The organism is Cupriavidus sp. C1SS-2L (assembly GCF_057073735.1).
Map to the genome: position 1 here is coordinate 1645309 of NZ_CP172709.1, position 113710 is coordinate 1759018.

The 113710-nt window shown below is 62.2% G+C and carries 106 protein-coding genes and 5 pseudogenes (1 of these 111 cut by a window edge); 55 read left to right on the top strand and 56 right to left on the bottom strand.

Annotation, left to right across the window (positions count from 1 at the left end; all coding sequences use genetic code 11):
• On the bottom strand, positions 1–782 hold the 5' portion of the coding sequence (locus ACIGJG_RS25260; protein WP_011300846.1) for a zinc-dependent alcohol dehydrogenase family protein. The gene continues 205 nt to the left of window position 1, outside the view; only the first 782 of its 987 coding nucleotides appear in the window; its start codon is at positions 780–782; its stop codon lies off the left edge, out of view.
• Positions 783–875: 93 nt separating this feature from the next.
• On the opposite strand from ACIGJG_RS25260, the gene ACIGJG_RS25265 reads away from it, so the two are divergent.
• Positions 876–1742, top strand: a complete 867-nt coding sequence (locus ACIGJG_RS25265; protein WP_483673173.1) for a LysR family transcriptional regulator — start codon at positions 876–878, stop codon at positions 1740–1742.
• A 5-nt stretch (positions 1743–1747) separates the two neighbouring features.
• Here the strand turns inward: ACIGJG_RS25265 and ACIGJG_RS25270 are convergent, their stop codons facing one another.
• From ACIGJG_RS25270 to ACIGJG_RS25285, 4 genes are all read right to left on the bottom strand, one after another.
• Positions 1748–2683 carry a pyridoxamine 5'-phosphate oxidase family protein gene (locus tag ACIGJG_RS25270; RefSeq protein ID WP_140953260.1) on the bottom strand — a complete coding sequence of 312 codons (936 nt, stop codon included), beginning with the start codon at positions 2681–2683 and terminating at the stop codon, positions 1748–1750.
• Positions 2684–2713: 30 nt separating this feature from the next.
• Entirely contained in the window at positions 2714–3325 is a 612-nt protein-coding gene (locus tag ACIGJG_RS25275; RefSeq protein ID WP_011300843.1) for a glutathione S-transferase family protein, read from the bottom strand.
• Positions 3326–3490: 165 nt separating this feature from the next.
• The gene (locus ACIGJG_RS25280) at positions 3491–4390 is read right to left on the bottom strand and encodes a LysR family transcriptional regulator (protein WP_011300842.1); all 900 of its coding nucleotides are present in this window, start codon (positions 4388–4390) and stop codon (positions 3491–3493) included.
• Positions 4391–4487: 97 nt separating this feature from the next.
• On the bottom strand, positions 4488–5186 hold the full coding sequence (locus ACIGJG_RS25285; RefSeq protein ID WP_011300841.1) for a hydrolase: 699 nt from the start codon (positions 5184–5186) through the stop codon (positions 4488–4490).
• 346 nt (positions 5187–5532) lie between these two features.
• Here ACIGJG_RS25285 and ACIGJG_RS25290 point away from each other — a divergent pair, with 346 nt between their 5' ends.
• Positions 5533–6498, top strand: a complete 966-nt coding sequence (locus ACIGJG_RS25290) for a DnaJ C-terminal domain-containing protein (protein ID WP_011300840.1) — start codon at positions 5533–5535, stop codon at positions 6496–6498.
• Between the two features lie 54 nt (positions 6499–6552).
• Here the strand turns inward: ACIGJG_RS25290 and ACIGJG_RS25295 are convergent, their stop codons facing one another.
• Positions 6553–7293 (bottom strand): SDR family oxidoreductase, encoded by a 741-nt coding sequence (locus ACIGJG_RS25295; protein WP_011300839.1) that lies wholly within the window; start codon positions 7291–7293, stop codon positions 6553–6555.
• Positions 7294–7378: 85 nt separating this feature from the next.
• On the bottom strand, positions 7379–7954 hold the full coding sequence (locus ACIGJG_RS25300) for a TetR/AcrR family transcriptional regulator (protein WP_011300838.1): 576 nt from the start codon (positions 7952–7954) through the stop codon (positions 7379–7381).
• Between the two features lie 83 nt (positions 7955–8037).
• Here ACIGJG_RS25300 and ACIGJG_RS25305 point away from each other — a divergent pair, with 83 nt between their 5' ends.
• On the top strand, positions 8038–8628 hold the full coding sequence (locus ACIGJG_RS25305) for a 2-hydroxychromene-2-carboxylate isomerase (RefSeq protein WP_011300837.1): 591 nt from the start codon (positions 8038–8040) through the stop codon (positions 8626–8628).
• Positions 8629–8732: 104 nt separating this feature from the next.
• Here the strand turns inward: ACIGJG_RS25305 and ACIGJG_RS25310 are convergent, their stop codons facing one another.
• From ACIGJG_RS25310 to ACIGJG_RS25325, 4 genes are read right to left on the bottom strand one after another with little or no spacing between them, the layout of a single operon-like run.
• The gene (locus ACIGJG_RS25310; RefSeq protein WP_011300836.1) at positions 8733–9992 is read right to left on the bottom strand and encodes an NAD(P)/FAD-dependent oxidoreductase; all 1260 of its coding nucleotides are present in this window, start codon (positions 9990–9992) and stop codon (positions 8733–8735) included.
• Between the two features lie 31 nt (positions 9993–10023).
• On the bottom strand, positions 10024–10338 hold the full coding sequence (locus ACIGJG_RS25315) for a non-heme iron oxygenase ferredoxin subunit (protein WP_011300835.1): 315 nt from the start codon (positions 10336–10338) through the stop codon (positions 10024–10026).
• A gap of 12 nt (positions 10339–10350) precedes the next feature.
• Positions 10351–10821, bottom strand: a complete 471-nt coding sequence (locus tag ACIGJG_RS25320) for an aromatic-ring-hydroxylating dioxygenase subunit beta (RefSeq protein WP_011300834.1) — start codon at positions 10819–10821, stop codon at positions 10351–10353.
• A 4-nt stretch (positions 10822–10825) separates the two neighbouring features.
• Positions 10826–12079, bottom strand: coding sequence for an aromatic ring-hydroxylating dioxygenase subunit alpha (locus ACIGJG_RS25325; RefSeq protein WP_011300833.1), 1254 nt, complete (start codon positions 12077–12079; stop codon positions 10826–10828).
• A 108-nt stretch (positions 12080–12187) separates the two neighbouring features.
• On the opposite strand from ACIGJG_RS25325, the gene ACIGJG_RS25330 reads away from it, so the two are divergent.
• Positions 12188–13090 (top strand): LysR family transcriptional regulator, encoded by a 903-nt coding sequence (locus ACIGJG_RS25330; RefSeq protein ID WP_011300832.1) that lies wholly within the window; start codon positions 12188–12190, stop codon positions 13088–13090.
• Positions 13091–13144: 54 nt separating this feature from the next.
• On the opposite strand, the gene ACIGJG_RS25335 is transcribed toward ACIGJG_RS25330, so the two are convergent.
• The 4 genes from ACIGJG_RS25335 to ACIGJG_RS25350 form a co-directional block, all read right to left on the bottom strand.
• Positions 13145–16654 (bottom strand): pyruvate carboxylase, encoded by a 3510-nt coding sequence (locus tag ACIGJG_RS25335; protein ID WP_011300831.1) that lies wholly within the window; start codon positions 16652–16654, stop codon positions 13145–13147.
• A gap of 357 nt (positions 16655–17011) precedes the next feature.
• Positions 17012–18283 carry an MFS transporter gene (locus ACIGJG_RS25340; RefSeq protein WP_011300830.1) on the bottom strand — a complete coding sequence of 424 codons (1272 nt, stop codon included), beginning with the start codon at positions 18281–18283 and terminating at the stop codon, positions 17012–17014.
• Between the two features lie 91 nt (positions 18284–18374).
• Positions 18375–19430 carry a beta-keto acid cleavage family enzyme gene (locus ACIGJG_RS25345; RefSeq protein ID WP_220630164.1) on the bottom strand — a complete coding sequence of 352 codons (1056 nt, stop codon included), beginning with the start codon at positions 19428–19430 and terminating at the stop codon, positions 18375–18377.
• A gap of 52 nt (positions 19431–19482) precedes the next feature.
• Entirely contained in the window at positions 19483–19890 is a 408-nt protein-coding gene (locus ACIGJG_RS25350; protein WP_011300828.1) for a carboxymuconolactone decarboxylase family protein, read from the bottom strand.
• A gap of 166 nt (positions 19891–20056) precedes the next feature.
• Between ACIGJG_RS25350 and ACIGJG_RS25355 the strand changes: the two genes are divergently transcribed.
• Positions 20057–21094, top strand: a complete 1038-nt coding sequence (locus ACIGJG_RS25355; protein WP_011300827.1) for an AraC family transcriptional regulator — start codon at positions 20057–20059, stop codon at positions 21092–21094.
• Between the two features lie 113 nt (positions 21095–21207).
• On the opposite strand, the gene ACIGJG_RS25360 is transcribed toward ACIGJG_RS25355, so the two are convergent.
• The gene (locus ACIGJG_RS25360) at positions 21208–23010 is read right to left on the bottom strand and encodes a sulfatase family protein (RefSeq protein WP_483673177.1); all 1803 of its coding nucleotides are present in this window, start codon (positions 23008–23010) and stop codon (positions 21208–21210) included.
• Positions 23011–23504: 494 nt separating this feature from the next.
• On the opposite strand from ACIGJG_RS25360, the gene ACIGJG_RS25365 reads away from it, so the two are divergent.
• Positions 23505–24392: a sensor domain-containing diguanylate cyclase gene (locus ACIGJG_RS25365; protein WP_483674040.1), complete on the top strand. Its 888-nt coding sequence runs from the start codon at positions 23505–23507 to the stop codon at positions 24390–24392.
• A gap of 31 nt (positions 24393–24423) precedes the next feature.
• Here the strand turns inward: ACIGJG_RS25365 and ACIGJG_RS25370 are convergent, their stop codons facing one another.
• A complete protein-coding gene (locus tag ACIGJG_RS25370; RefSeq protein ID WP_140951475.1) occupies positions 24424–25419 on the bottom strand; it encodes a zinc-dependent alcohol dehydrogenase family protein in 996 nt (331 codons plus the stop codon).
• A 486-nt stretch (positions 25420–25905) separates the two neighbouring features.
• On the opposite strand from ACIGJG_RS25370, the gene ACIGJG_RS25375 reads away from it, so the two are divergent.
• The 5 genes from ACIGJG_RS25375 (at position 25906) to ACIGJG_RS25395 (ending at position 29606) form a co-directional block, all read left to right on the top strand.
• Positions 25906–26742, top strand: coding sequence for a universal stress protein (locus ACIGJG_RS25375; RefSeq protein WP_011300823.1), 837 nt, complete (start codon positions 25906–25908; stop codon positions 26740–26742).
• 60 nt (positions 26743–26802) lie between these two features.
• Positions 26803–27264 carry a universal stress protein gene (locus ACIGJG_RS25380; RefSeq protein WP_483673178.1) on the top strand — a complete coding sequence of 154 codons (462 nt, stop codon included), beginning with the start codon at positions 26803–26805 and terminating at the stop codon, positions 27262–27264.
• Between the two features lie 103 nt (positions 27265–27367).
• A complete protein-coding gene (locus ACIGJG_RS25385) occupies positions 27368–27964 on the top strand; it encodes a hypothetical protein (protein WP_235679749.1) in 597 nt (198 codons plus the stop codon).
• 1 nt (position 27965) lies between these two features.
• Positions 27966–28610 (top strand): hypothetical protein, encoded by a 645-nt coding sequence (locus ACIGJG_RS25390; protein ID WP_140951477.1) that lies wholly within the window; start codon positions 27966–27968, stop codon positions 28608–28610.
• A 96-nt stretch (positions 28611–28706) separates the two neighbouring features.
• Positions 28707–29606: a bestrophin-like domain gene (locus ACIGJG_RS25395; RefSeq protein WP_235679733.1), complete on the top strand. Its 900-nt coding sequence runs from the start codon at positions 28707–28709 to the stop codon at positions 29604–29606.
• A gap of 72 nt (positions 29607–29678) precedes the next feature.
• Here ACIGJG_RS25395 and ACIGJG_RS25400 read toward each other — a convergent pair whose 3' ends face one another.
• Entirely contained in the window at positions 29679–31217 is a 1539-nt protein-coding gene (locus tag ACIGJG_RS25400) for a thymidine phosphorylase family protein (RefSeq protein ID WP_140951479.1), read from the bottom strand.
• A gap of 663 nt (positions 31218–31880) precedes the next feature.
• On the opposite strand from ACIGJG_RS25400, the gene phaZ reads away from it, so the two are divergent.
• Both phaZ and ACIGJG_RS25410 read left to right on the top strand, forming a co-directional pair.
• Positions 31881–33212, top strand: coding sequence for a polyhydroxyalkanoate depolymerase (gene phaZ / locus ACIGJG_RS25405; RefSeq protein WP_483673179.1), 1332 nt, complete (start codon positions 31881–31883; stop codon positions 33210–33212).
• A 112-nt stretch (positions 33213–33324) separates the two neighbouring features.
• Positions 33325–33519, top strand: a complete 195-nt coding sequence (locus ACIGJG_RS25410; protein ID WP_041680253.1) for a hypothetical protein — start codon at positions 33325–33327, stop codon at positions 33517–33519.
• A 65-nt stretch (positions 33520–33584) separates the two neighbouring features.
• Here the strand turns inward: ACIGJG_RS25410 and ACIGJG_RS25415 are convergent, their stop codons facing one another.
• The 3 genes from ACIGJG_RS25415 to ACIGJG_RS25425 all read right to left on the bottom strand — a co-directional run bounded on the left by ACIGJG_RS25415 (position 33585) and on the right by ACIGJG_RS25425 (position 36121).
• Positions 33585–33914, bottom strand: coding sequence for a cupredoxin domain-containing protein (locus ACIGJG_RS25415; protein WP_483673180.1), 330 nt, complete (start codon positions 33912–33914; stop codon positions 33585–33587).
• A 19-nt stretch (positions 33915–33933) separates the two neighbouring features.
• The gene (locus ACIGJG_RS25420) at positions 33934–34461 is read right to left on the bottom strand and encodes a DUF4142 domain-containing protein (protein ID WP_483673181.1); all 528 of its coding nucleotides are present in this window, start codon (positions 34459–34461) and stop codon (positions 33934–33936) included.
• 649 nt (positions 34462–35110) lie between these two features.
• On the bottom strand, positions 35111–36121 hold the full coding sequence (locus ACIGJG_RS25425) for a LysR substrate-binding domain-containing protein (RefSeq protein ID WP_483673183.1): 1011 nt from the start codon (positions 36119–36121) through the stop codon (positions 35111–35113).
• 144 nt (positions 36122–36265) lie between these two features.
• On the opposite strand from ACIGJG_RS25425, the gene ACIGJG_RS25430 reads away from it, so the two are divergent.
• Both ACIGJG_RS25430 and ACIGJG_RS25435 read left to right on the top strand, forming a co-directional pair.
• Positions 36266–37246 carry a Bug family tripartite tricarboxylate transporter substrate binding protein gene (locus ACIGJG_RS25430; protein WP_483673185.1) on the top strand — a complete coding sequence of 327 codons (981 nt, stop codon included), beginning with the start codon at positions 36266–36268 and terminating at the stop codon, positions 37244–37246.
• A gap of 50 nt (positions 37247–37296) precedes the next feature.
• Complete coding sequence (locus ACIGJG_RS25435; protein WP_483674041.1) at positions 37297–38598, top strand: hypothetical protein; 1302 nt, start codon at positions 37297–37299, stop codon at positions 38596–38598.
• Between the two features lie 168 nt (positions 38599–38766).
• Here ACIGJG_RS25435 and ACIGJG_RS25440 read toward each other — a convergent pair whose 3' ends face one another.
• Positions 38767–39738: an AraC family transcriptional regulator gene (locus ACIGJG_RS25440; protein WP_483673187.1), complete on the bottom strand. Its 972-nt coding sequence runs from the start codon at positions 39736–39738 to the stop codon at positions 38767–38769.
• Between the two features lie 216 nt (positions 39739–39954).
• Between ACIGJG_RS25440 and ACIGJG_RS25445 the strand changes: the two genes are divergently transcribed.
• Complete coding sequence (locus ACIGJG_RS25445) at positions 39955–40653, top strand: alpha/beta hydrolase (protein ID WP_483673189.1); 699 nt, start codon at positions 39955–39957, stop codon at positions 40651–40653.
• 324 nt (positions 40654–40977) lie between these two features.
• Here ACIGJG_RS25445 and ACIGJG_RS25450 read toward each other — a convergent pair whose 3' ends face one another.
• The 10 genes from ACIGJG_RS25450 to ACIGJG_RS25495 form a co-directional block, all read right to left on the bottom strand.
• A complete protein-coding gene (locus ACIGJG_RS25450) occupies positions 40978–41460 on the bottom strand; it encodes an Lrp/AsnC family transcriptional regulator (RefSeq protein WP_483673191.1) in 483 nt (160 codons plus the stop codon).
• A gap of 429 nt (positions 41461–41889) precedes the next feature.
• Entirely contained in the window at positions 41890–42663 is a 774-nt protein-coding gene (locus tag ACIGJG_RS25455; protein WP_483673193.1) for a maleate cis-trans isomerase family protein, read from the bottom strand.
• Positions 42663–43697, bottom strand: a complete 1035-nt coding sequence (locus tag ACIGJG_RS25460) for a carbon-nitrogen hydrolase family protein (protein WP_483673194.1) — start codon at positions 43695–43697, stop codon at positions 42663–42665. The genes ACIGJG_RS25455 and ACIGJG_RS25460 overlap by 1 nt, the downstream gene beginning before the upstream one ends.
• Positions 43698–43834: 137 nt before the next feature.
• Positions 43835–44746 (bottom strand): fumarylacetoacetate hydrolase family protein, encoded by a 912-nt coding sequence (locus tag ACIGJG_RS25465; protein WP_483673195.1) that lies wholly within the window; start codon positions 44744–44746, stop codon positions 43835–43837.
• 55 nt (positions 44747–44801) lie between these two features.
• The gene (locus tag ACIGJG_RS25470; protein WP_483673196.1) at positions 44802–45926 is read right to left on the bottom strand and encodes a cupin domain-containing protein; all 1125 of its coding nucleotides are present in this window, start codon (positions 45924–45926) and stop codon (positions 44802–44804) included.
• A gap of 42 nt (positions 45927–45968) precedes the next feature.
• Positions 45969–47024, bottom strand: a complete 1056-nt coding sequence (locus ACIGJG_RS25475; protein WP_483673198.1) for a porin — start codon at positions 47022–47024, stop codon at positions 45969–45971.
• Between the two features lie 173 nt (positions 47025–47197).
• Positions 47198–48592 carry an amino acid permease gene (locus ACIGJG_RS25480; protein ID WP_483673200.1) on the bottom strand — a complete coding sequence of 465 codons (1395 nt, stop codon included), beginning with the start codon at positions 48590–48592 and terminating at the stop codon, positions 47198–47200.
• Positions 48593–48668: 76 nt separating this feature from the next.
• Complete coding sequence (gene kynU, locus ACIGJG_RS25485; protein ID WP_483673202.1) at positions 48669–49904, bottom strand: kynureninase; 1236 nt, start codon at positions 49902–49904, stop codon at positions 48669–48671.
• Entirely contained in the window at positions 49901–50842 is a 942-nt protein-coding gene (locus ACIGJG_RS25490) for a tryptophan 2,3-dioxygenase (protein WP_483673203.1), read from the bottom strand. The genes kynU and ACIGJG_RS25490 overlap by 4 nt, the downstream gene beginning before the upstream one ends.
• On the bottom strand, positions 50839–51678 hold the full coding sequence (locus ACIGJG_RS25495; protein WP_483673204.1) for an alpha/beta hydrolase: 840 nt from the start codon (positions 51676–51678) through the stop codon (positions 50839–50841). Before ACIGJG_RS25495 ends, ACIGJG_RS25490 begins: the two co-directional genes overlap by 4 nt.
• Positions 51679–52277: 599 nt before the next feature.
• Between ACIGJG_RS25495 and ACIGJG_RS25500 the strand changes: the two genes are divergently transcribed.
• Together ACIGJG_RS25500 and ACIGJG_RS25505 are read left to right on the top strand one after the other, a co-directional pair.
• On the top strand, positions 52278–52469 hold the full coding sequence (locus ACIGJG_RS25500; RefSeq protein WP_483673205.1) for a hypothetical protein: 192 nt from the start codon (positions 52278–52280) through the stop codon (positions 52467–52469).
• A 39-nt stretch (positions 52470–52508) separates the two neighbouring features.
• A complete protein-coding gene (locus ACIGJG_RS25505; RefSeq protein ID WP_483673206.1) occupies positions 52509–53738 on the top strand; it encodes a lipase family protein in 1230 nt (409 codons plus the stop codon).
• A 121-nt stretch (positions 53739–53859) separates the two neighbouring features.
• Here the strand turns inward: ACIGJG_RS25505 and ACIGJG_RS25510 are convergent, their stop codons facing one another.
• Entirely contained in the window at positions 53860–53994 is a 135-nt protein-coding gene (locus tag ACIGJG_RS25510; RefSeq protein ID WP_483673207.1) for a hypothetical protein, read from the bottom strand.
• Between the two features lie 401 nt (positions 53995–54395).
• Between ACIGJG_RS25510 and ACIGJG_RS25515 the strand changes: the two genes are divergently transcribed.
• Together ACIGJG_RS25515 and ACIGJG_RS25520 are read left to right on the top strand one after the other, a co-directional pair.
• Positions 54396–55541 (top strand): acyl-CoA dehydrogenase family protein, encoded by a 1146-nt coding sequence (locus ACIGJG_RS25515; RefSeq protein WP_483673209.1) that lies wholly within the window; start codon positions 54396–54398, stop codon positions 55539–55541.
• 32 nt (positions 55542–55573) lie between these two features.
• On the top strand, positions 55574–56812 hold the full coding sequence (locus ACIGJG_RS25520; protein ID WP_483673211.1) for a thiolase family protein: 1239 nt from the start codon (positions 55574–55576) through the stop codon (positions 56810–56812).
• A 13-nt stretch (positions 56813–56825) separates the two neighbouring features.
• On the opposite strand, the gene ACIGJG_RS25525 is transcribed toward ACIGJG_RS25520, so the two are convergent.
• Positions 56826–57842 carry an AraC family transcriptional regulator gene (locus ACIGJG_RS25525; protein WP_483673213.1) on the bottom strand — a complete coding sequence of 339 codons (1017 nt, stop codon included), beginning with the start codon at positions 57840–57842 and terminating at the stop codon, positions 56826–56828.
• A gap of 140 nt (positions 57843–57982) precedes the next feature.
• On the opposite strand from ACIGJG_RS25525, the gene ACIGJG_RS25530 reads away from it, so the two are divergent.
• The 3 genes from ACIGJG_RS25530 (at position 57983) to ACIGJG_RS25540 (ending at position 61199) form a co-directional block, all read left to right on the top strand.
• A complete protein-coding gene (locus tag ACIGJG_RS25530; RefSeq protein ID WP_483673215.1) occupies positions 57983–58762 on the top strand; it encodes an enoyl-CoA hydratase/isomerase family protein in 780 nt (259 codons plus the stop codon).
• Between the two features lie 37 nt (positions 58763–58799).
• Entirely contained in the window at positions 58800–59546 is a 747-nt protein-coding gene (locus ACIGJG_RS25535) for an SDR family NAD(P)-dependent oxidoreductase (protein ID WP_483673216.1), read from the top strand.
• Between the two features lie 90 nt (positions 59547–59636).
• Complete coding sequence (locus ACIGJG_RS25540; RefSeq protein WP_483673217.1) at positions 59637–61199, top strand: class I adenylate-forming enzyme family protein; 1563 nt, start codon at positions 59637–59639, stop codon at positions 61197–61199.
• 96 nt (positions 61200–61295) lie between these two features.
• On the opposite strand, the pseudogene ACIGJG_RS25545 reads toward ACIGJG_RS25540, so the two are convergent.
• The 3 genes and pseudogenes from ACIGJG_RS25545 to ACIGJG_RS25555 form a co-directional block, all read right to left on the bottom strand.
• A pseudogene (locus tag ACIGJG_RS25545) lies at positions 61296–61433 on the bottom strand (zinc-finger-containing protein); the annotation flags it as partial.
• A 110-nt stretch (positions 61434–61543) separates the two neighbouring features.
• Positions 61544–62512, bottom strand: coding sequence for a formylglycine-generating enzyme family protein (locus tag ACIGJG_RS25550; RefSeq protein ID WP_483673218.1), 969 nt, complete (start codon positions 62510–62512; stop codon positions 61544–61546).
• Entirely contained in the window at positions 62509–63960 is a 1452-nt protein-coding gene (locus ACIGJG_RS25555; RefSeq protein ID WP_483673219.1) for an arylsulfatase, read from the bottom strand. The genes ACIGJG_RS25550 and ACIGJG_RS25555 overlap by 4 nt, the downstream gene beginning before the upstream one ends.
• A 240-nt stretch (positions 63961–64200) precedes the next feature.
• Between ACIGJG_RS25555 and ACIGJG_RS25560 the strand changes: the two genes are divergently transcribed.
• The 11 genes from ACIGJG_RS25560 (at position 64201) to ACIGJG_RS25610 (ending at position 76176) form a co-directional block, all read left to right on the top strand.
• Entirely contained in the window at positions 64201–65169 is a 969-nt protein-coding gene (locus ACIGJG_RS25560) for a helix-turn-helix domain-containing protein (RefSeq protein ID WP_483673220.1), read from the top strand.
• 114 nt (positions 65170–65283) lie between these two features.
• A complete protein-coding gene (locus ACIGJG_RS25565; RefSeq protein WP_140950327.1) occupies positions 65284–66666 on the top strand; it encodes a DUF1329 domain-containing protein in 1383 nt (460 codons plus the stop codon).
• Between the two features lie 133 nt (positions 66667–66799).
• Positions 66800–68632, top strand: coding sequence for a DUF1302 domain-containing protein (locus ACIGJG_RS25570; RefSeq protein WP_483673221.1), 1833 nt, complete (start codon positions 66800–66802; stop codon positions 68630–68632).
• Between the two features lie 87 nt (positions 68633–68719).
• A complete protein-coding gene (locus ACIGJG_RS25575; RefSeq protein ID WP_483673222.1) occupies positions 68720–71077 on the top strand; it encodes an efflux RND transporter permease subunit in 2358 nt (785 codons plus the stop codon).
• Positions 71078–71088: 11 nt separating this feature from the next.
• Positions 71089–72066, top strand: coding sequence for a YCF48-related protein (locus tag ACIGJG_RS25580; protein WP_483673223.1), 978 nt, complete (start codon positions 71089–71091; stop codon positions 72064–72066).
• A 263-nt stretch (positions 72067–72329) separates the two neighbouring features.
• Entirely contained in the window at positions 72330–73502 is a 1173-nt protein-coding gene (locus tag ACIGJG_RS25585; protein ID WP_483673224.1) for an amine dehydrogenase large subunit, read from the top strand.
• A gap of 9 nt (positions 73503–73511) precedes the next feature.
• Positions 73512–74063, top strand: a complete 552-nt coding sequence (locus ACIGJG_RS25590) for a MauE/DoxX family redox-associated membrane protein (RefSeq protein WP_483673225.1) — start codon at positions 73512–73514, stop codon at positions 74061–74063.
• Between the two features lies 1 nt (position 74064).
• On the top strand, positions 74065–74679 hold the full coding sequence (gene mauD / locus ACIGJG_RS25595; RefSeq protein WP_483673226.1) for a methylamine dehydrogenase accessory protein MauD: 615 nt from the start codon (positions 74065–74067) through the stop codon (positions 74677–74679).
• An 11-nt stretch (positions 74680–74690) separates the two neighbouring features.
• The gene (locus ACIGJG_RS25600; RefSeq protein ID WP_140950321.1) at positions 74691–75218 is read left to right on the top strand and encodes a methylamine dehydrogenase light chain; all 528 of its coding nucleotides are present in this window, start codon (positions 74691–74693) and stop codon (positions 75216–75218) included.
• Positions 75218–75703 (top strand): c-type cytochrome, encoded by a 486-nt coding sequence (locus tag ACIGJG_RS25605; RefSeq protein ID WP_483673227.1) that lies wholly within the window; start codon positions 75218–75220, stop codon positions 75701–75703. Before ACIGJG_RS25600 ends, ACIGJG_RS25605 begins: the two co-directional genes overlap by 1 nt.
• Complete coding sequence (locus ACIGJG_RS25610; protein ID WP_483673228.1) at positions 75700–76176, top strand: c-type cytochrome; 477 nt, start codon at positions 75700–75702, stop codon at positions 76174–76176. Before ACIGJG_RS25605 ends, ACIGJG_RS25610 begins: the two co-directional genes overlap by 4 nt.
• Before the next feature lie 163 nt (positions 76177–76339).
• Here ACIGJG_RS25610 and ACIGJG_RS25615 read toward each other — a convergent pair.
• The 10 genes and pseudogenes from ACIGJG_RS25615 to ACIGJG_RS25660 all read right to left on the bottom strand — a co-directional run.
• Positions 76340–76429: pseudogene (locus ACIGJG_RS25615) on the bottom strand (DUF1214 domain-containing protein); the annotation flags it as partial.
• Positions 76430–76471: 42 nt separating this feature from the next.
• Complete coding sequence (locus ACIGJG_RS25620) at positions 76472–77386, bottom strand: GntR family transcriptional regulator (RefSeq protein ID WP_483673229.1); 915 nt, start codon at positions 77384–77386, stop codon at positions 76472–76474.
• Positions 77387–77479: 93 nt separating this feature from the next.
• Entirely contained in the window at positions 77480–78631 is a 1152-nt protein-coding gene (locus ACIGJG_RS25625) for a porin (protein ID WP_483673230.1), read from the bottom strand.
• A 140-nt stretch (positions 78632–78771) separates the two neighbouring features.
• Positions 78772–79455 (bottom strand): 3-oxoacid CoA-transferase subunit B, encoded by a 684-nt coding sequence (locus ACIGJG_RS25630; RefSeq protein WP_483673231.1) that lies wholly within the window; start codon positions 79453–79455, stop codon positions 78772–78774.
• Complete coding sequence (locus ACIGJG_RS25635; protein WP_483673232.1) at positions 79448–80125, bottom strand: 3-oxoacid CoA-transferase subunit A; 678 nt, start codon at positions 80123–80125, stop codon at positions 79448–79450. Before ACIGJG_RS25635 ends, ACIGJG_RS25630 begins: the two co-directional genes overlap by 8 nt.
• Before the next feature lie 15 nt (positions 80126–80140).
• Positions 80141–80545 carry a Zn-ribbon domain-containing OB-fold protein gene (locus ACIGJG_RS25640; RefSeq protein WP_483673233.1) on the bottom strand — a complete coding sequence of 135 codons (405 nt, stop codon included), beginning with the start codon at positions 80543–80545 and terminating at the stop codon, positions 80141–80143.
• 2 nt (positions 80546–80547) lie between these two features.
• A complete protein-coding gene (locus tag ACIGJG_RS25645; RefSeq protein ID WP_483673234.1) occupies positions 80548–81687 on the bottom strand; it encodes a thiolase family protein in 1140 nt (379 codons plus the stop codon).
• A gap of 16 nt (positions 81688–81703) precedes the next feature.
• Positions 81704–82480 carry an enoyl-CoA hydratase/isomerase family protein gene (locus tag ACIGJG_RS25650; RefSeq protein WP_483673235.1) on the bottom strand — a complete coding sequence of 259 codons (777 nt, stop codon included), beginning with the start codon at positions 82478–82480 and terminating at the stop codon, positions 81704–81706.
• Between the two features lie 84 nt (positions 82481–82564).
• A complete protein-coding gene (locus tag ACIGJG_RS25655) occupies positions 82565–83731 on the bottom strand; it encodes an acyl-CoA dehydrogenase family protein (RefSeq protein ID WP_483673236.1) in 1167 nt (388 codons plus the stop codon).
• A 64-nt stretch (positions 83732–83795) separates the two neighbouring features.
• A complete protein-coding gene (locus ACIGJG_RS25660; protein ID WP_483673237.1) occupies positions 83796–85085 on the bottom strand; it encodes a CaiB/BaiF CoA transferase family protein in 1290 nt (429 codons plus the stop codon).
• 218 nt (positions 85086–85303) lie between these two features.
• Here ACIGJG_RS25660 and ACIGJG_RS25665 point away from each other — a divergent pair, with 218 nt between their 5' ends.
• The 11 genes from ACIGJG_RS25665 (at position 85304) to sucD (ending at position 97962) form a co-directional block, all read left to right on the top strand.
• A complete protein-coding gene (locus tag ACIGJG_RS25665; RefSeq protein ID WP_483673238.1) occupies positions 85304–86176 on the top strand; it encodes a Bug family tripartite tricarboxylate transporter substrate binding protein in 873 nt (290 codons plus the stop codon).
• A gap of 115 nt (positions 86177–86291) precedes the next feature.
• Entirely contained in the window at positions 86292–87206 is a 915-nt protein-coding gene (locus tag ACIGJG_RS25670; RefSeq protein ID WP_483674042.1) for an SDR family NAD(P)-dependent oxidoreductase, read from the top strand.
• Between the two features lie 63 nt (positions 87207–87269).
• Complete coding sequence (locus tag ACIGJG_RS25675; RefSeq protein WP_483673240.1) at positions 87270–88502, top strand: acyl-CoA dehydrogenase family protein; 1233 nt, start codon at positions 87270–87272, stop codon at positions 88500–88502.
• Between the two features lie 47 nt (positions 88503–88549).
• Complete coding sequence (locus tag ACIGJG_RS25680; RefSeq protein WP_483673241.1) at positions 88550–89017, top strand: MaoC family dehydratase; 468 nt, start codon at positions 88550–88552, stop codon at positions 89015–89017.
• Positions 89018–89071: 54 nt separating this feature from the next.
• Complete coding sequence (locus tag ACIGJG_RS25685; protein ID WP_483673242.1) at positions 89072–89986, top strand: SDR family NAD(P)-dependent oxidoreductase; 915 nt, start codon at positions 89072–89074, stop codon at positions 89984–89986.
• Positions 89987–90048: 62 nt separating this feature from the next.
• Positions 90049–91218 carry a thiolase domain-containing protein gene (locus ACIGJG_RS25690; RefSeq protein ID WP_483673243.1) on the top strand — a complete coding sequence of 390 codons (1170 nt, stop codon included), beginning with the start codon at positions 90049–90051 and terminating at the stop codon, positions 91216–91218.
• A 1-nt stretch (position 91219) separates the two neighbouring features.
• Complete coding sequence (locus ACIGJG_RS25695; RefSeq protein WP_483673244.1) at positions 91220–91618, top strand: Zn-ribbon domain-containing OB-fold protein; 399 nt, start codon at positions 91220–91222, stop codon at positions 91616–91618.
• A 44-nt stretch (positions 91619–91662) separates the two neighbouring features.
• Positions 91663–93780, top strand: coding sequence for an acetate--CoA ligase family protein (locus ACIGJG_RS25700; RefSeq protein WP_483673245.1), 2118 nt, complete (start codon positions 91663–91665; stop codon positions 93778–93780).
• A gap of 79 nt (positions 93781–93859) precedes the next feature.
• A complete protein-coding gene (locus ACIGJG_RS25705; RefSeq protein ID WP_483673246.1) occupies positions 93860–95092 on the top strand; it encodes an acyl-CoA dehydrogenase family protein in 1233 nt (410 codons plus the stop codon).
• 732 nt (positions 95093–95824) lie between these two features.
• Complete coding sequence (sucC, locus tag ACIGJG_RS25710) at positions 95825–96994, top strand: ADP-forming succinate--CoA ligase subunit beta (protein WP_483673248.1); 1170 nt, start codon at positions 95825–95827, stop codon at positions 96992–96994.
• Positions 96995–97077: 83 nt separating this feature from the next.
• A complete protein-coding gene (gene sucD, locus ACIGJG_RS25715) occupies positions 97078–97962 on the top strand; it encodes a succinate--CoA ligase subunit alpha (protein ID WP_483673249.1) in 885 nt (294 codons plus the stop codon).
• A gap of 728 nt (positions 97963–98690) precedes the next feature.
• Here sucD and ACIGJG_RS25720 read toward each other — a convergent pair.
• The 3 genes from ACIGJG_RS25720 to ACIGJG_RS25730 all read right to left on the bottom strand — a co-directional run bounded on the left by ACIGJG_RS25720 (position 98691) and on the right by ACIGJG_RS25730 (position 101570).
• A complete protein-coding gene (locus tag ACIGJG_RS25720; protein WP_483673250.1) occupies positions 98691–99659 on the bottom strand; it encodes a Bug family tripartite tricarboxylate transporter substrate binding protein in 969 nt (322 codons plus the stop codon).
• Positions 99660–99885: 226 nt separating this feature from the next.
• Positions 99886–101313 carry an NAD-dependent succinate-semialdehyde dehydrogenase gene (locus ACIGJG_RS25725; RefSeq protein WP_483673251.1) on the bottom strand — a complete coding sequence of 476 codons (1428 nt, stop codon included), beginning with the start codon at positions 101311–101313 and terminating at the stop codon, positions 99886–99888.
• Complete coding sequence (locus tag ACIGJG_RS25730) at positions 101310–101570, bottom strand: alcohol dehydrogenase catalytic domain-containing protein (RefSeq protein WP_483673252.1); 261 nt, start codon at positions 101568–101570, stop codon at positions 101310–101312. Before ACIGJG_RS25730 ends, ACIGJG_RS25725 begins: the two co-directional genes overlap by 4 nt.
• A gap of 502 nt (positions 101571–102072) precedes the next feature.
• Between ACIGJG_RS25730 and ACIGJG_RS25735 the strand changes: the two genes are divergently transcribed.
• Positions 102073–102201 carry an aldehyde dehydrogenase family protein gene (locus tag ACIGJG_RS25735; RefSeq protein WP_483674043.1) on the top strand — a complete coding sequence of 43 codons (129 nt, stop codon included), beginning with the start codon at positions 102073–102075 and terminating at the stop codon, positions 102199–102201.
• A gap of 9 nt (positions 102202–102210) precedes the next feature.
• On the opposite strand, the gene ACIGJG_RS25740 is transcribed toward ACIGJG_RS25735, so the two are convergent.
• Complete coding sequence (locus tag ACIGJG_RS25740) at positions 102211–103113, bottom strand: LysR family transcriptional regulator (RefSeq protein ID WP_483673253.1); 903 nt, start codon at positions 103111–103113, stop codon at positions 102211–102213.
• 125 nt (positions 103114–103238) lie between these two features.
• Here ACIGJG_RS25740 and ACIGJG_RS25745 point away from each other — a divergent pair, with 125 nt between their 5' ends.
• From ACIGJG_RS25745 to ACIGJG_RS25765, 5 genes are all read left to right on the top strand, one after another.
• On the top strand, positions 103239–104144 hold the full coding sequence (locus ACIGJG_RS25745; protein WP_483673254.1) for a TauD/TfdA dioxygenase family protein: 906 nt from the start codon (positions 103239–103241) through the stop codon (positions 104142–104144).
• 242 nt (positions 104145–104386) lie between these two features.
• Positions 104387–105112, top strand: coding sequence for a sulfite exporter TauE/SafE family protein (locus ACIGJG_RS25750; RefSeq protein WP_483673255.1), 726 nt, complete (start codon positions 104387–104389; stop codon positions 105110–105112).
• Between the two features lie 18 nt (positions 105113–105130).
• On the top strand, positions 105131–106513 hold the full coding sequence (locus ACIGJG_RS25755) for an amidase (protein ID WP_483673256.1): 1383 nt from the start codon (positions 105131–105133) through the stop codon (positions 106511–106513).
• Between the two features lies 1 nt (position 106514).
• Positions 106515–106919 carry a nuclear transport factor 2 family protein gene (locus tag ACIGJG_RS25760; RefSeq protein WP_483673257.1) on the top strand — a complete coding sequence of 135 codons (405 nt, stop codon included), beginning with the start codon at positions 106515–106517 and terminating at the stop codon, positions 106917–106919.
• 60 nt (positions 106920–106979) lie between these two features.
• Positions 106980–107960 carry a Bug family tripartite tricarboxylate transporter substrate binding protein gene (locus ACIGJG_RS25765; RefSeq protein ID WP_483673258.1) on the top strand — a complete coding sequence of 327 codons (981 nt, stop codon included), beginning with the start codon at positions 106980–106982 and terminating at the stop codon, positions 107958–107960.
• A gap of 36 nt (positions 107961–107996) precedes the next feature.
• On the opposite strand, the pseudogene ACIGJG_RS25770 reads toward ACIGJG_RS25765, so the two are convergent.
• Positions 107997–108188, bottom strand: a pseudogene (locus tag ACIGJG_RS25770) (IS66 family transposase); the annotation flags it as partial.
• A 185-nt stretch (positions 108189–108373) separates the two neighbouring features.
• Positions 108374–108640, bottom strand: a pseudogene (locus ACIGJG_RS25775) (CoA transferase); the annotation flags it as partial.
• Between the two features lie 3 nt (positions 108641–108643).
• Here ACIGJG_RS25775 and ACIGJG_RS25780 point away from each other — a divergent pair.
• Together ACIGJG_RS25780 and ACIGJG_RS25785 are read left to right on the top strand one after the other, a co-directional pair.
• Positions 108644–109182 (top strand): annotated as a pseudogene (locus ACIGJG_RS25780) (porin); the annotation flags it as partial.
• A 232-nt stretch (positions 109183–109414) separates the two neighbouring features.
• The gene (locus ACIGJG_RS25785; protein ID WP_483673259.1) at positions 109415–109732 is read left to right on the top strand and encodes a hypothetical protein; all 318 of its coding nucleotides are present in this window, start codon (positions 109415–109417) and stop codon (positions 109730–109732) included.
• A 405-nt stretch (positions 109733–110137) separates the two neighbouring features.
• Here the strand turns inward: ACIGJG_RS25785 and ACIGJG_RS25790 are convergent, their stop codons facing one another.
• Complete coding sequence (locus ACIGJG_RS25790) at positions 110138–110371, bottom strand: helix-turn-helix domain-containing protein (protein WP_483673260.1); 234 nt, start codon at positions 110369–110371, stop codon at positions 110138–110140.
• A 138-nt stretch (positions 110372–110509) separates the two neighbouring features.
• Here ACIGJG_RS25790 and ACIGJG_RS25795 point away from each other — a divergent pair, with 138 nt between their 5' ends.
• Positions 110510–110800 (top strand): hypothetical protein, encoded by a 291-nt coding sequence (locus ACIGJG_RS25795; protein ID WP_483673262.1) that lies wholly within the window; start codon positions 110510–110512, stop codon positions 110798–110800.
• Positions 110801–110872: 72 nt separating this feature from the next.
• A complete protein-coding gene (locus ACIGJG_RS25800) occupies positions 110873–111745 on the top strand; it encodes an HAD domain-containing protein (RefSeq protein ID WP_483673263.1) in 873 nt (290 codons plus the stop codon).
• 341 nt (positions 111746–112086) lie between these two features.
• Here ACIGJG_RS25800 and ACIGJG_RS25805 read toward each other — a convergent pair whose 3' ends face one another.
• Together ACIGJG_RS25805 and ACIGJG_RS25810 are read right to left on the bottom strand one after the other, a co-directional pair.
• Positions 112087–113004 (bottom strand): DUF4868 domain-containing protein, encoded by a 918-nt coding sequence (locus tag ACIGJG_RS25805; RefSeq protein WP_483673264.1) that lies wholly within the window; start codon positions 113002–113004, stop codon positions 112087–112089.
• 7 nt (positions 113005–113011) lie between these two features.
• A complete protein-coding gene (locus ACIGJG_RS25810; RefSeq protein WP_483673265.1) occupies positions 113012–113587 on the bottom strand; it encodes a hypothetical protein in 576 nt (191 codons plus the stop codon).
• Positions 113588–113710 lie beyond the last annotated feature (123 nt).

Genomic DNA, 113710 nt, shown 5'->3' on the forward strand with positions numbered 1-113710 from the left:
CCGGAATAGCTTGCCTCGCGAAACGACAGCGGAGCCAGCGCATGCGTGCCCCAGCCGAGTGCGCTGACAACGTGGCCGAAGTGCTTCACCGCGGCAAACGAGGTATCAAGCGTCGCACCGCCCACCGTATCGACAACCAGATCGAACCCTTCGCCCCCGGTGTGGGCCTCGACATAGGCTTCAACCGGCTGCGCACGGTAGTCGATCGGCGTGGCGCCGAGTTGCCGGACGAGATCGAGGTTCGCTTCGCTGGCGGTGGCGAACACTTCGGCACCAAGCGCGCGTGCCAGTTGCACCGCAATATGGCCCACGCCACCAGCGCCGCCCTGGACAAGGACGGTCTGACCAGCCTGCAGATGTGCGCGGTCGACGATGCCGGCGTAGGCGGTGATGAAGGCAAGCGGCAACGCGGCCGCCTCGCGCATCGACAGGTTCGCCGGTTTATGTGCGAGCAGCGCCGCATCGACAGCGGCGTATTGCGCGAGCGAACCCTGGATGCCGCCGACGCCACCGGTCATGCCGTAGACCTCGTCGCCGGGTTTGAACGCGCTGACGCCAGCGCCGACGGCCTCGACCGTGCCAGCCATGTCGATGCCGAGGACCAGTGGCAGCGGGTGCCGCGCATGCGCTGCGGCACCGGCGCGGATCTTGGTATCGAGAGGATTGAGGCCACTCGCCGCGATACGTACAAGTACCTGGCCCGGAGCGGCGTCAGGGCGCGGCACGGTGGTGAGTTCGAGGGGGCCGTTGTGCCGGGTCAGCACCAGTGCTTGCATGGACATCGTGATCTCCTTGGAAACAGTGAACAGTGGAGTCATCATGGTTCATGCGAATTTGCATGTAAATTGACAGAATTGAATAACCGTCAGTCAAATATGAATGAAAGGCTCGAGTGGAGCGATTTGCGCATCTTTCTGGCAATCGCGCGTGCCGGCACGCTCGGTGCCGCGGCGAGGAGGGTCGGCCTGACGCAGCCGACCATGGGCCGGCGCTTGCGCGCGCTGGAAGCGGCGGTCGGTTACATGCTGTTCCACCGTACCAGCGATGGCTTTGTCCTGACGCAGGAGGGCAGCGCCATACTGGCCTACGCGGAACGCATGGAAGACGAGGCGCTGGGTCTTGCTCGGGCGCTTGCAGGAAGCGATAACGCGCTGACGGGCCTGTTGCGCGTGACCTCGTCGGACTGGTTCGGTATTCATGTGCTGACACCGGTTTTTGCGCGCTTCCTGGCGCATCATCCGCGCGTTGCGCTGGAGTTAGTGACTGACGCCCGCCAGTACAGCCTCACTCGGCGCGAAGCCGATCTGGCGTTCCGCATCACGCCATTCGAGGAGCCGGATGTGATTCAGCGCACGGTGATGCACATGGACTACGCGCTGTACGGTCATGTTGACCTTGAAGTGCCGACCGCGGGCGATGGTGAAGGCATCGCACTCATCAGCATGGACACCGCCTTTGGCATGCTGCCCGATGTGGTATGGACTGCGCGCATGCTGCCACGCGCCCGCACGGTGTTCCGCAGCAACAACCGCGGTGTGCAGGCGCGCATGTGTGCGGAGCGCGGGGGCTTTGCGGTGCTGCCGTGCCCGCTTGGCGATGCCACACCCGGCCTGCGCCGCATCGATCTCGGCGAAGCGCCACCGGGGCGCGATGTCTGGATGGGTTGCCACCGTGACTTGCGGCGGCTCACGCGTCTGCAGGCGCTTATGGCAATGACGACGGAGTGCCTCGGGCTACCCTGACGGGACTACTCATCTGCAGCATCCCCGGCACGCGCCCAGCGCATCGGCAATGCCGCCTCGCGCCGCACGATCTTTTCGGGGAAGAAGCGCCACAGGCGCTCGGCGCCCTGAAACGCAGCGATCTCGGGGGAGTCGACGATGACCTCCACGCGGCCCGACATCTGCAGCAGTTCACCGGTGTCGAAGTCGGCAAACGTGACGCCGGCCGTCGGATTCACCATGAAATTGCCGAGCGTGTTGAAGAACAGGTTGCCGGCGAAATCCGGAATGGTGAGACCGCCATCTGCGTCAATCCGCACGAAGCCCGGTTCGCCGCCGCGATGCGACACGTCGACCTGCCGGCCGGCTTCAGGCCGGTCCGCGTAGGACGCCACGAAGAACGCATCCGCCGAGGCGATCAGCGCGCGAGCGCGCGAGTCCAGCGCGCCCATGGCCAGCGGGGCGATTGTGGTCTGCTCGGACGGATCGCGCGTGAAGCGGAACGCGCGTTGCTGGATGTAGCGCGGGCAGTTGCCGAAACTCTGCACCACGTCGATGCGCAAGTCCGCGCCGTCGCGGTCCGCTCGCCGCAGCACGCCATTCATGCGATTTCGCCGGCGCGTCATCAGGTCGATGCCGAGGAGGCCCAAAGGCTGGCCGTCTTCCATGCCTGCATCAGCCGGGTCGGCGGCTTCCCGTGGCAGGCGCAGCTCCAGGATGCGGGCATCGGGCGATTGCAGAAAACCCGGCCGCCCGGCGCGCAACGTTGCCCACACGCGCCCGTCCGGCGCCACGGTGCCGAGCACGACGAACGGCATCTGCGCGAAGAACTCGCGGTGCTGGTCCGGCATGTAGTCGCGCATCACGCGCCGGCCAACATCTTCCATCTTTGCCGCGACACCGACACGGGCTTGCAGCGCGAGTTCGCCCGCGTGCCAGGGGAGGCTGGGGTTTGTGGACATGTGCGGACTCCGGCGGACGAGGTAGCGTTTTCAGGCTTCGAGCCCGGCCGGGCTCTTCCTGAACTCGATAAAGCCAGGCAGCGCTTCCACGGCCGCAAGCCAGCGCCTGACATTGGCGTACTCCGCCAGGTCGACAAAGCCTTCCGGCGCGCGCGCGATATAGCTGTAGAGCGCCACGTCGGCAATCGTCGGCTGCGCCGCGGCGATCCATTCGCGGCCTTCGAGCGCGTCGTCCACGCGCTTGATGACCACGTGGGCACGGGCGATGACTTCCTCGCGGTTCAGCGGCGCGCCGAACACGGTGATCAGGCGCGCGGCGGCGGGGCCGAAGGCAATATCGCCCGCGGCCACGGACAGCCAGCGCTGCACGGCGGCGGCAGCGGCCGGCGCTTCAGGCAGCCAGTCGGTCCTGCCGAACTTGCGGGCCAGGTAGACCATGATCGCGTTGGAGTCCGGTACCACGGTGTCGCCGTCGACGAGGACCGGCACCTGCCCGAACGGATTGAGCTTGAGGAATTCGGGCGACTTGTGCTGGCGCCTGGCCAGGTCGACCTCGACAGGCTCGGCATGGACATCGATCAGCGACAGGAAGAGGCGGGCGCGATGCGAATGGCCGGACAGCGGGTGGTGGTAGATCTGCATGGAAGAAGCCCCTTTTGCGACGGTGATGGTGTGCGCCGCTGCCGGCCTGCATTCTTGCCGCCGGCGCGCGGGATGTTCTGCTGCAAACCATCTTAGGTGCGCGAACGGCCACGAGAAATGGCCTGTCCGTGAAGGGACTCTTCTGGAAACCAGAATAATGGGGCGTCAGTTGATGGTCTTGTCGGCGCGCAGCCGTTCGATCGCAAGATCAAGGAACGCGCGTACTTTCTGCACCGCGTGGCGCCCTTCGCGATGGATCACATGGATCGGAAGCGGCGCAGGTTCATAGTCGGCGAGCACAGTCTGTAATCGCCCATCCCGCAGTTCACCAGCGATCTGGTACGACAGCACCCGCGCCACGCCGAAGCCTGCCACTGCCGCGGCAATGGCGGAGTCATTGGTGGTGGTGGCCATGCGCGGGGCAATGCGCGTGAACACCGGTTGATCGTTGTGGTGAAAGCGCCATTCCGGCAGCGTGGAGATGCCGGTGGTCTGTATCAACGTGTGGTGGGCAAGGTCATCCGGTGTTCGCGGCACGCCATGGCGAGCGAGGTAGTCGGGCGATGCACACACCACGCGCCGCACGCGGCCGACCGGAACGGCCTGCAGCGACGAACTCGGCAACTCGCCGATGCGCACGCCGACGTCGATGCCCTCGTCGACAAAGTTGACCACGCGGTCCAGCAGCAGGCAGCTGACGCCGACCTCGGGATAGCGCCGCAGATATTCGACGACGATCGGCGTGACGTAGCGCGAGCCGAACAGGACCGATGCGGTCACCGACAACTGGCCGCGCGGCGCCGCATGCGTCCCCGTGACGGAAAGTTCGGCCTCTTCAATCTCGGCCAGAAGGCGTCGGCAATTTTCGAAGTAAGCGGTCCCGGTCTCAGTGGGCCGCACCAGCCGCGTGGTACGCGTCAGCAGCCGCACGCCAAGGTGGGCCTCCAGTTCCGTGATCACACGGCTCACGACGGACAACGATACATCGAGCTTGCGCGCAGCGGCCGTGAAGCCACCGGTCTCCACGACCGTGACGAAGGTCTTCATGGCCTGCAGCCGATCCACGCGTGCTCTCCGGGGTTGGTTTGTCGCGAGTATATCGGGATGCAGCAAAGGGGCCGTAGCCCCTCCTGTATTTGCAACTCAGGCGGCGTGCCGGTGCTTAGTGTTCGATCACCGGCGCATGGACCGGCGCAATCGAAGCGTGTGTCGTCGCCGTGCGCTGCGCCGCCTTGTGCACCATCGTGTAGGCATAGTCGATGCCCATGCCGTAGGCGCCCGAGTGTTCCTTGGCCACACCGATGACGGCGTCGTAGGTTTCGCGGTTCTTCCAGTCGCGTTGCCATTCCAGCATGACCTGTTGCCAGGTCACCGGTACCACGCCGGCCTGGATCATGCGTTGCATCGCATAGTCGTGCGCTTCCTTCGTCGTGCCGCCGGACGCGTCCGCCACCATGTAGATCTCGTAGTCGCCTTCCAGCATCGCGCTCAGCGCGAAGGTGGTGTTGCAGACCTCCGTCCACAGCCCGGCCACAACGATCTTCTTGCGGCCGTTCGCGGCGAGCGCGTCACGCACCTTCTGGTCATCCCACGAATTCATCGAGCTGCGTTCGAGCGTTTCCTTGCCCGGAAACACGTCGAGCAGTTCGGGATACGTGAAGCCCGAGAACGATTCGCTTTCGACCGTGGTGATGGTGGTCGGCACCTCGAAGATCTTCGCCGCCTTCGCCAGGCCCACGACATTGTTCTTCATGGTCTGGCGGTCCATCGACTGCACGCCGAACGCCATCTGCGGCTGATGGTCGATGATGATGAGCTGGCTATTGCGCGGGGTCAGGACTTGCAGCTTGGCGTTCGACATGGCGTCTCTCCTAAATGGAAAATTCAATTGGTTTGAACTTCAGATCTGGCGGGGTACTTGCTGTGCTCTTCGCCATGGGCAGAACTATAGCCAGGGTCGCCTCGAAGGAATGGTACCGTTGCTGTAATAGTTCATCAAAAAAATTGAATTATAGAAGGTGGCGTATGTGCCTCACGACCCCTCCCTCAGTTGGGGTGAATTTCGACGCGCTGGTGCCGACAAACCGTGGGGGCATTGCCTGCGCGCAATGTGCATCGATGCCGCGCCGGTGAAACAAGCCGCAGCCTCGGTCAGGTCGCCCCGGCGGCCCGGAAAACATCACCACGACGAGAACCAAAACTCAGGGATGGATAGCGACTACTACCGAGTACTCGGGGTTCGACGTGCGGCTTCACAGGCCGATATCCGCAATGCCTATCGCCGCCTGGCCATGCGTTGGCATCCGGACAGGAATCCCGACACGGTCGAGCGTGCGGAAGCGGTCTTCAAGTCGCTGCAGCAAGCCTATGCGGTGCTGAAAGACCCGGTGGCCCGCGCTGCCTACGACGCGCAAGTGGCACAGCCGAGGCGCAATGACGGCCCTCCGGCGGCGCCGGACACTGCGCACAACCCGGGTACACCGGGCGCGGACTACGTCTGCGAGACGACGATTCCGCTTGAAACAGCCGTTCTCGGAGGCATTGCGTTGACGAGAGTCAGCGAGTCTCCGGCCTGTGTGCACTGTTCGGGAAAGGGGCAACAGGCTTCGAGCTGCGCGACCTGTGAGGGCCGTGGTTCACTCGCCCGACGTTTCCGGCAGGTGCCATGCACTGACTGCAAGGGTGCGGGTCAGCGAACGCGTCGTTGCGATGCCTGCCGGGGGCTCGGGACGACCCGGGTGGCAAAGCTGCTGCGCGTCACGGTTCCCGCGCATACCAGAGATGGCACCGTGCTTCGCGCCAGGGGCCTCGGAGGGGAATCCGTCGACGGCGGGCCCAGGGGCAACCTGCTTTGCAAAGTCAGTATTCGTGCAGACCGCGTCTTCCGCATGGACGGACTGGATCTTCAGCGCGAACTGAAGATCGACTTCGTGGTTGCCATCCTGGGCGGACAGGTGCCGTTGATGCGCTTCCGGAACTCCCTGGTGGTGGAGGTGCCGCCAATGACGCGCAGTGGCGCGCTGATCCGCATAGCGGGGCAGGGGCTGCAGGATCCAAAGCGCCGGCGGTCTGGAGACCTCGTGCTGAAAGTCATGATCGATCTGCCGGCGAAGATGCGCATGCCCGACGAGCGGCAGCGCGCGGTGTTGCGCGAGATCGCTCGTGGATATTGATCGGGGGCGAGGCCGCTTGCCGTTGCCCCTCATCCTCCGGCTGTGCGCGACGTCTTACCAGCGTTCCATGTAAGGGCGCAGGTCCAGCTCAAAAGTCCAGGCATCGCGCGGCTGGCTATGCAGGTACCAGTAGTTCTCTGCGATGTGCTCGGGGTTCAGGATGCCATCCTGGTCCTTGAGCGCGTAGCGTTCGGGAAACGTATCGCGGATGAACGCGGTGTCGATGGCGCCGTCCACGACCACATGCGCGACGTGGATGTTTTGTGGGCCCAGCTCGCGGGCCATGCTTTGCGCCAGCGCGCGCAGCGCGTGTTTTGCCCCGGCAAACGCGGCAAAGTTTGCCGCACCGCGCAACGCGGCCGTGGCGCCCGTGAACAGGATGGTGCCCCGGCCGCGCGCGACCATCCGGCGGGCCGCCGCCTGGGCGTTGAGGAAGCCGCTGAAGCAGGCCATCTCCCAGATCTTGAAGTACTTGCGCGGAGTCTCTTCGAGGATGCTTGAAGGTACGTTGGCGCCAATGTTGAACACGAGAACCTCGACCGGCCCATGCTCGGATTCGATCTGCTCGAACAATGCCGCCACCGCGTCTTCCTTGCGCGCATCGCTGCCGTAGCCGAACGCCTGGCCGCCTTCGGCGCGAATACTGTCGACGAGTGGTTGCAGTTTGTCCGCGTCGCGGCGAGTGACGCAGGCGATATAGCCTTCGCGGGCAAAACGCCTGGCAATGGCCCCGCCAGTGGAATCGCCTGCGCCAATGACCAGGGCAACCTTGGGCTGCGATTGGCTGGATGTCATGGAGTCTCCTTTGGTCTACGTCCGTTTAGTGAACGAACGTTAAGTTACGGGTCGCGAGGTGTCAAGCAACTGGAGCCGGAAGCGATCAGCCTTTTGATTCGGTGGCGGTCGGGATTGTCTTGCCGAGGAAGCGGCGGCTGGCAGCCAGGATTTCCTTGCGCGTCTTTTCGCTTTCGACGGTGCGGGCCAGTACCAGCGCGCCGACCAGTTGGGCGATCAGGGCCCAGGCTGCGTCGCTGTCGCCCGTGCGCGCGCTCCAACTCTGTTGCGTATGCTTCAGGCCGCGCTCGACCTGTTGCCGCACGGCAGGGCCCGCGCGCGCGATTTCGGCACCCAGGGTCGGGAGGATGCAACCCACCTCCGGCGTGACTGCGTGAAACGAGCTCAGATAGTCCCGCACGCACTTTGCCACGTGGTTTTCCGGGGACTCCTTGTCGCCTGCCATCATGTCGCTGCTCTTCTGCATTTCGAGTTCGACGATGGCCTCGAACAATTCCTGCTTGGAACCGAAATGGCTGTAGAACGCACCGCCGGTCAACCCGATGGAGGACATCAGCGCGTCAACGCCCGTGGACGAGAATCCTCCCTTCTTGGCGATCGCGCTGCTCGCATCGAGCAGCTTCTTGCGGGTCTCTTCCTTGTGGGTCTTGGTGTAGCGCATGGCAGCGGACTGGCAGTTGACATCAACTGAACCATAGCATATCGTCCGTTAACTAAACGTACGTTAAATAAAAGGAGGATGACGTGACCAAGACGGTGGAGTTCTACTTCGATGTGGGCAGTCCGGCCTCCTACCTGGCCTGGACGCAGCTTCCCGTGCTCTGTGCGCAAGCCGGCGCGCAACTCGTCTACAAGCCGATGCTATTGGGCGGCGTGTTCCAGGCCACCGGCAATGCATCGCCGGCCGCGGTGCCGGCGAAGGGGCGCTACGTCTCGCACGACCTGGCCCGCTTTGCGCGGCGCTACGGCGTGCCGCTTGCGCGGAACCCGCACTTTCCCATCATCACGCTGATGCTCATGCGCGCGGCCACCGCGGTCCAGTTGCGCGAGCCGGAGCGGTTCGACCACTTCCTGTCCACGGTTTTCCAGGCCATCTGGGTGGATTCGCTCAACCTGAATGACATGGGGCTGACCGCGCAGACGCTCGCGCGCGGCGGGTTCGACGCAGGTCAGATCGAAGCGTGGGTCAGCGATCCCGAGATCAAGGCGGCGTTGAAGGCCACCACCGACGAGGCGCTGCAGCGTGGCGTCTTCGGCGCCCCGACGATGTTCGTCGGGCAGGAGATGTTCTTCGGACAGGACCGGCTGGACTTTGTACAGGAAGCCCTAGGCTGACCGACGTGTTGCGCCGGCCAGGCCTGCAACGCTTGCCGAACACCCGCTCGCCGCGCGTGCTCACCACTCTTGCCATCAGGCTCGGTGGTGAAGCGTCGTCGGCTTCAGGCAGACAGCTTGCCCATGGGAACATCCGCGTCGGCAAGTCGCTTCACATCTACCGGCTTGCTCTGCTCGATCAGCCTGCGCGCGAAACGGAGGTCGCGGGCGGCGTTGGCGCCCAGCGCGGCCTTGATGACATCGTCTTCGAGGTAGAACAGCGCGAAGCTGTTGTCTCCCGGCATGCCGCGCGTCACGATGCGGTGCGAGGGCAGGGGGACGCCATAGATCTGCAGGTTCATATCGTATTGATCAGACCAGAACCACGGCAGCGGCTGATAGACGACCGGCAGGCACAGCGCGGCGCGTGCCGCAGCGATACCTTGCTCCTGCGCGTTCTGCCACGATTCCAGCCGCATGCGGCGGCCAGCCCACGGGTTTGGCGTCACGGCGACATCGCCCGCGGCAAAGATGTCGGGGTCGGACGTGCAGCAGCGCTCGTCGACAATTATGCCGCCGTCGCAATCCAGCCCTGCGTCACGCGCCAGATCATCATTCGGCACCAGACCCACCCCCGCGACGATCGCATCGCAAGTTAGCGTGTCCCCATCGGCAAGCGTCAGGGCGGGCCGTCCGTCGGCGCCTCGGGCGATACCAGAGATATGAACGCCGAGTCTGATGTGCACGCCATGCGTGGCATGCAGCCCAAGCAGATGCTCCGAGATCTCCGGCGGCACGGAGCGTTCGCACAGCCGGCCTTGTGCCTCGATTACCGTCACCTCTGCGCCTCTCTGGCGCGCCGTGGCGGCGACTTCGAGTCCGATCCAGCCACCGCCGATCACGGCCACGCTGCGGCCCGGTCGAAACTCTTGTGCGAGCGACAGCGCGTCACCAATGGTCCGCAAGGTATGGACGCGGGCCCGATCCGCGCCCGGGACAGTGAGCGTGCGGGCGCGGCCGCCGGTGCACAGGATCAGCTTGTCGTAGGCCAGCGTCTTGCCATCCGTCATCTCCAGCCGTTTCGCATGGCGGTCGATGTGGTTCACCGGTATGTCCGGCCACCACTCCAGCCCGAGGGCCTCGAACGCGTCTGGCCTGAGCAACTGCGTGCTGGAAGGCTCCGCCTCTCCTGCAAGCACGGCTTTGGACAATGGCGGCCGCTCATACGGAGGATGGCTTTCATCACCAATCAGCACAAGCCTGCCTGTGAAGCCTTCGTTGCGCAGCGTCTGGGCGGCCCAGCCGCCGGCCTGGCCTGCGCCAACGATGACGATCGTGCTGGTCGGCACGTTAGCGGTCGCGCCGCGCGGTTGTTCGTCATGCATGCGGAGTTCCTCTGGTTCTGACGCAGGCGTGTTAACCGAGGTCCACGAAGACCTTGCCGCCCTCGATCCGCACGGGATAGATGCGGATGCCCTCGGTCAGCGGCGCGCACATGGCCGCTCCGTTGCGGATGTCGAACCTGCCCTGGTGAAGCGGGCACTCGATCTCGTGCCCCTCAAGAAAGCCTTCGCACAGGCGTGCGTGGCCGTGCGTGCAGATGTTGTCGGTCGCATAGACGTCGCCGTCCACGCTGTACAGCGCGATCTCCTTGCCTTGCACGGCCACGGCGATCACGTCGTCCTGCGGCACGCCGGATAGCGCCGCTGCCTCGATCCAGGTTTCGGTCATGAGGGCTCCTTGTCAGATGGGGTAGATCAGCGAGTTGAGGATCATCTCGCTGTCGAATATGCAGAGGCGTGACGCGAACTTCCAGCCTTCGGCCGTCCGTGCGATGGTGTCGAGATAGCGGCCGACGTTGTACACATCGCTCATCTGGTCGGGTTTGGTGCGCAGCACGGCATAGTTCGTCTCCGCGACGATCTTCTCGCCGGTGGCCTCGCGGATCAGAGGCGTCCCGACGATGTGGCGCTGATAGTAGGGATCGTGAAACAGCGTCTCGCGAATGCCATAGATGCGGTCCTTGAGCATGCCCTTGCCTTCGAGCGAGAGCGTGGCGAGTGGTAAGCCACGCTCGTGGTTCTCGCGGGGCTGGACGAGATAGAGGCAGTCGTCGGTGAAGAAGTCAGGCCAGCGGTCCCATTCGCCGCTGTCCACGACACTGGTGTAATCGGCGTGCAGCGTGAGCAGCGCGTAATAGTCAGTGAAGTTCATGGCGTCAGACCTCCATCACCTTGCGCCAGTAGGCGTACATGCCGCGGATCAGGGTTTCGGTGACCATGTGGTCGGTGTTCTCGGCGGTCTTGCCGCCAAGTTCGGCGATCACGCGATGCCATGGCTTTTGGGAGAAGCCTTCCTGCGAGCATTCGATCGCTTCGCCATCGTCGGCTGACACGAAGCCCGCCGGCCCGAACAGGTTGGCCTGGCGCAGGCGGCGCCGCGTCATCTCGTCCGTGTCGTCGTCAAAGCCGAAGTGCGTCCACACGAAGTCGAACGAGTCGGGGCCATTGGGCTGGATATGGCGCGTGGAAACCGAGTTGACCTGCTGCTGGAAGATCACGCTGGGGAAGACCGTCATCATCACCGCGGTGGGCTCGCCCCACCATGGCTCGTGGACGATGTCGAGGATGCGGTCATCGTTCAGCGCCATCTGGTCCTTGAAGCTGGAGACGCCCGAGGTCACGTCGCTTTTTCCGCCCTGGCCGCGCGTCGATACCATCGCCGCATGGCGGAACGCGTTATCCATCACCAGGCGCGACTTGTTGTCCGCGCGCCAGAGTCCGAACGTGACAAACCAGGTGTGGAGAAGGCCGGGGTGGTAGGGATCCTTGATGTTTTCCTGCATCAGCTTCCAGTTGCCCGGAATACGCTGCTTGTTGTAGCCGAGCACCTTCAGCTTGCGGCCATTGAAGAGTCGGTCGAAGTAGCCGAGGATGTCCGGCCCGAGATAGTCCTCGAGCGGCTGGACGTCGTGGTCGAACGAAGCGAACACGACACCGCCGCGCGTCGCCACCTTCAGTTGCGTCAACCCGTGCTCCTGCGGCTTGAAGTCGGCCGGCATGCCGCCATTGACCTTGCCGTCCTGCTTGACGCCCCGGCGCAGTGGCACACCTTGCAGGTTGCCCTTCAGGTCATAGTTCCACTGGTGGTACGGGCAATGGAAGTCCTTGCGGTTTCCGCTGCGTTCCCTGCAAAACTTCATGCCGCGATGAGCGCAGACGTTTTCGACGACGTTGATGTCGCCGTCCTGGTCGCGCACCAGGATGACGGACCGTTCCCCTACCGTGGTGCGCTTGAAGTCGCCGGCATTCGGAATCTCGGCCTCGAGCCCGACGTAGTTCCAGTGACCCTTATAGAAGCAGCGTTCGAGTTCACGCCGGTACAACTGGGCGTCCGTGTAGACGCGGAAGGGGATGCGGCTGATGCTGTCGTCAGCCCACACCGGACCAGCCTGGGACGAGTCGGTTCGCATGGTTGTCTCCGTATTGCTTTCCGTATGCGAAGGATCATGGAGCGCCGTGCAAAATAAACCAATAGAATCCGGTCTATAGTCAATATTCACAGAATCAATAAGACTTCCATGGAGCTGAGAGACGTCGATCTGAACCTGCTGGTTGTGTTTGAACAGTTGCTGCGGCAGGGCACCGTTTCTGGCGCCGCCAAGGCCATGAACCTCAGCCAGCCGGCCGTGAGCAATGCACTGGCCCGCTTGCGCACGCTGTTGGGGGATCAGTTATTTGTGCGAAGCAGCAAGGGGATGCTGCCAACGCCGCTCGCGCTGGAGTTGGCTGAGCCCATCAGCTTTGCGCTGGAGTCACTGCAGGCGACGCTGAGCCAGAAGCGCAGCTTCGACCCCGAGCACAGCACTCGCGCGTTCCGTGTCGCGATGACCGATATCGGCGAGGTTCATTTCATTCCGCCCTTGATGGGTGCGCTGGGACAACGCGCACCTGGCGTGACGCTGGCGACCGTGCGCAATACGGCGGTGGACCTCGCGGCGGACATGAGTCAGGGGAAGATCGATCTGGCGGTCGGCCATCTTCCTGAACTCGGCAGCGGGTTCTTTCAACGGCGCCTGTTCCGACAGCGCTATGTTTGCCTGTTCCGCCCCGGGCATGCGCTGGACAAGAAGAAGATCAGCATGCGGGACTTCGAAGCGGCGGAACACGTGGTGGTGACGGCAGCGGGCACAGGGCACGCCCGGGTTGACGAGCTTCTTGCCGAAGCGGGCGTGAACCGGCGGGTTCGCCTGCACGTCCCGCATTTCGTGGCGCTGGCGGACATCATCGCCACCACCGATCTGGTAGCCACGGTGACCTGGACCTTTGCGGAACGATGTGCCCGGTACTTCGGGCTTAAATATGTCAGTCACCCGTTTGCGCTGCCCGAGATACAGATCAATCTGTTCTGGCATGCCAGGTACCATCACGACCCGGCAAACCAGTGGCTGCGCAATCAGTTTGTCGAACTGTTCGCGGATTAGAGATGGAAAAGCGGCAGGCAGCCAGCTGAGACGCTGGCTGGCTGCCGCCCGGGGTTACTCCGTTCCCTTCAGCTCGATCAGCAGATCCTTCGCCGACACCCGGTCACCAGACTTCACATGCACGGCCGCGATCTCACAGTCGCGCTCAGCCGCGATGTGGGTTTCCATCTTCATGGCTTCCAACGCAATCAGCGTCGTGCCCGCCGCCACGCGTTGGCCCGGCTGGACCGCTACGGTCACGATCGAGCCTGGCATCGGCGCGGCGATATGCAGCGGATTCTCAGGGTCCGCAACCGGACGGCTGTGGCGTGACGTACCGGCCTGCACGGTGCTGCGCTGCTCGATCACCGCCGTGCGCGACTGCCCGTTCAGTTCGAACTGGACCTTGATGTTGCCCTCTTCCGCGTCGGCATGCGTGCCCTGCAGCGATACCAGCAGCGTCTTGCCCGGCTCGATGTCGATGCCCACTTCTTCCTGTGGCTGCAGGCCGTACAGGAAGGCCGGCGTCGGCACCACCGAGGTATCGCTGTAGGTGCGCACGTGCGCGTGATAAGCAACGGCCTGCTTGGGATACATCAGGTACGACGCCAGCTGGCGGTCGTCGACAGGCTGTTCGCACGCCGCGCTGGCTTCGGCGCGCGCTGCCTCGAGGTCAACCGCCGGAATCTGGTCGCCCGGGCGGTAAGGTGCGGGCGGCTCGCCGCGCAGCACCTTGCGCGACAGTTCCGCGGGGAAGCCGTCGGGCGGGAAGCCCAGCTCGCCCTTGAACAGCGAGACCACCGATTCGGGGAAGGCAACTTCGCGGGCCGGATCGCAGACGTCGGCTGCGCTCATGTCGTTGGCGACCATCATCAGCGCCATGTCGCCGACTACCTTTGAAGTCGGCGTCACCTTCACGATATCGCCGAACATCTTGTTGACGTCTGCGTACGCGCGCGACACCTCGGTCCAGCGATGCTCGATACCGAGCGAACGTGCCTGCTCGCGCAGGTTGGTGTACTGGCCGCCGGGCATTTCGTGGCGGTAGACATCGGCGGTACCCGCGCGGATTTCCGACTCGAACGGCGCGTAGTAGCGACGCACGCCTTCCCAGTACATCGACGCCTCGTGCAGCCGCTCCAGGCTGAGCCCCGGGTCGCGCTCGCTGCCGGCCAGCGCCGCCGCGATGCTAGACAGGTTCGGTTGCGACGTCAGTCCGCTCATGGCATCGAGCGCACCATCCACTGCATCGCAGCCTGCCTCGATGGCGGCCAGCGCGGACGCGGCCGAGATGCCGCTGGTGTCGTGGGTATGGAAGTGCACGGGCAGGCCGGTCTCTTCCTTGAGCGCCTTGACCAGCGCGGCCGCCGCTTGCGGACGGCAGATGCCGGCCATGTCCTTGATGCCCAGCACATGCACGCCGGCCTGCTTCAGCTCGCGCGCGATGCCGACGTAGTACTTCAGGTCGTACTTGGGACGGGAGCCGTCGAAGACGTCGCCGGTGTAGCAGATCGCGCCTTCGCATAGCGCGCCGCTTTCGCCCACGGCATCGATGGCCACGCGCATATTGCGCACCCAGTTCAGGGAATCGAACACGCGGAACACGTCCACGCCGGCGCTGGCGGCCTGGCGCACGAAGAACTTCACCACGTTGTCCGCGTAGTTGGTGTAGCCGACCGCGTTCGAGCCGCGCAACAGCATCTGGAACAGGATGTTCGGCACCCGCTCGCGCAGTTGCTCGAGACGCTGCCACGGGTCTTCCTTGAGGAAGCGCAGCGCCACATCGAACGTCGCGCCACCCCAGCACTCCATCGAGAACAGCTGCGGCAGTTCGCGCGCGTAGAACGGCGCGATCGGCAGCATGTCGGCGGTGCGCATGCGCGTGGCGAACAGCGACTGGTGCGCATCGCGCATGGTGGTGTCGGTCAGCAGCACCCGCTTCTGCTCGAGCATCCATTGCGAGAACTTCTCTGCACCAAGCTCGCGCAGCAGATCGCGCGTGCCGGTCGGCACCGGGCTCGTTGCGTCTACCGAGGGAAGCACCGGTGCGGGCAGTGGCAAGGACGGCAGCGAGCGGCCCGCCATTTCTGGATGGCCATTGACGCAGACATCGCCGAGATAGTGCAGCAGCTTGGTCGCGCGATCCTGCCGCTTGGTGAACGCCAGCAGTTCGGGCGTCTTGTCGATAAAGCGCGTGGTGACGTCACCGGCCTTGAACGATGGGTGGTTGATGACGTTCTCGAGGAACTGCAGGTTGGACGCGACGCCGCGGATGCGGAACTCGCGCAGCGCGCGGTCCATGCGCCGGATCGACTCGGGAGCAGTGGGCGCCCAGGTCGTGACCTTGACCAGCAGCGAATCGTAGTAGGGCGTGATCACCGCGCCGCCGTAGGCGGTGCCGGCATCGAGCCGCACGCCGAAGCCTGCGGCGCTGCGATACGCGGACAGGCGGCCATAGTCGGGCAGGAAGCCGTTCTCAGGGTCCTCTGTGGTGATCCGGCATTGCAAGGCATGCCCGTTCAGCGAAATCCCCGACTGTTCCGGCACACCCGCAGCGCGCACCACGATCTTGCCCTCAGCGTCGCGCGTGTTCTCGGTCATGCCGATATGGCCGCCTTCAGTGATGCGGATCTGCGCCTTGACGATATCGACGCCGGTGACCATCTCGGTGACCGTGTGCTCGACCTGGATGCGCGGATTGACTTCGATGAAGTAGAACTGGCCGGAGTCGGCATCCATCAGGAATTCGATCGTGCCCGCATGCGTGTAGCCGACCGCGCGCATCAGCCGCATCGCCGCGTCGCACAGTGCTGCGCGACCGGCGGCGTCGAGGTATGGCGCAGGCGCGCGCTCCACCACCTTCTGGTTGCGCCGCTGCACGGTACAATCGCGCTCGTACAGGTGCACCAGGTTGCCATGCGTATCGCCGAGCGCCTGCACTTCGACGTGGCGCGCATTGCGTACCAGTTTCTCGACATAGACCTCATCGTTGCCGAACGCAGCCAGCGCCTCCCGCCTTGCCGCCGGCAGCAACGTTTCGAGATCCTGTTCATTCTCCAGCATACGCATGCCGCGTCCGCCGCCACCCCAGCTCGCCTTGAGCATTAGCGGATAGCCGATGCCGGCTGCCAGGCGCTTGCACTCGTCCAGATCTTGCGGCAACGGGTCGGTGGCCGGCATCACCGGCACGCCCGCCTCGATCGCGGCATTGCGCGCCGCGACCTTGTTGCCGAGCTTGCGCATGACATCGGGCGACGGGCCGATCCAGCGGATACCGGCATCCATCACGGCCTGCGCGAAATCAGGGTTCTCCGAGAGGAAGCCGTAGCCCGGGTGAATGGCGTCGACCTTCGCCTGGCGCGCAATGCGCAAGATGTCGTCGATATCGAGGTAGGCCGCCAGCGGCTTCTTGCCCTCGCCGACAAGGTAGCTTTCATCGGCCTTGAAGCGATGGAGCGCGAGCCGGTCTTCCTTCGAATAGATCGCAACCGTGCGGATGTTCATCTCGGCGGCGGCGCGCATCACGCGAATCGCGATTTCGGATCGGTTGGCAATCAGCAGGGATTTGATTGGGGTGTAGTTCATAGCGCACAAAGGAAGGGTCGGCCAGGGTTCAGGTGGCCCTCATGGTCAATCGGGTGCGGTGGTCTCCGCCATTGGGTCGAATAAGCGGAGGTTGGTCGGGGCATAGCGCAAGAAGCAGGCCAAGGCCTGCTGTCATCACAGCTCTTTGATTTTTATAGAACTTTTTTGGAGGGATGGGATCGGGTGTTTCGCTAATGAAATGCAAGATTTCACTGGTGAAATTGAACGGCCATCAGGCGGCCGTTCCATACGCTTAGAGGCGAGGCAGGAGATGGCGCCCGATAGGCCGCGTGATGTCGCCTAATACCCTGTCCGCACAATCCGAGGCAGTCGTGGATCGTCCGTCTTCAGTGTTCCTCATTGCACCCATTTCACAGTGCTGCCAGAAATGTGCTGCCGGCTCGAAGCGCGCGCGGCAAACGCGAAGAGCAACGCTGAACTGATCCCGAGTACGTCGGTTGCCAGCAAGATATGAGTGATGGGCATTGGCATGCCGCGCGCACCGAAGTCGTCGATCGCCCAGCCAACCGCCAGATTGCCGATGGCGATCGCAAACACGTTGATGCAGAGCATCGAGAAGCCCGAGATGGTCGATCGGGTCTGCTGCGGAACCATGCTCACGATCGCTGCGTTCACAGGACCATACAGTGCCAGCGGCAGGAAGAAGCCCGCACACATCCCGACATAGAAGATGACGGAGCCAGGGGCGGCGAAGCGGTAGGCAATCATCGGCGCCGAGCAAAGCGCGACGAGCAGGGCCATCAATGTCGCCTGCGAACCCGGCAGGCGGCGGCCCAACCGGTCGCCCAGCACACCACCCACCACGGAGCCAAGCGTGCCGAACAGGAGTTGCAGCATGCCGATGTTCGTGGCGATACCGGTAGCATCCATGCCCCGCTCCCTTGCCAGCCACAGTTGCGTGAACGCGAGCCCGGCGAAGAGCATGTGTACGAGCACGAAGCCGGCGATGATGAGGCGCAGCGAAGGGCGTTCGCGCAAGACGGCCATGATACTGGCCACTTGTCGCACGAAAGGCGCGCCGCGCTCCTGATGTGCCTGTTGATCGCGCTCGTCTTTCAGGAACGCCAGCACGATGGCAATGCCCACGCCGATGGCGCCCAGCACGTAGAAGGTGTTGCGCCAGCCGTGCGATGCGCCGAGCGTGCCGGCCAGCAGGAAGCTGCAACCGATTCCCATTGGGATGCCCATGAAGAACACACCCATGGCTGAGCTGCGGCGCTTCTCCGAAAACAACTCTGCCAGCAAGCCGACGGCGGCGGGCACCAGGGCGGCTTCGCCGCTCGCAACGAAGAAACGCGCCATGACCATTTGCTCGAAGCTTTCCGCATGGCCCGATGCCCATGTGCAGGCACTCCACACGAGCACGCCCGCAGCGATGACGCGCGTACGGCTGAACCGGTCGGCAAGCGCACCCATGAACAACGCCATGACGCCAAAGCTGAGCACCCAGACTGCGCCAACCAGGAAGCCATATTGCGCATTGCTGAGCGCCAGGTCAGTGGTGATCTGCGGCGAGAAACCCAGCAGCATATTTCTGTCGATATGCGCCAGCAGGTGGATCGCGAGCAGGCCGGTGAGCACGGCAGAGGGGCGGTCTTTCCACGACATCGTTGTCTCCACTTGTTTGCTTCGGCGCGCACAACGGCGCGTCCAGGGCAACCTGCGGTGCGTTGCCGCGAGGTTGCACGAGTCGTGCCGGTCAGGCTGCCTTGCGCGGTGGCACACCACGCTGCTCCGGCTGCCGGTTAGGCACCATGCCGAGCCGATTCAGCGTCTCTTCCGTGCTGCTCCAGCGAGTGCCGGTCTGGTAGATCCGGTGCGCGTCCGTGCCGCTGGCGATTTCACGGTTCAGTTCGCGAGCGATGTTCACCATCTTTTCGATCTGCTGCACCGACGTCGCGCGCTTGCCGTCCGGCCCGTAGAGCGTGTCTTCAATGCCGACTCGCACGTGCAGGCCCATCGCGATGGCCATCGTGTTCAGTGGCACGACGTTCCGGTTCAGTGTCTCCACCGTCAACACGGCGCCGTCCGGGGTACGGCGTGCGAATTCGACCATGTCGGCGGGGTGCAGGCCGGCGGCGCCGCCACCGATCGCCACGTAGTTCAGAACGAGAGGGCCGGTGTACACGCCTCGACGGATCAGGCGCTCAACCGTTTCCAGTTGTGTCAGGTTGCCGAGCATGAAGTGGGGCTGGATGCCATTCGCAACGAGCCGCTTGATGTGTTCAACATGCCAGGACGGATTGGATGGCACGATCATGTCGCGGTACGCGGCCTGGAGGGCGGGATTGGCGAGCGAAGTACCCGCCACGTCCGCTTCGGTCATCAGTTCCATCACGTTCATCTGGCTGGTGTTGATGGCCACAGTCACCTGATCGGGGCGCGGGCTTAGTTCGGCCAGCATATGACGCGTATCGTCGTTCAGCCACTTTGCTGCCTGGTTATCGTTTTCCGGCGCAAACGAGATCGAGCCGCCCACCTGCAGCACCATCCCGGGCACGGCTTCGCGCAGGCGTGCCAGCATTTCATTGAACATGGACAGGCGCTTGCTGCCTTTGCCATCGGCCTCGCGCACGTGCACGTGCAGCACCGTAGCGCCGGCGTTGTAACAATCGACGGCCTTCTGCACCTGCTCGTCCATGGTGACAGGGATATCGTCCGAGTCGCCCGGCAGCCATTGCGGCCCATATGGCGCAACCTGGATCACGAGCTTTTCCTGGTTTTCGGGCAGCAGTGAGTCATCGAGGAAGTGCATGCTTGTCTCCTTGGTTTGAAGGCTGAGGGTAGGTCTTGGTGTTGGGCGGCATTCAGGCGGCTTGCCGGTCGGCGACGCGCTTTTCCTGCTCAAGGGCCGCCATCTCTTCCAGAAGAATCGGCGCACCCAGACTGATGCTGTGAATCCCCAGCACGCTGACCGCTTGCAGCACGGCGACAATCTCTTCCTTGGTGGCGCCTAGTTCGAGGGCCTTGCGGATGTGGCGCCGGGTGCCGGGCGCGTACATGTGCGTGCAGGATGCGTCCACCGCAATGGCGAGGAACTCCAGCACCTTCGGTTCGAGCACACCTGGCAGGACGGGGTGCATGCCCATCGCCATGAATTTCTCGGCCCAGATCGGGTCCAGTTCGGCAATGGGGTCCCAGGCGGGGTTCCAGGTTCCGCTTGTCCGCAACTGATCGCAGACAGGCGTTGCGCTGGTCTTGGGCTCATTCTTCATGGGTCGACTCCTCTCAAGTTTTGTGCCGCTTATTTGTGCCGCTCATGCCCTGGACACGTTCAATCGCGACCCCTGAAGTCTGGATTATTGGCAGGAATGAATTTGACCAAATACGGCATCAATTTTACAATTGACGACATCTGGGGCGAGAGACGGAGACGTGCCGATGGCCTATCAGTTGCGCAGTGCCGCACTCACGAACTATGTCGAAGTCGCGCGCGCCGTCGGGCTTGATCCTTACCAGCAATTGCGCGCTGCGCGGATCAGCCGATCCGTTCTGCTCGATCCCGACATCCGCATTCCGGCCCAGGCTGTCAGCCGGCTGCTGGAGTCCTCGGCGAACGCTGCGGGAATCCAGGACTTTGGCTTGCGCATGGCCGAGACACGCCAGCTTTCGAACCTTGGACCGCTGGCATTTGCCATGCGGCAGGAGCCCACATTGCGTCGTGCGCTCGAATCGATGGCCCGTTATCTGCGCCTGCAGAATGAAGCGATTGCCATGCGTATCGAGGAAGCGGAAGGCCTCGTCATGCTCAGGCAGGAAGCGCTGACGGGCGTTGCCGGATCGCTGCGCCAGTCCACCGACCTGGTGGTGGGCGTTCTGTACCGCGTGCTGGCCCTGGTCCTCGGTCCAAAGTGGAGGCCCCGCAGCATCTGCTTTTCCCACGCAGCGCCGGGCAGCACGGCGATGTACTTGCGTCTGTTTGGCATGCCCGTCCTCTTCAACCAGGAGTTCGACGGCATCATCTGCGTGGCGTCGGATCTGGAAGTTCCGCTGCCATCCTACGATCCGACCATGGCAAGGCAGGTGCAGCAGTACCTCGATACGATGCTTGCCCAGTCCGACGCGACCATCTCGGACAAGGTGAGGCGGCTCGTTCTTGCCTTATTGCCGTCGGGTGCCTGCACGATCGAGCGGGTAGCTCAGCACATGGGCGTGGATGTCCGCACCGTGCAGCGTCGCCTTGCCAACTATGACGAGACGTTCTCTGCGATCGTCACCGCGACGCGCGTTGATCTGGCGACTCGTTACCTCGAGAATCGTGAACGCCCGCTGTCGGAGGTTGCAACGCTGTTGGGCTTTGGCTCGCTCAGCGCTTTCTCCCGCTGGTTTGGCGGGCACTTTGGTTGCAGCGTTTCAAAATGGAGAGCCAAGGGCTTTGCCAAAGCCGTCAAGAAGGAGGGAGCCGGGCGATCGCATTGAACGAGCGTGCGGCCCATGCTGAGCAGAGCCGACGTTCGACCGTCCATACGCCACGGACGAACAGCGTCTCCTTGCCTGACAGGCGACCCTCCCGCCGGTGGCCGCCTGACACATCACGCTCCGGCCATGGTTTCCGGTGTGACTTCCCATCCTGCATCGATGCCGCCAGGAAGCATCTGCCCGCGGTCTTCGCCGACCTCCGCATCGATCAGGCGATTCAGCTTCTCGTTCATGGCGACGACAAGCTCGCGGTATCGGCTGTCGGCGGCCAGATTGTGCATTTCGAACGGGTCGGTCTGCACGTCATACAACTCCACGTCATTGAACTGGTCGAGTTCCTCCAATGTCCTGGGCCGGTTATGCTGCTTTGGCGAGAAGTAGCGGGCAAAGGTGTAGCGTCCATCGAACACCGAACGCACGGCGCCGCGCTTCATCAGGTCGGGCCGCACGCCTGTGCTCTTGAACTGGTCTGGCTTGCCGCCCTTTTGCAGGTAGTCCACGGCCTTGTAGAGGAAGTCGCCGTCGAGGTAGGCCAGCATGTTGTAGCAGAACAGCGCGCCGTCGCGAATCGCATTCGCGTCAGCTTTTTCCGGGGCGCTTAGCAGGCCTGAAAAATCCTTGCCTGCAAGGCCCTTGACCAGCGTCGCGCGTTTGTCGGCATTCACGCCACTCATTGCAACCAGGGTCGGCGCGATGTCCAGGTGCGAGGTGACGGCGCGGCATTGCCTGCCGCCCGGATAGGCCGGATGGGAGATGATCAGCGGTACGTTGTTCTGCTCGCGATACGAGACAGCCCCCTTGGCGTGGAGCTGGTGGGCCCCATCCATGTCGCCGTGGTCGGACGTCAGGATCACGATGGTCTTGTCGGTGAGGCCGGCCGCGTCGAGTTCGGCCAGTACAGACGCGATATTGCGATCGACGTCGCGCATGCAGTTCAGGTAATAGTTGTGGCGCCGCCGCCAGCGCGCCTCCTCGTTAGGAATGGCGCCGACCATAGCGTCGTGCGAGCGCAGGAAGTCCCGGTGGGCGGGCGGACGCCCGGGTGCGTCGAGCGGCTGTGCGTGGCTGGCCGGAAGCGTGAAATTCCACTGCTTTGCATATAGCGGGTCGGCCGGATCGCGGGCGACATGCGCAAGGCCGCGTGTTGCCTGAACTTTGGTTCCGGGTGCGTCGGTGTCGTAGAACATCACGTCATGCGGGTTGACGAGGTTCATCGCCAGAAACCATGGCTTGCCCTGGGCCGCAAGATCACGGCCTTTCCCGCGCAGCCAGCTCGTCCCCATGGCGGCAATTACCCCGTCGTGCAGGTAGCCGCCACTCGTGTGGGCGATGATATCGCCAATCCCGATGTAGTCCGAGAAGCCATAGGCCTCCATTTCCGCGGTAAATATCTTCGTTGGCGTGCCAAGCTTGTTAACGGTCTCGAACTCCTTGGTGAGATGCCATTTGCCTTTGTACGCGGTGTAGTAGCCTGCGTCGCGAAGCATGTCACCAAGCGTCGGTATGTCGGTCGACATGCTGGTGATCCACGGAAAATTGGTGTTGTCGAACATCCGCGTCTGCTGGATGTGCTGGCCCGTATAGAGTACAGACCGCGACGGCGTGCAGACGCACGAGTTGATCTGGTGGTTCAGGAAGGTCGTGCCACGCTTCATCAAGCGTTCATGTGCCGGCAGGCTGTAGCCCACCGGCAGTTCTCCCGGCCGAAAACGACGCTCCTGATCGACAACGATAAGAAGAATGTTGTACGGACCTGCCGCATGGCTTGCGGTGGACGGCCCGGCGCTATCTGTACCGGGCGCTGCAGCCTGGGCGTTGTGGGCCCCGCCAAGGCCAAACGCCGCGGCGCCCAGGCCGGCAGCGCGCAGAAAGTCGCGCCGAGTCAGCGCCAGTTCGGGACTTTTGTCGTCTTCCATCTCGATTTCCCCATCGATAGCATCCCGCTTGGGGGGACTTCCGGATTACGACCTACATTTCGCCCAAGCACGCCAATGGAGCCTATCAATATCATTCCGGGTCAACAAGCCGGCGTTCGAATGCCGCGGCGCACGGAATGTTGGCCATCGCACTGAGCACGAAACGCGAGCCGCGCCGCAATGTGGTTGCCAAGGGCTATCGGCTTTAGCGGCCAGATTTACCTATCCCTGTGATGCCTGCCTGGCTCCAGGTGTGTGCTTTGTCACTCGCTTGCTGCGGGATGCCTATGTTGCATAACGGCATTTTTTTGGCGGAGTTTCCCTGTTCCGATGCCTTAAAAGCCCCTTCCACGCAAAATGACCCCCTGTTTTATAAGACCATGCTTTGAGTGAGGCCCGCCGTTGTTCATTGTGGGGGCGAGTGTTGCCGCCGTGACCATGGCATGCGTTGCCGCAGTCGCCCTTTATGAAATGCGTCTGGTGACGGAACGGTACTGATGCGGCGTCCCTACAAGCGTGAGGATATCGGTCAGAGCATTGCCGGTGCCCCGTCGTTCGAGCCGCTCATCCAGTCCGACAATGGTTCCTACATTGGCACCGCGACGCTGGATGGCGCGCAGCGCCTCTACAGTTTCAGGCGTATCGGAAAGTATCCATTGATCATTGTTGTGGGCCTCGCAATCCAGGACATCTACGCGCAATGGACGCAGCGTGCCTGGGCTATCGGTGGCGTTGTGACGGTGCTTGATGTGCTGATTATCTGGATGTCGGTGATGTTTGCGAGGCTGTTCCGGAAGCGGCTCGAAATGGAGAACCGGCTTCACCTGCTTGCTACGACGGATAGCCTGACCGGGGTCGGCAACCGCCGCGTCCTGAGTTCGACGCTGGAGACAGAGTGGAAGCGGGCCAGCCGGGACGGCAGGAACCTGTCCGTACTGATGCTCGATGCCGACAACTTCAAAGCGCTCAATGACCGGCACGGCCATGCTATTGGTGATGAAGCGCTAAAGGCGATTGCGCAATGCATTACCAAGAATATCCGTCGCCCGGCAGATTTCGTTGGCCGTTATGGTGGCGAAGAGTTCTCTGTGTTGCTGACAAGCACGGACATGAACGGGGCAATCAGGATTGCGGAGAACATTCGCGCAGCAGTGATGGCAACGGAGTTGACAAGTATGGGCGCGCGGCCTGTTCCGCTGAGCGTGAGTATTGGGGTGGCGACTTTTGACGGCAAGAATGCTCGCGCGGAATCTTCTGAACAGCTTCTGCGCCAGGCCGACCGCCGTCTCTACCAGGCAAAGGCTGCTGGTCGTAACACGATCATGCCGCGCCAAGCGCATGGCCAGGCGGCGATGGTCGGGGATCCCCACCCGAGTACCTGAAAGCCGCGGCCAATCCAGTCGGAAGAAGCCGTCACACGCGGAGCACCGCCGCCCCGGCCAGACGGCCAGCGCGCAGGTCATCCAACGCCGCATTGGCACTGGAAAGAGGATAGGACGTGGTACGAATATGCAATGGCCACGTGGCTGCCGCTTCCATCAGGCCGTGGCCGTCGGCACGCGTCAGGTTCGCTACGGAGACGATCCGCCGTTCCTCCCATAACAGTCGATACGGGAAGGAAGGAATGTCGCTCATGTGAATGCCCCCGCAGACCACAGTGCCACCCTTGTCGACAGCCGCCAGCGCTGCAGGCACGAGGGCGCCGTCGGGGGCAAAGATCAAGGCAGCGTCCAACGTGGCGGGTGCCTTGTCCTGACTGCTGCCCGCCCAGGCAGCCCCGACATCCGTGGCCAAAGTCTGGGCGGCTTGGTCCCCGGGCCGCGTGAAGGCGTAGACGGTCCGGCCTTGCGCCACCGCGATTTGCGTCACGATATGTGCGGCGGCGCCAAATCCGTAGATGCCGATACGTTGTGCATCCCCAGCCGAGCGCAGTGTCCGGAAGCCGATGAGGCCGGCGCAGAGCAGCGGCGCTGCATGCTCGTCGTCATACGTTTCGGGAATGCGAAAGCAATAGCTGGCATCGGCGACCACGTACTCGGCATATCCGCCGTCACGGGTATAGCCGTGGAACTGGGGTGCATCGCAAAGGTTCTCCCGCCCGCTCAGGCAGAAGCGGCACTGCCCGCAGGTGTGCCCCAGCCATGGCACGCCGACCCGCGCGCCGATTGACAGTCCAACGACACCGGCGCCGAGCGCATCGACGCGACCAACGATTTCATGGCCCGGGATCAGCGCGGGCTTGGGCAAGGAGAGGTCTCCATCCACCACATGCAGGTCCGTACGGCACACGCCGCACGCCGCCACGCGGATTCGCACTTCACCGGCTCCCGGGACCGGCACTGGCACCCGGCGGTCAGCTAGGATTGGACTCCCGCCGTCGAAAACCATTGCACGCATCGTCGCGTTCATGATGCCTCCTTCGTCAGGTTTTCAAAAACAAAGCGCGGCCGCCGGAATGCAGCCGTGAAACCGTCGCAGGCGTGACAGACATAGAGGCCGTGGTCATCGCAATACTCGGGAATCGAAAAGGCAACAAGGAGCGCTGCCTCCGAATGCTTCGACTTTGGATACAGGCTATGACAAAGCTTCCAGGCCCGGTTGCTGCAGATCAATGAGCTGTGGACGGGTGGTGCAACGTGGACCGCACCTGAAGTCTTCTAGGTCTTGATCAGACGTCACCATGGCGAAACATCGATCGAAGTTGCTCTACCGCAAGGCGATCACCGCTTCAGCACCTACTTTTGATAAAGCAGGTAGTCGTCAGATGGCGGTGCCACACAAGGAAGGGCCGCTGCATCGGTAACTGTCTATGCGATAGAAGTCGCGGGGTACGGCTCACCGTTTTGCAGGCCAGGGCCTTTGATTGTCGTTCGACCCTCAGGATAAGGAACGAGCATGAACTACAGCAGCATTCTGGTGCATCTGGATCGCAGCAGGCATATGACAACTCGGCTGGCGCTGGCGACCCAGCTGGCGAGTTCCCATGATTGTCCGTTGATCGGCCTCCTGGGCAGCTTCATTCCCGATCCCGCATGGTTCTACCTGATGGACAACGCCGCCGACTATATCGAAAGGGACAGGCAGCGGCGCCGGTTGATCGGGGAGCGTACTCGTCATCAGTTCCTGGAAACGACAAAGGATCTTGGCGCTGGCGTGGAATGGCGGGCAGCGGAGCACGACGTCCTTTCCACGGTGCTGAGGGAGTCGCGCGAAGCCGGCCTGATCGTCGCGGGCCAGTATGACGCCAATGGCGAAGAAGGCCCGCTTGCCACGCAGGTGCTCGAAGCGTTGCTGCTGGAAAGCGGACGGCCGGTACTCGTCGTTCCGTGTGACGGGCAGTTCAAGACAACAGGGGCGCGGGTGATGGTGGCATGGAATGGCAGCCGCGAAGCGGCACGGGCCTTGCATGATGCGCTGCCGCTCATTGGCGGAGCGACGGCACGCATACTGTGCGCCCAGACTGCTGCCAAGGAAGCACGTCCGGACGCCACGCCGGTCGCCCATGCGGTGCGCGTCCTGGAACGACACGGTGTGACGGTGGAGGTCGAGCACGGCCCGGGCGGTTCCGACCTGACCATCGGGGAATTGCTGTTGTCCCGTGCCGCCGATTTCGATGCTGACCTGATCGTGATGGGTGCATACGGCCATGGGCGCATGCGGGAGCTTGTGCTCGGAGGCGTCACGCGCACGCTGCTGTCTTCCATGACGGTGCCCGTATTGTTCTCGCATTGAAATCCGGATCCGGATATTGGACCGGCGAATGTCCCGGTGATGGCGCCTTGCGGTTCGGGCATGCAGCAGGAGAAGGCAATGTACACAAGGATTCTGGTGGCGATAGACGGAAGCCAGTGCGGCGATCTTGGCCTGGCGGAAGCTATTGGGCTGGCCGCGGCGAGCGATGCCGAGCTGGACATCGTGCATATCGTCGATGGCGGATACGAAGAGCCGGACGTGCGTGCAGGTCTGGTCCGGGCAGGGCACAAGCTTCTGGCCGAGGCGCAGGCGAAAGCCGAAGCGCAGCAGGTGCGCAGCCAGGCAATCCTCGTCGACCAGATCCTCGAGCTTGGCGATCTCGGCAAGCAGGTTCAGCAGATTGCTGAAGAGCGCGGCGCCCAGATCGTGGTAGCGGGTACACATGGCCGCTCGGGCATCGGTCGGGTATTGATGGGTAGCGTCGCGGAAAGCCTGCTGCGCCACGGCAGCTTGCCCGTATTGCTGGTCAAGGCAGGCGGACATGGCGGTGCGGCCTCCTGATTCCAGTCCGGGCGCAGCCAGCACGGTCGGCAGGGTGGAGGTACTGGCAGACCGGGGCGAAAGCCGGGGCGCGGTGCTCGATGTGGTGGACCGCGTTTCCGAGATGTGCTTTGGTTTGTTCATGGCCCTGACGTTTGTCGGCGCGGTCTCGTCGGCGAGTGCCGGCGCCGGCGCGAGCAGGACCATGCTGCATGCCGCGCTGGGCTGCAACCTGGCGTGGGGGCTGGTGGATGCAGTCATGTATCTCGTACGGACGATCGCCGGAAGAGGGCAGCGGCTTACGCTCGCCATGGCCATCAAGCATGCGTCCGACCGGCCGACCGGCATCCGCCTCATTCGCGACGCGCTTCCACCGGGCATGAAGGCACTGGTAGCAGACGCGGAGCTGGACGCCATTCGCGCGAGGCTGGCCGCCGCTGGCCTGCCGGCGCGCCCGCGGCTGTATTGGGCCGACCTGCGCGGGGCCGTGCACATCTTCTGCATCGTGGTGTTGAGCACGTTTCCCGTGGCACTGCCTTTCGTGCTGATGAGCGATGTGCCGAGTGCGTTGCTGGTCTCGCGTGTGTTGACGCTTGGCATGCTGTTTTTTGGCGGCGCGGCGCTCGGTCATTACGCAGGGTTCGGGGCCATGCCGGCCGGATTGGGCATGACGGCTCTGGGCGTGGCCCTGACCATTGCGATCATCGCGCTGGGCGGCTGAAGTGCGGACCTCCCCACTGCCGCTGCTGGCCCTGTTCGCCGCGGCAGCATTACGGGCCCAGACGCCAGGCCCATCTCCCGGGCTGGCTAGCGGTTGGGATACGCCTGATCCGTGGACCTACTCCGCAGCGGCCTACTGGAACATGCCTCGCGAGGGCGCGAGCTACGCCAGCGGCATATTCAGTGCAGACCACGGCCAGCTTCACCTCGAGGCGAGGGCCAACTATGAAGCCATGCACTCGCAGTCGGCATTCATTGGCTGGACGTTCTCGGGAGGCGAAAAGCTTCGTGTGAGCGCCACGCCCATTATCGGCGCGGTCGCCGGGGAGGCACACGGACCCATCGCCGGCCTCGAGGCGAGCGTAGCCGCGGGCAAGCTGGACTATTACCTGGAAGCGGAGTACCTGCCTGCCCATGCTGGCCGTTCCGGCTATCTCTATGCCTGGAGCGAACTGGCCTATCGACCCGTCGAGTGGATACGGCTCGGTATCGTCATGCAGCGCACACGGATCTATGGCGGCGACAGGGACATCCGGCCCGGAGGGCTCGTCCAGTTGACCGTGCGTAACTGTACGGCGGGCGTCTACTGGTTCAATCCCGGCGCCGAAGCTCAGGTCGTGATGCTGTCGCTCGCGTTCCGCTTCTAGCCCGCTTTGCCGGGCTTGCGCTGCGTCAACGGCCGCCTTCTGCGCTCTCCTACGCTGTGTGAAGACCCATGTCATTTGGAAGGGCGGAGGCCCTTCTTGCCATGCGCACTGCGGCAGGGGTGTCTTTACGGAATGTCCGACGATCATCTGCCCGTCGGCGCATCCGCGCATTTACGCAGAGTGAATAACGACGAACAAACCATGGATACCACCATCAAGGACTACCCCGTTCTGGTTTTCGTCGTCACCTTCGGCCTGTTATGGCTGGCTGAGAGGATCGGCGCCAAGGCCATCCGCGGTCCAAGGAGTCCATCTGCCGATGCGCGGCAGGACGTAGGCGTGATTCAGGCCGCCGTGCTCACGCTGCTCGGTTTGCTGATCGGCTTCTGCTTTGCCATGGCGGTCAGCCGCTACGACCAGCGCAAGCTTTACGAAGAGGCAGAGGCAAACGCCATCGGTACGGAGTATGTCCGCGCGGGACTGTTGCCGGCGGCCGATGCGGAGGCTGCGCGCGCGCTGCTTCGCGAGTACCTCCGGTGTCGGCTGGACTTCTATACGAACCATGATGCGGCCAGCCTGAAGAAGACTGACGTCGCGACAGCGGCTTTGCATGCCAGGCTGTGGGCGGTGGTGGAACGCAACGCCGCAGCCAATCCGAACGTTATCGTGGGTCTGACTGTGGCGGGGATGAATGAGGTCCTGAATGCGGAAGGCTACACCCAGTCGTCGTGGTGGAACCGGATCCCGAACTCTGCCTGGATGCTGATGCTGGTCGTGGCGGTGTGCAGCAATGCCCTGGTGGGATACGGCCTGCGCAAGGCCGAATCGGCGCGCTACCTGCTGCTGGTATTGCCCATGGTGGTTGGCGTTTCGTTCGCGCTGATTGCCGACATCGACAGCCCACGTGGCGGATTGATCCGCGTCGAGCCGTACAACCTCATGCGCCTGGCGGCTTCAGTGCCTGCCGGCCCCGCAAGCTTCATGGATCCAAGGTGAAGGCACGACGTTGATATCGACTTACAGCGGAAACGAGAGCATGTACATGTCGGACGAAGCCGGCTGCGGCGTTCAGTGCGGCTCGATAGAGACCGCAGGGTGCGCCAGCGCGTAGCTGCACGAGTAGTCCAGTTCGCCGGAGGCCTGGGCATGGACCGTGAACAGTGGTTGACCGGCCCGGACTTCGTCGTTGACCCGTACCCGCATCTCAAGGCCCGCGACCTGCCGCATCGGGGCGCCGGCCAGCTTTGCGGTGCGGGCAATGTGGCGGTTGTCGATGGCGATTACCTTCCCCGCGTGGGGAGCGACGATGTCGCGGCGAAAAATGGCTTCGCCCGGCACGCGCAAGCCGCCCTGCGCTTCGCAAATCGCCTGGAACTTGCGCCAGGCCGCGCCACTGTCGAGTAGCTGGCCAGCGGCTTTTTCGCCAGCGCCCCTGGGTGCCGCGCCACAGAACTCCAGCAGCGCGCCGGCGAGCATGACCGAGCGCTCGCGCAGGTCGGGCGGCGCCGCCACCGTGCGCTGGAGTACCGCCAGGATGTCGCGCGCCTCCAGCGCGGGGCCAATGCCCCTGCCGACCGGCTGGGTGCCGTCGGTCCGAACCATGAGGATGTGCAGGCCGAACGCCTCCGCCACATGCCGCATCGCGGCTTCGAGCCGCTCCAGGTCCCTGTCCTCGCGCACCTTGGCTGTGGGACCAACCGGCACATCGATCAGGATGTGCGTCGAGCCTGCCGCAACCTTCTTGGACAGGATGGAGGCAACAAGCTGCGCGTCGCTGTCGATATCAAGCGCGCGTTCCACGCGGATCAGGATATCGTCGGCGGGACTCAGGTTCAGTGCGCCACCCCAGACCAGCGACGCCCCGACTCGCTCCACGACGTGGCGCAGTTCCGCCGCACTGAGCGCCACGCGGGTCAATGTCTCCATCGTGTCTGCGGTACCGGCTGGAGAGGTGATCGCCCGGGAAGACGTCTTCGGCAAGACCAGGCCTCCTGCCGCCGCTATTGCCACGACAATGGGTGTGGTCCGGTTGCCGGGCAGGCCGCCGACGCAGTGCTTGTCGGCAACGACGGCGTGGCTCCATGACAGCCGCTCGCCCGAGTGCACCATGGCACGTGTGAGGTCCACGGTTTCCCGCCGGTTCATGCGGCCATCTGCACATGCGGCAAGGAACGCGGAGATATACACATCCGGGTACCGCCCCGCCGAGATATCGCTGATGATGGAATCGATCTGGGCGCCGTCGAGCCGGCGGCCGTAGATCTTCGCACGCAAGGCGCGTACGGATTCCAGGGCCGGCGCGTGACTGACGGCCACGACATCGCCGGCGCGAGCCTCCAGTGCCTGTGCAGCGCTGGCCGAAAGGCTTGCCTCTCCGGTATCGAGCAATGGCGCACCGACCAGGTTCAGCGTGGCAATGAGGCTTGCGTCGCCGATCCGCACCTGTACCCGTGCTTGCGCAGCAAAGCCTTCGGCGCGGCACACGGGGCAGTCCGGGTGTAGATAGATGACATGCTCCTGCCAGGTATCGATGCCGAGGGGTTTGAAAATCAGCGGCTCGGATCCCTGACCTTCCCCGGCAGCAAGTTTCAGCTCGTTTGCCTGCATTGCGCTTTCCCCTCCGATCGGCATCGGACGTGTGAAGGCATGTACCTATCGCAGATAGGGCAGCTCGATCCAGGCGTTCGATATGTTTGCCCTGTACCCGATTCAGTCCCTCCTGCTGGAAGCGGGACAGCGTCCGGCTCTCGGTTTTCAGGCTCATGCCCAGCTAGCTGCCGACCTGCCTCAATGATTGTGCGCGCTCATGTGCCCAGTATCGTCATTGACCGTGCATTTCGAAATCAGGCTGGGCTGAGCCTGCTGTCAGGCTTGCCGCGCGCCTTGTCAGGTTTCCCTGACAGTGCAGACGAACACGTATCGACGCCGTGGTGTCCAGAGGCGGACGTGTTGACCTGGCCGGTGTTGACGCGCTCTGCCGCCTGGCTTCTCCGCTGCGGATGATCGTAGGGGGAAGCCGATCCTGTCGTTGTCAACCTCAGCGCCCGCGCAGCGGCGTGGATCTCTTGTGAGAAGCGGCTGGATGTGGTGCCTGGGGCGACCCACATGTTCGAGGAGCCGGGCGGCAAAGCTTGCAGCCGCATGGTTTGTTCGCCATTTCGCTGCAGCGCAAGCGGGAAGGGGCCCATAGCGCCCTTGCTGTCAGCGCCGTCAAGGCTGACTCGGCGAGGAGAAGTGGGGCGAAACGCAGTCGCTCGGAACGATATTGCGTTGCCGCACGCGGGGCCGCATCTGTCGATTATCTTGATGTCAGGCGCGACCACTTCAATGAGATGCCTGGAGACACCAAGGCATTTTCGCGTAATGGTCGACGGCATCCGACACAAACAGATTAGCGGCCGGATTCCCTCTGGCAGCCACAGCATGAATTCCTCAATGGGCAGTCTGGATAACTTTTCGGCGGCGGCGTGGGCGCCGATGGGGACATTCTTGTCGGCCATGTGCGGCGCGCAGTTCGCCTACGCCTACGAACTGTTCCAGAGGTCGATGCGCCAGTTCGGGCCGCCGTCATACCATCTGGACACTGTCTGCCAGGACGGCAAACACGTGCCGGTGACAACGACCGTCGTTGCCGAGACCCCGTTCTGCCGTTTGCTGCGCTTCTCGGTGGGCGACGGTCACGGCGTACGCCGGATGTTGTGCGCACCGCTTGCCGGGCACCGGGCAGTCGTGGTTCGCGACGCCATCGAATCCATGCTGCTTGACGCGGACGTCTATGTCACCGACTGGATTGATGCACGGGACGTACCGCGCGAAGCCGGCCACTTCGGCCTGGCAGACTGCGTATTGCTGCTCGAGCAGTTCATGACGCTGCTCGATCCGGCGCGCCTTGATGTGGTGGCGATCTGCCAGGCGACCATTCCGTGCATTGCGGCCGTTTCTCGCCTGGCATCCGGAGATGCGCCGGAAGTGAGGGCGCTGGTACTGATGGGCGGCCCGCTGGATGCAAGGCTTCACCCGACCAGACTCGGCGACATCGCGGCCATGATGCCGCTGCCAGTGTTTCTCGCCCACTGCACAGGCGCCGTGCCGCACGAATATCGCGGCGCGGGACGTATCGTGTATCCGGGCTTTCTGCAATTGCCCACGCTGGCATGTGGCCAGCCGGAGCGCCTTTCGGCGATGGTGTTCGCTGCGCTTCAGGGGCCATGGCCGGGGTCCCGGGCGCAGGCAGATCTGCGCCATGCAGCCGTAGCGGGGTATGTGGCGATGATGGACATGCCGGTTGAATTCGTGCTCGATACCATGCGCATCGTCTTCCGCGAGCACCTGTTGCCACGTGGGTCGTGGTACGTCGGAGGAATGCCGGTGGATCCGGCAGCCATGCGGACAACACGGCTACTGACGGTTGAAGGGCAGCTCGATACGATCACCGGCGCCGGGCAGACCCACGCCGCGCAGACGCTGTGCCGTGGTCTGGAACGACGGTTGTGTACGCAAGTCACCGTTCCGGGTTGTGATCACTATGGGTTGTTTTCCGGCCCGGTGTGGCGAAGCCGCGTTTATCCCATGCTACGGAGCTGGCTTAACGCGCCGGCGTGACACCGGCGATCCTGACGTGAAGAGAGGCTCTTGCGGAGAGGGTCGAGGCAGGCCCATTGGCACTGCCTTCCGAATCCTTCAAGCTCGTCGTCTCGTGCTACGATCCGCCCAAATGAAAAAGCCTATCTACTACACCTGCCAGAACCAGTCCTGCGGAACCCGCTGGGAGTCCACCGAAGTGGTTGTCGTCAACGAGGGCCAGGGCCCGTTGTTCCGCTGCCCGATCTGCGGCGCCCGCAATGTGCTGGCCGCGCGCGAAGAGGGCGGCGTGACCGTCTATCGTCAACGGCGGACGACAGGCTCCTGACGCAACCTGAACCAGGACGGCGGCCAGCGTCCGCGGTCCGCAGGGTTTCGGGGTGCCATGGCCGTCTACTTGACCCGCAACATCCCCTTCATCGTCGGATGCAGCGTGCAGATGTAGGGATATTCCCCTTTCCGGGTTGCCTTGTATCGCCAAGATTCTCCCGGCGCAATGCTCTTCGAGTCGAACCGGCCGGCTTGGGACGTCACCGTATGGGGGAATGGGTCGTTATTGACCCAGACAACGGTGTCGCCCATGTTGACGGCCAGTTCCGGGGGCGAGTACGCCGTAGCGTCCATCGTGATGGTGTGGGTCGCCGGCCTGGCGCTCACAGGCTGGGCTGGCCCGGCGAGCATCAATCCCAATGTCACGAGCAGGGGAATATACGAGCTTCGCATGGCCTGAGTTCTGGAAGGCTTACTTCTTGTCCAGTTCGTCCTGGATATGCTTTGCATGCTCAAGATGCGCGACGAAAGCCGGACGCACCTTTACCAGCAAGGCCTTGAGTTCCTCGTTCTTGGCGTTCGGAATGAGCGTCTTGTCCATGGCATCCAGCACTGCCTGGTGGTACGTGACCTCGTTATCGACGTAGGCGCTATCAAATTGCGCACCCTTCAGGCTCTTCAGATTCTGAATGTTCTTGTCGCCGCCGGCCTTGAGGCTCTGGCTGGTGGGATTGTCTTCTGGCGTGACATTCAGTTTCTTGACCAGAGCGGTGGCCGATTTGTTAACGCCCGTATGGTCCGTGACCATTTGCTTGCCGAACGCCTTCACGTCCTTGTTCGAGGCTTTGGCCTCGGCAAGTTTCCCCGCATCGATGTCGACCTGGTTTGCCGTGACGACGATGGAGGCGATCTGGGCATCGTTGGGTGCGGCGCCCTGCGCCATGGCGGCATTGGTGGCAACGGCGAGCATGCCCGTGACTAGAATGCTGGCGATCTTCATGATGGTTCCTCTTCGTTTGGTGAGTCATGGATAAACACGCATGCCGAATGACGTCGCGATCAATGGGGGCGGACCACCCCCTGGCTGTGACGTCGCCGCATGATGACCTCGAAGGCCGAAGCATCGCCGGCGACGGCAGCGGCGATCATCGGCATCTGTGCGGGCAACGGCCGCAGACATGGGTGTCTGGGTATGCATATCGGGGATGGCCACTCCATTTGCGTTCCTGCGTATTAGACAGGCGAGGCGCCAAAAAGGTGACAGAGGCGCGAAAACGAATGTCTGGCATCACTTTGGGGAGAGGCTCGCTTGGAATGGGAGGCGGTGGGAAATTCGGCGATTCATGACCGCGATTTCAATCAATTCTTGGCCAAGGATTGGCCAAGATGACAGTCATAAGGCGCTGCTTTGGCGGCGCGTTTAGCCAATTAGTGTCCGAACTTGCATCATTCAAGGATAAAGTGACCAAATTTTTGACCGTTGCTGTAAGTTTTTGAATTCAAATGCTTTTTTTTGAGGAGCGAACTGACGGATCTCAAGGGAGCCTTGGCTGGAAGCCTTCCAAACAGTGCGACTGATTACTGAGCCTTCCATATTCAGTTGGCACTAGCGGACGTTCCAAGCGCATCACCGAGTTGACCGACACCGACTACCACTGCGGCAACTTCTGAGCCACCCGCGACTCCGCCACCCCTGGCGTGTTCCATCCCTCGGCGGGTGGTACACCAGCTTGGCTTTGTCTTGGTTTTCCATCGTGTCGTATCGGGCGCCCAGGACGCAGCTCTTCTGACACAACATTGGCAAACGCTTCTGCGACGGTCGAATGTGGAAGATGGCTCGCGCGGGCCATTCTGATCTCGATGAGGCACGCCGGCAGAAGTGGCACGACCCGCAACGCATGAGCGAACACGCGCGCGGCATACGGATTGACGATACCAATGCCCGCGCCTTCCGCTGCCAGGCCGCAAATCGTCCCGGAGTAGGTCGTCTGCAGCGTTGCGGCTGGTTCCGCGCCGGCTTCTCGCAATGCCTGCCAGAGCGCGACGGACAGTTCATCGTCGGCATTGAGCGTCAGCAGACGCTGCGCCGCGAGCTCGGAAGCATGCAGCCGCCGCCGCGAGGCGAGCGGATGGTCCGGGTGGATCACGCAAACCGCGCGCGTCTGGCCCATGACCTCGATATCGAACTGCGGATGGTCGAGTCGCCCCGTGACCAGCACCAGGTCGAAGCGGCCGTGCAGCAGTCCTTCGCTGAGCTGGTGGCTTCCCATAGTCTGCAGGTCGACATGCACATCGGGATGCAGCGCCGCGAAGCGCGCCACGATGCCCGGCATGAGCCCGAGCCCGAGCGCCGGCGTGCAGCCCAGGCGCAGCAGCCCCGTTCCCGAGCGTCGCAGCAGGTCGACTTCCTGCGCGATGCGCGCGAGTCCCTGAAAGTGGTTCTGCACCGTTTCGAACAGCCGCTGCGCTTCCGGCGTCGGCCTTAACCGCCCCTTGCCCATATCGAACAGCTTCAGTGCCGTTCCGGACTGCATTTGTGCGAGCAGCCGGCTCACCGAGGGCTGGGTGGTGTGCAGCATGGCCGCTGCCGCCGTGGTCGTGCCAGTCAGCATGACGGCGCGGAATGCCTCGATTTCGCGAAAGGTTGGCGTGCGCGGCATACGAATGAGCGTCCGATGGGGGGCGCCCAGTGTATATCAGGATTGCATAGCCTCCACGCATAATTGCATTTTTCAGCATGGTAGGACCCACCTAAACTAGCATCCATTCAAAGGCCGACCGCCTGTTCCCCACGGAGACATTGCATGCCACGCAAGCCGACGCTTTCGCGCTGCCTGACCCTGCTGACCGCGCTGCTTGCCGGCACCGCATCGTTTGCCGCCAACGCGGTCTACCCGGATCACGCGCTGCGCCTGATCGTGCCGTTCAGCGCGGGCGGCAGTTCGGACCTGCAGGCGCGCATGCTGGCCGACAGGCTCGGCAAGGTGTACGGCCAGCCTGTGGTGGTCGAGAACCGCCCCGGCGCTGGAGGCCATATCGGCGGCAAGGCCGTCGCGGATGCGCCGGCGGACGGCTATACGTTATTGCTTGGCTCGATCGGCCTGCACGCGACCTATGGGACGTATCCGAAGCTTAACTACAACCCCGCCACGGACCTCAAGGTAATCACGGTGCTCGCCGAGATGCCGCACGTCGTGGTGGTGAATCCGCAGATCCAGGTGACCAGCCTCAGGCAGCTTGTCGAGGCTGCTGGCAAGCGCCCCCAAGGCATGACGTTCGGGTCGGCCGGCGTGGGTTCGTCGGTGCACATGATTGGCGAGCTGTTCCGCGTCACCACTGGCGCTTCGCTGACGCACGTGCCGTACAAGGGCAGTTCGGCAGCCATGGCCGACCTGCTCGGCGGGCAGATCGATATGATGTTCGAGAACCCGCCGACCACGCTTGGCTATATCCGCACGGGCAAGCTGCGCGCGCTCGCCGTCACCGGCAAGACGCGGTTGCCGGCATTGCCGCAGGTGCCCACGGCGGCGGAAGCCGGCGTGCCCGGCTTTGTCGCGACGTCGTGGACGACGATCGCGGTAGGTGCCAAAGTGCCCGACGCAATCGCGGACAAGCTCAATGCAGATATCCGCTCGATCGTCGCCTCGCAGGAATTCCGCAGCGGGCTGGCCGAGCAGGGCATGACGCCGGTCGGCAATACCCGCGACGCCGCCACAAAATTCATTGCCGGCGAGAAGACGCGCTGGGATGACGTCATCAGGAAAGCCCGGCTGGTGGCGGAATGAGCCTGAGCACCGACTTCAACCCCCACGTCTTCCACTCCGCAGCACCGACTATGCCTCATTTCCCCAACGTCATCACGCAGCTGGCTCTGCCGTGCCGACGCCTCGGCGACGGCGAGCGCCACCACTTCTTCGGCTACTACAACAAGAGCACCTGGGACCGCGGCGACCGCTATGCGCTCGCACAGCGCGTGCCGATGGCCGATGCGGACCTGCATCCGGGGCTCGCGGCGGAGATCGGCTTTTTCGACACGCAGGACAATGACCGATTCCACAAGGTCGGCGAGACCACCGCGTGGAACTGGCAGATGGGTGCGCAACTGCAGTGGCTCGATGGCGCACCCGGGCGGCAGCTAATCTATAACTGCAGCAACGACGATGTGGCGGCGTTCTATCCATGCCTGGGCTCTACCATTCACGACGTTGCCACAGGTGCCACGCGCCACCTGCCGATGCCCGTCTATGTCGTCGCGCCGAACAGCTGCTACGCGCTGTGCGTGGATTACCGACGGCTGTACGTGACGCACCAGACGATCGGCTACAGCGACGAGGACGCATTGCGTGCACGGCCGGCGCTGCCGCTGGCGCCAGCGCATGACGGTATCCACGCCATGGATCTCGAGAGTGGCCACACGCGCTTGATCGTCAGCTATGCGGACTTGCGCAACTTCCATCCCGTGCCGTCGATGGACAAGGCCATCCACTGGGTCAGCCACATCGAGATCAGTCCATCCTCGTCGCGCGTGCTGTTCCTGCATCGGTGGACCGAGCGCGTGGAGGACGAGACCTGCTTCCTGCACCGGCTGATCACCGTCAACCCGGACGGCACGGACATGCGCCTGCTTGAGTGCTCGGACCATCCGCTGCCGCAACTCGCCGAGGATTTCGACCCGAGCGCGGTAGGCACGTTCGACTATGAGAAGTCGGAGTACCAGATCTCGCATCCGCTGTGGAAGGACGATCGGCACATCATTGTCTGGGGTCCGCACAATGGCAGCATCCATTACCACCTGTACGAAGACCGGGCCGGCGGCGATGTCGCGGTGATCGGCGCGGACTTACTGACTGAGAACGGTCACATGACGTTCTCGCGCACGCATCCGGACTGGCTGCTCAGCGATACGTACCCTGACGCGCAGACCAACGAGCGCATCCTGTTCCTGTACCACGTCGGCCGCGGCGAGCGCTACGACATTGGCTCGTTCTACACCAGTCCGGACCTGAAGAAGGAAAACCGCTGCGATCTCCACCCGCGCTGGAGCCGTGACGGCAAATCCGTTTGCATTGATTCGATTCACGATGGCAACCGGCAGATGTACGTGCTTGATGTCAGTCCGGTGATCGATGCGCCGTGAGGCGCCTCCGATCATTCAGGTACCGCGGCAGATAATACGTGCCGTAGAACTGATCAAGACCATCCCGGTCGCTTCCAGCGGACGTCCACGCCGTGCGCTTCAACTTGCCGCATGAGTGGCGACACTGCCTGCGAGGCACGGATCGGTGTACGCCCGCGCAGCAAGTCATCATGTTTTGCCTGTAGTGCGTGAACGATACTCCGTTGGCGCAAGCGAGAACGCACGCCGGAAAGCCCGACTGAACGCTGCCTCCGAGTCATAGCCGAGCTCCTCTGCAATCTGCGAGATTCGCCGGCCAGTGGTTGACAGCCGCTGGCAGGCAAGCTGCATTCGCCAATTGATCAGGTAACGCATCGGCGACTCGCCGACCAGTTGCACAAACCTGCGCGACAAGTTGGAGCGCGACTGGTCGACCGCGGCGGCCAGCTTGTCGACGGTCCAGTCGGATCCCGGTTCGGCGTGCAATAGTGCAAGCGCATGGCCAATCAAGGGATCGCGCAGCGCTCCAATCCAACCCGTCGATTCCTTGGGGGCGCTCGAGAGCCAGTGACGTATTGCCCAGATGAACATCAGGTCAATAATCCGGGACAACATAATGGCGCTTCCGATCGAAGGACTCGCGACCTCCTGCTGCATCGCTGCAATAGTTAGTGACACCCATTCCCGCGAGCCGATGGCGTCAGACGGTTCATCCGCCCTGCAGGCCACATGCAGTAAGGTTGGCAATCCGCGCATCAGTGCCTGACCTCCAGCCGCTTCAAACTGGAACAGGCCGCTCGTAATACGCGCGGGCGAGGAGCCCTGATGATTTTCGCGGGTCAACGTAGCGTCGGCGCCTTCAATGCGATGGCCTTGCGCACGAGGGAGAAGAACTATGTCGCCCGGCGACAAGCGTACAGTTTCACTGCTGCCGGTCAGGCGCAACTGACAGTGCCCGTCCTGAATGATGTGAAAGCATGCTTGGCCCGTTGGAAATGAATGCTCCTCTCCGGATTGGACAACAGTTTCACCAAGAAGCTCACCGCGCATGCGAGAAATGCTAAAGACCTCCAGAAAAACGTCGGAGGCGGGACGACTGGCATCCGTGAATAGGGACCGACTGGCTGGGCGTCTCTGCAAAGATTTGGATGTCTTGGTCATGGTGTGCCAGCAAAATTAGCTCAATAATGGGCGATCGAAGCATACGCCAGCGCTCCCGCTTGTGTCTCTCTTTCGCTGTGTCGTTGCTCCCATTGTCGGATGGGTCGTCAGTCACCGTCTGGGTGACATCGATTGGAACGTTTTCTCAACCGCCGAGGGACTCCGACGTCTCGGAGATTTCGGCGAGTAATTTCTACTCACAGATTGGAGTCAGCCATGAGCAATCAGCCTACCATTGTGTTGGTGCACGGCTTCTGGGGCGGAGCTGCGCACTGGGGCAAGGTCATTGTTGAACTGGTAGGGAAGGGATATACCTCCCTTCGCGCCGTGGAGCTCCCGTTGACATCGCTTGCCGACGATGCGGAGCGTACTCGCAAAATGATTGCCCAACAAACCGGCCCAGTCCTACTGGTCGGACATTCTTACGGGGGCGCGGTGATCACGCAGGCCGGTGACCAGCCGAATGTAATCGGGCTTGTTTATATAGCGGCGTTTGCACCCGACGCGGGGGAAAGCCCCGGCGGCATTACGCAGCAGCATCTTCCTGTGGCAGCGCCGAACCTTGTGCCAGACAGTGACGGCTACCTTTGGCTTAAAGCCGATAAATTCCATGAGAGCTTCTGTCAGGACCTGCCGGCCAAGGATGCGCTGGTGATGGCGGCGACGCAGAAGGCGCCGCTTGCCAGTACCTTTGGCGACACCATCACGGCGGCAGCATGGAGGAAGAAGCCGTCTTGGTACCAGATTTCCAGCGAAGACGGAATGATCGCGCCTGAAAATCAACTGAAGATGTCGGCACGGCTCAACTCCCGGAAGGTCATCACTCTGGCGGCAAGCCATGCTTCGCTGGCTTCGAGGCCAGCGGAGGTTGCAGCGTTGATCGACGAGGCGGCGACCGAGGCGTCCAAGGGATAGCTTCCTGAACGCCGCCACCCTCAGGCTGCGCAGTGTGCCGAACGGCGTCAACGGCGAGGTATGCCTCCAAGATTGATGGCGTCCGGCGCAATGGCACGATGGCAACCGTCGTCCGATGGAGATATCGAGATATGAGTGACATGCACAACGCCAAGGCTGCCTGCTCCACGCGATCCATGTGCGATAGCCGTGGCGCTTCGACCATGCAGGCGGTTCTTGCCCCGCGCCAAGACGATCTGGATCGGCATGCAGCGAACCATGGATACCGCGCTCACCATTCAGGCACCGAGGGAAGAGTCATGACTTCTCTATAAGGCGATGCCACTACCGTCCAACTGGCGGCAAAGGCAAGCGATGCGACGCCTTGATGGAATGCAGGACAAATGCGCTACGAACTTCGCGCACGTGGGGCAAGGTAGCCAGCGTCTTGCGGCTGAACTCAGCAAAGCTGTCCAGGTTCTGCGCGACGACTCGCAGGAGGTAGTCCTCCACGCCAGACAGGATGTAGCAGGAAAGCACTTTGTCCACCCCGTGCACGGCGCGTTCGAACTCCAGGGCGTCCGCCTCGCGGTGTGAAGATATCTTGATAAAAACAAAGGCCTCGATTCCAAGCCCCAACGCCTTGCGATCAAGCAACAGGTTGTAGCCCTGGATCACGCCGGATTCCTCGAGACGCTTGACACGGCGCCAACTGGGGGAAATCGAACTGTTGGTTGCCTCGGCAAGTGCCGCCATCGACATGCGAGGATCGGCCTGCAGGCAGGAAAGAATCTGAATGTCCGCAGCGGACAGCGGTACTGGAAGCATGGTGCTCTCCCCGTTTGCCGAGCAACACGGGGACCACCCCCTTCGAGAAGCCATCGGCACATTTTTTCTAAGGAAAAGGATACTACAGAAATGCCTTATCCCATTGGGCCAACAAATCGCAAAAAAACATAACCCCCAGCGAGTCCTCGCGTATTTCTCAGAGCGTCGCGGTCATACATGTTTTCATGATTTTCACTGCCCCATAATCGAATCCGTTCGGGCAAGTGGGAATCATGGACGCAAGGGAATCGAGGCCGTGGTGTCCGGTCCGGAGCGCGGACTCTGGTGTCGATAAGCCGGTCGCGCTCGTTGCCTCATTCACCGGTGCGTCGGGCAAAGATTGTCCTGATGGCTGCCAATGGGCATGCCGATCGCGACATTGCCATGCAGCTTGCCGGCCGAGATTGCCCACCAGATCCTGCAGCAACATCAGTACTTGCCGCTCAGCAGCTCACCGCAGCCCTGCACTTGCGCGCGCAGCCCGAGCTTGCCCAGCATCTGCCACGTGGTGGCCACTGCGGCCGACACGGTCGGGATGCCCGATTCTTCCTGCACCTTCTGGATCGACGGCAGCGACTGCATCTGCACGCACGCCGACAGCACGATGGCATCGACACCGGTGGTGTCGATGCGCTTGTAGATCTCGAGCAGGTTGGCCGGGTCCTGCGCCGCGACCTGCAGGTTGTCGGGGATCTCGAGCGCGCAGTAGTCCTTGACTTCGATGTCTTCGCTCTCGATGTAGTCGACCACCATCCTGGTCAGCGGCTTCATGTACGGGCACACCACGGACAGACGTTTGGCGCCCATCGCCTTGAGGCCGTCCACGAGCGCACCTGCGCTGGTCACTACCGGCGCAGGGTTCCCGTTCTCGACGGTGCGCCGCGTCAGGCGTTCTTCCGACACACGGTGATAGCCCTTGCCCATGCTCATGATGGCCACGAGGCACGCATAGCCGAGCACGTCCACGCGCGCGTCGGACAGCTCGATCGCGCAGCGGTCGCTGTCGCGGTCCATGGCTTCGAGTTCTTCCTTGACCACCTTCTTCATGCGCATGCGGCTCGAATGAAAGGTGAAGCGCTCGGCAAAGTCGAGTTCGCGCGCGCGGAACATGGCGGGGATCTCCGTCTCCATCGTGGTGTTGGAGGACGGCACGATCTGGCCGATACGCAGCGGCTTCTGCGGGGTAAAGATTGGGGACGGCATTACTTGGTCTCGGTCAGTTCGAATGCATTGAGTTCGGCCTCTTCGGCGTCCAGGTCGATCTGCGGAACCGCGCCGTCGAGGAACTGCGCTGGCTGCAGTGCGCGGCGGTTCACGCGCAGGTCGAACACGTCGAAGCGGTTGTAGTGGCCTGTGATGTCGTGCATCTGGCGCGGCTGGATGCAGCGCGACAGGTCGATATCGGCATAGACGATGCCTTCCTCGTCGATCAGCGGCTCGCCGATCACGCGGCCGTCCGGGCCCAGGAAGCCGGAAAAGGCGCTGTTGCGGCGGGACATCAGCTCGCGCGCCTTCGGGTTCAGGGGTTCCATCGCGCAGATGATCTCTTCCGACACGGTCGAGCACGACACCGCGGTGAACACCTTGCCTTCGAAGCAATGCGCAGCGGCGCGCACCTTGATCGCTTCGGCCATGTCGTAGTCGGCCGGCGCCACGGGCAGCGAGATATAGCTGGCCACGTGCATCAGTTCACCCTGCGACAGCAGCGCGAAGCGCGCGAGCGTGTTGGTGTTCTCGCCGCAGGCGAGCGAACCCAGCGGGCCCACGCTGGTCTGGCGCACGCGCAGCGCTGATGCATCGCCATTGGCCCAGGTCAGCTTCTCGGCCCAGGTCGGCACGAGCTTGCGGTGGCGGCCCAGGATGCGGCCTTCATCGCTGATGGTCACCAGCGTGTTGTACAGCGTGCCGATGCCGGTCTTGCTGCGCTCGTTCACGCCGACTACCACGTTGATGTGGTTGGCCTGCGTGGCTTGCGCGATCTTGCGGATCTCGGGACCGGGTATCTCGATCGAAGCCTTGACCAGCTTCTCGAACCACGGGCTCGCGTCGACCGGGTTGGTCAGCCAGCTCCAGTACGGGTAGCCCGCGACGAACACCTCGGGAAAGGCAACCAGCTTCGCGCCATTGTCGGCGGCTTCCTTGATCAGGCGGCAGACCTTGTCGACGGTCGCGTCGGCATCGAGAAAGACCGGCGCGGCCTGTACGGCGGCGGCCTTGAACTTGGGCAGGTTGAGCATGGAATTCTCCGTTATCGTTCGCTACACGTCGTTCCCGCGCAGGCGGGAACCCAGCGTCTTTCCGCATGCCGATGGCACCCGCGCAAAGTCACTGGGCCCCCGCTTCCGCGGGGGCGGCGGAAGTAGTTCCGTCAGCCTCAGACCGCAACCACCGGGTGGCGCAGTTCGCCAATGCCTTCCACCTTGGCGACCACCACGTCGCCCGGCCACAGCCATTCCTGCGGGGTGCGGCCCGCGCCCACGCCGTCCGGCGTGCCGGTGGCGATGATGTCGCCCGGCTCCAGCGTCATGCCCTTGCTGATGTCGGCGACCAGCGCATTGACGTTGAACAGCATGTGGCGCGTGTTGGAGCTTTGCTTGGTCACGCCGTTGACGGTCAGCGACAGGTCCAGCGTGTGCGGATCGGCGATCTCGTCGGCGGTGACGATGACCGGACCGAACGGCGCGTAGGTGTCCTGGCCCTTCGAGTAGATCCACTGGCCGGCGCGGCGGCAGTCGCGCGCCGAGATGTCGATCATCACGCTGTAGCCGAATACGTAGTTCAGCGCATCAGCTTCCTTCACGCCCTTGCCGCGCGTGCCGATAATGACGGTCAGCTCCACTTCCCAGTCCATCTGCTGGGTGATTTCCTTGTTGTGCTCGATGGCATCGCCCGGGCCGATCACGGTGGTCGGCGGCTTCGAGAAGATCACCGGCTCCTTCGGCAGTTCCTTCGAGGTGTCCAGGCTGCGGCTCGATTCGGCCACATGCTCGACGTAGTTCAGGCCGATGCCCCAGATGTTCTTGCGCGGGCGCGGAATCGGCGCGAGCAGCTTGACGTTCGACACCGGCACGGCCACGCCGAACGGGAAACGGCCCTTGTGCTCGTTCAGCAGCGCGCTGGTGGACTTGACCGCGGCCGGACCCAGGTCGATGAACGACAGCATGTCGGACGGGATGGCGGCGCCGACGGCTTCGCCGAAGCGGGCTAGGTCGACGACATAGCCGTCCACGATGGCGCCCAGGCGGGCGGCGGCGGCAACTTCAGTGCGGAAGGTAACGAGACGCATGGTTTTACTACTCCGATGAGAATTCAGTAATCAGGGAATCAGGGGATAAGGGGGTTCAGGCCAGCCGTTGATGGCCGTCGTTCTCCGCCAGCGCTTCCTCGCGGTATAGCCCGAGCGAATGCATCACCGGCAGGTCGTTGAAGCAGAACAGCACCGCGTCGTCGCTGGCCGAAGCGTTCGCGTGCTCGTGGAATGCCCACGACGGCACGCAGAAGATGTCGCGCTCGGTCCAGTCGAAGCGCTGGCCATTGATGACCGAATGGCCGCTGCCCTTGGCCACCTGATAGATGAAGCTGCCGGTGTGGCGGTGGGCCTTGGTCGCTTCGCCGGGGCGCAGCAGTTGCATGCTCGCGCCGATGGTCGGCATGACCGGGCCGCCGGTGACCGGGTTGACGTAGTGCATCAGCACGCCGTCGAACGGACTGCCGTCGGTGACCTTGCTGTATCGCGCCAACGCCTCGTAGGTCGGCGCCCATTCGTACTTGAACAGCGGCGAGTACGGCTTGCTCCACGCGCCGCCGTGCGGGCGCAGGCCCTTGCCGCCCCAGATGGCCGGCACGTCGTCGACGGGGTGCGTGACGGCCTGCAGCAGGTTCGGGTGCACCGCGTAGAAGCCGGCCTCCATCGCGTTGACGAGCGGAATGTCCAGGCCGTCCTGCCAGATGCAGGTGGTACCGTCGGCCGACACGCCGTGTTCGTGCCACGTACCGTTTGGCGTCAGCACGAAGTCATTGGCACCGAGCGTCATCTTGTGGCCGTCGACGATCGTGTAAGCGCCGCTGCCTTCCATGATGAAGCGCAGCGCCGACGACGAGTGCGCGTGGGCCGATGCCGCCTCGCCCGGATGCATCACCTGCAGGCCCGAGTAGAGCCAGCCCACGGCGGCGGACACGTCCTGGCGGCCCGGATTGTTCAGGTAGATCACGCGGCGCCCTGCCTTCTCCGGCGTCACCAGGTCGACCGAGCGCAGCACGTGGTCGCGCAGGTCGCGGTAGCGCCACAGCACCGGCACCGATTCGGACTTCGGCTGCCACGGCTCGATCTTGTTGGCCACGGTCCACAGCGCGCCGGTCTTCAGCGCGTCGAGTTTCTTGTAGTAGGCCACCAGTTCCGGGGTGTCCTCCACATCGGCGCGGCCGGCGACGCTTTCGCGGTAGGTGTCGTAGTTGCCTTTGGACATGTCATCTCCTGTTCTTCATGTGCTGCGGGTCCGGCTGCGCAGTCAGAATCGATGCCGAAGCCCGATCCGTGAAGCAAACTGGCGACTGCCCATGGCCGGCTGGCCGAGCGCGGCGACCGCCTGGGCATTGAAGGCGTGGTCCATGGCGTAGGTGCCAACCAGGTATGCATCCGTGCGGCGCGACAGCTGGTAGTCGAGGCTCGCGATCACCTGGCTTGCGCTGTCAAGATCGTTGTTGCGGCGCTGGAACTGATAGCCAAGGCCGGCGTTCAGGCTTGGCAACAGCTTGTAGACGGCACCGGCCTCCAGCGTGAGCGCGCGCGGCCTGCTGCCACCGTTGAGCCGCACGTCCGAGGCACTCGCGAACAGCCGCAGCGCGTCACGCTCGTAGGCCGCCCCTGCGGCATAGATCGTCTTGGTACCGATACCGAATGCATCGCTTTCGCGGTAGTAAGCGACCGCCGCGCTGGCTGGTCCGCGGGCGTAACTGACCCCCGCGCTCAAGGTGCCGCGCTTGCTGACCGAACCGCTTGCTTCGCCGAGGCCATACATTGCCCCGAAGCTCAGGCCACCAAGGTCGGGTGAGACATACTTGACGGCGTTGTCGACCCAGTCACCCCAGACGCGGTTGTCGAGCTGGTAGCCGCCCGCCGCGTAGGCCGGCAAGCTCCAGGCGAACAGGCCAGCAGGCGTATTGGCGGCAGACGCGTAGGCCGGCAGATAGTCGCCTATCAGATCGTATTGGCGGCCAAGTGTCAGCGTGCCCCAATCTCCCGACAGTCCGGCGTAGGCCTGCCTTCCGAACAGGCGCCCGCCCTGGCCCGGTACCCCGGTATCCGACTGGAAGCCGCTTTCGAGCGCGAACACCGCACGCATCGTGCCACCAAGATTCTCCGTGCCGCGCATGCCCCACCGCTCGCCCTGCGCAACCCCGGACATCATCTGCACGGCAGAGCCCGCGTGCCCGTTCGCGGCCGTGTTGTTGGTATAGGTCACGCCCGTGTCGAGCAGGCCATAGAGCGTGACTTGGGCCTGCGCCTGGGCGTGAACGCTGGCCAGGCCGGCGAGCATCGCCGTCATGGAATAGATCTTCTTCATGTCTCCTCTCAATTTTGATTTGATTTGGTTTGATGCAGTGCCGCCCCGGCCCGCGCGACGCGTTGTTGCGTTTCGTCAGGCAAGCCGGGGCCAAAGCCTGTGGATGCCAGGCCGGTTGTCGTGGTGAATCCGGGATGGGCGCGGGTTGCCGCGCGGGGTATGCGCTGGGCGCGTCAGGCGGGTTTCGTGCGGCTGGTCTGCCTGCGGCCGGCAATCAGATAGGCAATGGCGAGCGCGGCAAGCATCGGCAGGCCGGTGAGCAGGGTCATACGAAACGCCGGCACGAACAGGGTCGAGCCGATCACGCAAACCATCGTGGTGCCGCCCAGCAGCGTCAGGTAGGGATAGCCCGGCACGCGGAATGCCGGCGTGATGCCATCGCGCTTGCAGGCCAGCCGGAAGCGGTAGTGCGTCACGAAGATCATCAGCCACGCGAACAGCGCGCCAAACATTGCGATCGACATCACCAGCAAGAATGAATCGTGCGGCACCAGCACGCTGCAGGCTGCGGCGAAGGCCACGCCTACGGTCGACAGCAACAGGCTATGCAGGGGAATGCCATTGGCGCCAACCGTGCCCAGCGATGCGGGTGCGTGGCCATTGCGTGCGAGGCTGAAGATCATGCGTGTGGCCACATAGAGCTGTGCGTTCATGGCGGACAGCGCCGCACTTAGCACCACAAAATTCATGACGCTGGCGCCGCCGGCAATGCCGATGTGCTCCATCACCAGTACAAACGGGCTTTTGCCGGTGCCGGCTGTCTGCCACGGCACGATGGCCAGCATCAGGCCGATGGTGCAGGCATAGAAGAAAATCAGGCGGAACAGCGCGGATTTGAACGCGCTGCGCGCAGCACGTTCCGGCTGTGCCGCCTCGCCTGCGGCCACCGCGATGAACTCGATGCCAATAAAGCTGAAGATTGCCACTACCACCGCGAACCAGGTTCCGGAGAATCCATGTGGAAAGAATCCGCCGTTGGCGTGGAAGTTCGCCAGGCCGATGGCGCCGTCCGCCGGAGCGGAGAACACGACATAACTGCCCAGCAGGATAAAGGCGACGATTGCGATAACCTTGATGACGGTAAACCAGTACTCGGCCGCACCAAACGTGTTCACGCTGCGCGCGTTGAGGAACACCAGGGCCGCCGAGAACGCGAGAATCCACAGCCAGCCCGGCGAGTCGGGGAACCAGAAGCGCATATAAACCGAAATCGCCGTTACCTCCGCGCCGATGACCAGCACCACCGATATCCAGTATGCGTAGCGCACTACAAAGCCGGCCATGCCGCCGAGATAGTGCTCGGCGTAGGAGCCAAAAGATCCTGTGCTGGGGTGAGTAACAACCATTTCTCCGAGGCACCCCATCAGCAGCAGCGCGACTGCGGCGCCGATGGCAAAGCTGAGTATCACACTGGGGCCGGCCAGCTGGATCGCAGCGCCGCTGCCAAGGAACAGTCCAGTGCCGATCGCGCTGCCGATGGCGATCATGGTGAGCTGGGGTGGCGTGAGGGACTGCTTGAGGCCGCGCTCGCGCGCGGCAATGGTGTGAAACTGCCCGGGATCGGACATGTCTTGTCTCCTGTTTTATCGTTTGAATGAGGCGAGGGCCTGGCGCGGCCCTCGACCCCGCGAACAAGCTGCAGTGCTAGGTGAAAGCACGCCGCTGCAAGTGCTCAGGCCGGTCCCACAGGCGCCGGGTCATGATGTCGTCGATGGCGTTGATCAGCGCAGTCACGTCCTCTTCGGTGTTGAAGAGCGGAGCAAAGCCAAAACGCATGAAATCGGGCATGCGGAAGTCGCCGATCATCTGCTGCCGGGCCAGCTCCTGCATCACCGCATAGCCTTGGGGATGGCGCAGCGAGACATGGCTGCCGCGGGCCTCGGGCTGTGCCGGCGAAGCGACCTGGAAACCATGCCGGTCCAGGCGGCAACGCGCTTGCTCGATGAACCGGCCGGTCAGTTGCAGGCTGCGCGCGCGCAGCGCGTCGAGGCTGATGCCGTCGAACGCCTGCAGCGAACGCTCCAGCACAGACAAGGCGAGCACCGGGTTCGTGCCACACAGGAAGCGCTCGATGCCGGGTGCCGGCTCGTAGCTCTCATGGAAATCGAAGGGCTGGGCGTGGCCAAACCATCCGGCAAGCGGCTGCTCGCAGTCGGCGAGATGGCGGCGTGCGACATACAGGAAGGCCGGAGCGCCGGGGCCGCCGTTCAGATACTTGTAGCCGCAGCCCACCGCAAAGTCGACGCGGTGCAGATTCAGGTCGCAGCGCATGGCCCCCGCCGAATGCGACAGGTCGCACACCATCAGAGCACCCGAGTCGTGCGTGGCGCGCGTGTACGCCGCCAGGGAATTGACCTGTGCGCTGCGATAGTCCACATGGTTGAGCAGCACGATGGCGACGTCATCGCTCAGCGTCTCGGGAATCCGGGCCGTCGGCACGCTTGTGATCGTCATGTCGAACAGCTTGGCGACCTGAGCGGCGATGTATAGATCTGTCGGAAATGACTCCGCATCGGTGATGATGCGCGTTCGTCCCGGACGCAGCCGCGCCGCGGCACACAGTACCTTGAACAGGTTGACAGAGGTCGAATCGGACGCGATCACCTCGCCCGGAGCGGCACCGATCAGCGCAGCAATCCGGTCACCAACGCGACGCGGTAGCGTATTCCACTGCGCGTCGTGCCAGGACCGGATCAGGCCTTGTCCCCACTCATGCGTGACTGCCACGTAGGCGTGCATCTGTGCAGCCTTCGGCAACGGACCCAGCGAATTGCCGTCAAAATAGCGCATGCCCTCCGGGAGCACGAACTGCTCTCTCGCGCGTGCGAACATGGCGGCGGTGCCGTCCGGTCCGGCAGTATGGTCGAACTCGCTCATCATGCCCCCAGTACCGTACGGATGGCCCACAGCTCGGGGAAGAAGCGGTGCTCGACCACATGCTTGAGCCAGCCTACGCCTGCGGAGCCGCCGGTGCCAGGCTTGAAGCCCAGGATGCGCTCGACGGAGGTGAAGTGGCGCCAGCGGTATTGCGAAAACAGGTCGGCGATCTCGATCAGCTGTTCGCCCAGCACATACAGATCATTGTCCGGACCCGCATCCTGGTACACCATGAGCCACGCTTGTTCTACCTCCGGGTTGCTCGCGTAGGTTTCTGACCAGTCGCGCTCAAGCGCCCGGGCGGGCATAGGCACCCCGCGCCGCGCCAGCAACGCCAATACGTCGTCATAGAGGCTGCGCCCATGCAGCGCTTGCTCCAGCTGGGGATACACGTCGGGATTGTTGGCGTGCGCCTGCGCCAGCCGCACGGACTTGTTGCCGAGCAGGAATTCGACATGCCGGTACATGTACGACTGCTGGCCCGACGACACGCCGAGACAGTCCCGGAACTCGTTGAAGCCGCTCGTCGAGATGGTCGACAGCACGTCCCAGGTCTTGACCAGGTATTCGAACAAGCGTTTCACGCGCGGCGCGAGTTCCAGTGCGCCGCTCAGGTCGTCGGCCTGGATGCGCAGCTGCATGTTGTAAAGCTCGTAGTGAATTGCCTTGAAGGTGAGTTCCTTGCACTGCGTCATCAGAATGAACACCATCTCGTCGTGGCCCGCGCTGCGCATGTGCTGCAGGCTCAGCAACAGGTCGTTGCGGTGGTAGTCGATGTACGGATTGCTCTTGCCAGCGAAGTCGACCAGCGGCTCGCCGGCGGTTACTTTGACGGCATCCGAACGGCTCTGGTCGGTCGAGATGTCGACGTTCCGAACCAGCGACAGCTCGAGCGCGGGGTCGCGGACTTCGGGAATCACGCGTTTGCGGGGGAAAGTCATTTGGGGTCTCCAAGTAGCTTGCTGACAGCCTGGCCAAGCACGGTGTCGCGCCGGCCAATGTCGAAAAGAATGTCAAAATGATCGCGCTCGGGTACCTCGAGCGTATGCGTGGGGACTATGTGGGTGGCAAGGTGGGCGGCATAGTCCCGGCTTTGCCGTTTGAATTCGGCGGTCTCCCGCTCACCCCAGGAGACAAGGGTCGGTACCTGAACCTGGGGGGCGAGCGAGAGCGGGCTTAGTGCCCACGCGCTCGCGTTGTCCAGCCCGAGCGGTTTATTGACGTAGGTGCGAACCAGCGGGCGCAGGTCATATATGCCTGATAGCAGCAGCACGGCGCGCAATGGGGGTGTGCGTCGATCGAGCAAGCGCCAGTCGAGCATCGTCATCATTGCTGCGAGGTGGGCGCCAGCGGAGCTACCTGCAAGCAAGATGGCATGGTCAGGCCGCGCACGGCTCAGCGTCACCAGCGCACGCGCGCATTGTCGGACGATGCCTTGCACTGTGGCGGCAGGGGCCAGCGTGTAGTTGATGGCAGCGTAGTCAATGCCCTGCGCGAGGAAGTGACCCGCGGGGAAGCAACTGTCATCCGCCGACAGATCTTGCCAGTAGCCGCCATGCAGGTAGACCACCATGACGGGCCGGGGCGGCGCCGCAGTCTCGAACAGGATGGTGTATTCGTCACCGTGCGAGCCGTACGGTATGTGACAGCTTGTCCTCTCGGCCAAAACCCGCCGACTCAGCGTAGCGTAGGACGCAACGACTTCATTGAAGCGTGGTGCCAACGAGCTGGGCGAGTATTCCCGCTCGAGGTCTGTGTCGGGTAATTGTTCCCACATCGTCGTCTCCCCCATCGATGCGGAAATTGTAGAGACGGGACGCGGGGAATTCTTTTCGTTCTTTGCGAGAAGGGCCGGGGTAGCCGGCAAGCTGTGCCTACTGCCGTCGACGCATGGGAAAAACATACCGCAGCTTGCGTGGCGTGGCGTTACCAGGACGCGGCTGCCACTGAATGTCGGGCTGAATGGCCTGGCAAGCGTGCGTGGCCGGGTTTTTCCGGATGCCGACGAAATGAGTAGATCCGCAAACAAGATGAACGGATGTGCCATCACAAGTCAGCAGGGCGGGGATAACATTTGGCCACTTATTCAGCAACCGGTAGAGGGATATATCACCGGGGCGCGAACGGCATGGTGGGTTTCCTGAGGAGGTTCCTACGTCGTTGAGCCGTCTGCTGCGTTTCTCCTGGCGCGGCCATCCCGACAGTCAGAGTTGTGATCGCCCGCCGCGTTCTGACAACCCATCTACCGTCTGTGCTACTCGGTGGCGAAATCTTCGATGCGAAGGCGGGGATACACAACGGCAGCTTCCAAGCGAGCTATGCCGACCCGCCCACGTTGGAATGTGCCGCGATCGAATGGGCCAGCAGGATGGACCCATGCCCAGCCAAGCCTATGAACTGGCAAAAATGCAGCCCTTGGCGCCATATCTGGCCACGATACGCAATGCCGCGGCGCGGCACTGGCCCATGTTCTGTGAAGTATTCCGCAGTGCCGTGAGCCGGCACGCCATTGCCAAGCACGCCGCTCGCGTTCAGCTCGGCGGAGCAGGCTGGCACGCTCAGCACTGAATCACGACCTTGCTGTTCATACCGTCGGAGCTTTCAAGCATGTTAAAGAACATCTTCTGTTGGTGCATAAAAGGCGCGCATCTTGCGTTGTTCGGCTTCGTCTTGGGGGCTGGACTGTACCTTACTATGCCGCTGCAGGCATGGGCGCTGACGCCGCCTGGGAACGACCCCTTCTATACGCCCCCAACCATCCATTCACAGCTTCCTCATGGAACCCTGCTGCGCTGGCGGAAGTTCGATCCGATAGAAGTTTCCGCCAACGGTTGGCAAATCTTGTACTCGTCGACTGACGCCCGCGGTAAGCCGGTGGTTGTTTCCGGCACGGTGTTGGTGCCAAAGACGCAAAGAAGCGTTGCCCATCGCCCGGTTATCGCGTGGGCGCCCGGCACTCATGGGATCGCGGACATCTGTGCGCCTTCGTATCAGTACGCCCTGGGCAATGAGTATGAGGTATCGCTAGGCCCGGTACCGCAGACACTGGCCAGGGGCTGGGCAATAGTTGTCACCGACTATGTTGGGTTAGGAACTCCTGGTGACCAGCCCTACTTGGTTGGCCGCTCCGAGGGCCACGCCGTGCTCGATGCGGTTCTCGCGGCTCGCCACTTGCCGGGCGCTGGCATCAAGCAGCATGACCCGGTAGGCATTATGGGATACTCGCAAGGTGGACATGCAGCAGCTTGGGCGGCTCAGTTACAGCCGACGTATGCCGCATCGCTGAATGTCTATGGTGTGACCGTGGGGGCCGCACCAGCGCGAATGGACGACATCTTTGCCTTTGCAAACAATGGCGTTTCGCGGTTGTCCGCCGCAATTCCCTACATGCTTGTCGGCCTGAACGCAGCGTATCCAGAGTTGAACCTTGATAACGTGTTGACCAGCCACGGAAGGGCAGTGGTGGCCGACGTGCGCAAAGGCCAATGCTTGGTAGAGGCGCTGGCGGCCTATACCGGCATCACCGAGGCTCAATTGGTTGATGCGCCGGCGATTCTTTCGAGGTCTGACTGGCGAGCGCGGCTCCGCGAAGGTAGCACCGGAACCATTCCATCGCCCGTGCCTGCATTTGTTTATATCAGCCGGTCAGACGAGCTTGTGCCCTACGACCAGGCCATCACGTTGAAAGACGACTGGTGCGCGCGAGGTTCCAAAGTCGCATTTCGAGCGGTAGAGGCCGCGGACCACGTAAGCGGCTTGAGCGTCGGCTGGCCAATGGCGATCGAATGGCTGGTCGATCGCTTCGCCCAAATACCGCCGCCCTCGGACTGCCAGTAGCCCTCAGGCCGCCTCCCGCGGCAGATTTGCAGATTTGCCGAGACAAGCCAGGCACAGGTTAAGCAAAGCTCGCCCGCCGCGAAGAGAGTGGCACAGCTATCCATCGACGCGCTGGGCGCATTCACACCACGATGTTTCCGAGCTCGGTGCAGTTCAGCCAATCCCGGTTGGCACCCTGCAGCAGCGGCGAAATAGCTGATGTGACGAAGACTTGCTGACTCATGCTGAGACGCGCCATCTGGATGCCGTAGACCAAGTTCTTGATGTCCTTGGTCGGGTCGTAATGTTTCGAAAGCCGACGCCGGTCAGGCGCTTGAGGGTTTTCAGGCGCATTCGCGGCATGTGACAAACGTCGGTAGCTGACGTAGCGCTTGATCGAAACGCCGGGTGTTCAACGCGAATAGTTGAAGATCCGCCCCCAGCCGACGAGTGCGACACACGTCACGGCATCCGGTGATGCTCTTGAGGGGAACTTCGCCGTCGGGGAAACCAGACCAGATCTGCAAGTATCTTGCGCACATATGTACTCGCTGAGCCACGCACCAACTACGTAAGATGAGCATCGACGGGGCTGGTTTGGCCGATAAGTTTCAGGCGCTGGTGCCCGCAGAACACTTCCGTTTGGGATATTCACTGCCGCACCGGCACAAGACCACCATGAAAGACCTGTCCACAGTATTCCTGACCGAGCAACAGCTCATGATCCGCGACGCGGCGCGTCGCCTGGCACTCGAAGTCGTCGCACCAACGGCCGCCGAGCGCGACAGGGCTGCAGCCTGGCCATACGCGGAACTGGGAATACTGGCCGAGGCGGGCTTCCTTGGCATGCTGATTCCGGAGGCTTATGGCGGCGTGGGTGCCGGGTTTGTCGAGTTTTGCCTGGCGCAGCAGGAGTTTGCGGCCGTCGATGCCGGGCTGGCTACCATTCTGCATGTTCACAATATCACCGCGATGTGCATTGCGGCGCATGGCTCCGAAAAGCAGAAGCGCGACTACCTTCCGGCCATGGCGCGCGGCGAAGCAATCGGCGCGACGCTCATTTCCGAGCCGCAGGCTGGTTCGGACACTGCGGCGTTGCGTGCCACCGCACAGCGCGACGGTGACACTTTCATGCTGTATGGCACGAAGCAGTTCATCTCGAACGGAAGCGAAGCCGGGGTGGCGGTCGTGCTGGCGCAGACCGACAAATCGAAGGGAAAGAAAGGCTGGAGCACTTTCCTGATTGACCCGAAACAGCCTGGCTATGAAGTCAGCCGCATCGAGACGAAGCTCGGCCAGCATACGGCGCATACCGCGCAAATCGTGCTCGATGGCTACCGCGCTCCGGCGAGCAGTCTGCTCGGCATGGAGGGCAGCGGGTACGCGACCATCCTTGGAAGCCTGTCGGATGGCCGCATCGGGATCGCTTTCATTGCGGCAGGTGCCGCGCGGGGTGCGCTCGAAGCCGCGCTTCAGTATGCACGCGAGCGCGAGGTTTCCGGCAAAGCGATCCTTGAGTTTCAGGGCGTAGCGTTCGACCTGTCTGACATGGCCACAGAGGTTGAGGTGGCCTTCCAGTATTGCCTGCACGCCGCGCGCCTTTGCGAGGCCGGCCTGGTATGTGTCAAGGAGGCCTCCATCGCCAAACTGTTTGCCAGCGAGATGGCAGAAAAGGTGTGCTCGCAGGCGTTGCAGGTTCACGGCGGCTACGGTTACCTCACGGATTTCCCGGTCGAGCGCTACTACCGCGATGTGCGGGTGACCAGCATCTACGAGGGCACCAGCCACATCCAGAAGCTGATCATTGCCCGGTCGCTGGCTTGAGCGCAGCCCCTATTTGCAGGAGGAGGTCGAGAATGAGTGATATCTATGTAGTGGGGGTGGGTATGACGCCGTTCGGGCGCCTGACGGATCTGAGCCTCAAGGCCATGGTCCGGCATGCGACCGAGGCCGCATTGAATGATGCAGGGTTGCACAAGGAATCGGTCGAAGCGGCCTTCTTCGGTAATGCGTCGCAGGGACATATGGAGGGCCAGCAGATGATTCGCGGCCAGATCGCACTGCGCGAGATGGGTATCAGCCGGATTCCGGTGGTCAATATCGAGAATGCATGCGCCAGCGGCAGCAGCGCGCTCACGCTGGCGGTCAATCACCTGCGAGCCGGCGCGGGCGACGTGGCGCTCGCGGTGGGCGCAGAGAAGATGGTCTCGACGGATCGCGAACGCATGTTCTCGGTCTTCGACAGCGCGCTGGACGTGTCGTGTGCAGATGCCGTGCGCGCTGACCTGCTGCGCATGGGCGAGGGCGTCGAGGTGCCGCCTGGCACCACCTCGCCAAAGCCATACAGCGTGTTCATGGACGTCTATGCCGCCTTTGCCCGCGCCCATATGAAGCGCTTTGGCACGACGCAGCGACAGATCGCGGCGGTAGCGGCCAAGAATCACAGGCATTCGGTGCACAATCCGCTGTCGCAATATCGCACGGCGTACACCGTCGACGAGGTGCTTGCGGCTGCGCCGATCACGTATCCGCTAACGGTGCCGATGTGCTCGCCGGTGTCGGACGGGGCCGCCGCCGCGATTCTCTGCACGGGTTCTGCACTGTGCCGGCTGGGCCTCGACGCGCGCCGGGCGGTGCGCGTATTGGCGTCGGTGATCCAGACCGGCAGCGACCGCGACTACGCGGATTTCCGGAACCACCTCACCGTGCACGCGGCCCAGCGCGCTTACGAGGCGGCCGGCGTCGGTCCGGCAGATGTATCGGTGGCCGAAGTGCACGACGCGACTGCAATGGGGGAGATCATCCAGATCGAAAACCTCGGATTCTGTGGATTCGGCGACGGCGGCTCGTTTTCCGAGCGCGGCGAGACCAGCATCGGCGGGCGAATTCCTGTCAATCCGTCGGGCGGGTTGGAGTCGAAGGGGCATCCCGTGGGCGCCACAGGGATCGCCCAGATCCATGAGCTGGTCACACAGTTGCGCGGTGAAGCCGGGCCACGCCAGGTGGAACAGGCACGCATTGCCATTGCGGAAAACGGCGGTGGACTGTATGGCGTTGAAGAAGCCGTGGCGTGCGTGACAATCCTCGGACGCTAGCCCCCGAGCGCCGCTAGTCGCGGCGCCGATATGAGCCGGGGGTCGAGCCCGTCCAGACCTTGAAGGCGCGGTTGAAGGCAGTCGTATCGGCGAAGCCAAGCTGCGCGGCAATTTCCGCAATCGGTGACGAGCCCGAACTGAGCCGCTCGACGGCCAGTTCGCCCCGCAACTGGTCCTTCAGCGTCTGGAAGGTAATGCCTTCCGCGGCCAGCCGGCGTTGCAGGGTGCTGATCGACATGTAGAGGCGCCGAGCTACCGCGTCCATGTCGGGCCACTCAGGCTCGCTATGCAGCAGTACCGCACGCACCTGTGCACGCGTGGCGTAGTCGCTGGGATGCGGCACCACGAAGTTCTCCGGCGAGTTCAGGATCAGCTTACGCAAAGCGGCGTTGTCGCGCCGGACCGGCGCGTTCAGTGCCGCCGCATCGAACCAGACCGCCGAGCGGGCCCGGCCGAACTGCACCTGGCACGGAAACATAATGGCGTGGAAAGCGCCCCACTGTGGCGCTGCATAGCTGAAGTCCACACGGCGCGGCGGCAGGCGGCCTCCGCCGAGCCAGGCGAGCATGTGCCAGAACACCCGCATCAGCACGTCGTGGGCGATGTGGCGGCTGGCGACGTCGTCGTCGGCAAACTCCAGCGTAAATCCGGCAAGCGCCTCATCGCGCGCGTAGCGTAGATCCACGCCGTGCTGCAGCAGGCGGAAGGTGTTGGCGGCGCGGCGCATTGCCGCCGCCAGGGTCGATGAACCCAGCGCGGAGCGGACGACCAGGGCAAAACTGCCAGGCCGCATCGGATGCGACAGGAAGCCGATGCACTCGTCGTCCATCGCCACGATCAATTGCCGCAACAGCGCGCCGTACTGCTTCGGCGCAATCCGCGCTTGCGAATCAGCGAGCACGGACGGGGCAATGCCGCAGGCCTTCAGCAGGGCAGCCACCTGATCGTCCGAGATCCCGAGCCGTTCCCTTGCGCCCGCCAGGGAACCAAGCACAAGAGTGACGGGGACGGTATGGAGTTGAGCGGACATGCATGTGATTTAACCAGATTCTCCGCGAAAGCGCAGTCGAGTTGAGCAGATCCGCAAAGAAGATGAATGGATGTGTCATCACAAACGCCGACGGGCATCCTAAGATTTCCCATAATCAGCAGTAGAAGGAGCCCCAATCCATGCAAGCAGCAGTACTCACGGAGATTCGCGACGGCGCGATCTGGTTGACGCTGAATCGTCCTGACGCCATGAACGCCATCTCGCCGGATATCGTTCAGGGGCTCATGTGTGGGCTCGACCTTGCACAAGCTGCCGTCGAGGTCCGCGTAGTGGTACTGACCGGCGCTGGCCGCGCCTTCTGTGCCGGTGCCGACCTGAAGTTCGTACGCGGCACCGGCAAGGGCGTTGGTGTGGGGACATTCCTTGAAGACATCCTGGTATTGCTGAACCGGCTGGAGGCGTTCCCGAAGCCAGTCATCGCCGCAGTCAACGGCATGGCGCTAGCGGGCGGCCTGGAAATCGTGCTGTGTTGCGATCTCGTTGTTGCCGCGCGGTCGGCGCGGTTCGGCGACGCGCACGCCAACTATGGCCTGCTGCCGGGCGGTGGCGGCTCGGTACGGCTGCCGCGCAAGATCGGACCCACGCGCGCGAAGTACCTGATGTACACGGGCGCGTTCGTGTCTGCCGAGCGCATGGAATCGGCCGGGCTGGTCAATGAGGTCGCCGAAGACGCCAGCCTGTTGCAGGTCGTCGGCGAAATCGTAGCCTCGATTGCCGGCAGGAGCCCGCTTGGACTCGCCCGCATGAAAACGCTGGTGAACGACGGCCTGCAGCAGCCGGTGGACGTGGCGTTGCGGCAGGAATTGCTGATGAGCGCGCTGCACGAGCACAGCCATGACATGCGCGAAGGCCTGGCGGCCTTCGAGGAAAAGCGTACGCCCCAGTTCGCCGGGCGTTGAGGAAATGGCCGGCTTCCGGCAGCGTAGGAGAAGCGGAATGAACCTGAAAGACAAAGTCGCCATAGTGACCGGCGCCGCATCCGGCCTCGGGCTGGCTACCTGCAAGGCGTTGGCCGCAGCCGGTGCCACGGTGGCGGGTTTTGATATCGACGGCGCGAAGGTCAGCGAAGCGCTCGGCCCCGGCATGACGGGCCTGGCGGTCGATGTATCCGACGAGCGCAGCGTGCAGGGCGCCGTCGAAGCCATACGCGAGACACATGGCGCCGTGCACGTCGCAGTCAACTGCGCCGGCGTTCTGGGGCCCTGCAAGACGATCTCGAAGGGCGAGCTGTTTCCCACCGAACAGTGGAACCGGGTGATCGGCGTGAACCTGACCGGCACCTTCAACGTGGTTCGGTACGCGGCGTTGGCCATGACGGCGAACGCGCCGGATACAGGCGGCGAGCGCGGGGTCATCATCAACACGGCGTCCGGGGCCGCCAAGGCCGGGCAAATGGGGCAGGCGGCGTACAGCGCCAGCAAGGCCGGCGTGATCGGCATGACGCTGCCTCTGGCGCGTGACCTGGCAGAGCATGGCATTCGCGTCATGGCCATTTCCCCAGGGCTGTTCGAGACCGGCATGTCCACCGGCATGCCCGGGAAGGTGTCGGGCGCACTGATCGACAAGATGCTGTTTCCCCGGCGCATGGGCAAGGCCGAAGAGTTCGCCTTCCTGGTGCGGCACGTGATCGAGAACGGCTACCTGAACGCCCAGTCGCTCGACATCGATTGCGGCACGCGTTGAACTCTGAAGCACGCTCTGACTTACCAACTTCACATCAAAGAACGAGCAACGTCCGAAGCGTTCGGGCCTTGCCAGCAAGAGGAGACAGGTATGCAGCTATCCGACTATTTCGACGCTGCCGCGTCGCGCCATCCGGACCGGGAGGCATTCGTGGACGGCGGCGGCGCAATACGCATCACGTTTGCGCAGGGGCAAGCGTTTGTCCAGGACGTTGCCCACGCGCTGCGTGCCGACCAGGCGCTGGACGCCGGTGCCCATATCGCCATCTATGCGCCGAACGACTATCGCGTCAGCCTGCTGCAGATCGCGGCAAATCGGGCTGGCATGGTATGGGTGTCAGTGCACACGCGCAATGCCGTCGACACCAACATCGAGGTGCTCGACTATGCGGACTGCGATCTGGTCTTCTTCCACAGCAGCTATGAGCTGCTCGTACCGGCACTGAAGGCCGGCCTGCCACGCGTCAAGCGATTCCTGTGCATTGATCGGGTCTCTGAGCACGGCGTTGAGCTTGACGGATGGGTAGCTTCGCATCGGGAAGTCGCGCTGTCACCACCTACACCGGACCAGGACCGACCGGCGGTTATCCAGCCCACCGGCGGCACCACTGGACCTTCGAAGGGAGCGATGCTGACGAATCGTTCGGTCGAAATGGCCCTGATCTCGGTATTCTCAGCGCTTCAGATGGATGAGAACACACGAGTCCTTGCAGTCGCTCCGCTGACGCACGCGGGCGGCTTTGTCACGCTGGCCGCGGCGATGCTCGGCGGTACGACGGTCGTACTACCGGCTTTCGATGTCGACCAGGTGCTGGAGACTATTGCGCGGAAACGCATCACGCATCTGTTCCTGCCGCCGACGATTGTCTATGCACTGTTGGGCGCACCGGCGCTGGAGCGCGCCGACATGTCATCGCTCCGATGCATCGCCGTCGGCGCCGCTCCGATCGCACCGGAAAAGCTGAAGGAGGCCGTACGCCGCCTTGGACCCGTGATCTATGAGGTTTATGGGCAGAGCGAATGCCTGTTTCCCGTCGTCGCCAAGCGGCCCGCCGACTACTTGCTCGCATCGGGCGAGTTCGACGAGGAAGCGCTGCGTTCGGCTGGCCGGGCTGTACCCTTTGCACGTGTCGAGATCATGGACGAAGACGGCAATCTCGTCGCATCTGGCGAGCGCGGAGAGATCGTCGTGCGCTCGGCCATGGTCATGGCGGGCTATTACAAGAAGCCGGACGATTCGGCAGCGGTGTCGACATTCGGATGGCACCATACGACTGATATCGGCATCCGTGATGCGCGGGGCTTCATCACCGTCGTGGACCGCAAGAAGGACATGATCGTCAGCGGCGGCTTTAACATTTTTCCCGCCGAGATCGAAGCCGCAATCAACGCTCACCCAGCTGTGCTCGATTGCGCGGTAGTTGGCGTCCCCGACGAGAAATGGGGGGAAGCGGTCAAGGCCATTGTGGAACTCAAGCCCGGCCGTGACCTCACCGAGGCGCAACTGATCCATCTGTGTAAACAGACGCTCGGGAGCGTAAAATCGCCTAAGTCGGTTGAATTCTGGACGGACCTGCCGCGCAGTGCCGTAGGAAAGGTGCTTAAACGGGAGATACGAGCGCGGTTCTGGGAAGGGCGGTGGCGGTCTGTCTGAAAGCGAGCTGCGTTTGCTTATGAAATGGGTATTTTGTAGCACCGCCGCCCTTACTTGGCGTTGCAACTCGGAAGAAGTCGCGGTGACATCCTCGTGCCATTGGATTGCCTTCCCGCGCGCCTCAAAGGCATTCACTCCGTCGCGCCGCATCTTGGCTACGGCCAATGGTTCAAGAGCGTCATGCAGGCGCGCCTTCGCTTCGCGCAGCCCCGCATTGGCCAGGCGCCCCAGCGGGGCCAACTCGAATGGCCGGTGACGCGCGCATTTGAGCCACCTGCGCGACCGCGTTACTCCGCAAGCTTAATTACATAGCGGGAGCAACGGCATCCCTTCTCCACACTCAATCAAATGCCATCCCCAGGGCTACCGTCAGCCAGGCGACGAATACAGCGAAATCCCAGATGGCACGTTGCGGTATCTACCGCATGCGGTTGGCGAGCTGCCGGGCGATAGCGCTGGCAATAGGTCGGCGCGCACAGATACGAGCCACCCTTGATGACCTTGCGCGGGATTTCACTTCCTGGCTCTGCGGGATCATAGCTGCCGGACATATCACCGCCGCGCGGATTGCGAGGGATGCAACACGGCTTGTTGGAATACGCCTCCTGTCGGCGGCCGTACCAGTCCGACGTCCATTCCCATACATTGCCAGCCATCTGGTATAGACCATATCCGTTTGGCGCGAACGCAGCCGCAGGTGCGGTGCGATCGTAGCCGTCCAGACACAGGTTCTGCCAGGGGAATTCGCCCTGCCAGACGTTCGCCATGTGCTTGCCTCCCGGCGTCAGTTCATCGCCCCAGACAAATGCAGCTCCCTCCAGACCGCCACGTGCGGCAAACTCCCACTCGGCTTCGGTGGGCAATTGCAGGCCTGCCCAAGCGGCATAGGCTTCTGCATCTTCACAGGCGATTTGCACGACCGGATGGTCGTCCAGCCCCTTGATGGAGCTTGTGGGGCCGAGTGGCTGTCGCCAGTTTGCCCCGGCAACGTAAGACCACCATAGCTCGATGTGGCGCAGGTCCACGGGCGCGGACGGCGTCTTGAAGACGAGCGCGCCCGGCACCAGCAGTTCGGGCGATGCGCCGGGATACATGGAGGGATCGAGCGGACGCTCGGCAACCGTCACGTAGCCGGTTGCTGCCACAAACGCGGCGAATTCAGCGTTCGTCACCGTCGTGCGCGACATCCAGAAGCCATCCACCGCGACCCGGCGCGACGGGCCTTCGTCGGGGTAGTGGCCGTCCGATCCCATGCGGAACTCGCCGCCGGGCACCCAGACCATCCCGTGCGGCGTTTCGTCCCTCGGCATCATGGCTTCGGTGCGGGCGGCACGTAGGGGTCCGGGGTGCCCATCGGGATCAGCGGGTACTTCTTCGTGCTGGCTTGGAAGGCGCCGATCATCTTCATCATCGGCCCGATCGCCCAGCTTGAATACATGCGCTTCTGCTCATCCTCGCGCGGATTCGTGTAGAGGTCGAAGAAATACGGGATGGGCAGCTTCGCGGCCGGCGCTTCCATGTTGTCCTGCTGGTAGAAGTGCGCCTTGAAGTTGTGCCACTTCGCGGCCTGCAGGCGATTGTCCACCCAGATCAGGATGCCTTCGCGCGCCGACTTGTCGGTCTTGCCTTCCAGGAACGCGGTCTGATCCACGCCGTCGATGGGACGGTCGTCGGGCACGTGGGTGCCGGTCGCATGGGCGATGGTGGGGAACACGTCGATGCCGTGCACGATCTCGTTGCTGACACGGCCGGCCGGAATCTTGCCTGGCCACCGGATCATGAAGGGCACCCGGATGCCCCCCTCGTAGGCAGTGAAATACTGCCCGCGCCAGGGGCCGGACCAGCCGTCCCACGGACGCAGGTACTCGGCGCCGTTGTCACTGGCGAAGATGACGATCGTGTTGTTGCGCTGACCGAGGCGGTCGATGGCATCGAGCATCTGGCCGACGTTGGCGTCCATTTCGGCCAGCATGTCGGCCCAGTCGCCATTGCCGGTCTTGCCCGCCCAGCGCTTGTTAGGCACGGTGGGAAAGTGCGGCTGCGTCAGGCTGGCGAAGGCGAAGAAGGGCTTCCCGGCTTTGCTCTGGCGCTCCATGAAATCGACGGTGCGGCGCGTGAGGTCGGCATCCATCTGCCGGCGCTCGTCCATGTCGTAGACGCGCACGTCATGGCTTTTCTCGCCCTTTCGACCTTCCATGATGTACTCGGGCTGCCGGAGTTCGGGGGAGTAGCCCGGCGATCCCGGAAACATCGCTTCGTTGGTGGTTCGCGGAATGCCGTACCACTCGTCAAAGCCCTGGTCGTTGGGCAGGCGGCCGTTCTCGCTGCCGAGGTGCCATTTGCCGTAGAGCGCGGTGGCGTAGCCCGCATCGGACAGCGTCTCCGCCATCGTGATTTCCCACTGCGGCAGTCCCTCGGCCTGGCCGGGGAGCGGCACGGCATAGGTCCCCGAGCGGATCGCGTAACGCCCCGTCAGCATGGCGGAGCGGCTCGGTGTGCACTGTGGCTCCATGTTCATGTTGGTCAGGCGCATCCCTTCGCTGGCCAACTTGTCGATGCGTGGCGTGGGCGCGCCACGCAGCGCACCGCCACCGTATACGCCGAGTTCGCCGTAGCCGAGGTTGTCTGCCAGTATCAGGAGGACGTTTGGCCGCTGGGTGCCCTGCGCGGAAGCGGTCGCGGCGAGCAGTGCGCCGGTGGCAAGTAGCGCGACGGAGGCGAGCCGGGAGAGGCGTGCGGGAATGGGAGGCGGTCTGTACATGGGGCGTGCGGGTCGAAAAACAGGGGGCGTCGCAGGTTAGGGTAGCCGACCTGTCGGCGCCCGGATGTCCCGGATGGGAAACGCATTAGCCGAAAGCGGTTACATCATGTCCTGGGAATCAGACATCCAGGCTCGTCAGCGTTAGCCCCGATTTGCCCAACGGCCCGGCTCGCTCACAATGCGCTCCCGGGTATATTCTGCAATGGGCAGGGACGATTTCCTCGGGGCAGCAGGCATCACATGTACAAAAACGAACACTGCACCACGGTGCTGTTCAACACCCCCGAAGACCAGGCACGTGCCGTTCCCCAGCTCGATCAGGACTACTTCCAGACGGGCCCCGGCTGCTTCGGCGGCAGTGTCCAGCAGTTTCACCTTGGCGGGGACGCCTTTGCCTATCGCGAACGCCTCAATGTCCCGGTGCTGCAGGAAGGGGCGACGAAGAAGGGCTGGCGTCTGTTCGCGATCCCGATGCTGGCCACCAGCACCAGCACACTGGCCGGCCGAGCGATCGACGCGCGAGCCATGATCGGCCATCTCGCGGGCGGGCGGGAATTTCTCGGTCAGACCGCGGGTACGAGCGACCACATCGGCATCGTCCTTTGCGACAGCCTGTTCGAGGTCTATGCCGACTATCTCGGCGGTTCGCGCAGCTTGTCGTGGTCAGGCCAGCACCTTCTAGAGATTCGCCAGCTCGCATTGCGGCGCGCGTCGCAGGGCATCGGGCAGTGCATCCGCGCCGCCGAGGAGAATCCTGTGGCGCTGGAATTCGAGCAGGCGCGCAAGGCGCTGCGCGACGACCTGCTCGAATACCTGTTCTGCCTGCTGATCGACGCCGAGCCGCCGCGGCGGCAGCCCGATGTCACCCGCTACACCTATACCGACATCGTCAACCGCAGCCGGCAATACCTGCTGGCAACGCCGAACGAACCCACGGGCGTGCTCGAACTGAGTCGACGCCTGCGCGTGAGCCGCCGCACGTTGCAGACCGCATTTCTCGAAGTCGCGGGCGTCACGCCGCACGTCTACCTGCGGGCGATCCGGTTGTCATCGGTGCGTCGCCTGCTGCTGCAGAACAGCGTGGAACGGCTGGGCATCCGCGACGCGGCGGCACGCTGGGGCTTTGTACACATGGGCAAGTTCGCGGCCGAGTACCGCACAATGTTCGGCTATCTGCCTTCCGACACAGCGCGCCCGGCGAGCGGGTAGACACGTCCCGCGCCAAAACATCTGTTACGAATCACTGCCAAACTGCGACACGGTGCCGGCATCCGCACTCTTAGACTTTGTGGGAAGTTCCCATAACAAAGCGAGGAGGCAGCAATGCAGAAGCACAAGGGCAGGTTCGGCCTGAGGATAATTTCATTGGTGGCGGCGCTGTTGTTGGCCAACGGAGCATCGTGGGCGGCAAATTCCGATGCCGACCTGACGTCGGCAGGCGCGCAGCAATCCGCCAGCAAAGACGGTCTCATCCCCGCCTGGGAAGGCAAGGACACGCCATCCGCGGGCTGGACGCCGGACAAGCCGCGCGGCGCCTTCTGGCAGCACAAGAACGAGAAACCGCTTGTCACCATCGACGCCGCCAACGTCGACAAGTACGCCGACAAGCTGAGCCCCGGCCAAGTCGCCTTCATCAAGGCCACCAAGGGTTATCGCATGGAGGTCTATCCGACGCATCGCAATTGCGGCGCACCGGACTGGGTGCAGTCCAACAGCAAGCGCAATCTCACCGAGGCGAAGATGGCCGCCGACGGCGTCACGCTCGAAAACGCCGTGCTGCCGGGCGTGGCCTTCCCGCGTCCGAAAACGGGCGCCGAGGCGATGTGGAATTTCCAGACGCGCTACCGCGGCATGGGCGTGCAGTTCCCGAGCTTCTACACGGTGCTGTCGCCCCGCGCCGGCAGCGACGAATGGGTGGACGCGAACCAGGAGATGACGATGTTCTTCCCCTGGGCGAAGAAGGGCGCGGCCACACCCGAGCAGGTGAAGAACACCCTGATGGCGGTGTACTTCCAGTACAAGTCGCCGGCTGCGCTCGCGGGGCAAGGCGCCGTAGGCATCAACTCCTTCGGCAGCGCCTCGCCCGAGGTCTCCTACTACTTTCCGGGCCAACGCCGCGTGCGCCGCATGCCGAGCTATGCCTACGACGCGCCGCAGATCGGCATGGAGAACCAGTACACCGTCGACCAGGCATTCATGTTCGTCGGCAATCTGGACCGTTTCGACTGGAAGCTGGTCGGCAAGAAGGAAATGTACGTGCCGGCCAATTCGTTCGGCATCTACGACTTCACGGCAAAGTTGCGCGACGTGCTTGAGCCGCAGTACATCAGCAACGCCAGCCGCCGCTACGAACTGCACCGCGTGTGGATGGTCGAGGCGACCGTGAAGGCGGGCACCCGTCATACCGCGCCCAAGAAGACGTTCTACTTCGACGAGGACAGTTGGCTCGCGCTGGTGTCGGAAGACTATGACGCGCAGGGCAAGCTGTGGAAGCTCCGTGAAGGCTTCCCCCTGCCGGTCTGGGAAACCGGCTCCTGCGATCTCGAAACCTTCGTTCAATATGACCTCATCAGCGGTCGCTACGTGGCCGACGGCGTGACCATCGGCGGCAGCAAGGACATCCGCTGGATCACCGACTCGAACGAGCCCCGTTTCAAGCTCGACTACTACACGCCGGAAAGCCTGCGCGCACGCAGCGAGCGCTAAACCCGTACAAAGCCAGCCGCCGGCATCGCCCGGCGGCTTCCACATTCAAGAAGCGAACCGCATGCGCAGATGCTGCGCGGTGCGGTATTCGCTCGTCGCGAGTTTTCATCACAACAATAAAAGGGAGGAAGTCGTGAAGACAAGAAGCAAGCGGTATGTGGTCCGGTCGTTCGCCTTGTCGGCAATTGCCGCAGCCATTCATGCGGGCTCCGCGAATGCCATCGAGATCAAGGGGGACACTGTCTACGGATCGTTCGATTCGCAGATCACGACGGGCCTGGCCATGCGCGCCCATGGCATTGACTGCCAGCGCGTGGGCGACCCGAACACCTCTGGCTGCGCGGGCGGCGTCAATACCGCCCAGTTCGCCAACCTGGACAACGGGGACCTGAACTACCGCAAGGGGCAGCTTTTCGCCGCGTACGTGAAAGGCACGCACGAACTGCTGCTCAACTTTCCCGAGGACATCAAGTTCATGGCGCGCGGCACGTGGCTGTATGACATGGCGGCCAGCCATACCGACCGCTCCGACCTGAACCGTGACGCATTCGATCAGGTGGCACGCGACGTGCGCCTGCTCGACCTATGGGTGAGCAAGGGGTTCTCCATCGGCGACCAGAGCGCGCGCGTACGCCTGGGCAACCAGGTCATCAACTGGGGCGAAAGCATCTTCGCGCTCGGCGGCATCAACTCGACCAACGCGCTGGACATCCAGAAGGTGCTGGTTCCGGGCACGCAGCTCAAGGAAGCGGTGCTGCCCGCCCCCATGCTGAGCTTTGCCACGGGTCTCGGGCACGGCTTCAACATGGAGGCGTACTACCAGTTCCAGTGGAACGGCAGCCGCGTGCCGCCGGTGGGTTCGTACTTCTCGCTGACGGACAACCTCGGCCGCGGGGGCGAATCGTTCAACGTCAGTACGGAGAACCCCAATTTCTCAGGCACGGACGCGACGACCATCGCGCGCTCGCACGACCAGGGGGCCATCCAGCGCACGCAGGCGGCGATCAATCAGGGGGCATTCGCGGGACCGCCGTTCAACACCTTCGGCATTCCGCTGGTGGGCAACCAGCTAGCCCGTAATTCAGGCCAATACGGCATGGCGCTCCACTTCAAGCCGGAAGGCACGCAGCTTGACCTCGGTGCCTACGTCATGAACTACCACGACAAGCTGCCGTCGATGATGCTGCGCTCGGACGATACGATCCAGACGCGATTCCTCGAGGATCGCAAGCTGTTCGGCGTCAGCGCGAACTTCCCGGTCGGCGACTGGGCGGTGGGCTGGGAGCTGTCGTACCGCCCGCACGATGCCGTGGCGCTGAGCGCCTGCTATGGCCCCAACGGTCCGCTGGACATCATCACCAACGGCGTGACCGGCATCGACTGCCAGCAGTGGATCGACAAGAAACGCTTCCAGATGCACCTGACCGGCCTGTTGGCGCTTACGCCCAGCAACTCAGGCGGGCTGCTGAAGCTGCTCGGCGCCGATGCCGCGGCCTTTACGGGCGAGCTGGTCGGCATCTATTTCCCGGGCGTGAACGCCAATTCGCGCTTCGTCCGTACCGTCAACGGTGTCCAGGTCATGCAGGCCCCTGTATCAGCGCTGCAGCCGTGGATGGACACATCGACCAACGACACGCTCGGCTATCCGATCTCCGCTGCCCGGGGCACGTCGCTGTCGATGGGCGCCACGGTCGACTTCAACTGGACCTACGACGGCAGGCTGATCCCGGGCTGGCAGGTGACGCCGGGTGTGACCTTCTCATACTCGTTCATGGGCTACACACCGACCGCGCTGGGCAACTACATGCAGGGCGCCAAGTCGGCCAACCTGTACGTGCTGTTCAACCAGAACCCGACGAAGTGGCAGGCGGGCATCAACTACACGCTCTACTGGGGCGGCAACCCGCTCGCCCAGCCGCTTGGCGACCGCAACTTCGTGGGCGCCTTCCTCACCCGCAACTTCTGACACGGCGGCTGTCGCGTGCGCGCCGGTCCCCTGAGCCGGCGCGACTTCTCCGCATCGCCGCATCCCGCAACAAGGAAGCATCTGGCCATGAAAGCCCTGGTACGACGTCTTGAAAACATACTGTTCGCCCACCGCGTGACAACGCTCGCGGTGATCGGGCTATTTACCGCGGCAATGACGTTCTTTGCCGCGCAGTTGCGCATGGAGGCCGGCTTCGAGAAGCAGATGCCGCTCGGGCACGAGTACATCCGGACCTTCCAGGAATACCGCGATGACCTGTTCGGCGCCAATCGCCTCACCGTGGTGGTGCGCCCGCGCCACGGCGACATCTGGACGCGCGAGGCGCTGGGCCGGCTGTACGACGTTACGCAGGCGGTGCTGTTCCTGCCGAACGTGGATCGTCTCGGCGTGCAGTCGCTGTGGACGCCGAACAGCTACGTCAACGAGATCACCGAGGACGGCTTTCGCGCCGAACCGCTGATCGACGGCAACATCACGCCGCCGTCGCTCGACGCGCCCACCATCGCGCGCATTCGCAAGGCTACCGGCGACGGCGGCTTCGTCGGCACGCTGGTCTCGCGCGACCAGCACAGCGCGATGATTACCGCCGAACTGGAGGAACGCGACCGCGACGGGAAGCAGCTCGACTACGTGGCGTACAACCACTTGCTTGAACGCCAGTTGCGCGACAAGTTCGAAGACAAGGACTTCGAGATCCAGATCATCGGCTTCGCCAAGCAGATCGGCGACATCGCTGACGGCGCGTCGAGCGTGCTGGCCTTCTGCGGCGTGGCGCTGCTGCTGACCGCGCTCGCGGTGTACTGGTACTGCCATTCGCTGCGTTTTACAGTGCTGCCCATCGTCTGCTCGCTGACGTCGCTGGTGTGGCAGTTCGGCACGCTGCGGCTGCTCGGCTTCGGCCTCGATCCGCTGGCGGTGCTGGTGCCGTTCCTCGTGTTCGCCATCGGGGTGTCGCACGGCGTGCAGCAGATCAACTTCATCGTGCGCGAACTGGCGCACGGCAAGACCCCCATGCAGGCGGCGCGCAACAGCTTCTCGGGGCTGCTGGTGCCTGGCACGCTGGCCCTCGTCACGGCCTTCGTGTCGTTCGTGACGCTCGTGATCGTGCCGATTTCGATGGTGCGCGAACTGGCGATCACCGCGTCGATCGGCGTGGGCTACAAGATTCTGACCAATCTCGTGATGCTGCCCGTGGTGGCGTCGTGTTTCCGCATCCCGCAGGACTACGGCGTGCGCGCAATGGCCACGCGCGAGCGGCGCTCGCGCTGGCTGCGCGGGCTGGCGAAGGTCGCCCAGCCCCGCGCAGCCATCGCTGTGGTGCTGCTCTCGGCGGGCCTGCTGGGCGTGGCGATGTACGAGAGCCGCGACCGCGTGATCGGCACGGTCGAGCAAGGCGCGCCGGAACTCCGGCAGGACGCGCGCTTCAACCGCGATGCACGGTCGATTGCCGACAACTACGACATGGGCCTCGACTGGCTCACCGTCGTTTTCGAATCTCCGCCGCAATCGTGCGAGAACGCCGCCATCGGCGCCTACCAGGACGACTTCGCCTGGGCCATGCGCGACGTGCCCGGCGTGGTGTCCATCAGCGGCTTCTCCACGCTGGTGCGCACCTACAACGCGGGATATAACGAAGGCAATCCGAAGATGTCGGCGATCCCGCTCGACGCCGCGAACTACGCCGCGCTCGCCATCGAGATCGGCCGCCTGCGCGGCTACATGCGCAAGGACTGCAGCATGACGGCCGTCCACCTGTTCCTGGCCGACCACAAGGCCACCACCATCGCGGGCGTGATCCGCGCCGTGGAAGCGTTCCGGGCAGGCAACCGGCGCGCCGACGTGACCATCCGCCTAGCGTCCGGCAACGCCGGCGTACTGGCGGCCATTGACGACGAGGTCGAGCGCAGCGAACTGCCGATGATGCTTTACGTCTACGCCACGATCCTGCTGCTGGTGCTGATCGCCTATCGCGACGTGCGCGCGGTGGTCGCCTGCTGCCTGCCGCTGACGCTGGCTACCTTCGTCGGCTACTGGTTCATGAAGACACTCGACATCGGCCTGACCGTTGCCACGCTGCCGGTGATGGTGCTGGCCGTCGGCATCGGCGTGGACTATGCGTTCTACATCTACAACCGTTTGCAGGCACACCTCGCGGCCGGACTACCGATGGCGCAGGCGGTGGAGAACGCACTGCTGGAAGTCGGCATGGCGACCATCTTCACGGCGATCACGCTGGCCATCGGCGTGGCCACTTGGGCCTTCTCGGCGCTCAAGTTCCAGGCCGACATGGGCAAGCTGCTGGCGTTCATGTTCCTCGTCAACCTCGTGATGGCGATGACGGCGTTGCCCGCGCTGGCCGTGGTACTCGACAGGCTGTTCCCGCGCCGGCGTTCGGTGCGGGTGTCCAATTTCATGTCGCACTGAGGAGCGAAGGCATGCAAGAGAGAAACTGGCTCCGGGCGGCGCTCGTGTCGCTCACGGCGACTGTTGGCCTGATGGCTGCGGCCCACGGGGCCCGACCCGATGAATCGCCCCAGCTCCTGCCGGCGGTACGGTCCGCCGCCGCCACGAAGGCGATGATGCTCGGCGCCACGCGCGCCGGCGATCGCATCGTCGCCGTGGGAGAACACGGTGTCGTACTGCTGTCGGACGACAGCGGCAGGCACTTCCGGCAGGCGACGCGCGTACCGGTGCGCGTGCTGCTGACGGGTGTCAGCTTTGCCGACGCGCGCCACGGCTGGGCGGTCGGCCATGCCGGCGTGATCCTGCATACGGAGGACGGCGGCGAAACCTGGACGCTACAGCGCTCCGATACGGGGACGGACCAGCCGTTGTTCTCCGTCCTGTTCCGCGACCGCGATCACGGTCTTGCCGTGGGCTTGTGGTCACTGCTGCTGGAGACCGACGACGGCGGCAAGTCGTGGCGCAAGCACGACCTGCCCGCGCCGCCAGGCAGCACGAAGGCCGACCGCAACCTGTTCCGGCTGTTCGCGGCGCCCGATGGTGCGGTCTTCATCGCCGCTGAGCAGGGGATGGTGCTGCGCTCGACCGACCAGGGCAAGTCGTGGCGTTACCTGCAGACCGGCTACAAGGGCAGCCTGTGGGCAGGCGTGGCGCAGCAGGACGGCACACTCGTAGTGGCCGGCATGCGCGGGACGGTGTACAGCAGCCGCGATGGCGGCGAAAGCTGGCATCAGGTGCCGAGCGGCACGCACAGCGCGGTGATGGATCTCGTCGCGGTGCCGGGCGGGCTGGCTGGCGTGGGCGCGGAAGGCGCGTCCGTGCGCGGGTCGGCTGCCGCGAGCCTGGTAGCCGCGCCGCGTCCTGACAGGCTGGACCTCACCGCCGTCGCGGCCGCGCCAGACGGCAAGCTGATCGACTTCTCCTCGCGCGGACCACTGGCGCCGCGTTAGCGGACCAGTTGTTCGTGTGTCGGCGAACGCACTGCTGCCAGTGCTTTGCCTTTTCGGGAACCGCCGGTGTGCACTGCCAGCGCCGGCGGCCCATTTTTTTGGGCCGATGCGGGCACCCGGATGGCCCGTGAGGTCGCCTCGCCATCACTGTCTTCCGCGTGTAACAAAGCGCTGCTACCGCTTGCCAATCCGGATCATGCCGACCGGATCGCCGGCCATATAGTGGGACCACGATTCAGCCCCAGTCCCTCATGTCTCCCACCATGAATCACCGAAACCAACGCACTGGCGCCGCTGTCAGGCTCGCGTGCCTGATGCTGTGCGCGGGCGCAGCGGCAGCAGCAGGCTCCGCATATGGCGCCGCCCCGCTGCAACCGGAAACCCTCACCGTCCAGCCCATGCCGCCGCGCGGCGACCATGTCCTGTACTCGCTCGACATGGACAATCCGATCGACACGCGCCTCGCCGTGTACGACATCGACAAGAAGAAACTGGTTGCCCAACAGGGCGCCGGCTTCATGCCCGGTGTCGTCCAGTCGCGCGATCATCGCTACACCTATGTCGCCACCAGCTATTTCGCGCGTGGCACCACCGGCCAGCGCACCGACGTGCTGGAGATCACCGACAACCAGACTTTCAAGAAGGTCGGCGAAGTGGAACTGCCGCCCAAGCACGCGCAGCAGGTGCCGTCGCTGTTCAACACCACGGTTTCCGACGACGGCAACTTTGCCTACGTGACGAACATCACGCCGGCCACCTCGGTTTCGGTGGTCGACCTGAATGCCAGGAAGATGGCGTCGGAGATCGACACGGCGGCGTGCGTGCTGACCTATCCGTCCGGCCCCGGGCGTTTCGCGTCGCTGTGCCAGAGCGGCAAGGCGCTCGTCGTCACGCTCGACAAGGCGGGCAAGGAGACCGCACGCGAGCAGACCGCCGCCTTCATCGACGTGGAGAACGATCCGGTCTACACGCACGCCGCGCGCTGGGGCAACGGGTACCTGTTCCTCACGTTCGGCGGCAAGGTGACGCCCGCCGACTTCTCCGCCAGCCCGGCGCGCTTCGATCCGACGTGGTCGCTGCTCAGCGCGGAAGACGCCAAACAAGGCTGGCGCCCGGGCGGCCTGCAGCCGCTCGCGGCAAGCCAGGCGACCGGCCGTCTCTACGTCGCCATGCACCAGGGCGGCGAGGGCACCCACAAGGAGCCCGCCACCGAAATCTGGGTGTTCGACCTGAAATCGCATGCCCGCGTGGCGCGCTGGAACCTGACCGAGGCGAAGCTGCTGCCGATGCTCACGCTGTCCGTGTCGGAGGGCGATCGCCCGCTCGTCTTCGGCAGCACGTTCCACGGCGTGCAGGCGTTCGACGCGACGACGGGCAAGCTGGTACACGCCGACAAGACGCTCGGCAAGGCCATCGTGCAGATGTTCCCATTCTGAGGGGAGGCCATGGAGATCGATCCCGTTTTTCTCAGAGCCAGCCAGGGCGCGGTAGCCATCGTGTTCGGCGCGGCGGCTGTCTCGAAGCTGGTGAATATCGACCGCTTCGAACGGGCGCTGGCGTCGTACGGGCTGGTGCCGGCGTTCCTGCTGGCACCCCTCGCGCGGGCACTCGCCATCGCTGAACTGGCCGTCGCCGTGGCCCTGCCGCTGGAGGCTGCGCGCTACGCGGCGGCGCTGGCCGGCTTCGCCCTGATCGGCGTGTTCTTCACCGCGATGGCGGTCAATCTGGCGCGCGGCAACCGCGACATCGACTGCGGTTGCTGGGCCTTCGGCAAGCACGAGGACGGCACCAGCGCACGGCTGTCGGGCTGGCACCTCGGCCGTGCCGCGCTGCTGGCGCTGCTGCTGGCGCCGAGCCTGATGGAATCCACGCAGCGCAGCGTCGAGTGGGTCGACTATTTCACCGTCGCGGGCAGTCTTGCCATTGCCGGCGGCATGTTCTTTGCGATAGATCTACTGCTGGCCAATGGGGTCGCAGTGCAGAAACTGAGGTCCTGAAATGCAGAATGCTCTGGTGGTTTCACAAGTCATGCTCTGGCTCGTGGTGGTGGTGCTGGGCCTCGTATGCCTGGCGATGGTGCGGCAGATCGGCGTGATTTACGAGCGCATGATGCCCGTTGGCGCGCTGGTGGTGGACAAGGGGCCGGGCGTGGGTGCCTTGGCACCCGCCTTCGATCTGCCAGATCTGTATCAGCGCGAGGTCCGCATCGGCGGCCGGGCTGACGACGGGCGCAGCACCTTCCTCTTCTTCGTCTCCCCGACCTGCCCGGTCTGCAAGAAGCTGCTCGCCCTGCTGCCGTCGCTGCAGGCCAGCGAGGGCGCGCGCTACCGCTTCGTCCTTGCGAGCGACGGTCAGCGTGCCGAGCACGAGGCGTTCTACCGGAAGGCGGACCTGTCGGCGTTCCCGTACGTCCTCTCGCAGGAACTTGGCATGGCGTACCACATCGGCCGCCTGCCGTACGCGGTGGTGATCGACAGCGAAGGCAAGGTCCGCTCGAAGGGACTGGTCAACAACCGCGAGCATCTGGAGAGCCTGTTCGTGGCGAACGAACTGGGCGTGGCGTCGATCCAGGAATACGTGGCGCATCGCGACACCCAGCAAGTGCAGGCCTGAGGAATCTGAACATGAAATGGATTGACGGACTTTTCGAACGCTCGGCACGTACCGTCGCGCAACACCACGGCCGCCGCAGCGCGCTGGCGCGGATGGGCAAGGTGCTGCTTGGCGCTGCCGCCGTGCCGCTGCTGCCGGTAGACCGGCTGGCCCACGCGGCCGGCCCGGCGCCGGCGGCAAAGCTGCCGGCCGGCATCGACGACGAGACGAGTTGCGAATACTGGAAGCACTGCGCCATCGATGGCTTCCTGTGCGCCTGCTGCGGCGGCAGTTCCAGCAGTTGTCCGCCGGGCACGTCGACCTCGCCGATCACGTGGATCGGCACCTGCCTGAATCCGCATGACGGGCGCAACTACATCGTGTCGTACAACGATTGCTGCGGCAGTACCACCTGCGGGCATTGCATGTGCAACCGGAACGAACGCGAGCGGCCGATGTACAAGATGTCACTCAACAACGACATCAACTGGTGCATGGCAAGCCAGCCGTCCACTTACGTCTGTTCGGTGTCGGTGCTGTTGGGGGTGCAGGAGCAATGATGAGCAGAATCTCTGTGACGGCCATCGCGGCAGCGGCATGGCTCGGGCTTGGCGTGGCGGGCAGCGCGCTCGCGCAGGACATGGCCGCCGGCAAGGCGGTATTCGCTAGCAACTGTGCGGTCTGCCACCAGGCGAACGGGCAGGGGCAGGACGGACTGGCGCCCGCGCTGACCACCTATCCCGGCCGATATGCAGGCACCGACACAGGCCGGAAGCTGCTGGCGCACGTCGTGCTGAATGGCATGATCGGTGCCATCGAGAACGGCGGAAAGCAGTACAACGGCAATATGCCGAACTTCCGTGCGTTGTCCGATGCCGAACTGGCCGACGTGCTGACGTTCATCGCCATCGGCCTGCCCGGCATGGGCACCACGGGCGGCAAGCCGTTCACCGCCGAGGAAGTCAATGCCGCGCGTGCGCCGGCCATCGCACCCACGGAAGTCCGCCGCCAGCGGGCCGACGTGGTCAAGGAAGCCGGGCTGTGAAACCCGCAGGCCTGCACTGGTCTGCATGGCTCGGACTGTGCGTAGCGCTGGGCGGCTTGGCGGGATCGTCCGCACACGGACAGTCCCTGTCTGCCGGCGACGCCGACGCGTACCGCAATTATGTGCTGCACTGCATGGGCTGCCACGGCGCCAGGGGCGACGGCGTGCCGGGCAAGATTCCTCCGCTGAAAGGCGCGCTCGGGCTTTTCGTTCACTCCGACCCCGGCCGGCAGTTCATCGTCAGGGTGCCCGGCGCCTCGACGTCGGCGCTCACCGATGCGGAACTGGCGGCGGTCACCAACCTACTGCTGGAGCGGTTCAGCGCGAAGGAATTGCCTGCGAACTTCCAGCCATACACCGAGGCCGAAGTCGGCCGCCTGCGCCGGCCGGCGTTCACCGATGTGGCCAAGGTGCGCCACGACGTAATTACCGACCTCCGTCGCGACGGCGTGCCGCTCCGGTTCGACTACTAAGCATGCTCTCGCGCAGATTCGCGGTGGCCTTTGGGAGGGGCGGGTAACTGCCCATGAGCGGTCGTTCGGCGATCAGACCCGGATTGTCTCTTTCTCGGCCGGTCCGGCCATCGAGGATCTTCGCGCGCGGCAGGTAGAGCGCACCATGTAGTTCCACCCCGGCGTATCCGTTCGCATCGTATACGCTGATCGACCAGAAGCCGTCCACGGGGACTTGCGGCACGTTCAGCCGGTACACCGTCTTGCCGTCGTTGCCGTGCCCAAGGGGACTCGCATTCGCACACTCTCGGCGACTCTACTCGACGCCGCTTGACCGAAGCCTGGGGGCCATACGCGAGCGGCGAAGAGGCGTGCCCTGAACCAACTCGCGAGGTAGCGTCAGTTCCATCTCGAAGGAGTCACCGCGGTACCATGACACTCCTACATACGCCAAGCGATTGTCATCACCGTAGACGTGCCGAACGATCTTTGCAATCGGTGACCCAAATGGGTAGTCCAGACGTTCGGAAATTATGTAGTCAGCCACCTCTACTGACAGGACTTGGCGAACGTTGGCCGAAAGCTCGGGAGCGAGCTCGAATACGAGGCTGACCACCGTCGACTTTTCCAGTGCACGCCTCGGAAACTGCTTGAATATCTCATCAGCGACGAAGACACGCATCATTCCGAATGGAACACCGCGCAGCGAGTGCACTTTGGAGATTTCGACATAGGATTCGAACGGTAAAAAATCAGCACGAAGCTCTTCGGGCAGTTCCTTTACCTTGTTCTTGTAGACCACGCTGAGTTGCATGTCGTCGGGCGAATCACCTCGAGCGCCTTTCACGTCCCTGTGAGGCGCTGTTGTAGCAGCAGACAGATCGCAGACGATGGTGCCCCGGCCTCTGTGGGTGGTCAGGAGACCCTCTTGTACCAGTAACGCGACCGCCTGACGTACCGTGATCCGGGCGACCTTGAACTGTGCGGCGAGCGTTTCGAACTTCTCGAGTCGATGATTTGCCGGCCACGCGCCGGACAAGATCTTGTACCGGAATAGATTCGCCAACTGGACGTAGAGGGCAATACCTCGAGCTGGATCGAGGGCAGTGTCGGGGGGGCCAAAGCGGGCCGGAGCATTTTGTTCGTTAGCCATACCATGCAAAGATGTGATTTCTGCCTGATCAAGTGCTTTCGGTAGCATCTTACAGGATGGGCCAGGGACACTGCTCATGTGGTCTGCCAACAAAGGGATGCAAAAAAAATGGTCGCCAATGGCGACCGAAACATGGAGACGCATGTTGACTTGCCCGACTTCTTCTGTCGGCTAAAAAATGTGTCTTAGTCCCAATGCGGCGCCAAACTGGCTGTTCTTCCCAGCCCCGAGCGTGTATGTACTACCACCTCCTACTGACGTGTCAAAATTCAGACTCGCATTCTTTGCGTAGGCGCTTGAGAGGTAGAAACTGGTGCGTTTGGACAGGTAATACCGAGCAATGAACAGCACTTGCCAAGGATTCTTGACATCGGACAGAAGGGATCCCGTGGTCGGGTTGGTCAGTGTCTTGACGTCGTCGTAGTAGAACCCGAGGGTTGTCTCCACAGCCGGCATAAAACGATATGTCGCTCCGATCCAGTAGTAGTCGTCGCGCAACGTTTCAGCATCGGCGGCGTTCTTGTTTCGGCCCCAGCGATAGCCGGCCATGACATCGAGCTTGTCCGTCGCATAATGCGCGGCAGCACTGGCTTTCTGGTTCTTTCCGGGCGCGCCCCCAGCTACGGCTGCAGGCCGTACTTCATCGTAGCCGAGCGCGAAGCCGAGCGAGCCTGCGGCATACTTTGCTGCGGCACCCCATGCGGAGCCGGAGCGGAAGTTGCCTGGGACTTCGCCGGCAGTTGTTGCTGACGCGGTATCGACGCCGAACGACCAGTGCGCGACGGCGGTCACAGGACCAAAATCGCCCGTGTATTTCACAGTGTTGTCTTCGCGCACGAAGCGGCCGAGGAAGACGCCGGCCGGCTCATACTGCGGTGCGTATGCTGCAGCTTGGAAGTCTGCAAAGATGTCAAACATCGAAGTGTATTGACGGCCAAGGGTCAACTTGCCCAATTGTCCGGAGAGCCCGCCAAAAGCTTGCCTGCCAAACAGTCGGTTGCTATTGCCCAATTTGCCGTCGTCGGCGGTGAAGCCACTTTCCAGGACAAACAACGCCTTGTATCCGCTGCCGAGATCTTCGACACCACGCAGACCCCACCGTGAGCCGCCAATGCCACCGGAGTTCATGGCGAAGCGATTGCCTGCAGGACCGCGTGCGGCTGGAGTGGCCCCCTGCGCCATATTGTTGATGTACTCAATGTTCATGTCGAGCACACCATATAGCGTGACGCTGGATTGCTGCGCTTGGGCTGCGTGAGCGAAGCAGGCGCTTGTCAAGATCAGACCGAGCCCAAGGGACTTAGGCCGTTTGCGTGTAATCATTTTTTTGTCTCCTCCTTTTTCTGAAGCAACAACGGCCGGAGTGTTGAGCCGGCCGGCAGACGAGGCCGGTCCTCCCGTTTGTCGGGTGCGATTCCTTACGCGGGTTGGGTAAAGCGGTCGGTAGGATCGGCCGCGATTTCCTATCGCACGACGCGACACTCCGGTGAAAGCGCTAGCGGTGAGCCCGTCAGCGCCTGCACGGCATCGAACGAAACGCCTTCCGCCAAGGCGGTGACGAGGAGCCGGCCTTCAGGCTCCACGTCAATGACGGCGAGGTCTGTATAGATGCGGTCGACAACGTTAAGGCCGGTGAGCGGATAGGTACAACGTTCCACGATCTTGGGTTCCCCGTCCCGTGTGAAGTGCTCCATCATGACGTACAGGCGGCCGGCGCCTACGGCGAGGTCCATGGCACCGCCGACAGCGGGAATGGCATCAGCCTCGCCAGTGGACCAGTTCGCCAGGTCACCCTGTGCCGACACCTGAAAGCCACCCAAGACCGTAATGTCCAGATGGCCGCCCCGCATCATCGAAAATGAGAGCGTGTGGTCACAGATCGATGCACCCGGGACCAGGCGGATCGGTTCCTTCCCGGCGTTTATGAGGTCATCATCGATTTCGCCATCGCGGATAACTTCGCCAACACCCAATATGCCGTTTTCGCTGTGCAGGATGATCTCGCGGTCCGTGGGCAGATGGTTGGACACCAAAGTCGGCATGCCAATGCCGAGATTCACATAGCTTCCATCCGGGATGTCGGCTGCGACGATGCGAGCTATGGCACTGCGACTGAGGCGCTTAAGTTGCGACAGGGTGTCACTCATGATGTTGCTCTCCAGTCTTGACCACGCTCTTGAGGAAGATGCCGGGAGTCATCACGTGATCGGGTGCGAGCGCTCCCAGCGGAACGATCTCGCTGACCTGCGCGATGGCATGCGGCGCGGCGGTGCACATCACGGGACAGAAGTTGCGCCCCGCATACCGGTAGGTCAGGTTGCCCCAACGATCGGCCTGGTGCGCTTTCACCAGGGTAAAGTCTCCATGCAGGGGTTGCTCCAGCACGTAGCCCACACCATTGATGACACGTGTTTCCTTGCCTTCGGCCAGTTTCGTGCCATAGCCCGTGGGTGTGAAGAAGGGCCCTTGGCCAGCGCCTGCGGCGCGTAAGCGTTCCACCAGCGTGCCTTGCGGAACGCATTCAAGTTCCAACTTTCCCGAGCGATACGCTTCGACGAACGCGTCCGAGGAGGGGGTGCGTGGATAGGAACAGATGACTTTGCGTACCCGTCCCGCCCGAATAAGTGCGGCGATGCCGGTTTTGCCATAGCCGGCATTGTTGTTGACAATGGTGAGATCGCGCGCGCCTTGCTCTAGCAACGCATCCAGCAGTGCCACCGGAACGCCCGCGCCGCCAAAACCGCCTACCAGGACCGTAGCACCATCGTGAATACTGCGGACTGCCTCTGCCAGTGATCCAACTGTTTTATCTATCATTCGCTTCTCCAGCAATCATTCAACTTGGGCCATTACGAAGGTGGCCAGCGGGATCTCACGGCTCACATCTATCTGTAGCCTGACCCTTGCCTCGCCTTTCAAGTTGGGTGCGTCGCCGAGAATATTGGTCAACAAGCGCGGTCCTTCATCGAGTTCAACCAGCGCGACGTTGTAGGGCACATGATTCTCAAATGCTGGGTGGTAAGCGGTGTGATACACAACCCAGCTTTTCAGCGTGCCAGCCCCACTGGCTCGTGTCCAAACAGGCCCGGGCTTCAGGCAAGAGGGACAAGCGTGGCGGGCCGGCAGCCAGCGGTTGCCGCAATGGGGACATTCTTGAAAATGCAGTTCACCCTTGCCCAAGGCTTCCCAGTAAGGTGCGTTGACAGTGTCGATTTCCGGACGCAATGCACTGGTCATGGCTAGCTCCCCAAAATCAAGGTGCCATGCGTATGCATGGTTCCACCTTGGTTACCTACCAGGCAGGTGCTGGCGCCTGGTACTTGCAGGTTGGCGGTGCCTCGGATCTGTCGCACGCCTTCGATGATCAGCGGCAAGCCCGGCACACCGGTCTCGGAAAGCAGTCCGCCGGCCGTATTGATAGGAAGGCGGCCGCCGATCTCGATCTGACCGTCGGCGACGAAATGGGCGACTTCTCCCTTCTGGCAGAAGCCATAGTCTTCCAGTGTCATCAGCGGAACAATGGTGAAACAGTCGTAAATCTGAGCGACGTCGATGTCCTTTGGTTTCATGCCGGCCATTTCAAATGCCAGCCGGCCAGAGCGGACGGCTTCGGTCGAGGTCAGTTCAGTCCGTACTGGAATCTCCCATGATGTGTTGCCCTCGCCCAGGCCAAGAATCGGCACCGCGTGATCGATGCGCAGGGAGCGGGCGCGCTCGGCGCTCATGATGACGAGTGCCGCGCCGCCATCAGAAATCAGGCAGCAGTCATCGCGCCTCAGCGGATCCACCAGCATCGGGGAAGCCATGTAGTCGTCGATGGACAATGGCTTGCGCAACTGTGCATCAGGATTGGCAGCACCATGCCGACGGGAGGCCATCGCAATGGCAGCAAACGCTTCCGGAGGGGTCTGATATTCGATGATGTGTCGACGCGCGATCATGCCGTAGCCAGCTGAAGTGGCAAACCAGCCGTACAGAGCATCGTCTCCGCGCGGACGCCCATACGTGGCCCGACTGCCGCTACGCGGATTGTCCGCATAACAGACCAACGCAATCTCGCACTGCCCGGTTTCGATTGCATTCATGGCGAATGCGATGTTTGAGATGTTGGCGGCACCGCCCTGGTCCACGGCCATGCCCCAGCGCGGCTTGATGCCCATTGCTTCGGCAACCTTCTGCCCGTACAGGATCTCCCGGGTTGACGTCGGTGTCTTCACCAGCAGTGCGTCCACCGCGCTTTTCTCGATGCCGGCATCGGCAAGTGCTGCTGCGCAGGCCTGGACATTGAGCGAGACTGTGTCCAGACCAAGCTTTCCGTACTTTGTATGCCCTACGCCGGCAATGACGTATTTGCCCCGCATATCGTTGTGCCCTTTCATTCGTTGTCGAGTGAGGTCAGCTGCAGGTGAAGTTGGGTGGACGCTTTTCGGCGAAGGCGCGAGCGCCCTCGCGGGCATCATCCGATTCCTTCAGGATTCGGTTGAACATCTGCTCCATGCGCAAGCCGCCGGCCATGCCAAGTTCAGGGCCGCGAGTCGCCAACTCCTTCGCGGCCATCGTTGCCAGTGGTGCGTTCTTAGCGATCTCGCGTGCATATTCGAAGGCGGCTTCCAGCAACTGCTCTGGTTCGACCACGCGATTCACCATGCCCCAGCGCTCCGCTTCGGCGGCGCTTACGCTCCGACCGGTGAGCAGCATGTCCATTGCGATGGCATAGGGAAGCTGGCGAATGGCCCGCTGGGTGCCGCCATTGGCCGCGATGATGCCGCGCTTGACCTCCGACAGACCGAAGGTTGCCTGCGGAACCGCCACACGGATATCGGTTGCCATCAGCAGGGTCATCCCACCGCCGAGACAGAAACCGTTAACCGCGGCAATTACCGGCTTCCAGACTTCCAGGCCGCGGTTCAGCAGCATGTCCTTTTGAGTTTGCCAAAACTCGGCCATTTCGCCCTTGTCGGTGGCCCTGGTCTTCAAGTCCGCGCCCGCGCAGAAAGATTTGTCGCCCGCGCCCGTGACGATGGCCGCGCGAATCTCATTGTCGTCGCGCACACGCTGCCAGGCTTGGGATATGCCTTCATAGTGCTCGGCATCCAGGGCATTGCGCTTCTCGGGACGGTTGATCGTAATGAGCGCAATGCCGGGCTCATGGATAGTGAAATCGATGGACATGGATTTGTTCGAAGAAAGCGGTTGGAGTCCGGCCGTGCAGAACTGCCGCGGTGCGAGCCGGACTTTCGGATAGCGACGCTTGGTTCAGTGGCTACCGAGCAGTGCGCGGGCCAGCACCATGCGGTGCACTTCCGACGGGCCTTCGCCAATGCGCTTGATTCGTAGTTCCCGGTACCAGCGCTCCAGTGGCAGTTCGCGCGATACCCCCAGTCCGCCGAGAATCTGGATGCAGCGGTCGACCACGCGGCCGGCTGTCTCCGTTGCAGTCACCTTGGCGATGGAGGCTTCAACCTTGTAATCCAGGCCGGCGTCGCAACGTCGTGCTGCCTCGTAGGTGAGCAAGCGTGCCGCACGAAGCTCCATCTCACTGTCGGCAATCATCCATTGGATCGCCTGCTTGTCAGCGAGGCGGCTGCCGAAGGTTTCGCGCTCGCGAGCCCATTTGATTGCAATACCCAATGCTTCCTGGGCAACGCCGATGGTGCCGGCGGCATAAGGAACACGTTGCTCGATGGCCCATTGCTGCACCAGCTCAAATCCCTGGCCTTCCTCGCCGAGCCTGTGTTCCTCGGGGATCTCCACGTCTTCGAAGCTGATCTCGTACGGGGAGAGGGCGCGAATCACCGGGATCTCGTGGCAAGTCATGCCCTTGGGCCTACCTTTCACGATGAAACAGCTGATTGCACCGCGCTTGCCTTGTTCACCGGTGCGCGCAAAGACTAGGCCCCAGTCTGCGGTGCCGGCGTTGGTGATCCACATCTTGGTACCGTTGAGAATATAGCGATCGCCCTTCTTAACGGCGCGGGTTCGAATGGCACGGGCGGGATCCGAGCCACCGGATGCCTCGCTGATGGCTACGAATGCCTTCTTGCCGTCGCGGATAGTCGGTACTGCAAATTGTTCGATTTGATACGGAGTACCGTACTCGAGGATTGGCGATGGGGGAAAGGCGCCAGTGGCTCCGCACGCGGGAACATAGGCTCCCATCTTGCACCGGGAGGTCTCCTCGGCAATCATCGTGGTTGCCAAGAGGGATAGGCCAGCACCTCCATACTCGACTGGAGCACGGACGGCCCACAGGCCGATTTCCTTGGCCTTGGCACGCAGCGGGAGCAACAGTTCCGGCGGGAGGGAGTAGGCGTCATGCGGCACTTTCTCTTCGGCCGGCCTCACTTCATTCTCCATGAAGCGGCGTGTGGTATCGCGGATCTGCAAGAGTTCCTCGGACAGGCCCGCAGTATGGTTCGTCATTTCTGTCATTCCTCTGTCGATGGATGAGTGGCGGCGCCAGTAGCCTGGCGTCAAGTTATGCGTGTCAGGAAAAGGCTCCTTCTTCGGCGAGCTCGTCGAACGAGGCGTCGTTCATTCCCAGATGGCGCGCCAGCACCGCGCGGGAGTCTTCACCAAGCGCGTGGCTGGGGCGATATGGCGGCAGCTCCTGATCCTTGAAGACAAGCGGGCTGCCATGTACCAGCACCTTTCCGTAGGCCGGGTGCTCGATCCAGCGCAGCATGCCGGTTTCGTGCAAATGGGGGTCGTTGACTACGTCGTCGAGCTCGCGAACCGGAGCACACGGGACGCGAGCGGCGATCAAGAGATCGAAGAGCGCGGTCTTGGTGTGGTGCTTCGTGACGTCGGCGATTGCCTGGTCCACCGCATCAATATGGCGAACACGTTCGCCACGCGTGGCGAAGCGGGGATCGTCCCGCCAGTGCGGGCGTCCGAGTGCTTGAGTCAGCGCCCGCCAGTGCTCGTCGTTATTCGCGAGGATGGCGATCTGCCCGTCAGAGGTCGGATAGACGTTGTAGGGGGCAATGGACAAGCCTCCGTGACGATTCCCAGTGCGCTTGTTTCCGCGATCCCCCGCCTTGTGCAACCCTAGGTTGGACAGCAGGCTGGGGAAAACCGCGCTCAGCATGGAGACTTCAACCGTGCTTGCTTTACCGGTGACAGCTCGCTGATAGAGCGCCGTGACGATCGCGCCATAAAGATGGATGCCACCAAAGAAGTCGCAGATGGCGGGGCCCGCCTTTACCGGCATGCCATCCGGCATGCCGGTAACGCTCATCACGCCAGACATCGCTTGCATTGTTACGTCCATCGCCGGGTAGCTACGATACGGACCGTTGCTTCCATAACCGGACCCGGAGGCAATGACCAGACTGGGATTGGAGGTGCGCAACACGTCCTCGCCCAGACCCAGCCGATCCATCACACCGGGCGCGTAGTTCTCGACCACAACGTCGGCGGTTTTCGCCAGCTCCAGAAGGACCCTGCGGCCAGCCGCCTGTCGGAGGTTGAGGGTAATGCATTGCTTGTTGCCATTGAGCACCGCAAACGGTTCGGTCACGCCATCACTACGAGTGCGTTTTCGGAGATGCTCCCCGTCAGGCGGCTCGACCTTGATGACGGTAGCGCCTGCCATGGCGAGCAGGAACGTGGCATAGGGACCGTTGTAGATTTGGGTCAGGTCCAGCACAACAATGCCGGACAGTGGCAGGTTTTCCGTTTTTGACATGGCCTTGGCGATGGCGGGAACGCAGTCGTTGATCCGATAAGACGATTTATAGGCTTTGAGAAGCGCTATGTCAAGAACGGAGTCCATGTGTGCTGGTCCCCCTCATCGGCCTGGCCATGCAACAAAGAAGCTGGACACCAACCTCGTAAACATCTATAAAACGCTTTATAGTCCTTACAGCGTTTGCGAGGGGAGGAGAGATGAAACGAAGAAGATTCCTGAGGGTGGCGCTTTTCGTAACTGTGGCGGGTGGAGTGGCAACAACTACACATGCAGCGACGGTGTATCCGGCTCGCCCTCTACGCATGATTGTCCCGTTCCCGCCCGGCAGCGGGACGGACGCCTCTGCGCGGTTCCTGTCGCAGCAAATTGGGGAGGCGTTAGGGCAACCGGTGGTGGTGGAGAACAAGGCTGGCGGCAACGGCGTGATTGCCGCTCAGGCCGCAGCCAGGGCACCCGGAGATGGATACACCCTATTCATCACGACGATGACCACCCAGTCCGTTAATCCGCACCTTTACGCTCGATTGCCCTATGACCCGGTCAAGGACTTCACGCCGGTGGGGCTGATCTACAAGTCTCCGTCTGTCCTCGTGGTACGAAACGAGGAGGGGCAGCCGAAGACTCTCTCGGAGTTGACTGCGAAGGCGCGGGCGGCGCCTGCCAAGGTCATCTTTTCCAGCGGTAACATGTCGTCCCGGGTTGCGGCTGAACTCTATGCACATCAAGTGCATGCAAAGCTGTTGCACATTCCCTACAAGGGAGCGACCCAGGCGGTGACGGAGTTGTTGGGCGGGCAGGTCGATCTGATGTTTGCCGACCTGGCCAATGCAATGCCGCATATCCGAAGCGGCAGGCTCAAAGCGCTTGCCGTCGTTGCATCACAACGTCTTCAGACATTGCCCGACGTCCAGACGATGGAGGAACTGGGCGTGGGAGGCATGAATCTTGTTCCGTGGTCAGCCTTGTACGTTCCTGCCAGCACGCCACGACCGATCGTGGAACGCCTGAGCGCAGTGCTTCTGCAGGTGCTCAGCACACCGGCCGCACGCGCGTTCTTTACCCGCTATGGCGCGGAACTGACACCTTTGCCGGCCGAAAAGACTGCAGCATTCCTCGCCACTGAGTACGCGGCCTGGGGCAACGCCATCAGGATTGCCGGTATTGAAGCCGATTAGACCCTTGATATAGGTGCATGCTCGAGAAGCGAGATCAAATCTGATTGACATGCAAACCTATAAAGCCTATAAATCGATCTATAGAACACTAGTTCAAGACTGTGAGGAGATTGAGGTGTCCAGTATCGCAATGCAGGGAAAAGTGGTTCTCGTGACCGGCGCCGGCCGCGGCATCGGTCGCGCGATTGCAGAGATGATGGCTGCCTATGGCGCCAAGGTGGTAGTCAACGATCCGGGCGTCTCGGTCAACGGCGAACCTGGCACGGAGCGGCCCGCGGAAGAAGTCGTCACGGCAATCAGGGATAAGGGTGGCGAAGCGGTGGCCAGCCTTGACAGCGTATCCGATTGGGCAGGGGCGCGCCGGATGGTAGAGACGGCCATCGATACGTTTGGTGGCATTGATTGTGTTGTGAACAACGCCGGCATTCTGCGGGACCGCATTTTCCACCAGATGACGGCGGAAGAATTCGACGCCGTGATGAAGGTGCACCTGTATGGCAGCTTTAACGTCAGTCGTGCTGCGGCTGACCGGTTCAAGACGCAGAAGAGCGGCAGCTTCGTGCATATGACTTCTACGTCGGGCTTGATTGGCAACTTTGGTCAGGCCAACTATGCCGCCGCGAAGATGGGAATTGTAGGGCTCTCGAAGTCGATAGCGCTCGATATGTCCCGCTACAACGTGAGGTCGAACTGTATTTCGCCGTTCGCATGGAGTCGGATGGGTGCCACCGTTCCCAACACAACGGATCAGGAGGCGAGACTGGCCAAGGCAAAGGCCAACACACCCACCACCATTGCGCCCTTGGCAGTGTTCCTGGGCAGCGACGTCTCGAGCGAGGTTACCGGACAGATCTTTGCCGTGCGCCGCAATGAGATTTTCGTGATGAGCCAACCCCGTCCAATCCGCTCGGCCCATCATAGCGAAGGGTGGACGCCGGAGACGGTAGCTTCTCATCTGTACCCCGCGCTGAAGCCCTCCTTTGTGCCACTTGACCGTACTTCCAATGTATTCACATGGGATCCGATGTAACGCAGACGGGGAGAGGCGTGCTAGCCGCCTCCGCCCACCGAACAATCTTTAGAGAACGATGCAATGAGTATCTTCCAGCATGACGACGTCGTGGCGGTAGCGGATGCGCTGATCCGTTTCATCGAACGCGAAGTTATTCCGCTTGAACAAGAAAACAAGGAACTGTTGTCAAGCGAGCGGAACATCTATGGGGTCGACGGCCGCTTTTCCACGCCGATGCTGGACTTGCGGCGACGCGTGCGGATCCGCTCCGCGGAATTGGGCTTCTACACCATGCTGGCTCCGGAAGCTTTAGGAGGTGGCGGCCTTGGAGCCCAAGCCACGATGGTGATCCTGGAACGCCTGAATGCCTTCTGTGGCCCGGGCCGTCCCTTGATCGAAGATGTAATCGTGCCGTCGCCATTCACAAATGCGCTTTCGCCGGTTCTTTTGCATTTGGATCCGAATGTACTGGAACGGTATCGCGATGGATTGGCCAGTGGCAAGACACTGCTTTGCTTTGGTCTTAGCGAACCCGATGCGGGCTCCGACGTGTTCGCCATGCAGACGCGCGCGAAGAAGGAGGGCGACGAATGGGTGCTGACTGGTACCAAGCAGTGGATCACCAATTCGCCCTACGCGGACCTCGCCATGATCTTTGCGGTCACCGACGAAGCGTTGGCGCGTGAGCGTAAAGGCGGTATTACCGGATTTCTCGTTGATACCCGTAGTCCCGGCTTCAGTGTGCCCAGTGTCATCCCGACAATGGGTCATCTTGGCGCCCAGATCGGCATTGTTTCGCTCGATGGAGTGCGGGTGCCGGATAACCACAGACTAGGACCCGTCAACAAGAGCTTGAAAGTTGCATTGGGTGGTGTGAGCGCCGGACGCCTTTCCATGGCCGGCAAGTGCGTTGGCCTGGCAAGGTGGGCATTGGACCAGGCTATTGGCTACGCGAAGGTGCGCAAGACCTTCGGACGCATCATCGGTGAGCACCAGGCCATTCAGTTCATGCTTGCAGAGTCAGCCATGGACATCTACGCCGCAAAGTCGATGGCACAGAACTGTGCGATGCGAATCGATGCCGGGGAGTCCGCAGTGAAGGAAATCTCGATGACCAAGGCATTCTGCACCGAAATGCTAGGTCGCGTGATGGATCGTTGCATGCAGGTGCACGGAGCCATGGGCTTGACCAATGAGTTGCGGCTCGAAGAGGGCTTCCGCCAGGCTCGCACCATGCGCATCCCGGACGGTACGGCGGAGATCCAGCGCCGCACCATCGCCTCCCGCTTGCTCTCGGGTGACACGGAGTTCTGATGTCGCGGTGAGCGCCATCATGAAGACAAACACAGCAAGGTATTTCAATGCGCAACTTCAAGAGTGTCAGGGATCTTCAGTCTTGTGTCGGACAGGAAATTGGTGTGAGCGGCTGGGTCACCATCGATCAGCAGCGCATCAATGCCTTCGCCGATGCTACCGGAGATCATCAATGGATTCACGTCGATACCGAACGCGCGGCGCAGGGACCGTACTCAAGCACGATTGCTCATGGTTATCTCACTTTGTCGCTGATTCCGATGCTCGCAGCTCAGGCCATGAGTTTTGGCGACGTCAAGATGGGCATCAACTACGGCCTGAATAGGGTACGGCTTCCCTCGCCCGTCAAGGTGAATAGCCAGGTACGTTGTCGCTTTCGCCTGTTGAATCTGGAGGAGTTGCCGCGACTCGGCGAGCTTGCGGGGTTCCAGATCACGATGGAGGCAACCGTCGAGTGCGAGGGCTCGGTAAAGCCGGCCGTGGTTGCGGAGACCGTTGGGCGTCGGTATTTCTGATTGGCGTCATCTGTCGATTTGAATGGAAGAGAAAGCACGACGGAGGCCAAGACAATGGAAGTCAATATGCAAGGTAAGGTGGTCCTGGTAACGGGCGCTGGAGGAGGTATCGGGCGCGGTATTGCACTGGCGATGGCCGCGGCCGGCGCACGGGTTGTGGTCAATGACCTTGGCGTTTCGATGTCTGGCGACGGCGGCGATGCGGGGCCGGCGCAACGGGTAGTCGAGGAGATACATGCGAACGGTGGCGCGGCCATCGCAAACACGGACAGTGTCGCGAGTTGGGATGGGGCCCACGCCATCGTCGAGTGCGCGCTGGACAACTTTGGCCGCATCGATGCAGTCGTCAACAATGCGGGCAATCTGCGAGACCGCATGTTCTTCAACATGAGCGAGGAAGAGTGGCGGTCCGTGATCGACGTCCACCTTAACGGCACCTTCTTCATTAGCCGCGCCGCTGCACCCCATTTTCGCGACCAGCAGGCGGGCGCATACGTCCATATGACTTCGACGTCTGGGCTGATCGGCAACTTTGGGCAGGCCAACTACTCGGCTGCCAAGCTCGGGATCGTGGCGTTGTCGAAATCGGTCGCACTCGATATGGCACGCTTCAATGTGCGATCAAACTGCATTGCCCCGTTCGCATGGAGTCGCATGACCGATTCGATTCCGGCGCGAACTGCCGAGGAGAAGGAGAGGGTATTGCGACTGCAGAAAATGGAGGTCGGAAAGATCGCACCGATGGCGGTGTACCTCGCCAGTGGCGCCGCAGTCGATGTTACGGGACAAGTATTTGCGGTACGCGCGAACGAACTGATGCTGATGAGCCAGTCGCGGCCCGTTCGCTCTGTTCATATGAGCAATGGCTGGACTCCGGAATCCATCGGAGAGATCGCAATTCCGGCTATGCGTAACAGCTTTTACAGCCTGGAGCGTTCGCCTGACCTCATCAACTGGGATCCGATCTGAGACGTGGATGGACCCCATCCATCTGTTACGGCGCGGGCCGCGCCGGCGCATAGAGAGACAACATGAGCATTAACGGAAAGGCATACATCGTCGGGGCCTATGAACATCCGACGCGCAAGGCACCCGATAAGACCGTGGCGCAACTGCATGCGGAATGTGCCAAGGGCGCTCTCAATGACGCCGGGCTATCGCTAAGCGATGTTGACGGATACTTCTGTGCAGGCGATGCCCCCGGTCTCGGCGTCCTGAATATGGTGGACTACCTCGGCTTGAGGGTAAGCCACATCGACCACACTGAAATCGGCGGCTCCTCCTATCTAGCCCACGTTTCGCATGCCGCCCAGGCGATCGCGGCGGGAAAGTGCAACGTGGCGCTCATCACGCTGGCAGGCAGACCACGGTCGGAAGGCTCCAGTGGTACGCAGCCACGAAATTGGGGCGCAGATCTACCGGACGTGCCATTTGAGATGCCGTTCAATCCGGTGACGGTCAACATGTACGCGATGGTGGCGATGCGCCACATGTACGAATACGGAACCACGGCAGAGCAACTCGCGTGGGTAAAGGTGGCCGCATCTCACCATGCGCAGCACAACCCCAATGCAATGCTGCGCGAAGTCGTAACCGTGGAAGATGTGCTGAGTTCGCCAATGATCTCAGATCCACTGCGCAGGATGGATTGCTGTGTGGTGTCCGATGGAGGTGGTGCACTGATTGTGGCGCGCCCGGAGATTGCCGCGACGTTGAATCGTCCCCGGATCAAGGTTCGCGGTGCGGGCGAGGCGGTCAAGGGCCAGCTCGGCGGCGAGGTCGACCTAAGTTGGTCTGGCGCTGCAATCTCAGGGCCGATTGCCTTCGCGGAAGCTGGGGTCACACCAGCCGACATCAAGTATGCCTCGATCTACGACAGCTTCACCATCACGGTATTGATGCAGCTCGAGGACCTTGGCTTCTGCAAGAAGGGTGAGGGCGGCAGGTTCGTCGCCGACGGAAATCTGATTTCCGGCGTGGGACGGCTGCCGTTCAACACGGATGGCGGTGGTTTGTGCAACAACCATCCGGCTAACCGGGGCGGCATCACCAAGATCATCGAGGCCGTGCGTCAACTGCGTGGTGAGGCTCACCCAGCCGTGCAGGTCAATGGGTGCGATCTAGCGCTCGCGCATGGTACCGGAGGCCACCTCGGATCGCGCCATGGTAGTGCGACCCTGATTCTGGAACGGGAGCAGTGACATGACAACACCCTATACGCCAACTATCCTCAATGCGCCTACGGAAGCGGTCGACAACACGGAGTTCTGGCAAGCCGCCCGTGATGGTCGCTTACTGGTGAAGCATTGCGACACCTGCGGAAAGCCCCATTGGTACCCACGCGTTCTGTGTCCGTTCTGCCTGGGGACTACCAGCTGGAAGGAATCCAGCGGTCGCGGCACCATTTACTCGTACAGCGTAACGCGCCGGATGGGACCAACGCCGTTCTGCATTGCCTATGTGACCCTGGAGGAAGGGGTGACCATGCTGACGCACATCGTCGACTGCGATCTTGACCAAGTGCGCATCGGGCAGAAAGTGCTATTGAAGTTCTCGCCGACAGTCGACGGTCCACCGGTGCCGACCTTCAGGCCCGCTTGAGTGGCCGAAATGGTTGGCCGCCTGTCATTGCAACGAAATCGAACATGACCACGATTGACTCTCTGGACTGCCTGCTGAATCCCCGCTCCGTCGCTATCATCGGCGCCTCCGACGACTCAACCCGTATCGGCGGCCGTCCGATCGCATCCATGCGTCTGCTGGGCTACAAGGGTCGCATACTGCCAGTCAATCCGAACCGGCGAGAGGTGCAGGGTCTGCCCGCCTATGCATCGGTAGCGGAGCTCCCGGAAATCCCGGACGTTGCCATTGTGGCAGTTCCGGCCCCGCACGTGTGCAAGGCCGTGACGGAGCTTGGTGAACGTGGAGTCGGCGCGGCCATTCTCTTCAGCTCGGGCTTCGCCGAGGTGGGCGAGAAGGGGGCTGCCATGCAGGCCGAACTGGTGGCAATCTCGCGGCGCACCGGCCTGCGACTGCTCGGCCCCAACGCACTTGGCATTGTTAATTTTCATAATGGCTTTGTTGGCAGCTTCACCAGTTGCCTTGGCTTCGGCAACGAACGCGCGGGGAGCGTCGGCATTGCCAGTCAATCGGGTGCGTATGGTGGCCACTTGGTGGCATCGGCACTGGATTCCGGGATTGGCTTGTCCACCGTTGTCCTGACTGGAAATGAAGCTGACCTTAATCTGGCTGATGCAATCGGCCTGCTGGTTCGCGATCCCCGCACTCAGGTGATTGCGGTGTATGCGGAAGGCATTAGTAACGGTGATGCCCTGGCGCAGGCGCTGCAGGATGCTCGTAGAGCTCGCAAGCCGGTGGTGATGATGAAGGTGGGACGAAGCGAGGTGGGTAGCGCGGCGGCCCAGTCGCATACCGCATCGATTGCCGGTGATGACGCTGTTGTCGATACCGTGCTCGAAGAGCTTGGTGTCGTGCGAGCACATACGACCAGCGAGATGCTGGACATCGTGCGGCTGGCGACACAGGGGGTCTACCCAGCCGACAATACGCTGGGTGTACTGACAGTCAGTGGCGGCGCCGGCGTGATCATTTGCGACGCCGCCGAAGATCTTGGACTCGCCATGCCGGCCATGCCGGCCACGGCGCAGGCCAGACTGTTGGAGATGTTGCCCATCTGCACGCCACGCAACCCGGTGGATACGACCGCTCAGATCCTGAACGACGTGTCTTTGCTCGAGCCATTCACCGAGGCAATGATCGGCGAGGGCAAATATGCGTCGGTGCTTGCCTTTCTGACGTACGCAGGGGCCTCTCCTGCGGTCGCTCCTCAGATTCGGGCGCAGCTGTCACGCGTGCGCGCAAGATACCCGGGCCGACTCTACGCACTCGTGCTTCAGGGGCCGCCGGCTGTGTTGCGATCCTATGAGGAGGAGGGCTTTACCGTGTTCGATGATCCTACACGGGCCGTGGTAGCAATAGCGGCGATGGGGCGGTTCGGCCGAGCCTTTGCGGCCGGAGTTCCGGGGCCGGCGCCTCGCGTGCCTCCAGTCAGTTTACCCGCGGAGACGCCTACGGAAAGCCAAGCCAAGAAGTTGCTGGCACTGGCGGGTATAGGCAGTGCGCCCGAGCGGGCCTGTACCGTGGCTGATGCCGCAGTGCTGGCAGCGCGCGAAATAGGCTTCCCGGTGGTGCTGAAGATCCTCTCGCGCGACATCCTGCATAAGTCGGAGATTGGCGGGGTGCTGATGAACATACAGGACGAGGAGGCCGTTCGCCAAGGCTTCGACACCCTCATCCGTCGCGCCCGCGAAGCCGTACCGGACGCGCGCATCGAAGGCGTGCTGGTTGCCCGTGAGCTGCGGGGCGGCGTCGAGTGCATCCTGGGCATTCATCGGGACCCGGTCTTCGGGCCAATTGCGATGTTCGGCCTCGGGGGAGTGTTCGTGGAGGTGCTCAAGGATGTGGTCTTCCACCGTTGCCCGTTTGGCGAGGAAGTGGCGGAGCGGATGATCCGTTCGATCCGCGGGGCTCCATTGTTGCTCGGTGCGAGAGGGCGGCCAGTAGCGGATATTGGTGCACTTGCGCGTACGCTTTCGCGACTGTCCGCCTTCGCTGCGGAGGCTGGCCCTCGCCTGCGTTCGGTGGACTTGAATCCCGTTCTTGCCTTGCCGGAAGGTGAAGGTGCATTCGCCGTGGACGCAGTCATCGAGGTTGATGCACAGCTCCAGGGACGCGGTAGCTAACGTGGGTGCGGGCAGGGACGTGTTACCACCGCCGCTCCAGTGCACTGGGCCTTGATGATATTTCACAGAGATCTACCCTATGGACTACAACGTACCCATCGAATGGGTCGAATTCGGCGATAGCCTCATCCGGTTTATCGATCGCGAAGTTGTATCGCTCGAGAAGGAACATCGTGCTCTGCTCTCCAGCGAGCGCTCCATTTATATGGAGGACGGCCGTTACTCAGTTGAGATGTTGGCATTGCGCCGCCAGGTGCGAATGCGATCGGCCGAACTCGGTTTCTACACTGCACTGAGTGCGGAGTCGCTAGGTGGCGGTGGTTTGGGCGCCCAGGCTGCGGTCTACATCCAGGAGCGGCTCAACGCCCATTGCGGCCCCGGCCGCCATCTGATCCAGACAGTGGTGCTGCCGTCGCCGTTCACCAATGGCCTTTCTCCCATTCTGAAGCATCTAGAGCCATCGATCCTGAACTCATGTCGCAACGCGCTTGCGAGCGGTGACAAGACGATGTGTTTTGGTTTGAGCGAGCCCGATGCGGGATCGGATGTCTTTGGTATGCGAACCCGCGCCGTGCGTGACGGTGATGACTGGATACTTAATGGCACTAAGCAGTGGATCACCAATGCTCCCTATGCCGACTACGCAATGGTCTTCGCCGTTACGGATGAGGAAAAGGCGCGCGTGCATCGCGGCGGTATCACTGGATTCTTCCTACCAACTGATACACCAGGTTTCTCGGTGCCGAGCGTGATCCCGACCATGGGCCACCTTGGCGCCGACATTGGCATCGTATCGCTTGAGAACGTCCGTGTATCCGACAGACTTCGCCTTGGTCCGGTCGATCGCGGCTTGTCGGTGGCATTGGATGGTGTAAACGCCGGCCGGCTAAGCATGGCGGCCTCATGCCTTGGGCTTGCGCAATGGGCGCTTGACCAGGCTCTGAGGTACGCGAAGATTCGCAAGACCTTTGGCCAGCCCATCGCAGACCATCAGGCGGTGCAGTTCATGCTGGCTGAGTGTGCGATGGACATTTACGCCTGCAAGTCGATGATCCGGCACTGCGCCTGGCTGGTCGACGAAGGCAAGTCCGCGACAAAAGAAGTTTCGATCGTCAAGGCGTCAGCTACCGAAATGGTGGGACGCGTATTCGACCGTGCCATCCAGATTCACGGCGGCATGGGGCTGACCAACGAACTGCGCTTAGAGGAAGGCTTCCGTTGGGCGCGTACCATGCGCATTCCCGATGGAACGTCAGAGATCCAGCGCCGGACCATCGCACGTCGACTGCTGGAAGGCGACGCAGCACTTTGAGTGCACAGCCCGGCAGAATGACTGAGACTCTCGGGAGGGGTTCAGCCGGCATTGACCGAGCACCAATGCTGGAGCGTATGGCTGTGTTGCGTGCTGAAGTGCGCGCCTTAAGCCGGCAGGCCGAGCGTATCGCGGGCGGCATCGCGGCAAGCGGAGCTGCAGACTATGAGCGCGCGCTGTCAGAACTGTTTGACGGGTGGATTGCCAGGGGCGATGCCCGCTCGCAGGTGGTATCGTTCGCCGCCGCAAGCGAGTTTGGCCTGCATCTTCAACACCAGGCCGTCCGGTGTGCAGCAGCGGCCAAGCGAGATGGCTGCAGGGCGGTGTGCGCACTGTATTGGGCCGCAGTGCGCCGCTGCCGGCCATGGAAAAAATCTAGCGCAAGGGGCGGGCTCCCCATTTCGAATCCTTGCCCGTGCTGTAAGCGCATGCTGCTGGATCCTCGCAGTGCCGTCGAGCATCCTGGCTTGCGGCCGGTAAGCGACACCAAGTTGGCCAGACCCAGCACTAATCCTGTCTGCGAGCAAGAGTGCGATTATTGCCATTCACGATGGGTAAGACGCTGGAGCGCTGAAGATCCGTTTGCCAACTGGGCGCCAAGCCGCCTTGGCAGCGACCGAACCGAAGCCGATCGCTGAATCTCATCGCTTAGGCAATTGCCGCGGAATGCAGAGCACCCTATCTAGCACTTGTCTTACGGGCTTTTCAGACTTAACAAAGAAGGAAACACGCATGAATATCCATGAGTACCAAGGCAAGGAAATCCTGCGCAAATATAATGTGCCGGTTCCGCGCGGCATCCCCGCGTTCTCGGTCGCCGAGGCCCTGAAGGCCGCAGAAGAGCTTGGCGGCCCGGTTTGGGTGGTCAAGGCGCAGATTCATGCGGGTGGCCGCGGCAAGGGCGGCGGCGTGAAGGTTGCCAAGAGCATCGACGAGGTCAAGACCTACGCCACCAACATCCTGGGCATGCAGCTGGTCACGCACCAGACCGGTCCGGAAGGCAAGAAGGTGAACCGCCTGCTGATCGAAGAAGGCGCCGACATCAAGAAGGAACTGTACGTTTCGCTGGTGGTGGACCGCGTTTCGCAGAAGATCGCCCTGATGGCATCGAGCGAAGGCGGCATGGACATCGAAGAAGTCGCTGCCCACACCCCGGAAAAGATCCACACGCTGATCATCGAGCCGTCGACCGGCCTGACCGACGCTGACGCCGACGACATCGCGCGCAAGATCGGCGTGCCCGACGCTTCGGTTGCCCAGGCTCGCCAGGCGCTGCAAGGCCTGTACAAGGCGTTCTATGACACCGACGCTTCGCTGGCCGAAATCAACCCGCTGATCCTGACCGGCGAAGGCAAGGTCATCGCGCTGGACGCCAAGTTCAACTTCGACTCGAACGCGTTGTTCCGTCATCCGGAAATCGTCGCCTACCGCGACCTGGATGAAGAAGACGCCAACGAAATCGAAGCCTCGAAGTTCGACCTGGCCTACATCTCGCTGGACGGCAACATCGGCTGCCTGGTGAACGGCGCCGGCCTGGCCATGGCCACCATGGACACCATCAAGCTGTTCGGCGGCGAGCCGGCCAACTTCCTCGACGTGGGCGGCGGTGCCACCACCGAGAAGGTGACCGAAGCCTTCAAGCTGATGCTGAGCAACCCGAACGTGGAAGCCATCCTGGTCAACATCTTCGGCGGCATCATGCGCTGCGACGTGATCGCCGAAGGCGTGATCTCGGCGTCGAAGGCCGTGAACCTGACGGTGCCGCTGGTGGTCCGCATGAAGGGCACCAACGAAGACTTGGGCAAGAAGATGCTGGCCGATTCGGGCCTGCCCATCATCGCCGCCGACACCATGGAAGAAGCCGCCCAGAAGGTGGTGGCTGCTGCCGCCGGCAAGAAGTAATCCGGGCGCCGAAACAACTCCAGCACTGGGGCAGCGCGCGAGGCCAACGCCCGCGCTGCCAGAGCCAAGCAAAGGAATAACGTATGTCGATTCTGATCAACAAAGACACCAAGGTCATCACCCAGGGCATCACTGGCAAGACCGGCCAGTTCCACACGCGTGGCTGCCGTGACTACGCCAATGGCAAGAACTGCTTCGTCGCCGGCGTGAACCCGAAGAAGGCCGGCGAAGACTTCGAAGGCATTCCCATCTACGCGAGCGTGAAGGACGCGAAGGCCCAGACCGGCGCCACCGTTTCCGTGATCTACGTGCCGCCCGCAGGCGCTGCCGCCGCGATCTGGGAAGCCGTTGACGCCGACCTGGACCTGGTGGTCTGCATCACCGAAGGCATTCCCGTGCGCGACATGATGGAAGTCAAGGACCGCATGCGCCGCGAGAACAAGAAGACGCTGCTGCTCGGACCGAACTGCCCGGGCCTGATCACGCCGGACGAAATCAAGATCGGCATCATGCCGGGTCACATCCACCGCAAGGGCCGCATCGGCGTGGTGTCGCGCTCGGGCACGCTGACGTACGAAGCCGTGGGCCAGCTGACCGCGCTGGGCCTGGGCCAGTCGTCGGCTGTCGGTATCGGCGGCGACCCCATCAACGGCCTGAAGCACATCGACGTCATGAAGATGTTCAACGACGATCCGGAAACGGACGCCGTGGTCATGATCGGTGAGATCGGCGGTCCGGACGAAGCCAACGCGGCTTACTGGATCAAGGAAAACATGAAGAAGCCGGTGGTTGGCTTCATCGCAGGCGTGACCGCGCCTCCGGGCAAGCGCATGGGCCACGCCGGCGCGCTGATCTCGGGTGGTGCCGACACCGCCCAGGCCAAGCTGGAAATCATGGAAGCCTGCGGTATCACGGTGACCAAGAATCCATCGGAAATGGGCCGGCTTATCCGATCTGTTCTCCAGTAGTACGATGGTCTGATAGTGACGATTGCTTGGATGAACATCGGCGCATCCTGTATAGATGCGCCGGCCTTGATTCAGATGCTCGTTATTGCAAGATCGCGTTGATAACCATGCTCGCGTCATCAATGTGGGAGATGGCCTGACCCTACAGCCAAGAAGCTCTCAGTTGGCGCCGAGTGAATATTGCTAGCCTTTGCGCCAATTGACGGCGCGAGGGACAAGGCCAGACCGATACTCGCCATGCGCCACTCGTGCGTGGGTTACCCAACCGCTACCGCTCGTCGAAGCGGAGTTTCCCGGATTCAGGGCAGGCGAGGATCGAGGCATAGCTCTTCTAACGCCCGTTGCAATGCGTAACTGCGCGTTTCGAAGATGGATCGCATGGATCCTGCTGCAGGGCTGCCGTCCCTCTCCAACGCTGTTACCAGCTCAAGCATCACTGATATTTCACGAAATTCATATTCATACCGGCCGACGCGCAGAAGTAGTTCGTGTCGAACGCTTAATGAGAATGCACGGGCGTGCAGAGTGCTGGCCAGTTCATTGAGTTGGTGTCTCAAGTACGAGAGCTTTGGCAAGGCTGTCACTGCTGTGCAGTCGTAATTGGGAAAAATGGCTCGGTACAGTGGTGCACCTAAGTCGGGGGCAGAACGACTAATCAACCTTTCCGCCCCCGATACGAATGATTCTTGCGGAAGCCACACCTTATTTCCGTTGGAAGAGGGTGAACATCACTCGGCCACGGCTCCCGAAACTTTGATCATGTGCTGGATAATGGGTACGCTGGCCTCGAAATCCCGACGAAAGTCGGCGGAGGAATTGCCGCCAGTCTCGGCGCCGGTACTCTCGAAAAACGATTGCAGCGTTGGTGTCCGAAGGGACGCGCGAGCCTCTTTCTCCAATTTTTGCAGCACTGAGGCTGGTGTATTGGCCGGGGCCAAAAGACCCGTCCAGCCGATCTCTTTATACATTGGCTCGGTGAGGCCGACCTCAACCATTGTGGGCACTTTTGGGAGGTTTTTGGCTCGCCGCTCGTTGAACTGGGCGATTGCGCGGACGCGCCCCGATTCCAGAAGAGGACCGGCAGTACGCGGATGTATAAGGCCCCAACTAAGTCGTCCGCCGATAATATCTTGAATCATAGGCGCCTCGCCTTTATAAGGAATATGATTCATGTCGAGGTTCTTGCTCTTGCTCAGATATGCACCTGCCAGATGTCCAAAACCTCCCAATGCATAAGATCCATAGTTGACCTTTCCCTTGTTCTGTGCGGCCCAATCGAGAAAATCCTTCATGGTCCGAATGGGAATATCCTTGTTTACGACGAACACCAAGCCAGCACTTGAAATGCGTGTGAGGAAAGCGAGGTCGCGACGCGCGTCATAGGGCGGCTTCGCGTGGAGGAGCGGTGTATTCAGCAATGCCGAAGACTGCGCGACAAGCAGCGTGTAGCCGTCCGGCTTTGCCCGCATTGCAGCCTGAACTGCCAACATGCCACCTGCGCCCGGCCTATTCTCAACAACGAACGGCTGCCCCATGCGCTTACCCATTTCTTCGGCAAGCATCCGGGCAGCGCCGTCTACGGCACCACCGGGGGCGCCGGTCGTGATGACAGTGACTGGCCGTATCGGGTAGGTGTCCGCAATGCTGATGCCACTACAGGCAAGCAGGACAGTCGACAAGATGATTCTAAGCAACATGATAAATGCTCCCGGCTTGCTGATGAGCGGAAATTGTGGGGGGCAGCGCGCGAGGGCTCATAACAGTGGTCTCGCTTGTGTATTCACTGGTGACATCTATGTCTCCTTTGTAATTGTGGATCCTTTGTAGCGTGTGTCAGCGCCCAAGACTTTCCGAGCGGGATGTGAAGACGACAGCTTTGCACTCGAACGAGCGAAGTGGCTACCGCATTTGGAGGACGCTCGACTACGCTTGCGTGACGAACTTGGTGACTAGGTAGCCGTCGAAGGTCTCCTGGCCGCCCTCGCTGCCGATACCAGAGTCCTTGATACCGCCGAACGGCGTCTCGGCCAGCGCCATGCCAAAATGGTTGATGTTGACCATGCCGGCCTCCAGCCCGTTCGAGACTTGCGTTGCTGTCTTCAGCGCATTGGTGAAGACGTAGGCGGCAAGGCCGTAGGGAAGGCTATTGGCGCGGTGCAGAACCTCAGCGGTGTCTTTGAAGCGTGTGATAGGTGCCACAGGGCCGAAAGGTTCATCGACCATCAGCCTGGCGTCATCGGGCAGGTCGGTGACCACAGTCGGGGCGAAGAAGTAGCCCTTCTCTCCAATGCGCGAACCGCCGGCCACGACCTTGCCGCCGCGGTGGTGCGCGTCGTCCAGGAACTGCTCCATGGACAGCACACGGCGCTCGTGTGCCAGCGGCCCCATCTGGATGCCGTCTTCGAGCCCGTTGCCGACCTTGATCGAGTCAATCACCTCGATAAAGCGGGCCAAGAACTTGTCGTAGGCCTTTTCCTGCACGTAGAAGCGCGTCGGCGATACGCATACCTGGCCCGCGTTGCGCAACTTGAAGCGCGCGAGCATTTCGGCGGCCGGTTCGACATCGGCGTCATCAAATACCAGCACCGGCGAGTGCCCGCCCAGTTCCATCGTGACGCGCTTCATGTGGGCGCCGGCCAGTGCTGCAAGCTGCTTGCCCACGGGCACCGAGCCAGTGAACGAGATCTTGCGCACGATCGGCGATTCGATAAGGTAGGTCGATACCTCGCTCGGCACGCCCCACACGATGTTCAGCACGCCCGCCGGTAAGCCGGCGTCATGGAACAGCTGCGCCAGCGCGACCACGGCGCTCGGCGAATCCTCGGGCCCCTTCAGGATCAGCGTGCAGCCCGCACCAATCGCTGCCACAATCTTGCGGATGGCCTGATTGAACGGAAAGTTCCACGGCGTGAAGGCCGCGCAGACACCGATCGGCTCACGTACCACGAACTGACGCACATTAGGCTGGCGCGGCGGGATCACGCGGCCGTAGATGCGGCGGCATTCCTCGGCGTGCCAGTCGGCATGCTCGGCGCAGTTCATGACTTCACCCACGGCCTCGCTCAACGGCTTGCCCTGATCCAGCGTGATATTGCGGCCGATGTCCTTGGCGCGCTCGCGGGTCAGTTCGGCGACACGGCGCAGGATCTTCGAGCGCTCCAGCGGCGAAGTCTTCTTCCAGCTTTCAAAGGCACGCTGCGCGGCGGCCAGCGCGCGGTCCAGGTCGGCGCGGCTGGCATGCGGCAGTTTGCCCAGGACTTCCTGGGTGGCGGGGTTGATAACATCTTGCTCGCGCCGGCCGTCTCCTTTGATGAATTCCCCGTCAATGTAAAGGGCGAGATCAAGGTTCATGCCTTTCTCCTTTTAACATGATCCCCGGATTTCAATCCGCACACCTCGGATCCCACCGCTTCGACCACGCCTGACACCTCATGACCGAGCACAGCAGGTAATGGCGCCGAATAGGTACCCTGGATTACGTGCAAATCACTGTGGCATAGGCCGACCGCAGCAGTCTGCACGAGCACCTCATGTGGTCCGGGCTGCGCAACATCAATTTCGCGGATCGTTAGTGGTGCACCGGCTTGCTCCAATACGGCAGCTTTCAACTGTCTTTCCTCCGTGTTTGTCTTTCGTCCATGAGGGCGCCTTATCGGCTTCCCATAATGATGCTAGTGCACCGTAGGAACTATAAGACTCACTATAGGCTTTGAATGTGGCTATGTCAAACTGCAACAAGGCGCCGGCTCTTGCGTCGCGGCTCGATTTGGCCTGCCGCTTGAGGGTGCTATAGGTGGTCGTGCGCGAAGCACCTCGCGCCTCCTCAAACCAGCGGTATGACGAGGCCGTGCGGATCGCTGCGGCCGCGGCGCAGGCCATCGTCGTAGAGGACTCGACTGACCCGGTTGTGAAGGGTCTGTTTTCAGTCGCGCGCAGTTCGAGCTTGTCCAGTCGATGATCCGGACCGGCATGGAAGAGGACGCCCGGTTAGTAGCCTGCGGTCCGGGCAGGCCGCCGGGGCTAGCGAACACGGCTTCTTCAGCACACCGACGTCTTCGACGAGGTACGCAATGACATGATCGTGGCGCGGGATGAAATCTTCGGGCCCCGATCCCGCATGACGGCGACGAGGAAGCGCTTGCGCTCGCCAACAACTCTCCCTACGGCCTTGCAGGATATGTCGCGACCGAAGATGCGGAACGCGGTCGCCGTTCGCACGGCGACTCAGTGCACCTTTAGTCATGTCGACTAGACCTTCAGTTGACTTGATGCCTCGATTGCAATTACGGCGCGAGCTGCCGCGGGGGATAGCGAGCGTTGTGTGAGATGCACAATGCAGTATTGCAAGTCCCTGGCGGGCATGTCCTTTACCGTAAGCTGGACCAGCCTGCTAACTGCGAGTTCGCGGCGTACCGCGCGGACCGGAGCGAATAGGATAGCATCTGAATGGCAAACGAGATAAACCAGCGTGTGCAAGTCGTTCGATTCCACTTGGATCGGCAGGGGGTCAGTTGGCTTGCACTGAAGCAGCTTGCGCCAGCGGTTATCACCTTGCCCACCGAACACCACGGAGACGAGCGCAGTCTCGCGCAACTGCGCAAGCGTCGCCCCTTGCGCGCAAAGGGGGTGGCCCGGGCGAGCAAAACAGCCTGCCGGATCTGGCGCCAGCTTCTGCACTTCTAAGTCTGCGTCGGCTGGGATGGTACCTGCCTCGACGACGAGTAAGTCGAGCTCTTCGGCTTGCAGGGCTGAGAACAATGCGGGCGGACTATTAACCTCGGCGCGCAACTTCAGCTTTGGCCAGTCTCGATGCATCGCGCTCAGGACTTCCGGCAGAAGCATGGCCGCGGCATAGGGGCCCATTCCCAACTGCACGTTACCGATCTCGTGCTTCTGCATCAACGAGAAGTCCCGAGTGAGGCAGCGGGTTTCGAACAGGATGCGTCGAGCGCGCTCTATCGTCATTCGGCCGGCCGGGGTCATCGTTACGCCGCGAGGGCCGCGATCGACCAGGGCCATGCCGGCTTCCTCCTCCAGGGCCTGGATACTGCGTGTCAGCGCCGGCTGGCTCAAATGAACACGCTTGGCCGCGCCGGCCAATGATCCCTCCTCACTGACTGCTATCAGGTGTTCCAGCCGCTTGAGGTTCATGGTATGCGTCCAGCGCAATGGTGCGATACGAAACTTGCAATTGAATTATACCTGCAGGCTGACATAAATTAATACGCTCTAGCGCGGTGAGGATGGCAGGACTACTACAACAAGGGAGACGTGAGATGCAGAATGCAGTGGAAGCGACGAAGCCGAATAGTGGGTCACCGGATGAGCAGGATTGGCCGTTCGGTGTCAGGCGTTCGACACCTGTGATCGGGGCCGAAATTACCGGAATCGATATCGGCGAGCCTTTGAGTGATGAGGTTTACACTGCGCTGCGACGGGCTCTTGTGAAATATAAAGTCTTGTTCTTCAGGGACCAGGATATTACCCCTGCGCAGCATGTTGCTGCTGCCCGCCGTTTTGGCGAACTAGAATGCCACCCGGTGTTCGACTGCCACCCTGATCATCCGGAACTTGTGACGTTTAATAAATCCGAAAATATCAAGGGGCGTGAGAATATCTATCATAGCGACGTCTCGTGGCGCGAGATTCCTTCGATGGGTTCGATGCTGCGCTGTGTCGAATGTCCGGACGCCGGTGGCGACACCATCTGGGTCAACATGGCAGCGGCGTTTTCCAATTTGCCGGACGAGGTGAAAAGTCGCATTGTCCACATGCAGGCGTTCCATGACGCCTATCCGATGTTTGCTCGACGGGCCCAAGGTGCGGAACTGCAGGCCCTGCGCGCCAAGTATCCGCCCATGCTGCATCCCATAGCTAGAACTCATCCTGAAAGTGGCGAGAAAATCCTCTTCGTCAATCAGGCCTTTACCACGCATCTCTCTAATTTCAGTGAGGCGCAGGAGTTTCCGAGCGGTTTTGACATGCGCTGTTGCGAGAGCGAATTCCTGCAATACCTCTTGCGCCAGGCTGCCTTGCCGGAATATCAGGTCAGACTGAAGTGGGAGCCGAATACGATCGCATTTTGGGACAACCGCTCCACCCAGCATTATGCAATCCAGGACTACTACCCGGCAGTACGCCGCATGATGCGCGCCACCATTATCGGCGACCGTCCCTTCTGATCCGGTCTGCGCCGCACGGAGCTCCGTGCGCGTCATTAAGACCCCTGACGACTGACGTACGCGTGTGCGACATGTGCCCAAGCACCGGAGAGCACGCGTGACTTGGAGCCGAGGTCACCACCCTTGGCCGGATTTCGGCTCAACAATCGTGCCGCCACGTCCCGAGTGACGGAACATCCGATCAAGTGGCCGGGTGCCAAGATCGAGCAAGGTTTCGATATCGGCTTGGAGTGAGGAGCGCAATGACGCTATGGCTGTCCTGTGCAATGCTCATCGTCGCAGGTGCGGCTATCGGTGCAACGTCCATTGGCGGGGTGCTCGTCGTGCCGGCGTTGACGATGCTCGCGGGGATCCCGGTGGAAGATGCTGTGGCTGCATCAAGCCTCGCCTTTGTACTCACCGGCATGATGAGCTGGCGCGGCAAGCGGCATGAGAGTGCTCCGCAGGACGCCCTATTGGCGCTCCATGGTGCGGCACTTGCTGGTGCGTTGGCAGGGGCGGCGTACGTCCACGCCGTATCGCCGGGCGCAGTGCAGGCATGGATTGCTATGCTGGCAGCGCTGTCCGGTGCCTACGGCTTGGCGCCGTGGGGCCGCGAACGGGGCGAACAGAAATTGCGGCCTTGCTGCGTGCTCGCAATCTTGGGCATGGCCGTCGGCTTCGGCTCCGCGTTGTCCGGCACGGGGGGACCTGTGCTGTTGCTGCCGCTGCTGATGTTGCTGCGGACACCCATGGCGGCGTCGATCGCATTCTCGCAGTCGATCCAGTTGCCGATTGCTCTGGCAGCCACTGGTGTACACGCTGCGGCGGGGGCCTTGCCCGTCGCGCTGGGGATTGGCACGGGCCTTGCGCTCATGTGCGGCGCGGTTATGGGGCAGATGCTGGCTAGGCATATTTCACCTGCGAAACTGCGCATCGGTACCTCGGTGGGCTTGATCGCGGTCGGCGCTTTGTATGTCCTGCATTAGCCTACACGAAGAGAACTCATGACTCATCCAGCCGACCTGCCGGCCACTAGCCTGCTCGCAATGTACCGCACCGGTGATTTGTCACCGCGTGAAGCCACAGATGGGATACTTGAGCGCATTGCAAAGCTCGATCCGGAGTTCAACGCCTTTCGCTTTGTTGATGCCGATGCTGTGCGTACCGAGGCGAGCGAGGCGGAAGCGCGTTGGAGTCGAGGAGAACCAAGAGGCTTGCTCGATGGTGTGCCGGTGGCGCTAAAGGACCTGCTGGATGTACGGGGCTGGCCTACGCGCATGGGAAGTCTCGCCACGACGGACGCGCCCGCTTTGCAGGACTCACCCGCGGCCGCGCGACTACGCGAACAGGGCGCCATTCTTCTGGGGAAAACGAACACTTCCGAATTTGGTGCCAAAGGCGTGACTGAAAGCGCGTTGGCTGGCATTACCCGCAACCCGTGGGATCCTGCGTACAGTCCAGGTGGCAGTAGCGGTGGGGCAGCTGTCGCGGCCGCGCTGGGCATGGGGCCGCTGCACGTGGCTACCGATGGAGGGGGGTCCATCCGCCGGCCAGCGGCCGCTTGCGGCGTATTTGGATTCAAGCCAAGTTTCGGGAGAGTGCCGTGTTACCCGCCCGCACACTCAGGCACCGTATTTCACGTTGGGGCCATCGCCCGCAACGTGTGCGATGCGGCGTTGCTAATGAACGTAATCGGCGGCCGGGACGCGCGTGATTGGACCGCGTTGCCGCATGACGCCCGCGATTGGCGTATCGGGCTAGACGACGGTATTGCAGGCTTGCGTGTCGCATATAGCAGGACTCTTGGCTACATAAAGGTCGACCCCGAAGTCGCTACGCTTGTGGACCGGGCAGTAGCCCGCATCGCAGAACTCGGCGCCATCGTGGAAGAGGCCGATCCGGGTTTCGAGGATCCGGCACCGATCTTCCAGCTGTTGTGGGAAGCAGGAGTGGCCAAGCTGCTTCGCGACTTCCCAAGCGATCGGCATGCCCTGCTTGATCACACCCTGCATTATTCCGCTGAGCGCGGCCGTGCCCTGGGCGCGTGTGATTATCTTGATGCACAGGAGCAGCGCGCGGAGTTGGCCGTCCGTTTGCGACGCTTTCATGAACGCCATGATCTTCTTTTGACACCGAGCCTTGCGATGCCAGCGCCCAAGATTGGTATGTCCTGCCCGGCGCCGTTCTGCCTCCCATTCAATCTGACACAGCAGCCGGCGGCCAGCGTGCCTTGTGGCATCACGGCAAGTGGCTTACCAGCGGGTATGCAGATCGTCGGTCCTGCTCACCGCGACGATCTGGTCCTGCGTGCTGCATATGCACTTGAGTCAGTCCAGCCATGGCAGTTTCCCACACACTGGGAATCGATGACGAAGAGGAGAAATTGAAATGCGTGAAAGAGAAATCATGATGCTCATGAATGCGTTTGGCGCGGCATATTCGGCTGGGGACGTGGATGGCGTTGCGGCATGCCTTGCTGAGGAGTTCACCTGGAACCTTCCAACAGGCGAAGGAGAGCCACAAGGTCGGGTCTTACAAGGCAAGGAGGCGGTGAAAGCATTTCTGCATGAGCGCTTTGCACAGAAAGACCCCCTGGTTTTCTCCGATGGGCGAAGAGAGGTTACCGGGGAAATGGTACTCAGCCGATATCGAGTGCGAGGTACATCGCCCGATGGGCGCCGAATCGATGCGATGGGCCTAGACATCTATCGGGTCGCCGGCGGCAAGATCCTTTCAAAGGATGCGTACTGGAAGCAGATCGTGTGGCCTCGGACACTCTCTGACGCAGGTTAGGAACGGACTCCTGCAAATCGACAGGATTTTTGCTTGGCGTACATTCAATGAGGAGTCAGCATGTTCAGAAATCGCGGGCGGCGGCAGGGGCATTGGCTTGTGGTAGTACTTGCGGGAATTTTATCGTGTGCCCATGCGATGGCGGGGACCTTTCCGGACCGTCCATTAAGAATTTTGGTGCCGTTTCCCGCAGGCGGCGCCGTGGATAGCATGGCGCGGATCTTTGCTAGGGAAATCACGCTCGCAACTGGCCAACCGGTGGTGGTTGAGAACAAGGGAGGGGCCAACGGCATTATTGGCGCGGAGCAGGCTGCACGGGCCGCGCCGGACGGCTATACCATATTGCTCGCTAGCAATACACACTTCGCCAATAAATTCCTGTTTAAGAAATTACCCTACGATCCGGTCAATGATTTTAAGCCCGTTTCGCTATACAAACGGCCGTCACCGATGGTTCTTGCTGTTGCGGCCACTTCACCGATTCGGTCCCTTCCAGAAATGACGCGGGCAGCCAAAGAGCAGCCGGGCAAGCTGACCTTTGGCAGCGGCAGTGCGTCGGCGCGCGTTGCGGCCGAGCTCTATCGGCTACAGGCAGGTGTAGACATACTTCATGTGCCGTACAAGGGCAACCAGGAAGCCATCAATGATGTTGTCGCCCGACGGGTCGACATGACCTTCCTCGATGTCACCTCTTTCATGCCGATGCTAAAAGCGGGAAAACTCCGGCCATTGGTGCTCATGGATGACGAGCCGATGCCCGTATTACCTGGCGTGCCGACCGCCGCACAGGCCGGGCTGCCACGGCTTTTGCTGTCCACTTGGGCCGCCTTCTTGCTGCCGGCGCGCACGCCTGACACCATAGCCGACCGCTGGCACGTCCTGATTAGCGAGGCAAGCAAGTCGGAAGCCATGCGCGAGTATCTGCGTGCCACCGACAGTACAGCGCTTGATCCTCCCCGGACCGATGTAGTCACGTTCATACAGGCGGAGGCTGAGCGCTGGGGTAGCATTATCCGCACCGTGGGCATCGAGCCGCAGTAAATCCTCAGATGAGATCCCGCTGTGATTCACAAAGTCTGATATCGCTCCTGCGAACAGGTAATTAGGTCCGATGGCAACTCCGCGCAGTGCACGTTCGACCGGCAGGTTGTCGATCTCCAGTCGCCCGTCGTCGCAGTAGCGCGTGAGCCCCTCCCATCGGTCCAGGGCATAGAGGATTGCCCGACTCGTGTCAGGTTTGCGCGAGAGTGGGGGTGTGGCAAGCATCGCAACGCCTCACTTCGCGAGAACGCTTTGCCTGCAACCACGGAGTCTCGCGTCGCGCCCGCGAATAACGCCTCACTTACCCAATGGCATGCTTCGTAAATGCCCGTTGCAAAATCGAACAGAATGTCAGGCGCCGCTACGGTGATTACTCCCATGCCTGTAGGCTATCGCCAGATGACCGTGGCGCCGGGCGGAGGATCGCTGCGGCGATTCAGGTAGCCACGCAGGGTGGCGTAGTTTGTGCCAAGCGCTGCTTCCTCGATCAGCGCCCCATTGGACAGGTTCAGCGCCATCTGCAACAGCGATGCCTCCACGCATTGCCCGCGACCACTGCGCTGGCGCTCGTACAACGCCATCACCGTGCCAAGCGCGCACGACAGCGCCGTGGAGAAGTCGACGACCGGCACCATCGCCTTGGTGGGGCTGTCGGGCGTGCTTGACATGTAGACCGCGCCGTCACGGAAGACCTGGGTGGCGGGCTGAAATCAGTCTTCGTACTCGAAAACGGCTATGCCGCGGATACGGGTCTGGGCCAGCAAAGTGGTCGGATGTTTGGTCGCCAGGCTTTTGTCGGCCTGCAAAGCGCCGGCCTCGGGCAACTGATCTTTGGCCGGCAGTACACCTCGATGTTCGATGCACTCGCCAACTTTGCCCCGGCTTCCTAGTCTTGCGCGACGATTACTACTGGATCGGCCCGAACTATCAGGCCACGCCTGCCTTGGGCATGACGCTTGAGTATGTGTACGACAACCTGAAGAACCTGTACGGCAACAAGAATGCAGCCAATCCCCGGCAGATCGCCTTTGTGTCGACCTATGCCTTCTCCAAACGTACCGATGTCTATCTGACCACTGCATACTCCAAGAACGCCGGCCTGCCCCTTGAATCGTTGGCGACTGGCTATCTCACCAGCCTTTCCCTCGGCTCCAGCTACGTACTGCCAAGCGGTGGGAGTTCGATGCTGGGCGTGGCTGTGGGTCTGCGTCACAAGTTCTAACGACGCTTGAAATCTGCCTGGCAAGCCGCGTTATCTTGCCAGGCATAGCGGCTGTCGGGGCGTATCCTTGCGCCGCAGTTGACCGGCATACGCTTGGGCGACCGTGCACATTGAACGCGGCGATGTTGAGCTACATTTCTTCCTATGTGTGCAGGCTGACTTCGCGAACGGGAATCTCGGCCTGGCGCATGTATCGGGTTTCCGATCTCCCCTGGCGCCGGGAAGACGTCACATGAAGCCACACATCGGCCTCTCCTTCATCCAGTCAGTCCTGCTCCTGTCAGCCGCCGTGCTGCTCGGCGGCCGCACCGTTTTCCAGCCGGCGATCCAGACAAGCACCATGACACCCGGCGAATACATCGCGGTCAAGCGGGGCGATATTCTGACCAGGGGCCAGCTCAGTGCCGCCACCCGTGAAACGATCAGGGTGACAGGCCTGGTCGATGGCAGTTCCGCGAGCCAAGCGATTGCCTGCATTGAGGCATTGAGCGGCAGCGCAGGCCTTAGCGAGGGGAACAACGGCAATCCGCACTGGCCGAGATCTGGGTAGCGTACGCGCAGTCACTTTTCGGGTCGATTTCCCCGGATGGAAGCCACCCGTCATAGCTACGCCTACCTGTCTGCGTAGCATTTACCGGCGCGATGGCTTCGGTGCCGAGTTGCTGGCCGTGACGGCAGAGGCACCAATCGCCTGGGGCCTCAGCCGTGGCATGGATGCTCCGACAAACAATCTCTATCTGGTATGGAATAAGGCCTCGATGCGCAACCCTCGCATCGTTCATGTGCGCGATTCATTGGCCTTTTCAGCCGGAATGCCTGACGCAGGGGTGGACCCAATATCGGATTCTCCGCGCCGGTCGATGGGATGTCTGTTGCCATCGACGCCGCCGGATTGATGCTGCGATGTCCGGCACGCTAGAGCGCTGTCTTGCTGTCTTGGGGCGAAGATAGTCAGCTACCACCAATCGAAGCGGCGAAAGAAGCCGGCGGGCTCGAGCCCGATCGCATGCAGCCAGTCCACTACCTCGACGACATCGAGCCGCCGCTCCAGTAATTCGACTTTAGCGACATACGATTGCGGCTTCTGCAAAAGTTCTGCTAGTGCACTTTGAGTCACTTTTTGTTCGAGTCGAGCCTTGCGCAACTCCGCTACGACGATCGCGTACCGCTCGGAATGAATGGTCTTCATCCCCGAATGCGATCATCGATTCGAAAATATCCCAAAATAGGATATTTAAGGATAGAATGCTGGCCCTCATTCAATACACCAACTCATATGAGCTCACGTAGCGCACGTCGAAGAGCGGTGGCCGAAGGCCGGAGATCCGTGAAGGCCGAATTGAAGGTCCAGACCGGTCGAAAGAAGGTCGAAGTCGAAGTGTCGAAGTTCGGCTTACACGTAGTCGTCGAACAAGCAGATGTCGCGCAAGCAGTCTTCTTCGAAGACTTGGAACGGCTGGAAATCTGCTTGAAGCAAGGGAGTAAGGTTTCCCTTCGTTGCACACTCGAAGGCGCGGAATGGCTTGCTGTCAAGCTCCTGCCCGAGGAGCGTGATCACGATTTCCTTTTCCATGCGAGAGACGGTCAACGCTACTGCGCTTGGGACGATTTGCGATAATTTCGTGGCGACACGTCTCTGGCTACGTCACGTCTCTCACAACCGCTACGTGCTGGTGTATGGCACAGGCCCATGATCCTCTTTCTCGATTACGACGGAGTTTTGCACCCCGATCATGTCTACCTGGTCAATGGCCGCCCGGTGCTGCGGGCAGATGGTGAACTCTTCATGTGGGCTCCCATCCTTGCTAGGATTCTGGCGCCTCACCCCGATTTGAAGATTGTCCTTTCGACGTCGTGGGTTCGGCTACTAGGGTTCAATCGAGCCAAGAGCTATCTTCCCAGAGAGTTGCGCGATCGCGTCATCGGGGGAACATGGCATTCAGCGATGGGGCGCCATGGTGAGGGGGCTCATCGGCTCGAGGGCAACTGGTTCGTTGCTGCGTCGCGCTATCAACAGATTGCCACGTACATCAGTCGCGCGGGCGCACGGGCTGAGCACTGGCTCGCGCTGGACGACGACGGAGACGGCTGGAGCCCACGCCTTGCAGCTCGCCTGATTCTCACGGATAGCGACCGAGGACTTTCCGATGTCACTGCGCAAGCCGCTTTGCGAAGCCGGCTCACCAGGGAGGCAAGGAATGGCGCGTCGCGAGAGCCGTCGCGTGGCACGGCTAATAGCATTGCATCCGAGCGAAATCGGCGCCGTGCCTGGCGAAAGCGCATGCGCCGCCTAGTCGGGCGAAGAGAATACATCAAGTGCACTATTGTCGATGGCCAGGACGACGTCATTGAGCTCTGGATCGTTGCCGCGCGCTTGAACGGTGGGCGCCTACCAGTGGGTCTTGTGTCCGACGTTGCCATGCGACTCGCGATCGAGCGGGCGATCACAATGCCCTTTCAGATGATTGCTAAATCTGGGTCTCAGCCTCACAGTAAGGTATCAGCGCGTCGAAATGACTGGGGTGGCATGCTGCGATTAGCCAACGTCATCACGGCGCGTTAGTCAGACGTCCTTAAGGAAGGCGGTCCGGCATTTTGGCCGACCGCAGCCAGTGACCCGAGGCGTGGAGGTTGGCCGCTAAAGGGAATACGTTTGACGGGTGCGCCTGACAGGACGCGTTGCGGCTGGGGACGAGATTTCGGGCATCGTGCTGAACCGATCTGGGCTGCTTGACGAGGCGCTGCGCGGCACGCGAAGCGTCCCCGTAGCGTGACAGCGTTCAAGGCAGTTGCCATTGGCCACCGCGCCCATAGCGAGGCCTTGCGCAGAAGACGTCCGGATGGAAAGCAGTCTAAAGGCAGCTTGGATCGATGGGGTACGCGCCGCAGGCCGAGTCTAGGCCGTTATAGGGCCGTGGCATCCGGAACGTCGTAGGTGACCGCGGTGACTTCGCTCAGCAGGCGGTGGTCGAGCAGGACCTGCATGATGGTGCGGGCGGTCGCTGCGCAAGGAACCAGTTGTCCCGTCGCCTGATTGAAGTTCAAGCCCCACTGCCGATTATTGCTGACGGCCTGCAGGTTGGGCAGGAAGTTCGGCCGGTTGTACAGGCCGCGCTGCTCGATGCGCGCCATGCGCCGCAACTGCGTGGAGTTGGTGCCGACGAATTCGACGAGGGGCTGTACGTCGGTGAACAGACCGACAAATTGGGGCGTGGCGGCCAGCGTGCCGAAGGCCGTCGTATAGGACTTGCGATGTTCCAGAACGGACTCGAAGGCACGCTTGCTGGAGATGAACAAGGTGTCGCGAACGGCGTAAAAGTCGAAACTCTTTTCGATTGAGAAGGAGTCATTTTCCATCGCGGAAAGTTCCCCCTGCTTGAACACAAAGTTGATGCGAGTCTTTAGGTAATTCGCCTTCCAGTTCGGAGCAGAGCGCCGGACCGCATAGACCGTCTGGCCGTTATGCGTGAACTTTGCCACATAGCCACCCGCATTCTTCAGGTGCTTGATGTCGTTGAGTCGGTGGTCAGGTTCGGGGCGGTCGACCAGAGCTCTCATGCTCGGGAATTCCGTCTCGGCGATGCTGGCCGTCAGGCAACTATTTTCGTTGTTCTCCGCAAGGTAGGTGTACTGCGCAAATTCCGTCAGCCTTTGCATCTCATCGACAGCGACGCTACACAACATCCCATTCAGTGCGTCATCCGTCTGGGCATAGTGGGCCGTGTACTTGCTAGTTGCGCTGGCACTCTTCTTAAAGATCCAGAGATGAACGGTCGCCGCCTGAAAGTCGAAGGCCTTGAGAAAATCGAAGTCCTGTTGCATGGCACTGTTAGATGATGTAGAAGTCCTGGATGGTCTGCGCCTTGTGTGGGCCAATTGTCAAATGGCCGCGGCATAGGATGCGCACATCCCGTTCAATGCCGCTGATGACAATAGTGGCCTCATGGAGTCGCCATCCCAGAATCAGGAGCAGTGGATTCATCAGAATCTGACCCGACTTATAGGTGATGGCAAACATCCACAGCAGAAAGACGATAAAACCCGAGAGCTTCTGCTGTTCCCCGTAGGCAATCCCCATAAACGAGACGACATATGGGAACGTGTAGTTGATGATCTCATTCGGAATGGGTTTGGCCTTTTTTACTTCGACGTCGAATGGGTAGGTGATTTTCCTGAGCGTCATCCGCGCCAGAAAGATCGCGACGCACGAGGTCGCCAGGAATATCAGGGACAGCCAGGGGTGCTCGAACGGAAGGTAGTCGCACGTCTCCGCACGGAAGCCCTGCAGTCTGCAGAACGGGCGGGCCCACCAGGCGCTGGGGATGTCCTGGATCGCGAGAATGATGGCCAGCGGCAGATACGATCCGAGGAAGATCAGGAATGCGGGCGCGAGATGAAACTGCATGCTCTCTCTTGAATGGAACCTTCCTTCTTCCGAGGCGCGGTACCCGACGATGGGACAATGGAATCATCACCGATCGGCCGACTTTCTTGAAACCAGCGAGTCTCGCAGAAGAAGGACGTTTGT

Bases quoted from the DNA above. Each gene is read 5' to 3' on its own strand.
- ACIGJG_RS25265 (WP_483673173.1), top strand. From the start codon at position 876: ATGAATGAAAGGCTCGAGTGGAGCGATTTGCGCATCTTTCTGGCAATC.
- ACIGJG_RS25270 (WP_140953260.1), bottom strand. From the start codon at position 2,683: ATGTCCACAAACCCCAGCCTCCCCTGGCACGCGGGCGAACTCGCGCTG.
- ACIGJG_RS25275 (WP_011300843.1), bottom strand. From the start codon at position 3,325: ATGCAGATCTACCACCACCCGCTGTCCGGCCATTCGCATCGCGCCCGC.
- ACIGJG_RS25285 (WP_011300841.1), bottom strand. From the start codon at position 5,186: ATGTCGAACGCCAAGCTGCAAGTCCTGACCCCGCGCAATAGCCAGCTC.
- ACIGJG_RS25290 (WP_011300840.1), top strand. From the start codon at position 5,533: ATGGATAGCGACTACTACCGAGTACTCGGGGTTCGACGTGCGGCTTCA.
- ACIGJG_RS25295 (WP_011300839.1), bottom strand. From the start codon at position 7,293: ATGACATCCAGCCAATCGCAGCCCAAGGTTGCCCTGGTCATTGGCGCA.
- ACIGJG_RS25300 (WP_011300838.1), bottom strand. From the start codon at position 7,954: ATGCGCTACACCAAGACCCACAAGGAAGAGACCCGCAAGAAGCTGCTC.
- ACIGJG_RS25310 (WP_011300836.1), bottom strand. From the start codon at position 9,992: ATGCATGACGAACAACCGCGCGGCGCGACCGCTAACGTGCCGACCAGC.
- ACIGJG_RS25315 (WP_011300835.1), bottom strand. From the start codon at position 10,338: ATGACCGAAACCTGGATCGAGGCAGCGGCGCTATCCGGCGTGCCGCAG.
- ACIGJG_RS25320 (WP_011300834.1), bottom strand. From the start codon at position 10,821: ATGAACTTCACTGACTATTACGCGCTGCTCACGCTGCACGCCGATTAC.
- ACIGJG_RS25325 (WP_011300833.1), bottom strand. From the start codon at position 12,079: ATGCGAACCGACTCGTCCCAGGCTGGTCCGGTGTGGGCTGACGACAGC.
- ACIGJG_RS25330 (WP_011300832.1), top strand. From the start codon at position 12,188: ATGGAGCTGAGAGACGTCGATCTGAACCTGCTGGTTGTGTTTGAACAG.
- ACIGJG_RS25335 (WP_011300831.1), bottom strand. From the start codon at position 16,654: ATGAACTACACCCCAATCAAATCCCTGCTGATTGCCAACCGATCCGAA.
- ACIGJG_RS25340 (WP_011300830.1), bottom strand. From the start codon at position 18,283: ATGTCGTGGAAAGACCGCCCCTCTGCCGTGCTCACCGGCCTGCTCGCG.
- ACIGJG_RS25345 (WP_220630164.1), bottom strand. From the start codon at position 19,430: ATGCACTTCCTCGATGACTCACTGCTGCCCGAAAACCAGGAAAAGCTC.
- ACIGJG_RS25350 (WP_011300828.1), bottom strand. From the start codon at position 19,890: ATGAAGAATGAGCCCAAGACCAGCGCAACGCCTGTCTGCGATCAGTTG.
- ACIGJG_RS25355 (WP_011300827.1), top strand. From the start codon at position 20,057: ATGGCCTATCAGTTGCGCAGTGCCGCACTCACGAACTATGTCGAAGTC.
- ACIGJG_RS25360 (WP_483673177.1), bottom strand. From the start codon at position 23,010: ATGGAAGACGACAAAAGTCCCGAACTGGCGCTGACTCGGCGCGACTTT.
- ACIGJG_RS25370 (WP_140951475.1), bottom strand. From the start codon at position 25,419: ATGAACGCGACGATGCGTGCAATGGTTTTCGACGGCGGGAGTCCAATC.
- ACIGJG_RS25375 (WP_011300823.1), top strand. From the start codon at position 25,906: ATGAACTACAGCAGCATTCTGGTGCATCTGGATCGCAGCAGGCATATG.
- ACIGJG_RS25380 (WP_483673178.1), top strand. From the start codon at position 26,803: ATGCAGCAGGAGAAGGCAATGTACACAAGGATTCTGGTGGCGATAGAC.
- ACIGJG_RS25385 (WP_235679749.1), top strand. From the start codon at position 27,368: ATGTGCTTTGGTTTGTTCATGGCCCTGACGTTTGTCGGCGCGGTCTCG.
- ACIGJG_RS25400 (WP_140951479.1), bottom strand. From the start codon at position 31,217: ATGCAGGCAAACGAGCTGAAACTTGCTGCCGGGGAAGGTCAGGGATCC.
- ACIGJG_RS25410 (WP_041680253.1), top strand. From the start codon at position 33,325: ATGAAAAAGCCTATCTACTACACCTGCCAGAACCAGTCCTGCGGAACC.
- ACIGJG_RS25415 (WP_483673180.1), bottom strand. From the start codon at position 33,914: ATGCGAAGCTCGTATATTCCCCTGCTCGTGACATTGGGATTGATGCTC.
- ACIGJG_RS25420 (WP_483673181.1), bottom strand. From the start codon at position 34,461: ATGAAGATCGCCAGCATTCTAGTCACGGGCATGCTCGCCGTTGCCACC.
- ACIGJG_RS25425 (WP_483673183.1), bottom strand. From the start codon at position 36,121: ATGCCGCGCACGCCAACCTTTCGCGAAATCGAGGCATTCCGCGCCGTC.
- ACIGJG_RS25430 (WP_483673185.1), top strand. From the start codon at position 36,266: ATGCCACGCAAGCCGACGCTTTCGCGCTGCCTGACCCTGCTGACCGCG.
- ACIGJG_RS25435 (WP_483674041.1), top strand. From the start codon at position 37,297: ATGCCTCATTTCCCCAACGTCATCACGCAGCTGGCTCTGCCGTGCCGA.
- ACIGJG_RS25440 (WP_483673187.1), bottom strand. From the start codon at position 39,738: ATGACCAAGACATCCAAATCTTTGCAGAGACGCCCAGCCAGTCGGTCC.
- ACIGJG_RS25445 (WP_483673189.1), top strand. From the start codon at position 39,955: ATGAGCAATCAGCCTACCATTGTGTTGGTGCACGGCTTCTGGGGCGGA.
- ACIGJG_RS25450 (WP_483673191.1), bottom strand. From the start codon at position 41,460: ATGCTTCCAGTACCGCTGTCCGCTGCGGACATTCAGATTCTTTCCTGC.
- ACIGJG_RS25455 (WP_483673193.1), bottom strand. From the start codon at position 42,663: ATGCCGTCCCCAATCTTTACCCCGCAGAAGCCGCTGCGTATCGGCCAG.
- ACIGJG_RS25460 (WP_483673194.1), bottom strand. From the start codon at position 43,697: ATGCTCAACCTGCCCAAGTTCAAGGCCGCCGCCGTACAGGCCGCGCCG.
- ACIGJG_RS25465 (WP_483673195.1), bottom strand. From the start codon at position 44,746: ATGCGTCTCGTTACCTTCCGCACTGAAGTTGCCGCCGCCGCCCGCCTG.
- ACIGJG_RS25470 (WP_483673196.1), bottom strand. From the start codon at position 45,926: ATGTCCAAAGGCAACTACGACACCTACCGCGAAAGCGTCGCCGGCCGC.
- ACIGJG_RS25475 (WP_483673198.1), bottom strand. From the start codon at position 47,024: ATGAAGAAGATCTATTCCATGACGGCGATGCTCGCCGGCCTGGCCAGC.
- ACIGJG_RS25480 (WP_483673200.1), bottom strand. From the start codon at position 48,592: ATGTCCGATCCCGGGCAGTTTCACACCATTGCCGCGCGCGAGCGCGGC.
- kynU (WP_483673202.1), bottom strand. From the start codon at position 49,904: ATGATGAGCGAGTTCGACCATACTGCCGGACCGGACGGCACCGCCGCC.
- ACIGJG_RS25490 (WP_483673203.1), bottom strand. From the start codon at position 50,842: ATGACTTTCCCCCGCAAACGCGTGATTCCCGAAGTCCGCGACCCCGCG.
- ACIGJG_RS25495 (WP_483673204.1), bottom strand. From the start codon at position 51,678: ATGTGGGAACAATTACCCGACACAGACCTCGAGCGGGAATACTCGCCC.
- ACIGJG_RS25500 (WP_483673205.1), top strand. From the start codon at position 52,278: ATGCCCAGCCAAGCCTATGAACTGGCAAAAATGCAGCCCTTGGCGCCA.
- ACIGJG_RS25505 (WP_483673206.1), top strand. From the start codon at position 52,509: ATGTTAAAGAACATCTTCTGTTGGTGCATAAAAGGCGCGCATCTTGCG.
- ACIGJG_RS25515 (WP_483673209.1), top strand. From the start codon at position 54,396: ATGAAAGACCTGTCCACAGTATTCCTGACCGAGCAACAGCTCATGATC.
- ACIGJG_RS25520 (WP_483673211.1), top strand. From the start codon at position 55,574: ATGAGTGATATCTATGTAGTGGGGGTGGGTATGACGCCGTTCGGGCGC.
- ACIGJG_RS25525 (WP_483673213.1), bottom strand. From the start codon at position 57,842: ATGTCCGCTCAACTCCATACCGTCCCCGTCACTCTTGTGCTTGGTTCC.
- ACIGJG_RS25530 (WP_483673215.1), top strand. From the start codon at position 57,983: ATGCAAGCAGCAGTACTCACGGAGATTCGCGACGGCGCGATCTGGTTG.
- ACIGJG_RS25535 (WP_483673216.1), top strand. From the start codon at position 58,800: ATGAACCTGAAAGACAAAGTCGCCATAGTGACCGGCGCCGCATCCGGC.
- ACIGJG_RS25540 (WP_483673217.1), top strand. From the start codon at position 59,637: ATGCAGCTATCCGACTATTTCGACGCTGCCGCGTCGCGCCATCCGGAC.
- ACIGJG_RS25550 (WP_483673218.1), bottom strand. From the start codon at position 62,512: ATGATGCCGAGGGACGAAACGCCGCACGGGATGGTCTGGGTGCCCGGC.
- ACIGJG_RS25555 (WP_483673219.1), bottom strand. From the start codon at position 63,960: ATGTACAGACCGCCTCCCATTCCCGCACGCCTCTCCCGGCTCGCCTCC.
- ACIGJG_RS25560 (WP_483673220.1), top strand. From the start codon at position 64,201: ATGTACAAAAACGAACACTGCACCACGGTGCTGTTCAACACCCCCGAA.
- ACIGJG_RS25565 (WP_140950327.1), top strand. From the start codon at position 65,284: ATGCAGAAGCACAAGGGCAGGTTCGGCCTGAGGATAATTTCATTGGTG.
- ACIGJG_RS25575 (WP_483673222.1), top strand. From the start codon at position 68,720: ATGAAAGCCCTGGTACGACGTCTTGAAAACATACTGTTCGCCCACCGC.
- ACIGJG_RS25580 (WP_483673223.1), top strand. From the start codon at position 71,089: ATGCAAGAGAGAAACTGGCTCCGGGCGGCGCTCGTGTCGCTCACGGCG.
- ACIGJG_RS25585 (WP_483673224.1), top strand. From the start codon at position 72,330: ATGAATCACCGAAACCAACGCACTGGCGCCGCTGTCAGGCTCGCGTGC.
- ACIGJG_RS25590 (WP_483673225.1), top strand. From the start codon at position 73,512: ATGGAGATCGATCCCGTTTTTCTCAGAGCCAGCCAGGGCGCGGTAGCC.
- mauD (WP_483673226.1), top strand. From the start codon at position 74,065: ATGCAGAATGCTCTGGTGGTTTCACAAGTCATGCTCTGGCTCGTGGTG.
- ACIGJG_RS25600 (WP_140950321.1), top strand. From the start codon at position 74,691: ATGAAATGGATTGACGGACTTTTCGAACGCTCGGCACGTACCGTCGCG.
- ACIGJG_RS25605 (WP_483673227.1), top strand. From the start codon at position 75,218: ATGAGCAGAATCTCTGTGACGGCCATCGCGGCAGCGGCATGGCTCGGG.
- ACIGJG_RS25620 (WP_483673229.1), bottom strand. From the start codon at position 77,386: ATGAGCAGTGTCCCTGGCCCATCCTGTAAGATGCTACCGAAAGCACTT.
- ACIGJG_RS25625 (WP_483673230.1), bottom strand. From the start codon at position 78,631: ATGATTACACGCAAACGGCCTAAGTCCCTTGGGCTCGGTCTGATCTTG.
- ACIGJG_RS25630 (WP_483673231.1), bottom strand. From the start codon at position 79,455: ATGAGTGACACCCTGTCGCAACTTAAGCGCCTCAGTCGCAGTGCCATA.
- ACIGJG_RS25635 (WP_483673232.1), bottom strand. From the start codon at position 80,125: ATGATAGATAAAACAGTTGGATCACTGGCAGAGGCAGTCCGCAGTATT.
- ACIGJG_RS25640 (WP_483673233.1), bottom strand. From the start codon at position 80,545: ATGACCAGTGCATTGCGTCCGGAAATCGACACTGTCAACGCACCTTAC.
- ACIGJG_RS25645 (WP_483673234.1), bottom strand. From the start codon at position 81,687: ATGAAAGGGCACAACGATATGCGGGGCAAATACGTCATTGCCGGCGTA.
- ACIGJG_RS25650 (WP_483673235.1), bottom strand. From the start codon at position 82,480: ATGTCCATCGATTTCACTATCCATGAGCCCGGCATTGCGCTCATTACG.
- ACIGJG_RS25655 (WP_483673236.1), bottom strand. From the start codon at position 83,731: ATGACGAACCATACTGCGGGCCTGTCCGAGGAACTCTTGCAGATCCGC.
- ACIGJG_RS25660 (WP_483673237.1), bottom strand. From the start codon at position 85,085: ATGGACTCCGTTCTTGACATAGCGCTTCTCAAAGCCTATAAATCGTCT.
- ACIGJG_RS25665 (WP_483673238.1), top strand. From the start codon at position 85,304: ATGATTGTCCCGTTCCCGCCCGGCAGCGGGACGGACGCCTCTGCGCGG.
- ACIGJG_RS25675 (WP_483673240.1), top strand. From the start codon at position 87,270: ATGAGTATCTTCCAGCATGACGACGTCGTGGCGGTAGCGGATGCGCTG.
- ACIGJG_RS25680 (WP_483673241.1), top strand. From the start codon at position 88,550: ATGCGCAACTTCAAGAGTGTCAGGGATCTTCAGTCTTGTGTCGGACAG.
- ACIGJG_RS25685 (WP_483673242.1), top strand. From the start codon at position 89,072: ATGGAAGTCAATATGCAAGGTAAGGTGGTCCTGGTAACGGGCGCTGGA.
- ACIGJG_RS25690 (WP_483673243.1), top strand. From the start codon at position 90,049: ATGAGCATTAACGGAAAGGCATACATCGTCGGGGCCTATGAACATCCG.
- ACIGJG_RS25695 (WP_483673244.1), top strand. From the start codon at position 91,220: ATGACAACACCCTATACGCCAACTATCCTCAATGCGCCTACGGAAGCG.
- ACIGJG_RS25700 (WP_483673245.1), top strand. From the start codon at position 91,663: ATGACCACGATTGACTCTCTGGACTGCCTGCTGAATCCCCGCTCCGTC.
- ACIGJG_RS25705 (WP_483673246.1), top strand. From the start codon at position 93,860: ATGGACTACAACGTACCCATCGAATGGGTCGAATTCGGCGATAGCCTC.
- sucC (WP_483673248.1), top strand. From the start codon at position 95,825: ATGAATATCCATGAGTACCAAGGCAAGGAAATCCTGCGCAAATATAAT.
- sucD (WP_483673249.1), top strand. From the start codon at position 97,078: ATGTCGATTCTGATCAACAAAGACACCAAGGTCATCACCCAGGGCATC.
- ACIGJG_RS25720 (WP_483673250.1), bottom strand. From the start codon at position 99,659: ATGTTGCTTAGAATCATCTTGTCGACTGTCCTGCTTGCCTGTAGTGGC.
- ACIGJG_RS25725 (WP_483673251.1), bottom strand. From the start codon at position 101,313: ATGAACCTTGATCTCGCCCTTTACATTGACGGGGAATTCATCAAAGGA.
- ACIGJG_RS25740 (WP_483673253.1), bottom strand. From the start codon at position 103,113: ATGAACCTCAAGCGGCTGGAACACCTGATAGCAGTCAGTGAGGAGGGA.
- ACIGJG_RS25745 (WP_483673254.1), top strand. From the start codon at position 103,239: ATGCAGAATGCAGTGGAAGCGACGAAGCCGAATAGTGGGTCACCGGAT.
- ACIGJG_RS25750 (WP_483673255.1), top strand. From the start codon at position 104,387: ATGACGCTATGGCTGTCCTGTGCAATGCTCATCGTCGCAGGTGCGGCT.
- ACIGJG_RS25755 (WP_483673256.1), top strand. From the start codon at position 105,131: ATGACTCATCCAGCCGACCTGCCGGCCACTAGCCTGCTCGCAATGTAC.
- ACIGJG_RS25760 (WP_483673257.1), top strand. From the start codon at position 106,515: ATGCGTGAAAGAGAAATCATGATGCTCATGAATGCGTTTGGCGCGGCA.
- ACIGJG_RS25765 (WP_483673258.1), top strand. From the start codon at position 106,980: ATGTTCAGAAATCGCGGGCGGCGGCAGGGGCATTGGCTTGTGGTAGTA.
- ACIGJG_RS25785 (WP_483673259.1), top strand. From the start codon at position 109,415: ATGAAGCCACACATCGGCCTCTCCTTCATCCAGTCAGTCCTGCTCCTG.
- ACIGJG_RS25790 (WP_483673260.1), bottom strand. From the start codon at position 110,371: ATGAAGACCATTCATTCCGAGCGGTACGCGATCGTCGTAGCGGAGTTG.
- ACIGJG_RS25800 (WP_483673263.1), top strand. From the start codon at position 110,873: ATGATCCTCTTTCTCGATTACGACGGAGTTTTGCACCCCGATCATGTC.
- ACIGJG_RS25805 (WP_483673264.1), bottom strand. From the start codon at position 113,004: ATGCAACAGGACTTCGATTTTCTCAAGGCCTTCGACTTTCAGGCGGCG.
- ACIGJG_RS25810 (WP_483673265.1), bottom strand. From the start codon at position 113,587: ATGCAGTTTCATCTCGCGCCCGCATTCCTGATCTTCCTCGGATCGTAT.